Source organism: Roseivivax marinus (assembly GCF_900109705.1).
In the GTDB taxonomy this organism is placed as follows: Bacteria; Pseudomonadota; Alphaproteobacteria; order Rhodobacterales; family Rhodobacteraceae; genus Roseivivax; species Roseivivax marinus.
The window spans coordinates 57,240-139,990 of record NZ_FOAI01000010.1; the positions used below are offsets into that span (position 1 = coordinate 57,240).

The window sequence follows — 82,751 nt, forward strand, 5'->3', positions numbered from 1 at the left end:
CGCCGCGCCCCGATGAGAACGCCGCGGGCCGCGCGCCCCCGGATTTCCGGGATATTTTCGCCTAGAAGAAAAGCCGGGCGGGCGCGCCCTGGAGTGCGGCGAGGTCAGTCCTCGGCGGCGCCGATGCCGCGCAGGAACACCCTGAGGCCGAAGTCGAAGCGAGCCTCGATGGCCTCGAAGTCCATTGGTTTCGCCGGATCGACCAGACGGTCGAGCGGTGAGGGGCGCGCCATGTCGGCAAGAAGCGCGGCGGCGGCCTCGGTATCTTCGATGTGCGCCTCGCCGCGGGTGTTCGCCCTGTCGAGCTCCACCGCCACCGCGGCGCGAAGGGCCGGCATACCGCGGGCGAAGATGCGCCGGGCCATATCGGGTCGCTCGGATGCCTCGGCGATGATCGTGCGCAGGATAGCGAACGGCAGGTTCAGTGCGCGGGTGGCTTCGGACGGGGCCATCAGAAGGCGCAGGCGGCTGGCCAGCGGCAGCGCCTGTTCCTCCGGATCGAGCCTGTGCACCGCGCGCGACATGTGGCGCTCGGTGAACGCCTCGAGAAGGGCGGCGCGGTCGTCGAACACCGCGTAGAGCGTGCGCTTGGACATGCCGGCTTCGGTCGCCACGGCGGACATGGTCGTGCCGGCCATGCCGGAGCGGTCGAACACTGCCTGAAGCGCGTCGAGGATCAGGTCGCGCCGCTCGTCGGGGGTCAGCGCACGGGGGCGTCCGCGGCGCGGGGTCGCGGCGTCGTGGTCTTGGTCGGAATCGGCGGACATGAAGCTCCTGATGGACGGCGGGCCGGGTCGCGCTGGGGTCCGCCTCTTACCCTTAGGCAAGCTGTCCGTCGCCATCAAGCGCACCCCGCCGTTGCGGCGCGCGGGCAGGCGACTACGTTGGCGTCGAGCCCCGGCATGTCGTCGCGGCGAAGCCTTCAGGAGGCGCCACGTGTCGTTCGGCCCGGTTCTCATCCTGCGCGAGGTTGCCCCGCGCGTCGTTCGCCTTGCCGCCGTCTATGCCCGCCCCGAGGGTGAGGCCGCGCCGCGACTGGTGGCGGAAGGGCGCGATCACGAGGCCGAGCTCCTCGCCACCATCGACGGGCAGCGCATCTGGCGGGTGAGCTTCGAGCTGCCGCGCGGGATCGAGGCGGTCTACCAGTCGGACGGCCAGGCGCACGTGGTCGATACCGCCTACGACGGCGACATGCGGATCGGGTTCGTGTCCTGCAACGGCGAAGAAAACGGCGACCTCGACCGGGACCGGGACGAGCGCAATGCCATGTGGAAGCGGCTGGCGGATCGGCACGGCGAGACGCGGTTGCAGCTTCTTCTGCACGGCGGCGATCAAGTCTATGCCGACGAGGTAACGCACGGGCATCCGCTCTCGGAGGGCTGGCCGGACGACAGTCCGGAAACCGCGTCGGATACCGACCTGGCCGGTTTGCGAGTTCACCTCCGGGCGCGGTTCCTCGAACGCTATCGCATCAGCTACACTGCGCCGGGCTTCGCGCGGCTGGCGGCAGAGGTGCCATCGCTCATGATGTGGGACGACCATGACATCTGCGACGGGTGGGGATCGCTGGGCGCGGTGGAGGAGACCGGCGTGGGCCGGACGCTGATCGCCGCGGCGCGCGAGGCGTTCCTTCTCTATCAGCATGCGGCGACCGAGGCGGACGTGCCGGACCTGTTCCTCGACCCCACGGGGCGCAGCCTTTCGTTCCGCCGCGACCTGCCCGGTGTCAGCGTGCTGGCCCCCGATCTGCGCGGCGAGCGGACGCGCAGCCGCATCATGGGAGACGCGGGCTGGGCGGCGTTCGAGGCCGCCTGCGACGGGCTGGAGCCGCGGGTGCTGCTGGTGTCGTCGGTGCCGCTTCTGGGGCCGCGGCTGTCGCTGATCGAGCGGGCCATGCGACTGACCCGCCGGATGGAGACCTACGAGGACGACCTGCGCGACCAGTGGCAGAGCTATGCACATCGAGAGGAATGGTGCCGGATGCTGCACAAGGTGCTTGAGCTGGAGGCGGCTGGGCACCGCGTCACGGCGATTTCCGGCGAGATTCACCTGGCGGTGCGGGCCGAGCTCAAGGGTCATTCCGCGCCGGTGCATCAGCTGGTGTCGTCGGGCATTTCGCACCGCGCACCGCCCAAGGCCTGGGCCTGGGTGCTGGGCACGCTGGCCCGGCTTGGCGAAGCGCCCATTCCCGAGCACCCGATCCGCATCCGGCCGCTGCCGGGACGCGGCGGCGTCTACGCGGCGCAGCGCAACTTCCTCACGCTGGAGCGGGGCGGAGACGAATGGCGCGCGCGCTGGACGCTGGAAGAGGCGGGCGACACACCGTGGCTGACGATCTGAGCGGCACGCCCCTGCCGCCCGAACGGGTCTTCGGGGGCGCCCATCCGTTCCTGATCGGAATGGAGCGGCTGGAGGCGGGATCAGACACCATCGCGCTGGTCGTCGCGCGGGTCGCGCCGCAGGCCTGGGACGCGACCGCCTTCGATGCCTTCGGCATTCCGTTTCCGGACCGGCTCGCGCATGCGGTGGCGAAGCGCCGGGTCGGATACCTGTCGGGGCGCATCGCGGTGGTGGCGGCGCAGGCGGCGCTGGGCCTGAACCGGGTCGATATCGGGTCCGAGACGTCGGGCGCGCCACGATGGCCGGACGGAATGACCGGGTCGATAAGTCATACCGAGGGGTTGGCCGTCGCCGCGATCGCCCGCGAGGGCCATATCGGCGTGGACATCGAGGCGGTGCCGGACGGCGCGCGCCTGCGGGCCTTGTGCGAAGAGACGTTGTCGGGGGACGAGCGCGATCTCTTGCCCAGCCCGCGCGACGCGACCCTCGGTTTTTCCGCGAAAGAGAGCCTCTACAAGGCGCTCTGGCCCGAGGTCTGTTCCTTCTTCGGGTTCGACGCCGCAGAGATCACCGCAGTCGGCGTTGGCACGATCACCCTGCGTCTGACGCGCGACCTGACCGGCGCGCACCACGCGGGCCGGACCTACGACCTGCGCTGGCGGGCGGGTGGCGGACATGTGCTCACTTGGCTGGTCGAGCCGCTGTCCTGAGCCCGCGCCCGCTTGTCCCGGACGCCGGGCAACGTCACACTCGGGTCAAAGGCAGAGCACAGGCAGGGGCAGGACATGCAAGTTTCGAGACGCTGGATCGTGGGCGCCGGCGCGTCGATGGCGCTTCTTTCGGGGTGCGGCGGAGGCGCGGTGCGTGCGCCACTGGTCCCGGCGGCGGACCCGATGTTGCAGCCGCAGGCGAACCCGGGATGGGATGCCTGGGTGGCGTCGTTCCGGCCGCGGGCCCGGTCCGCGGGCATTTCCGACGGTGTGATCGACGCGGGCTTTCGTGGCGCGGGCTACCTGCCCGGCGTGGTCGAGCGTGACCGCAACCAGACCGAATTCAGCCGCACGCTCGAGGATTATCTCGCCATCGTCGCGAACGACGAGAAGGTTGCGGCCGGGCGCGCGCAGTACGCGCGGCGGCGGTCGCTCCTGTCCGAGATCGAGGCACGCTACGGCGTTCCCGCCAACGTGGTCGCCGCGGTCTGGGGGATGGAGAGCAACTACGGCACCCGGCGCGGCGAGATCCCCGTCGTCTCGGCGACCTCGACGCTGGCCTATGACGGGCGCCGCGGCGCGTTCTTCGAAAACCAGCTCCTGGCGGCGCTCCGCATCCTTGCGCGCGGCGACACGACGCCCTCGGGCCTTGTCGGAAGCTGGGCCGGGGCGATGGGGCATACCCAGTTCATCCCGACGACCTACCAGTCCTACGCGGTGGATTTCCGCGGCGACGGGCGGCGCGACATCTGGTCGGAGGACCCGACCGACGGGCTGGCCTCGACCGCGGCATACCTGTCGCAGATGGGCTGGCGTCGCGGCGAGCCGTGGGGGCAGGAGATCACCGCGGCGAATCCGGGCAGCGGTGGCCGCGTGATCCAGCCCGAGCCGGGCGGGCCGCGTTTCCGGGTCTATCGCAACTTCGACGTCATCAAGCGTTACAACAACTCGGACAACTACGCGATCGGGGTCGGGCACCTGTCGGACCGTATCGCCGGGGGCGGTCCTATCCGGGCTTCCTTCGCGCCCGATCGCTACGGCCTGACGATCGAGGACCGGCAGGCGATCCAGCGCGGCCTGACCCGGCGCGGCTTCGACGCGGGCGGGGCGGACGGTGTCTTCGGCTCCAAGACCGAGGCGGCGATCCGTGCCTACCAGCAGAGCAACGGCATGGCACCGACCGGAGAGCCGTCCCGCGCGCTGCTGAACGCGCTCAGCTGAGGCAAAGCGGTTTCGCGCGGCCGGACGAGGCCGCGCAACCCCTCAGCCGAGGAAGACCTGCCCCGGCGGGTAGCGCACCCGGACGTGGCTGTGGGTGGCGAGGAAGAAGCCCAGCGTCAACGGCCCGACGCGGCCGAAGAACATCACCGCCATGATGACGATGCGCCCGGTGGTATCGAGTTCGGCCGTGGCGCCCATGCTGAGGCCCACGGTCCCGAAGGCCGAGGCGACCTCGAACGCCAGTGCGCGGAACGAGCCGTCATGGGTGATCGAGATCACGAAGAGCGACACGAAGATCGTGATGATCGACACCACGGTCAGCGCCAGCACCTTCATCACCTCGTCGATCCCGAGACTGCGGCCGAAGCAGTTGAGCTCGGACCGGCGTCGGAAGAACGCGATGGTGGCGAGGATCAGCACCGCGAAGGTTGTCACCTTGATGCCGCCGGCGGTCGACGTCGAGCCCGCCCCGATCAGCATCAGCGTCATGGTCATCAGCGCCGTGGCGTCGGTCACCTCGCCGTAGTCGACCGTGTTGAAGCCCGCGGTGCGTGGAGTGACCGCCTGGAACCAGCTGACCATGATCCGCGCGCCCCAACTGTCGAAGGCGCCGAGCGTCTCGCGGTTTGACCATTCCAGGCTGGCGAACATCACCCACGCAAACAGGATCAGCACGCCCGTTCCGGTCAGCATGATCTTCGTGTGCAGGGTCATCCGCCGCCAGCGCCGCTTGCGGTAAAGGTCGTTCAGGACCACGAAGCCGAGTCCGCCGACAATGAACAGGATCGGGACCACGAGGTTCACGATTGGATTTGTCGCGTAGCGGGTCAGGCTGTCGGGCCAGAGGCTGAAGCCCGCGTTGTTGAAGGCCGACACCGCGTGGAAGATCGAAAACCACAGCCCGTCCGACCACCCAAGCTCGGGCACGAAGACCGAGGCCAGCAGTACCGTGCCCGCGGCCTCGCACCCCAGCGCGACGATGAAGACCATCTTCACCAGCTGGAACAGGTCGGCGAAGTTCGACTGGTTGAGGTCTTCGCGCAGCATCAGCCTCTGGCCCAGGCCCACCGGCACCCCGAGCGCGGTGAGTACGAAGACCGCGAAGGTGATGATGCCGAGGCCGCCAAGCTGGATCAGTGCCGCGATGACGATCTGTCCGATCACGGTGAAATCGCCGCCGGTGTCGACCACGGTCAGCCCGGTGACGGTGACGGCCGACATCGACGTGAAGAACGCGTCGAGGAAATAGACGTCGCCGTGGTTCGAGAACGGCAGCCGCAGCAGCACCGCGCCGATCGCCACGAAGCACAGGTAGAACAGCCCGAGCAGCGCCGGGGGCGAGAGCTTGAGGATGCGGCGCTTCAGGCCCGCGCGGATGCCGATGACTGCCACTGCGTTACAGACTGGAGGCGAAGGTGCGCAACTCGTGGCGCTGACCCAGAAGCAGCATCAGGTCGTCGGGCTCGAACTGGCAGCCCTGACCGTCCATGCTCAGGAATTCGGTGCCGCGCATGACCCCGATGCAGCGCAGGTTGTGCTCGTCGAGCAACGACAGGTCCTCGACGGTCTGACCCTCGAGGCTTTCGGGCACCTTGAAATTGACCACGTAAAACCCGTTTCCGAGGCTGATGTAGTCTCGGATCAGCGGATTGTGCAGCACCTGCGCGACGTGCTGGCCAACCTCCACCTCGGGGTGAATGATCCGGTCGACGCCGAGGCGTGACAGGATGCGATGGTGGGTTTTCGTGCGGGCCTTGGCCCAGATCGTCTCGACCCCGGCAAGCTTGAGGTTGATCGCCGCAAGGATCGAGGCCTCGAGATCCGAGCCCATCGCCACGACGGCGACATCGCAGTCGCCCAGCCCGGCTTCCTTGATCGCCTTGTCGTCGCGGGCGTCTACGATCATCGTCTCGGACAGTTCGTCGGCATGAGCCGACACGCGATCCTTGTCGATGTCGATTCCGATGACCTGATTTCCGAAGCGAGTCAGTTCCGTCGCGACCGTCGATCCGAAGTTTCCCAGTCCCACGATGCCGAAGGTGCGGGCCTTTTCCGCCATTGACCTGCCTTTCGATGTAGCACCTCGTGCACCTAACGCTTGGCGACGCACGGGCAAGATTGATGCTCGGACGTTCCCACTGTATGCCTGCGGATGCAAAGGCGGCGTAACGTCCCGGTCCGGGATTGCAGACGCCGCCGGTCCGGCCCCGGAACGCGGGGCCTGCGCGGGAGAGGCGCAAGGGAGGGACACGTGCAGTCAGTCATTCGCGCGCTGGACGCGATCAACGAGGTTGTGGGCCGAATCGTGGCCTGCCTTTCGATCGTGTTCGCCGCCATCATTCTTTACGACGTCGTCATGCGTTACGCGTTGAACTCGCCGACGCGGTGGGCCTTCGACGTCACGACGCAGATGTATGCGTTCTACTTCGTCATGCTCGGGGGCTACGCGCTCAAGCATCAAAGCCACGTCCGCGTCGATCTGGTGACCGAGACGTTCAGCGACGGGTTCCGCCGGATCGTCGAGATCGCCGGCTACGTGATCTTCTACTTCCCCTTCACCTACGTCTTCCTGACGCGGTCGTGGGAGTTCGCCGCGCGCAGCTACGCGCAGGGCGAGACCACCTACGGCGCGGTGCAGCTGCCGGTCTATCCGCTCAAGATGGCGATGACGGTCGCGGCGGGTCTTCTGCTGATCCAGGGCATCAGCGAGGTGCTGAAGCTTCTGATCGGCGACTACTACTGGAAAGACGCGGAACTCGTGGAGGAGACGCATCATGGGTCCTGAACTCATTGCCCTCGTGATGTTCGGGCTCCTGCTGCTGGGGCTCTTCATGGGGCACCCGCTGTCGTTCGTTCTGGGGGGAACCGCGGTTCTCGGCGCGCTGATCGCGGGCAAGCCGATGGTCCTCGGGATCGTGGTGAACCGGATCTTTGGCGACGTCCTGTCGAACTTCACCCTGATCGCCATTCCGCTCTTCGTGCTGATGGCGCAGTTCCTGTCGAACTCGGGCGTGACCGACAAGATGTTCGAATCGCTGCGCCTGCTGATGTCGAATGTCCGCGGCGGCCTTGCGCTGGCCGTGGTGTTCATCTCGATCCTGCTGGCCGCGACCACCGGTATCATCGGCGCCTCGATCACGGTCATGGGCGTGATGGCCCTGACGCCGATGCTGCGCTATGGCTACTCGCCCACGCTGACCACCGGCGTGATCGCGGCCTCTGGCTGCCTCGGCATCCTGATCCCGCCGTCGATCATGCTGATCCTGATGGCGTCCTACTCGCCGCTTTCGGTGGGCGAGCTGTTCGCCGGTTCGATGATCCCCGGGGTCCTGCTGGGCATCCTCTACGCGGCCTGGGTGGCGATCGTGGCGCGGGTGCGTCCCGACATGGCCCCGTCTGTCGAGCCCGACGAGAAGCTGCCGCGGGCCCAGTTGCTCAAGATGCTGGCGATCGAGGCCGTGCCGCCTCTGGTGCTGATCCTCGGCATCCTCGGCTCGCTGCTTGCGGGCATCGCGACGGCGACCGAAGCCTCGGCGATCGGCGCGATCCTCGCGCTGGTGATCGTGGTCATGCGCGGGCGCTTCACCCTGCCGTCGTTCTACAAGGCGCTTCTCGACACCGGGAAAACCTCGGCGATGATCCTGTTCATCGTCGTCGGCGCCACCGCCTTTACCGGCGTGTTCAACATCACCGGCGGCCTGCGCGCCACGCAGGAGCTGATCCGCGCGCTCGACTTCGCGCCGTGGCTGCTGATCCTGGTGATGATGTTCATCGTGTTCATCCTTGGCGCGTTCCTCGACTGGACCGGCATCGTGCTGCTGTCCTTCCCGATCTTCCTGCCCATCGTGCAGGAGATGGAGGGCATCAGCCTGCTGTGGTTCGTCTGCCTCATGGCCGTGGTCCTGCAGACCTCGTTCCTGACACCACCATTCGGCTACGCGCTGTTCTACCTGAGGGCCATTGCCCCCAAGGAAGTGAAGACCAGCCATATCATCATGGGCGTGCTGCCGTTCATCGCGCTCATCGTGGGCATGGCGCTGCTGATGGCGCTTGTGCCCGGCCTGGTGACGTGGCTGCCTTCCGTCATCTACGAGTCATCCGCATCAAGTTAAGGGAGAGAGACTGATGTATTCGATGAAACCGCTCGCACTGGGCGTGGCACTGGCCGCCGGGACCGCCTCGGTCGCCGCAGCGCAGGAAACCTGGACGATGACCACCACGTGGCCCTCGTCCCTCGAACTGATCGAGACCGACAAGCACTTCGTCGACCTCGTGAACAAGCTGGCCGGCGACGAAGTCCAGATCGAGTTCTACGAGGGTGGCGCGCTCGTCCCGTCGGGCGAGGTCTTCGGCGCGGTCGAATCCGGCACGATCCAGGCCGGCGCCGACTGGCCGGGCTACTGGGCCGGCCGCGACGCCGCATTCTCGCCGCTCGCAACCACCGCGTCGCTGTTCAACGCCGTGGACTACGTGAACTGGATCCAGGAATGGGGCGGCGCCGAGATCTACGACGAGATCTACGGCCAGTTCGGCATGAAGTACCTGCCCTACGGCGTCACCAACAACGAGTCCGGCTTCCGCACCAACGAGCCGATCGTCACGCTCGATGATCTGCAGGGCAAGCGCATCCGCGTGTCGGGCCTCGAGCAGGGCAAGCTTCTCGAGCAGCTCGGCGGCAACCAGGTGTCGATGGCCGGTGGCGAGATCTACCAGGCGCTTGAGCGCGGCGTGATCGACGGTGGCGAGTTCTCGACCCCGAACGTCGACTGGTCGGCCGGCTTCCAGCAGGTCACCAGCGCATGGGCCACTCCGGGCTGGCACCAGTCCGCATCGGTCTTCGGCGTGATGATCAACCAGCAGGCCTGGGACGCTCTTTCGGAAGAGACCCAGGAAAAGCTCGAGATCGCGGCTGACGCCACCCTGCTGTGGTCGCTCGCCTTCACCGAGAAGCGCGCCACCGAGGCCTACCAGAAGTTCCAGGACGCGGGCATCGAGATCACCCGCTACGACGACGAGACCCTCGCGCAGGTGCAGCAGATGGCCAACGAGGTCATTGTCGAGACCGCGTGCGAGAACGAGAACTCGGCCAAGGTCTACCTGTCGATGATGGAGTACGTGAACGACTACGCTCGCTGGCGTGACGCCTCGGCGCCGTTCAACCTCGGCCGCACGCCGAACGGTCCGGACGTCGAAGCCATCCGCGAGTGCGCGCCCGCCGAGTGATCGGCCAGCCGTTTGCGCAAATCGGGGGCTCCGTCACGGCGGGACCCCTTTTTCTTGCGGCCAGTGCGGCGCGTCGCGTCGCGGGCGTCGACAGGAAACAGGATTCGGCCCTACGCTCCTGACAGCGGACAAGTCCGCGTATTTTTCAGGAGTGATTTTCCATGCAAGCATTGCGCCTTTTCCTCGGGGCGGTCGGACTGACGTGCCTCGTCTCTCCCGCCTTCGCTGCCTGGCAGACCGTCCAGTCCGACGGCCGCGCACGGGCGGTCTACCAGCAGGGCAATTACGAGCTTTGGATTTACTGCCGGCGCGGACAGGACATGGAGCTTTGGCTTCAAGACCGGTCGCTCAACGGGGCCGAGTTCCAAGGGGTCGACTCGCTGATGATGTGGGTCAAGTTGCCCGACGGGCGGACCGATCGCTGGCCCGTCCGGGTGGTGCAGGAAGGGCCGGGCATTTCCGGGCCGCTCGCCGTGTCTGATTTCAACCTCGAGTTCTTCCGCAATGCCGAGAGCTTCGAGCTGGATTCGCCGCAGACACGCAAGGTCTTCATGGCCGGCGACATGCGCGGCACCGGGGCGGCGCGGCTCGCCTTCCTCGAACAGTGCGGGATCTGAGGCGCCTCAGCGCAGTGGCGGCGTCTGCCAGAGCTGAATCTTCAGGCCGCCGTGCGGCACCGGCGGGCCGGGTTGCCGGAAGGGCAGGCCGGTGGTCTTGGCAAGCGCCGGTTCGCTGGTGACGAGACCCACGCGCCAACCGCGGAAGTGGGTTTTGAGCGTCTCGCCGAGCGCGCCGTAAACCGCGTAGAGCAGCTTCTTGTTGCCGATCCGCGCGCCGTAGGGCGGGTTCACCATAACAAGGCCGGGCGGTCCCTCGGGCGGGCGCGCCTCGCTGACCGGGTGGCACTCGAAGCGGCAAAGCGCGGCGACACCCGAGCGCCCGGCATTGTCGGCAGCGCCCCGCACCGCGCCCTGGTCGCGATCCGATCCGAAGAACCTCGGAGGGCTCTCCGGCTCCGGCGCGGGGGCCTTCAGCGCTGCCCACGCCTCGGCGTCGAAGCTCGCGAAGTCCTCGAAGGCGAAGGTGCGCGCACGGCCGGGTTGCAGCCCGGCGGCGATCTCGGCGGCCTCCAGCGGGAAGGTGCCCGAGCCGCACATCGGATCAAGCACCGGCTCGCGTCCATCGTAGCTGCAGGCGCGCAGGAACAGGGCCGCCAGCGTCTCGCGCATGGGGGCCTTGCCGATGGCCTGCTTGAAGCCGCGCCGGTGCAGGGGCTCGCCGCTGGAATCGAGACTGAACTGACAGAAATCGTCCTCGATCCGGGTCTTCAGGACGGTTGGCGCCTCGCGGTCCACGACCATGCCGGCCGCTTTGAGCGCATCCTCGATCCGCTGGGTCGCCGCGCCGGCATGGTAGATCTTGGACTTCCGGCAGGTCACATCCACCCGCACTGCCGTGCCGGGGTGAAGGACATCCGTCCACGGAAACTTGCGCGCCCGCTTGTCGAGCTGCGCGATGTGGGGAACCCGGAAGCCGCCGATCCGAACCAGCACCCGCGCGGCCCCGCGCAGGACGAGGTTCGCGCGCCACACCTCGGGCCATCCGCCCGAAACGGTCACGCCACCCGGACCGGGCTCGGCCGGGGCAAAGCCCTTCTCGCGCGCCTCCTCGGCCAGGAGCGGCTCCAGCCCGGGTGCGCAGACGAGGAAAATTTCCAGGGCGTCGGCGCTCATATGCGGCCCCGCGCGGACAGCATCACGGCGATGGGGCGCGTGGCGTCGATCTCGGCCAGCACGATCACGAGGCTTGCGGTCAGCGGCACGGCGAGGATCGCACCGGCGATCCCCCAGAGCGCCCCCCAAAAGGCCAGCGCCAGCAGAACGACCGCCGGCGACAGGTTGAACGTGCGGCCCATGAGCCGTGGCTCGAGCACTGCGCCGACGTAGACCTGCGCCACGGTCAACGTCGCGAGCGCCAGCGCCGCGAAACCGAACGACCCGGACTGCACAAGGCTCAGGAGCACCGGAAACAGCACGCCGATCAGCGACCCGAAATAGGGCACGTAGTTCAGGAACGCGATCAGCACCGCCCAGAACAGCGCGAACTCGACCCCGATCAGCCACATGATCGCGAAGGACACCGCGCCGAGGACGAGGTTCACGAATGTCTTCACCAACAGGTAGTCGCTGATCCGCGTGTTGATGCGGTCCACGAGGTCGACGGCCTTGCGCCCCCGGCGCAGGCCGCCGAGCGCGATCGACACCTTGTCGGCAAAGACCGCGCGCTCGGCGAAGAAGAAGGCGGCGTAGAGTACCACGAGGAAGAGCGTCGCGCCGACGCCCCGGATCTGATTGGCGAGCGGCGCGAGATAGCTGGCCACGTCGATGCGGCCCAGCGTGTTGTCACGCACGATGGCCCAATTCGGCTCGTCCTCGATTCCGAACATTGTCGCGGCGCGGCCGACCAGCGCGTCGAGGTTCTGCTCGTACCCCGGAATGGCCCCGGCGACACGGTTGAAGTTCGCGACCAGCCCGAAGAACAGCAGCGCCAGTGCCGCGCTGAACAGCAGCAGGACGATAACCCGCAGCGCCCAGAGCGGCAGGAGGTTGACCAGCGGCACGCGCTTGAGCGCCGAGGCCGCGGCCGACAGCACGTAGAGCGAGATGATCGCCGTCAGCACAGGCAGCAGGATCGGCTTGCCCATCCAGAAGAGCCAGCCGAGCATGATCGCGAGAGCGGTGCCGAAGGTGATCGTGCCGAGTTTCATGTCCGCGCCACGTTAAGCCGATGCCGCAGCGCGGCGCGAGGGGGCGGGAAGGCTTTTTTCGCGTCAGGCCCCGATCCGCACCAGATGGTTGTCCCAGGCGAAGTCGGGCTCTGCCGCGAGCGGTTCGAGGTTGGTGCCAAGGCGCAGCACGCCGCCGCGTCCATCGGTGGCGGTGAAGCCTTCGGGCGCCGTGGCGATGCCGCAGACATCGGCGCGGCGGAACGCGGTGCATGCGCCCGTGTCGGTGTCGAAGCGGTGGATGCGGCCGCCCCGCGGTGACGTGATTGCCGCGAAACCCCCGTCGGCGGACATGGCGACCGATCCGGCATAGCCCTTCATCGCCATCTGCTCTCCGAGATCGGCCTCGAGCAAGCGCGGTGCCTCGCCCCGCTTGTGCAGCCCCAGAAGCGGCACCGGGGTCATCTCGTCACCCTGCCACTGCATCGCGAAGGCCACGGTGCCGTCCGGCGCGGCGGCGATGTGGCGGATCGAGTTGCGCGAGAGATCGGTGTCGAGCTCGACCTTCTCCAGCAGGCCGCCGTTGGGATCGAGGTAGACCAGCGACGGCTGCATGGTGTCGATGTTCAGCTTCTCGCGCCCGCTGTCGGGGTGGGTGCGGATGCCGCCATTGGCCACCGCCAGCACGTCGCCGTCGAGCGCGAGGATCTCGTGCGGACCGATGCCGCCTGTGTCGATCTCGCCGATCCGGGCATAGCCTTCGGAGCGGGACCAGAGTCCGACCTTGCCGCGCCCGGTCTCGATCTCGTTCTCGGTGGTGCACAGGATCGTGCCCTCGGCGATGAAGGCGCCGTGTCCGTAGAAGTGCCGGCCATCGGGCGCCTCCAGCCTGTGGGCGATCCGGCCCGCGGCGCAGTCGATCACCAGCGCGAAGGTGCCCGGTCTCCGGGCGAAGGCCACGGCTTCGGGGGCGGTTGGGTGCGCGGCGGCGGCATGGCCCCGGTCGGGCAGCGGCAGGCGGAAGCGCCGGTCGCCTCCGGGTCCGAGGCCGATCAGCGCATAGGCGCCGGACGCATCGCGCGCCGCGCCGAGGTAAGCGGGATCGCCGGCATCGGCCCAGCTGAGCTTCGGCAGGGTCGAGGCGGCGAGAAGCGAGGCGATGAAACCGCGGCGCGTGGTCATGGGCGGTTGCTCCTTGCGGGTGTGTCAGTCGCCGTCGGTGGCATTGAACCCGGCCGAGACGCCAAGCGGCTGGCCGACCTCGTCGGCGGCGGCGTTGCGGATGCCGCGCACCTCCTGCGCCAGAGATTCGATCTGCACGCGGCGCATCGGGTCGGCCACGCCGGACAGGTCGCCGTCCTCGATCTGCGACGCCGTGTCGAGCGCAGCGGCGAAGGCCTCGTCGGTCCGCGGCGTCTCGCCGGGGGTGAGGGCGTGGGTGAGTTCGCGCAGGGCCTCCAGCGACAGGGTCACGTTGCGCACGGACCGGCCCGACAGCCGCGCCTCGGCGCGGTCGGGGCGCGGATCGTCGAAGCTGCCGAGCGGCCGGCCGAGCCGTTGGTCGGCGATGTATTCCAGCCCGGTGGTGAGAGCAGTGTAGAACGCCTGTTTCGTCTCGCTCTCGGACAGGAACGTCTCGTTGCCGTCCTGCCCGGCCGTGCGGACGGTCTCGGCAAAGTCCGCCCAGTCCGCCGCGATCGCCTCGCCCAACTGCGCGAGGTCGCGTGCCTGCGCCCGCGCCAGACCGCAGGCATAGCTTTCGGTGTCGTAGCCAGCCATGTCCTCGGCATAGAGAACCTGTTCCATCCCGAAGAGGCCGCGCGCTGCGATCGAGACCTCGGCGAAGCCGTCGACGCTGTCGATCACCGGGTCCTCGGACCCCATCAGCCCGCCGAGCGCACGGGGGATCATGCCGCGCGTGTCGGGCCAGAAGGCGATGGTCAGTGCGCGGCTGTCCTCTTCGAGCGGCCCGAACCGCAGGTGCGAGAGGCCGAGCCATGCGTCGAACGCTTCGTTCCACGCAGGGCGCAGCGCCTCGGCCGTGCAGTCCGCCTCGGCGGCATCGGCCAGACCGGCCGTCGCCTCGGCAAACTCCTCGGTCGCGGGCAGGGCGTGGTCGGTCACCGCCTCCTCGACACCGGCATGGGCCGCGCTGGTGGCGGCAAGGATCAGGGTCGAGGCAAGAAGGGCACGCATCACAGGCTCTCCAGGTAACGGATCAGGGCGTCGCGGTCGGGCTTGGGCATCTCGGCCACGCGTGTCTTGGCGGCTTCGGCCTCACCGCCGTGCCACATCACGGCTTCGAGGATAGAGCGCGCGCGCCCGTCGTGAAGGTAGTGCTCGGCCCCGCTCACCTGTCGGGTCATGCCCAGGCCCCAGAGCGGTGCGGTGCGCCATTCGCGGCCCGTCGCCCGCAGCTCCGGCCGGTTGTCGGCAAGCCCGTCCCCCATGTCGTGCAACAGCATGTCCGTCATGGGCCAGATCAGCTGGAAGCTCTGCTCGGGCTGATCCTCCAGACGGTGGGTGACGAATTTCGGAGTGTGGCAGGAGGCACAGCCGGTTTCGTGGAACACCTGTTTGCCGCGCAGCACCTCGGGAGCGTCGATGTCGCGCCGCGCCGGAACGGCAAGGTTGCGCGAGTAGAACGTGACAAGGTCGAGACCCTCTGCGTCGATCTCGGTCTCGCGGGCGTCGCCGTCGCCGTGCAAGGCCGTCACGCAAGCGTCCTGCCGCGCGGTGCATTCGCCGAACCCGTCGGTGAACAGCGGCGAGGAGATCCCGATGTCACCGGCAAAGGCCGAGGCCGCCTGTTCGCGGATCGTCGGGTTGCCCGCCTTCCAGCCGAAGCGGCCGAGCATCGGCCGGTCGAACTCGTGCGACCAGACGATCTGCGCGCGCCCCGAGATGCCATCGCCGTCGGCGTCGTAGGGGTCGGCGTTGGCGAGGATGTCCGCCGCGGGAATCGCCTCGAGAAGTCCGAGGCCGATCATCTGCGGTGCGAGGCGCGGGCTGATCATCGTGGTGTCGCCAAGGGGGCCATAGCCCGGCGCCTCGATGCCGTAGGCCGGATCGTGCAGCGTGACGCTGTCTCCGCCGGACAGGGCGACCTCGCGGTGTTCGTAGCGGACGGTCATCTGCCCTTCGGCCGGGACCCCCTGCACGGCGTGGTCCTGCAACTGCGCGCCGTAGACCGGGTGCGGCATCGCCCGGGGCACGTCTCCGTCGAGCGCTTCGAGGTAGCGGCCGATCTCGCTGTCGGCGGGTCCAGACTGCGGCACGGAAAGGCGCAGGAACAGGCCCGCGCCGTCGTCTTCGGGCATCTTTCCGCGGCCATCCTTCACGTGGCAGCGCTGGCACGACCGGGCGTTGTAGACCGGGCCCAGCCCGTCCGACGCCTTGGTCGAGGACGGCGACGACACCCAGAGCTTCTTGAATAGGCCATTGCCGACCTTGAAGTCCAGTTCGCGCTCGAACGGGATGTTGCCCGAGGATTGCGAGAACGCGTCGGCGGTGGTGCGCGCCCGGACCGTCGCCGCGCCGGCGGGGTTTTCCTCGAATGTCTCGGGCGCCGAGAAATCCGTCGGCGGCGCGGTCACCGCGTCGATACGTGCCGCTTCGTCGGCGGTGCGCGGAACGATCGGAAGATGCGGCTCTGCTGCGTATTCGGACGAAGCGGCCTGCGTGGCGACGGCAGCGCAAATGAAAAGGATGACGGGAGTGACGGATCGCATGGCGGCAGTTCCTTGAACACCGATGCGATGACAGGAAATCCTGACTACTTCAATCGGAAATGGCCGGGTGTGCGGACCCGCTGCACCGGATGGCGCCGGGTCGCGAGGGTCCGCGACCCGATCCGTGCGTCATTCGTGGCCTTCGGCCTCGTCGGCGGACACCGCGTTGAGCAGTCCGTACTGGGCGTCGCCAAGCTTGCCGTAAAGGTCGAGCTGCGTCTCGAGGTAGTCGATATGACCTTCCTCGTCGGCGATCAGTTCTTCGAAGAGGTTCTTCGAGACGTAATCCTTGACGCTTTCGCAGTGGTCGCGCGCCTCGATATAGAGCGTGCGGGCGTCATGCTCGGCCGCGAGATCCGCTTCGAGCGTCTCTTTCAGCGTCTCGCCGATGCGCAGCGAATCGAGCTTCTGGAGGTTCGGATGCCCTTCGAGGAAGATGATCCGCTCGATCAGCCGGTCGGCGTGGTGCATCTCCTCGATGCTTTCCTCGCGCGACTTCTTCGCGATCTTGCCGTAGCCCCAGTCGTCCTGAAGCCGAAAGTGCAGCCAGTACTGGCTGACGGCCGTCAGTTCGCTCCGGAGCGCCTTGTTGAGATACTCAATGACCTTGGTGTCACCCTTCATGCGATCTTACCTCCACGTCCCATGTCTCTGGCTCGACCACGCGCCTCAGATTGCGCAGGTTGGCTGGCACCGCGAAACTATCGCATTGACGCAGAGTGTCCATGAAGTGTGGAAGGCAGCCGCCGCAATCGGCCTTCTTGCCGAGCGCTCGGTAGACCTTGCCGGGGGTGACGATCGTCGAGGGATCGGAGGCGCGCATCCAGTCCACCGCGGCCCTGATGTCGCGGTCGGTGATTCCCATGCAGTGGCAGACCATCATGAGCGTCGTCTCCATCTCGCCGTCCGGGCGGACCTGGATGTGGGGTTCGCAGTCGCTGACTTATGGCCCGGGGCAGCCCGCCGAATGCGGCAAACTGCCCCGGTCCCTGCTCGATTCACTGGAAGACGGCGTTCGGGTCGTCGAGGCTATCGGAACCGGCAAAGCCGATGTCGTTCAGTCCCAGCGCGGTGACCGCCCGCTCGATCGATCGGGTCTGCTTCACCAGCGCATCCACCGAAGCCATGATCAGGGCCTCGCCCTCTTCATTGCCGCGGGCAAGCATCTGGTCGTAGCTGAAGCCCGCCTCCGCCGCGGCCTTGAGCTTGGCCATCTGAAGGATGGTGTGGTCGAGATCCTCGGAGAGCGCCGCGTCGACGTCAGTGTCGGCCTCTGCGACAAGGTCCGACAGGCTGTCGCCTTCGACCACGGTGCCGTCGATCCGCACATACCGTCCGTTGTAGACGTTGTGGATGCCGAGCCCGTCGTAGAAATGCGAGTTGTGCGTATTGTCCGAGAAGCAGTCGTGCTCTTCCTCGGGATCGTTCAGCATGACGCCGAGCTTCATGCGCTCGCCCGCCTGCTCGCCGTAGGACAGCGATCCCATGCCGGTCAGCATTGCGGACAGCCCGGCATCGGCACCCTCGGTCACCGCGGCGCGGGCATCGCCATCCGCGGCCCACTGGCCGGCCATCCACTCGAGATCCGAGACCAGAAGATCGGTCGCGGCCTGAAGGTATGCGCCGCGGCGGTCGCAATTGCCGTTCGTGCAGTCTTCGCCCGAGGCGAAGTCGGTCCAGGCCCGCTCTCCGGCGCCGTGGTCCGTGCCGTTGAGATCCTGGCCCCAGAGCAGGAATTCGATCGCGTGGTAGCCGGTGGCCACGTTCGCCTCGACGCCGTCGGCCTCGTGCAGCGTCTCTTCCAGCAGCGTGGGCGTGATCTCGGCCGCGTCGACCTCTTCACCCGACAGCGTGAAGCTTTCGTTGGCGATGACGTTCAGTTCGGCATAGCGATTCTCGCCGCCCATGACCGTCGAGTCGTCGACATAATCGATCAGGCCCTCGTCGAGCGGCCATGCGTTCACCTTGCCCTCCCAGTCGTCGACGATGGGATTGCCGAACCGGAAGACCTCGGTCTGCTGGTAGGGCACCCGCGCGGCGAGCCACGCGTCCTTCGCGGCCTGGTGCGTGGTGGCCGAAGGCTCCGAGATCAGTGCCTCGACAGCGGATTGAAGGCGCTGCGCGCTGGTCAGGCTGTCCTCGTATCCCGCCTGCGCGATGTCGGCGTAGGTGGTGACCACGCCGGCCTTGTCGGCAAGGGCTGGGCTGGCCACCACGAGGGCGGCGAGGGCGGTAAGGGTCCGTGTCATGTCTGTCCCGGTTCTGCTGTTTCGAAAGAGGTTTGGCTGGCCGGCGGGCGCGTCACTTGGTCAGGATCAGCTTGCCCTGCCGGGTGATGCGCAGGGTGTAGACCTGGTCGCCCAGCCGGATATGGGCCAGCGGGCCGCCACCGGTCAGCGCCTCTGCGTCGTGTTGCGGCACTTCCTGCGCGCTGTCGGTTTCGATGCGACGGGTCAGCATGGGCACTCCCCCAGGGCCGTCCGCCACGTGATGCGGTCGATCAGGGCCTCGAGGCCAAAGATGCCAAGCGGTTCGCCGTCGGTGGCGAAGGCGGGTCGCTCGGTTGGGAAAGCGCGCAAGCTCTCGACATGGGCGCGGAACATGGCCGGTCCTCCGGATGATTCAAGATGCGGGCTTCCCCTCTGGCGAAACGCCTCAGGGTGGCTGGTAAAAACCTGACCAAATATGTCGGACAAGTCAATCCGAGTTTTTTGCTCGGATTTGACGGCGGGCCGTCGGCCTGGCAGCGCCGGCCCGCCGCCCGACTCAGCCAACCACGTTGAACGCCGGTCCGTAGGGGTAGCCGGTGATGTTCTCGGCCCCGTCCGCGCCGATCACGAGGATGTCGTGCTCGCGGTAGCCGCCGGCACCGGGTTGCCCCTCGGGGACCGTGAGCATCGGCTCCATCGAGACGACCATGCCGGGTTCGAGCGCCGTGTCCACGTCTTCGCGCAGCTCCAGCCCGGCCTCTCGCCCGTAGTAGTGCGACAGCACCCCGAACGAATGCCCGTAGCCGAAGGTCCGCAGGTCTAGAAGGTCGCGCTCGGCGAGGAAGGCGTTGATCTGTCGTGTGACGTCCGAGCACCGCGCGCCGGGCTTCAGAAGGGACATGCCGAATTCGTGGGCGGCCACGTTGGCCTCCCAGATCGCGCGCGAGGCATCGTCGACCTCGCCCACGAACAGGGTGCGCTCCAACGCCGTGTAGTAGCCCGAGATCATCGGAAATGTGTTGAGGCTCAGGATGTCGCCGCGCCGAAGTCGCCGGGCGGTGACCGGGTTGTGGGCGCCATCGGTGTTCAGCCCCGACTGGAACCAGACCCAGATGTCGCGGTATTCCGCGTCCGGAAAGCGCTCGGCGATGGCGGTCTCCATGGCGTCGCGCCCGGCCATGGCGACGTCGATCTCGCGCGCGCCTTCGCGGATCGCGTCGCGGATGGCGTAGCCGCCGATATCGGCCACGGCCGCGCCCGCACGTATCAGCGTTATCTCGGCCGGCGACTTGCGCATCCGCTGGTGCATGGTCTCGGCGTGGATCGGAACGACCTCGACGGGGGCGAGGAAGGCATCCAGCTTGCCGCGCGCCTCCAGCGTCAGGTGATCGCCCTCGACCCCGATCCGCCGGCCATGTCCGGCAAGGTCCGCGACCACGCGCCAGAAGTTGTCGCGGGCCCAGTCGGTGTAGGTGATCGCGTCGCCGTGGCAGCGCCGCCACGGCTGCCCCGCATCGATCCCCGCGCCGATGGTGACAGCCCGCTCGGGCGTCACGACAAGGCCGTAAGGTCGCCCGAACGAACAGTAGAGAAAGCCGGAATAGTAGGCGACGTTGTGCATCGAGGTGAGCAGGCAGGCGTCGAGCCCGCGCTCGGCGAGGATGGCGCGCAGCCCGGCAAGGCGCATCTCGTATTCCTCGGGCGCGAAGGGCAGGGGCGCCTTTTCGCCGTTGTGAAAGCGGTAGCTTGTTGGACGATCGGACATGGGTATCCCTCCGAAACGGCCGCCACGGCGGGCCACCCCGGCCGTGCGTGCCGAAAGGTCCCGGCGTTCAGGACGGACAGGGTCGGGGATCGGAGCGACGCCATCGCTCCGCCCGTTGATCGATAGAGCCGGTGCGGCCCGCGAGGCAAGCCCGAGCCTTCTTCCCGTGTCAGATACCCGGGAACCGGTGTGCTGCGCCGGCGCCGCGCCGCGCATGAAACCGCGCCCATGTGTGCAAGCCTCCCGACGGGATGAACCATTCCGAGCGTCCCTGCGTTTGCCGTGAAAGACCCGCTCCGAGCGGTCCTTCGCGCCGTATGCCGTCGCGCAGTTCGCTTTCTTCTCGGCGGCACAGGGCCTACAGCTTGGGGCAAGTACGGGCGTCACCGGGCGCCCTCTCTCTCGAAAGGTGACTCTCATGCTCGACAAAGCGACCGACCTCGCCAGCCTTCTTAACGACCCCAGCCTGCTGGAGCCGCGCGCCTACGTGGGCGGGCAGTTCATCAAGGGCGACGACGGGACGTTCGACGTGGTGAACCCCGCCCGCGGCGACGTGATCGCCGAAGTCTCGGATCTCAGCCGCACCCAGGTGGCCGATGCCATCGACCAGGCCGAGCAGGCGCAGAAGGACTGGGCCAGCTGGACCGGCAAGGAGCGCGCGCAGGTCATGCGCAAGTGGTTCGACCTGATGATGGAGAACCAGGAGGACCTCGGCCGCATCATGACAGCCGAGCAGGGCAAGCCGCTGGGCGAATCGAAGGGTGAAGTGGCCTACGGCGCGTCGTTCATCGAGTTCTACGCCGAAGAGGCCAAGCGCGTCCTGGGCGAGCAGATCCCCGGCCACGCGCGCGACAAGCGCATCCTCGTGATGAAACAGCCGATCGGTGTCGCGGCCTCGATCACGCCGTGGAACTTCCCCAACGCGATGATCACCCGCAAGGCCGGCCCCGCACTGGCGGCGGGCTGTTCGTTCGTCGCGCGCCCGGCGAAGGAAACGCCGCTCTCGGCGACCGCGATCGCCGTCCTGGCCGAACGCGCGGGCATCCCGGCGGGCGTGTTCAACGTGGTGACCTCGTCCTCGTCCTCCGAGGTCGGCAAGGAATTCTGCGAGAATCCCAAGGTCCGCAAGCTGACCTTCACCGGCTCGACCGAAGTGGGGCGCATCCTGCTCAAGCAGGCCGCCGATCAGGTCAAGAAATGCTCGATGGAGCTGGGCGGCAACGCGCCCTTCATCGTTTTCGACGATGCCGACATCGACGCGGCGGTCGAGGGCGCGATTGCCTGCAAGTTCCGCAACAACGGCCAGACCTGCGTCTGCGCGAACCGCCTCTACGTGCAGGCCGGCGTCTATGACGAGTTCGCCGAGAAGCTGAAGGCCCGGGTCGAGCAGCTGAAGGTTGGTGACGGCCTGACGGACGAGGACGTCGACCTTGGCCCGATGATCACCCGCGAGGCCATCGACAAGGTGCAGGAGCACATCCGCGACGCCAAGTCGAAGGGCGGCAAGGTGATCCTCGGCTCTGACCAGGACGATGCCGAGGGCAACTTCTTCAAGCCCGCCATCGTCACCGGCGCGACCCAGGAGATGGCTTTCGCCACCGAGGAGACCTTCGGGCCCCTCGCGCCGCTCTTCCGGTTCGAGGACGAGGACGAGGTCATCGAGATGGCCAACGACACGATCTTCGGTCTCGCGTCCTACTTCTTTGCCAAGGACCTGAGCCGCGTGTGGAAGGTGGCCGAGGCGCTGGAATACGGCATCGTCGGCGTGAACACCGGCCTGATCTCGACCGAGGTCGCGCCGTTCGGCGGTGTGAAGCAGTCCGGCCTCGGCCGCGAAGGCAGCCACCACGGCATCGAGGAATACATGGAGATGAAGTACGTCTGTCTCACGGTGTGACGACGTGCGCCGCTCGCCCGCCCCGTGCGGGCGGGCATCGCCCCGCACGCCGTCCCGTGCACGGGCTGGCGGCGGGGAACGCCGCGAGGCGACCGGGCGTTGAGGGGCTTGATCCGCACGGAGGCTCCTCATGCCGCATCATCCCGATCCCCACTCCACGATCTCGCTCGCCTTCCGGCACGCCGACGACATCGACGGCGTCACGGCGGCGATCCATGAGGACGTCTCGTCCGCCGCACGGGCCGGAGACAGCCTGTTCGTCTGCTGCGACGAGGCGGCGGGGATCGACCGGCTTACGCCCACGGGGCAGGGGACGTGGGGCAACCACGTCCACTTCAACTTCGGTGAGATGATCGACCTGCCCGGGGGCCCCGACGGCGAGATGGACATCGAGGGGCTCGACGTGGACGGCGGCTGGCTCTGGGTGACGGGCTCGCATTCCCTGAAGCGCGGCAAGATGAAACCGCACAAGCACGACGCCGAGAGCGGGCTGGCTGCGATGGCGAGGATCAAGCGCGACCCGAACCGCTACTTTCTCGGGCGATTCCCGTTGGTGAAGCGGCCCGGCGGGTATGAGCCGGTGGCGGTGCACGGCACCCGCCGCGCGGCCTGGATCAAGCTGAAGAAGAAACGGTCCAAGCTGCTGGGCTGGCTCGAGGACGACGCGCATCTGGGCCCGGCGCTCGGGATCCCGTCGAAGGAGAACGGCTTCGACATCGAGGGCATGGTCGCACGCGGCGAGCGCGTCTGGCTGGGCCTGCGCGGCCCGGTCCTGCGGGACCATGCGGTGATCCTGGGACTCGAGATGGGCGAGACCGAAAACGGCCACCTCAAGCCGCGCCGCATCGACGGCAGACGGCGCTACCGCAAGCACCTGGTGCCAGCGGCAGGCGAGGGCATCCGCGACCTCGAGGTCGACGGCGACGACCTGCTGATCCTGACGGGTCCGGTCACCGGCGGCGACGGACGCTCGGACATCCTGCGCTGGAAGGGATTCCGGGCCTTCGAGACCTCGGGGGTCGTACCGGCCGAGGTTGTCGAACACGTGGTCGAACTGCCCTATCGCGGGCCGGTCGATCATCCAGAAGGGCTGGTGCTCTGGCCCGAAGTGAAGGGCGCCGCACTGGTGCTGTACGACGCGCCCGCAAAGGCTCGGATCCCCGAACCGGAGACGATCCTCGGGGACATCTGGAAGCTGGGCTGAACCGGCTCGCGGGCAGGTCGGACCGGGTCCTTGGTCGGGTCCGGTCTCTGGCCCCTTGTAAATGCGACGGAGCCATTCGCGCCGACACACATCTCCCACGTTTCAGCCAAAACGACCGGTCAGCAAGCTGACTGCTGTCCGCTCAAGCCCGGGGTTGAGAAATCATCGCGGTTCCGCGCCGGTCCTCCCTCCACGGCCCGAAACGAAAACGCCCCGGCGGATGCCGGGGCGCGCAGTCTGTCTTGGGACGGGCCGATCAGTTGACGGCCTTGGCGTCCACCACGTCCTTGTCGGTCTCGACCGTTTCGGACTTCTGGATCTCGATCCGGCGAGGCTTCAGCGCCTCGGGGATCTCGCGCTCCAGCTCGATGTGAAGCATCCCGTCCGTGTGGCTCGCACCGGTGACGCGGACATGGTCGGCGAGGTGGAACCGACGCTCGAACGCGCGGGTGGCGATGCCGCGGTGCAGGTAGGTGCGGCCCCCATCCTCGTCGGCCTTGCGGGCCGAGACCACGAGCGCGCCGTCCTTGACCTCGACCGACAGGTCGTTGGCCGAGAAGCCGGCGACCGCGATCGAGATGCGGTAGGCATCGTCAGCGGTTTTCTCGATGTTGTAGGGCGGGTAGGTGGGCTGGCTCACATCGCTGGCCAGAACGCGGTCCATGAGGTCGGCGATCTGGTCGAAGCCGACGGTGGCCCGGTAAAGCGGAGCAAGATCGAAGCTGCGCATGGTGTCATCCTCCTTTGAGCGACAACTTGAAACGCGCCCTCCCGTCGCGGGACGGGCGTCGTCTGGGACCGGGAACCCTGTAGCGGCATTCCCGTACCGGAAATTTGGGGAGCGTTCTTGCCCTGTTCAAGACCTGTCGGGGCGGATGAAGCGGGCTCCGGAGGCTCCCGTTCCGGGCCTTTCGCCGGGGCGCACGCGTCGGGCGCCGGGACCGGGCGCGGGGCGCGCGGCCTCTGTGCGGACCCGTGCCAGCAACGGACCGACCCGGTCCGCGAGCGGTGGGCCGTAGGCTGCGCCGTCGCCGCCCGACGACACCAGCGCCGCAATACGAAGACGGCCGTTCTGGCGCATGAAAACCGGCGCTCCGGACGAGCCGAATGTCACGTCGCAGTCGAACCGGAGCACGCCCGAGCGGTAGCGCCCGGTCACCTCGCAGGCGGACTGGCGCGACGGGGCGTCGTTGCGACCGCGCCCATAGGAGACGACAGTCACCGCGTCTGGCACCGGTCCGGGCGACGCGACCCGGAACGGCCGCGCCTCGGCGGGCGACACAGGGCGGGCAAGCGTCACAAGCGCGATGTCCGCCGGCACGCGGTGTAACGGCAGACGTCCGTTCTCGAGCCCTCCGTAGTCGTCGTCGAGGAAGATGCCGGAGATCACCCGCTCGGCCAGCGCCCGGCCACCGGACAAGCCGGCGCCGAAGCGCAGCGAGGCCGGGTCGGCGACTCCGTCCACACAATGCGCCGCGGTCAGCACGATGTCGGCGGCGATCAGGGTGCCGGTGCAGGATCCGTGCGGCCCGTCGAGCCGGCCCACAGCCTCCCACCCCAGAAGCAGGTCGCGTCGATCGAGAGACGACAGCGCGCCCGGCGTCTGAGCCGCGACGGCTGCGCCTGTGGTGAGACACGTCAGCGCCAGAAGCGCGGCGCGGATCACGGCCGGATGAACTTGGCGCCGGTGTCGTTGCGGGCGCCCGCGACCAGCGCGCGGGTGCCGGGCACGGCCGAGGCTGCGCGCACCCGGTCAAGCTCGGCGCGCAGCTCGACCAGCGGACCGTCGAGGCCGATGCCCAGCGACACCGGGTCGCCATCGGCCTCGGCCTTGGCCGAGACCACCGACACGATGCGGGGCGTGCCGCTGTCGAACGAGAAGACCGGAGAGCCTGACGATCCGAAATCGACCTGGCATGACATCACCACGATGCCGTCCTGCCGGGCGAGCACATCGCACATCTCCTGAAGCTGCGGCGCCTCCGGTCGGTCGTGGGCATAGGAGACAACGCCGATCCGATCGCCCTCGCCGGGCTCGCGGTCGGTCTCGAACGGGACGATGGTCGTGTTGCGGATCGGGTGCTGAAGCTCGAGCAGAGCCACGTCCGAGCGGACACGCTCCTGCTGTTCTGCCGCGCCGTAATCGTAGCGTCCGAGGTGCACCGCGCGCCGGATGTAGCGGTAGGCCGCGGCGCGCCCGTTGCGCCATCCTGCCCGGAACTGCATCTCCGTCGCGGGCACGCGCGCCCCGGTGTCGGCATCGTAGAGACAATGTGCCGCCGTCAGCACGAGGTCCGGGGCGATCAGGGCCCCTGTGCAGAACGCCTTGCCGCCGACCTCGAGCCGCCCCACCGCATCCCAGTCACGACCGTCCTGCGACGAGCCGAGCGACAGCAATCCGGCGGCAGCGGCAGGGGTCGCGGACAGAAGCGCCGCGCACAGAAGGGCAGTCAGGGCGCGCACGTCAGGTCTCCTTCAAGGCACCATCTGGAGTCTACCCCGAACCGGTGGCGAAAGTTTGGCGGCACGGCCCGGCGGGCCGGACGCCGTTACGTCATCCGGCCTCGACGAGCTTGGGCGGCTTCGGCCCGCCCGTCGCCCAGTCCAGAAGCTCGACCGTGTGCACGACGGGGATCTCGGTGCCGCCGCCAATCTGCATCATGCAACCGATGTTTCCCGCCGCGATCACCTGCGGCTCGCGCGCCTCCAGCGTGCGGACCTTGCGCTCCTTCAGCTGCGCCGAAATCTCGGGCTGCATGAGGTTGTACGTGCCGGCCGATCCGCAGCAGAGGTGGCTGTCCGCCGGTTCGACCACCGCGAAGCCCGCGCGCTTGAGCAGGTCCTTCGGGTGCGACTTGATCTTCTGCCCATGCTGGAGCGAGCAGGCCGCGTGGTAGGCCACGCGCAACCCCCGGCCCTCGGCGCGGGTCGGGCCGAAGACACCGTGGCCGGGCGCCGCGTCGGTGCCGGCGATGCCTTCGCGCGCGGTGTCCTGAGCCTCAGCGTCGGCCTCCTTCATCAGGGTCGCGAGCAGCTCGCTCACGTCCATCGCGATCCCCGAGACCCGCGCCGCGTCGTCGGCCAGCGCCTCGGTGCGGAACATGTGGCCGTAATCCTTGACCGTGGTGCCGCAGCCCGAGGTGTTGATGACGATCGCGTCGAGCCCGTTGCCGTCCATCTCTCGCGTCCAGGCGCGGATATTCCGCGCGGCACTGCCGTGGCTCTCGCCGGTCTTGCCCATGTGGTGCGTGAGCGCGCCGCAGCAGCCTGCGCCCTCGGCGACGACCACCTCGCACCCAAGTCGCGTGAGCAGCCGGATCGTCGCGTCGTTGATGTCGGTATCGAGCGCCTTCTGCGCGCAGCCGGTCATCAGTGCGACGCGCTTGCGCCGCCGGCCCTCCGCCGGGAAGGTCTGTGGGTCGTCGTTCGCGCTGACAGGCGGAATTGTCCGCGGTGCCATGTCGAGCATCGCCCGCAGTCGCGCATCGGGCATCAGCCGCTTGAACGGACGCCCGGCCTTGGCGCCCAGCAGCGCCAGCCGGAACCGCCCCGGATAGGGCAGGATGCGCGCCAGCACCCAGCGCAGCGCGCGGTCGCGCCACGGCCGCCGGTAGTTGTCCTCGATGTAGTCGCGGGCGTGATCGACGAGGTGCATGTAGTGCACGCCCGAGGGGCAGGTTGTCATGCAGGCGAGGCAGGACAGGCAGCGGTCGATGTGCTTCACCGTCTTGTCGTCCGGAACCCGCTCGTTCTCGAGCATGTCCTTGATCAGGTAGATGCGCCCGCGCGGGCTGTCGAGTTCGTCGCCCAGCACCTGGTAGGTGGGACAGGTCGCCGTGCAGAACCCGCAGTGGACGCAGGCGCGCAGCACCTCGTTCGAGCGGGCGGTATCGGGATCTTTCAGTTGCGCGTCGGTAAAGGTCGTCTGCATGTCACAAGGCCATTGAGGTCGCCGTGGCCGGTCCGGACCGCGGCATGATCGTTGCAAGAAGGGCGGGGGCGGTTGCCATGCGCCGGGGCGGCGCCGCGGTGAGCCGCGGCCGCAGCGCTTTGGCTGCCGTTGTGACGGCCCGCACCCGGCCCAACCACAGCGCCGAAAGCGACGGACGCCCTGTCCGGCAGGCGCGCAGGACGGGCGGGGTTCCTGCTGCGAGCGCGGCGGCCGTCCGGCGTCCTCTGGCCGCGCGCAGGAGGCCCGCACACAGCGTCGGTCCCACTGCGAAGCAGGTGGCGAAGGCGATGGGCCGCATCAGGCCGCTGCCGGCGCGGCGGTGGTGCCGGAGAACAGCCCGTTCGGATCGAAGCGCCGGCGCAGCCCATCGGTCAACCGCGCCACGGCGGCCGGCTCGGGATGCAGCGTGCCGAGCGCGGCGTGGGTTTCGGGCGCCGCGCGGACCAGCGTGGCGTGCCCCGCCGTGCCGGTCATGGCCGCGCGCAGGTCGTGGCCCGGTGGCGTCAGCGCCCAGATCAGCCCGCCGCCCCAATCGAACATCAGCGCCTCGGCCCCGAGCCTCTGCGCCAGATCCGGAGCCGCGCTCGGGCGCACCGAGACCCGCCAGACATCGCCATCGCGGCCGTGGAACGGCGCCACGTCCCGCACGCCGGCCCAGCGGGCGGCCACCGCCTCGGGGTCTGTCTCGTGCTGCGCGTCGTGCCCGGGGAACAGCTCCGCCAGTCGCCCGAGCCGGTAGGCCACCGAGTCCGCGAAGCCCTCGATCCGCAGGCAGGTCTCGTCGGCCGCAGGCAGATGCGCCGCGCCGGTCACCTCGAAGGGCGACCCCAGCCCCGTGGACATCGCCGCCACCGCCTCGCCGGCATCCAACCCGCGCAGCACCAGCGTTGCCTGCGTCTCGGGCACCGGCAGCACTTTCAGCGATACCTCTGTCAGCACGCCCAGCGCCCCACGGCTGCCCGCCAGCAGCTTCACGAGATCGTAGCCGGTGACGTTCTTCATCACCCGCCCGCCATTGCGGACCACTTGGCCCGCGCCGTCCACGAAGCGCACGCCCAGAAGCGCGTCGCGGCAGGCCCCGGCCTGGATGCGCCGTGGTCCCGACACGTTCGCCGCCACCACGCCCCCGATCGTCGGAGAGCCGCCGGACCCCACCAGCCCGCGATGATCCATCGGCTCGAATGCGAGTCGCTGGCCCTCGGCGGCAAGCGCGGTCTCCACCTCGGTCAGCGGCGTGCCGGCCCGCACCACCAGCGTCAGCGCGCCCGGCTCGTAGAGGCTGATGCCGGTCAGGCCGCCGGTCTCCAGCACGTCGCCGGGGCCCTGCACCATGCCGCGTGTTCCCCCGCCGCGCACGGCGAGGGGGCCGCGTGCCCCCGCCACGATTTCCGCCAGCTCGTCTTCGGTCTCGGGCCGCATGGCGCCCCCTGCTTCTTCTTGGTCAAAAATATCCCGGGGTTCGGGGCAGAGTCCCGGTCACTCGGCCGCCAGTTGCGCCGATCGGCGGGCCTCGGAGACGTCGAGCGGGAAGACCTTGGCCGGGTTCAATAGCCAGCCGGGGTCGAACACGTCCTTGACCGCCATCTGCGCCTCGAGGTCCGCCGGGTCGTACTGGTCGGCCATCAGGTCACGCTTCTCGATGCCGACGCCGTGCTCGCCGGTCAGGCATCCGCCCGCCTCGACGCAGAGCCGCAGGATGTCGGCGCCCAGCGCCTCGGCCTTGGCAAGTTCGCCCTCGACGTTGGCGTTGAACAGGATCAGCGGGTGCATGTTGCCGTCGCCCGCGTGAAAGACGTTTGCGACCTCGAGGTCGTAGCCCGCCGCCAGCTCGGCGATGCGGGTCAGAACGCGGGGGAGTTCGGAGACCGGGATGGTGCCGTCGAGGCAGATGTAATCGTTGATCTGCCCCATCGCGCCGAAGGCCGACTTCCGTCCGAGCCAGATGCGCTGGGCCTCATCGGCATCGCCCGCCTCGCGCAGTTCCACGGGATCGTGGGCGCGCGCGATCTGCTTGATGAGGCCGAGCTGGTGGTCGATCTCGGCGTCAGAGCCCTCGACCTCGACGATCAGCAGGGCTTCGCAGTCGGGGTAGCCTGCCTTGGCGAAGGCCTCGCAGGCGCGGATGCAGGGCCGGTCCATGAATTCGATCGCCACCGGAAGCACGCCGGCCTTGATGATGTCCGACACGCAAGCGCCCGCAACCTCGTTCGAGCCGTAGCCGATCAGCACCGGCCGCGCGCCCTCGGGCTTGGGCAGGATCCGAAGCGTCGCCTCGGTCACGACGCCGAGCTGTCCCTCGGACCCGCAGATCACGCCGAGCAGGTCGAGGCCGGGCGCGTCGAGGTGTCCGCCGCCCAGCTCGACGATCTCGCCTTCCATCGTGACCATGGTCACGCCAAGCAGGTTGTTGGTCGTCACCCCGTATTTCAGGCAATGCGCCCCGCCCGAGTTCATCGCGATGTTGCCCGCGATGGCGCACGCCAGCTGCGACGACGGGTCGGGCGCGTAGAAGAAGCCGTCCTCTTCCACTGCCCCGGTGACCGACAGGTTGGTGCGCCCGGTCTGCACCCGGATGAGGCGGTCGGCATAGTCGGTCTCGAGCACTTCGGTCATGCGGGCGACGCCGAGGATCACGCAGTCGGCCGTGGGCAGCGCGCCCCCGGCCAGCGACGTGCCCGACCCGCGCGGAACCACCGGCACGCCCTCGTCATGGCAGACCTTGAGGACCGCGGCGACCTCCTCGGTCGTGCGCGGAAGCACGGCGGCAAGCGGTGCGCAGCGATAGGCGGTGAGCGCGTCGCACTCGTAGGCGCGGGTCTCGGCCGGGTCGGAGATCACGGCATCGGCGGGCAGGCATCCGCGCAGACGCTCCACAATGGCGTCGCGGCGGGACAGGATGCGGGAATCCGGATCTGGCATCTGCATGACTTGGCCTCCTCCTGACGCGAAATCCTAGTGCGGCGCGCGGAAGATGACCACCACGCAATCCGGAATGGTCGGCGGGGTCGCGGGAATGTCAGGGGGAGAGCGGGTGCGCCTGTTGGACGGCGGCAGACCGGGACGGCGGACAAATACGCGCCCGCCGTTTTCCTGTCCGACGGCCGCCGCCGTCCTCGGGGCGCACCCATGCCCCTTGCGTCCAGATACGCCGCAGCGCATTGATCGAGACATGACATGGATCAAGGTTGCCCATATTTTGTGCGTTATGGGATGGATGACCTCCATCTTCGCGGTGCCGCGCGCCCTGATCTACTGGAGGCGCGAGCATGACCGGCTGGGCGAGTTCGGCCCGCTGGGAGACCTGACGATCCGGCTCTACCGCTTCTCCGCGGGCCTTGGCGTGATCGCGCTGGCCACCGGTCTCTGGCTTGGGGGGCTTTTGGCGATGCCGGGGTGGGTGTGGCTCAAGCTCGGGCTCGTCCTGCTGCTGGTGGCGCATTACGCCTGGACCGGTGCGATGGTGATCGCGGCGCGCAAGGGCCGCTTCGCCTACAGCGACAAGTTCCTGCGGATCTTCAACGAGGTCAGCGTGCTGGGCGTGATCGCCGTCCTGTGGGTCGTGATCGCCAAGCCGTTCTGATGGATTTCGAGGTCCTCACCGAGCGCCTCGCGCTGTTCACCGGTCTCGACCTGCTGGCCGTGGCCCTGCTGTTCGGATCCTGGATCGGTGCAACGCTCGCGATCGAGCATCCGCCGAAGAGCTATCCGTCCGTCAGCACGCTCATGGCGCGCTACCGGCGCGAATGGATGCGCCACTTCGTCACCCGGCAGCCGCGCATCTTCGACTCGCAGATCATTTCGAACCTGCGACAGAGCACGGCTTTCTTCGCGTCGGGCTCCATGCTGGCGATCGGCGGGGGGTTCGCGCTGGTGGGCAACGCCGACATGCTCTCGGGCGTGGCCGAGGACCTGACGCTCGGCGCCGACCCGGTGGTGGTGTGGGAGATCAAGTTGATCCTGATGCTCCTCTTCGCGGCCAACGCCTTTCTCAAGTTCGTCTGGTCGCACCGGCTGTTCGGCTACTGCGCCGTGCTGATGGCCGCCGTTCCCAACGAGCCCGACGATCCCGATGCCTATGCCCGCGCCGCACAGGCGGGCGAGATCAACATCACCGCGGCGCGCGGCTACAACCGTGGCCTGCGGTCGGTCTATTTCGGCATCGCCTCGTCGGCGTGGCTGCTGGGGTCTGGCGCGCTGATCCTCGCGGTGCTGGTGACCGACGGGATCATTCTCCGACGCGAGTTCGCGTCGGTGTCGCGGCGTGTGTTGCTCAGCCACCCCGGACGCAACGTCGACACGCAAAGGTGACGCCCCCGCGCTTGGACTTCATGGCAGCCTCTGGTCAGGTCGCCGGCGAACGAGCGAAGGAGCCCCTCATGATCGCCAGACTCGGCGCCGCCGTCGCGGCCGGCATCCTCGTGGTCGCGATGGCCCATGCCGATCCGCCGCGTATTGTCTCGGTCGAGGCGGAAAAGACGGGTATGGCGCGCCGCATTTCGGTGACGCTTGAGCATCCCGACGAGGGCTGGGACCACTACGCCGCGGGCTGGCGGATCGAGGATGCCGACGGCAAGGTCATCGCCGAGCGCGAGCTTCTGCATCCCCACGTGGACGAGCAGCCGTTCACCCGCTCCCTCAGCTCGGTGATGCTGCCCGACGGGATGAAGACCTTCCACGTTCGGGCGAAGTGCAGCGTTCACGGGTGGAACGAACAGTCGGTCGCGTTCAAGCTGTCCGAGGTCGACTGACCGGCCGGCGCGGGGTCAGACCGCGCGGCTGTAGCGGCCGGTCTCGTCGGACAGGAAGGCGTCGAACTCTGCGGCCAGCAGGCGCGCGAAGCGTCCGTCCCGCGCGGTTAGGCGCAGGCGTCCGGCGTCGATGTCGACTTCATCCCCCAGGTGCGCCGCGATGCGCGACAGCTCTCCGGAGAAGTCGGCGAGGCGCAGGCCGTGACGGGCGGCGACCGCCGGCAGGTCCACCGCGAAGTCGCACATGATGCGCTCGATGATCTCGGCCCGGGCGCGGTCCTCGGGATCCAGCTCCCAGCCGCGGGCGGTGGCGAGCCGTCCCTCGTCCACCGCCTTGGCCCAGGCGCCGCTGGCGGCGGCGTTCTGGGCGTGACCCTGCGGGAACCGCGACAGCGCCGAGGCGCCGAAGCCCAGCAGCACCGGAGCCGCGTCGGTGGTATAGCCCTGGAAGTTGCGGAAGAGGCGGCCCTCCTGCGCGGCGCGGGCAAGGTCGTCCTCGGGGCGGGCGAAATGGTCGATCCCCACCGGCACGTACCCGGCCCACGCCAGCAGGCGCTGCGCGGTGTCGAACAGGGTCAGCCGCTCGGCCGGGCCGGGCAGGCTGTCCTGCGGGATCAGCTGCTGGCGCCGGGCCATGCGGGGCACGTGGGCGTAGCCGTAGATCGCCGCCCGGTCGGGCGCGAAGGCGGTCACCGCGTCGATGGTCTCGCGCAGGGTCGTGGTGGTCTGGTGCGGCAGGCCGTAGATCAGGTCCACGTTCACCGACCGCGCGCCCCGGTCTCGCAGGGCCGCGACGGCGCGGGTGGTTTCCTCGACCGACTGCATCCGACCGATGGCGCGCTGCACCGCCTCGTCGAAGTCCTGCACCCCGATCGAGGCGCGGGTCAGCCCCATCGACGCCAGCGCGTCGAGCCGGTCCTCGTCGATCTCGGTCGGGTCCACCTCCACCGACATCTCGGTATCGGTGCCGATGGCGAACGCGCCGCGCAGGGCCGCGTCGATCCGTGCGAAGTGGTCGGGCCGCAGGATGGTGGGCGTGCCGCCGCCGAAATGCACCGCCGACACCGGCTGGCGCCGCCCGATCAGCCTTGTCACCCGCTCGATCTCGGTCTCCAGCCGCCCGACATAGGCGTCGAGCGGACGGTCCGATGCCGTGCCTTGCGTGCGGCAGGCGCAGAAATGGCAAAGCCGACGGCAGAACGGGATATGCAGGTAGATCGACACGGCCGTGTCCTCGGGCACTGCCGCAATCCAGCGTGCCGAATCGTCCGGTCCCACGCTGTCCGAGAAGTGGTTCGCGGGCGGGTAGCTGGTGTATCGCGGAACCGAGGCGGTCAGCAGGCGCGAGGTGGCATCTTGTTGGGTCATGGCGGCACCGTTCGGACAGAGGTCGCCCCGAAATCGGAGCGGCGAATTGACCCGACCAGCGGTAGCACGCACAATCCGCTTGCAACTTGATGTGGATCAAGCGCACTGATCCTGCTGCGAAAACGGGGGGCGGCATGGCCATCGCAAAGACACGCGACACATGCGCGGGGTGCCCGATTCGGCACCGCGCGGTCTGTGCCTACTGCGATGCCGACGAGCTCGCGATGCTCGAGCGGATCAAGTCCTACGCCACCATCGCTCCCGGTGCGCCGATCTTCTTCGCGCGCGAACCCATGCGCCACGTCGCCACCGTCGTGACCGGCGCGGCGGTGCTCTCGCGGACGCTCGAGGACGGGCGGCGCCAGATCTCGGGCCTGATGCTGCCCTCGGATTTCATCGGCCGCCCCTGGCGAGACACCATTTCCTACGACGTGACGGCGCTGAGCGAGGTCGTGCTGTGCCGGTTCGACCGCAAGGCGTTCGAGACGATCCTCCGCGACACGCCCCATGTTGCCGAGCGACTTCTGTCGATGACGCTCGACGATCTCGACGCCGCACGGGACTGGTCGGTGGTGCTGGGCCGCATGGCCGCGCGCGAAAGGGTCTCGGCGTTCCTTCTGGCGCTGGCGCGGCGTCTCGGCACGCCGGATCCGAAGGTGCCCGAGAGGGTGACTTTCGACCTGCCCCTCACGCGCGAGGCCATCGCCGACGCGCTCGGCCTGACGCTCGAGACCGCGAGCCGGCAGATGTCGGCGCTGCGCCGGGACGGCGTGATCGAGACCGAGGGCCGCACCCGCGTCGTGGTGCCCGATCTCCTGCGCCTGCAGGAAGAGGCGCAGGACGACGACGACGGCGGCGAGCTGGGCTAGGGGCGCGACCTGCACGGTCCCGTCCGCCCGCCGGCACCCGGAACCCCCTGCCGACATGCGATAAATCTAACTTGATCCACGTCAAGGATACCGCGGCCCGTTCCGTGTGATCTCCGGCGTCGAAGCGGCCCCCTCTCCGGGCCGTCCCGACCGATGCGGAGAACAGGCGGATGGATTACGTCAAACTCATCGTGCTGGGCATCGTCACCCTCGTGGCCGCGATCGCGGCCAACTGGGCGCGCGACCTGGCATACAACGTGCACGCGCTGATGATCATGGTGATCGCCGGTGCGATGTTCCTCTGGCAGTTGCGCCAGACCGACGAGCCCAAGCGCGTCGTCGACACCTCGGGCTACATGGACGGCCCGGTGCGCGCGGGCGTCATCGCGACCGCCTTCTGGGGCATCGCGGGCTTTCTTGTGGGCACCTTCATCGCCTTCCAGCTGGCGTTCCCCGAGCTGAACTTCGACTGGTCCGAAGGCTACCTCAACTTCGGTCGCCTGCGTCCGTTGCACACCTCTGCGGTGATCTTCGCTTTCGGGGGCAACGCGCTGATCGCCACGTCGCTTTACGTGGTGCAGCGCACCTCGGGCGCGCGGCTCTGGGGCGGCAACCTCGCCTGGTTCGTGTTCTGGGGCTACAACCTGTTCATCGTGCTTGCGGCAACCGGCTACCTGCTCGGGGCCACGCAATCCAAGGAATACGCCGAGCCGGAATGGTACGTCGATATCTGGCTCACCATCGTCTGGGTCGCCTACCTCGCGGTCTTCCTCGGCACCATCATCAAGCGGAAAGAGCCGCACATCTACGTCGCCAACTGGTTCTACCTCGCGTTCATCGTGACGGTGGCCATGCTGCACGTGATGAACAACCTGTCGCTGCCGGTCTCGATCTGGGGTTCGCGCTCGGTGCAGGTCTTCGCCGGCGTGCAGGACGCGATGGTGCAGTGGTGGTACGGCCATAACGCCGTAGGCTTCTTCCTGACGGCCGGCTTCCTGGGCATGATGTACTACTTCGTGCCGAAGCAGGCCGGGCGCCCGATCTACAGCTACAAGCTGTCGATCATCCACTTCTGGGCACTGATCTTCCTCTACATCTGGGCCGGTCCGCACCACCTGCACTACACCGCGCTGCCCGACTGGGCGTCGACGCTGGGCATGGTGTTCTCGATCATCCTGTGGATGCCCAGCTGGGGCGGCATGATCAACGGCCTGATGACGCTGGAAGGCGCCTGGGACAAGATCCGCACCGACCCGATCATCCGGATGTTCGTGGCCTCGCTCGCCTTCTACGGCATGTCGACCTTCGAGGGCCCGATGATGTCGATCCGCGCGGTCAACAGCCTCAGCCACTACACCGACTGGACCATCGGCCACGTGCACTCCGGCGCGCTGGGCTGGAACGGCCTCATCACCTTCGGCTGCCTCTACTTCCTGACGCCCAAGCTCTGGGGCCGGACTCAGATGCATTCCGTGCGCGCCATCAACCTGCACTTCTGGCTCGCGACCGTGGGGATCGTCCTCTACGCGGCCTCGATGTGGGTGACCGGCATCATGGAGGGCCTGATGTGGCGCGAGGTCGATGCCAACGGCTTCCTCGTCAACTCCTTCGCCGACACCGTCTCCGCCAAGTTCCCGATGTACGTGGTCCGTGGCCTCGGCGGCATCCTCTACCTCACCGGCGGTCTCGTGATGGTCTGGAACATGTGGATGACCATCCGCGCGGCCCGGCCCGTCACCGCCCAAGTCCCCGCGGAGTAACCAGCCATGAGCGACAAGAACGACAAGATCCCCCCCGCCGAGGACGACCCGAAGGTCACGCAGCCGGGTGACGGCGGCATCCCGAACGAGTTGCCGCACCACCGGAAGCTGCTCGACAAGCACGCGATCCTCGAGCGCAACGCCACCCTGCTGATGGTCTTTGCCTTCCTGGTCGTGACCATCGGCGGCATCGTCGAGATCGCGCCGCTGTTCTGGCTCGAGAACACGATCGAGGAAGTGGAGGGCGTGCGTCCCTACTCCCCGCTCGAGCTTTCCGGGCGCGAGGTCTACGTCCGCGAGGGCTGCTACGTCTGCCACAGCCAGATGATCCGGCCCATGCGCGACGAGGTGGAGCGTTACGGGCATTACAGCCTCGCAGCCGAGTCGATGTACGACCACCCGTTCCAGTGGGGGTCGAAGCGGACCGGGCCGGACCTCGCGCGCGTCGGTGGCCGCTACTCGGACGAGTGGCACGTCGATCACCTCGAGGATCCGCAAAGCGTCGTGCCGGAATCGATCATGCCGAAATACGACTACCTGCGCCGCGCCACGATCGAGCCCGAGCATGTCGGCGACCTGCTGCGGACCCACCGCGCGGTGGGCGTGCCCTACACCGACGAGATGATCGCGTCGGCGCGGACGGACTTCACCGTGCAGGCCGACCCGATGGGCGACTACGACGGCCTGCTCGAGCGGTACCCGGGCGCGCAGGTGCGCAATTTCGACGGGCGGGACGAGCTGACCGAGATGGACGCGCTCATCGCCTACCTGCAGGTCCTGGGCACGATGGTCGACTTCTCGACCTTCGAAGCCGCCGACGCGCGCTGAGGAGAGACGAGATGGATACCTATTCCGTGCTCCGCCACTTCGCCGACAGCTGGATGCTCCTCGCGATGACGCTGTTCTTCCTGGGCATCTGCGTGCGCGCATTCCTTCCGCGGATGCGCACGGCCCAGGCCGAGGCCGCCTCCGTGATCTTCCGAAACGATACCCCCGCAGAGGGCGGGACGCCTTCCGAAAGGCAGAAGCCATGAGCCAGAACAAGAAAGACGACGTCACCGGCGTCGAGACGACCGGCCACGAATGGGACGGCATCGAGGAGTTGAACAACCCGCTTCCGCGCTGGTGGCTCTGGACCTTCTACGCGACGATCGCCTGGGGCGTGGTCTACACCATCCTGTTCCCGGCCTGGCCGCTGGTGAACTCGGCCACGGCGGGCGTTCTGAACTGGTCGACCCGCGGCCAGGTGGCCGAGCGCATCGCCGCCGTGGACGAGGCCCGCGCGGGCATCGAGGCGCGTCTGGTCGAAACCGACCTGGCCGCCATCCCCGAGGACGAGGAGTTGCACTCCTACGCGGTGAACGCGGGCGCGGCGGTCTTCCGCACCCATTGCTCGCAGTGCCACGGGTCCGGCGCGCAGGGGGCCAAGGGTTATCCGAATCTGCTGGATGACGCCTGGCTCTGGGGCGGCGCCCGGGACGAGATCGCCTACACGGTGCGCCACGGCATCCGCAACGAGGACGACCCCGACGCACGCTACTCGCAGATGCCGGCCTTCGGCGACATTCTCGCGGACGAGGAGATCGCGACGCTCGTGGACCACGTTCAGGGCATGGCGCAGGGCGGCGATCCGGCGGCGGGCCCGGGGGGCGAACTCTACCAGGCGAACTGCGCGGCGTGCCACGGCGAGACCGGGGCGGGCATGCGCGAAGTCGGCGCGCCGAACCTGACCGACGCGATCTGGCTTTATGGCGGCGACACCGAAACGCTGACCGAGACGATCACCAATGCGCGGTTCGGCGTCATGCCGGCCTGGGGCCTGCGCCTCGACGAGGCCGACGTGCGCGCGGTGGCCACCTACGTCCACCAGCTCGGTGGCGGCGAGGAGACCGCGCCCGAGTGAGGCCCGCCTCGAGGCAGGGCCGGGCGGGGCGTGCGGACAGGCGCGCCCCGCTCGCGGCGTCCGGCACACGCGACAGCCTGCCGCAGGCTGACAAGCGCTTGATCCACGTCAAGGAACTCCGGACCGCGTCGGCCTAATCCGGCTGCGACACGACATCATTCACCAAGGCACCCCCCCGATGTCCGATACGCAACTCTACGCCGCGCGCGAGCCGATCTTTCCCCGCCGGGTCTCGGGCCGCTTCCGGCGGCTCAAGTGGGCGATCCTGATCGTCACGCTGGGCATCTACTACGTCACCCCGTGGATCCGCTGGGACCGCGGCCCGGCGCTGCCCGACCAGGCGGTGCTCGTCGACATGGCGAACCGGCGCTTCTACTTCTTCTGGATCGAGATATGGTCGCACGAATTCTATTTCGTCGCGGGCCTTCTCATTATGGCGGGCCTCGGCCTGTTCCTGTTCACCTCGGCGCTGGGCCGGGTCTGGTGCGGCTATGCCTGCCCGCAGACCGTCTGGACCGATCTCTACCTCGCGGTCGAGCGCTGGGTGGAGGGCGACCGCAACGCGCGCCTTCGGCTGCACAAGGCGCCGTGGACCGCCCACAAGTGGCGCCTGCGCCTGACCAAGTGGGCGATCTGGCTGGCCATCGGCCTCGCCACCGGCGGGGCGTGGGTGTTCTACTTCACAGACGCGCCGACGCTTCTGCGGGACATCGTGACGCTGAACGCGGCCCCAGTGGCCTACCTGACCATTGCCATCCTGACCGCGACGACCTTCGTCTTCGGCGGCTTCATGCGCGAACAGGTCTGCATCTACATGTGCCCGTGGCCGCGCATTCAGGGCGCGATGATGGAAGAGGACACCCTCACCGTCGCCTATCGCGACTGGCGGGGCGAGCCGCGCGGCAAGGGCCTGCGCCGTCGCAAGGCCGCCGCACAGGCCGAGGAGGTCGCGGCGCCCGAGGCCGTGACCCGCGCCGCAGGCCCGCAGATCGGCGGCCGCGCACCGGTCATTCCCATGCCCGGCGTGCCGAACACGACCACCGGCGCCTATGATGCGGCGACGCCCGGCGACTGCATCGACTGCAATGCCTGCGTGAACGTCTGCCCGATGGGCATCGACATCCGCGACGGCCAGCAACTGGCCTGCATCACCTGCGCGCTGTGCATCGACGCCTGTGACGAGGTCATGGAAAAGATCGGCAAGCCACGCGGGCTGATCGACTACCTCGCGCTGTCCGACGCCCCGCGCGAGCGGGCCGGCGGGACGCCGCGCGCCGCATGGCGTCACCTGATCCGCCCGCGCAACGCGCTCTACCTCGCGCTGTGGTCCCTGGTCGGCGCAGGACTGGTCTTTGCGCTCTTCATCCGCTCCGAGATCGAGATGACCGTGGCCCCGGTCCGCAACCCGACCTTCGTGACACTGTCGGACGGGACCATCCGCAACACCTACGACATCCGCCTGCGGAACAAGCAGGGCGAGCCGCGGGACTTCGCGCTGTCGCTGGTCTCGGAGGCCGATCTTGCTATCGAACTGGAGGGTCTCGAGGGCACGATCACAGAGGTGCCCGCCGACACCCAGCGCCTGCAACGGGTCTACGTCACCGCCGCGCCCGGCTCCGAGGCCGCCACTTCGGCCGAGACCGCCCTGCGGTTCTGGGCCGAGGACATAGCCTCGGGCGAGCGCGCCCACCGCGACACCGTCTTCAACGGACAGGAGAACTGACATGAGCTTCGAATTGACCGGCCGCCGCGTCTTCGGGCTGTTCGCCCTTGGCTTCGGCACGATCATCGCCGTGAACGTCACCCTGGCTGTGAACGCGGTCAGAACCTTTCCCGGCCTCGAGGTCGCGAACTCCTACGTGGCCAGCCAGCATTTCGACGCCGACCGAACCGCGCAGCAGGCGCTGGGCTGGGAGGCGGTGGCAAAGGTCGAGGACGGCGCGTTGCGCGTCGAGCTGACCGACGCCGAAGGGCGGCCCGTCGCGCCCGCCGCGCTGACGGTGACCGTGGGCCGGCCGACGACCGACCGGGACGATCGCGTCATGGCGATGGCGTCCGAGGGCGTGGTCCGCGTCGCGCCTATGCCCGAGGGGGGCGGCGCCTGGCTCGTGAGGATCGACGCCGAAGCGATGGACGGCACCGCCTTCCATGCCCGCCGGATCGTCGCGGCGGAGCGCGCGGGATGAGCGGCGCCTGTGCCTGCGGCGGCCTCGCCGCCGAGATGCCCGGCGCGTCCGCGCCGGCGGCCGATGCGCGCCCCGACATCGCCCTGCACCTGCCGACGATTCACTGCGCCTCCTGCATCGCCACCGCCGAGCGGACGCTGGCTGATGTCCCCGGCGTGATCTCTGCGCGGGTGAACATGGGCCTGAAACGCGCGCTGATCGTCACCGACGGCAGCGTCGCCGCCGACGCGCTGTGCGCCCGGCTCGAGGCCGCGGGACTGCCCGCCCAGCCGCTCGACCTCGCGCGGCTGGGCAAGCCCGGCGACGCGGAGATGCGCGCGCTGCTGATGCGGCTGGGGATCGCGGGCTTCGCGATGATGAACGTGATGCTGCTGTCGGTGGCCGTCTGGTCGGGCGCGGCGGATGCAACGCGCAGCCTGTTCCAGCTTCTGTCGGCGGCGATCTCGGTTCCGGCCATCGCCTATTCCGCGCGGCCGTTCTTCGCCGGTGCAGTGCGGTCGCTTCGGGCCGGGCGGCTGTCGATGGACGTGCCCATCGCGCTGGCGATCGCGCTGGCCACGCTGATGTCGCTGGCCGAGGCGTTGTGGGGCGCGGGACATGCCTGGTTCGAGGCTGCGCTGTCGCTGACGTTCTTCCTGCTGGCGGGCCGCGCGCTCGATCTCGCGACGCGCCGGGCGGCGCGCTCGGCGGCGGCGGAACTGGCCGCGCTCGACGTCGGCACCGCGACCCGGCTCGGCCGCGACGGCCCCGAGACCGTGCCGAGCGCGGAGCTTCGCGTCGGGGACCGCGTGCGCGTTCTTCCGGGCCAGCGGCTTCCGGCGGACGGCCGCATCGTGGAGGGCGAGACAGACCTCGACCGCTCGGCCCTGACCGGTGAGACCGCGCCGGTGGCCGCCGCGCCCGGCGATGACGTGGCCGCGGGCGAGACCAACCTGACCGGCGCTCTTGTGGTCGAGGTGACATCGGCGGGGCAGGACACGCGCCTTGCCCGCCTGACCGCGCTGGTGGCGGTCGCCGAAAGCGCACGCAGCCGCTACACCTCGCTCGCCGACCGGGCGGGCGGCGTCTACGCGCCCCTGGTCCACATCCTCGCCGCCGTAGCCTTCGTGGCGTGGTGGTGGATCGCGGGCGATGCCTGGTATGCGCTGGCCATTGCGATTGCCGTTCTCATCATCACGTGCCCCTGCGCGCTGGGCCTTGCCGTGCCGGCGGTGTCGGTCGCGGCCTCGGGCCGCCTGTTCCGGCGCGGGTTGCTCCTGACAACGTCCACCGCGCTGGAACGGCTGGCCGAGGTGGACACGGTGGTCTTCGACAAGACCGGCACGTTGACGACCGGGACGCCGCGCATCGCCGACGCACCTGACGGCCCCGAGCTTGCCATCGCCCGGGCGCTCGCCGAGGGCTCGGGCCATCCCGCGGCGGGGGCCCTCGTGCGACACGCGCGGGCGGCGGGCGTCGAGGCCGCGACGGTCTCCGATCGCCGCGAAGTGCCCGGTCGCGGTGTCGAAGGTACCTGGCGCGGCCAGACCGTGCGGCTCGGGCGCGCGGCGTGGACCGGGGGCGAGGATGATGGGCGCTCGGCCATGTGGCTGCGGATCGGCACCGAGACGCCCCTCCGATTCGGGCTGGAAGAGACGTTGCGCCCCGGCGCCGCCGAGGCGGTCGCGGCCTTGCGGGCGGCGGGCTGCGATGTGGCGCTTCTGTCCGGCGACGGACGCCTTGCGGTCGAAGACGTTGCCGCGCGCACCGGGATCGCGGAGGCCGAAGCCGGCCTCGCGCCCGAGGACAAGCTCGCGCGGCTGGAGGCCCTGGCCGCCGAGGGTCGCCGCGTGCTGATGGTCGGCGACGGACTGAACGATACCGCCGCGCTGTCGGCGGCGCACGCGGCCATTGCGCCGGGGTCGGGCCTCGATGCCGCACGCAGCGCCGCCGACGCGGTGCTCATGGCCGAGGACCTGTCGGTGGTGGCCGAGGCCGTCACCATCGCGCGCCGCGCCCGCACCCGGATGCGCCAGAACCTGTGGCTGGCGGCGGCCTATAACGCGATCGCCATCCCCGTCGCGCTTGTCGGGGCGGCCACGCCGCTGATCGCGGCACTGGCGATGTCCACGTCGTCTGTTACCGTGTCGCTGAACGCCATGAGGTTGGGACGATGAACGTGCTTGCCGTGCTGATACCCGTGTCGCTGATCCTTGGCGGGGTCGGCCTCGCGGCCTTCGTCTGGTCCATGCGCGCGTCGCAATACGAGGACTTGGAAGGGGCGCGGCACCGGGTGCTGTCGGACGACCACGACGACCGGCCGCTGCCGTAGCGTGAGGGTTCTTTCCGCAAAGATGACCTTGCGTTAAACAGTGGGTATCCGGTTTGCATACTCCATAGCGCCCGGTGCAACGTCCCTGCCATGCCGGGGTCCGACAACGAGGCCCCGGAGAGAAACACAACCGGGAGGTCACTCGATGACACTGCTCCGCACAACTCTGGCGGCTGGCGCAGCCGTGCTCGCGCTCAGCGCAGGCGCGTCGGCCCAGACACTGATCTACTGCTCCGAAGGTTCGCCCGAAGGCTTCGACCCGGCGCTCTACACGGCCGGCACCACGTTCGACGCCTCGTCGCGCCAGGTCTACAACAAGCTCGTCGAGTTCGAGCGCGGCACCACCGAGATCGTGCCGGGCCTCGCCGAAAGCTGGGAAGTGTCCGAGGACGGCACCCAGTACACGTTCAAGCTGCGTGAAGGCGTGACCTTCCACTCGAACGACCAGTTCGAGCCGAGCCGCGAGTTCAACGCCGACGACGTGATCTTCTCGTTCGACCGGCAGGGCAACGAAGAGAACCCGTACAACGGCTACTCGGGCGGCACCTGGGAATACTTCAACGCCATGTCGATGCCCGACCTGATCGAGAGCATCGAGAAGGTCGACGAGTACACCGTCCGCTTCAACCTGACCCGGCCCGAGGCACCGTTCATCGCGAACATGGCGATGGACTTCGCGTCGATCCTGTCGAAGGAATACGCCGATCAGCTTCAGGAAGCCGGCACGCCGGAGATGCTGAACCAGGCGCCGATCGGCACCGGCCCGTTCGAGTTCGTCGGCTACCAGAAGGACGCCGTGATCCGCTACCAGGCGAACGAGGACTACTGGAAGGGCGCCGCGCCCATCGACAACCTCGTCTTCGCGATCACGCCGGACGCCTCGGTGCGCTACCAGAAGCTGCAGGCGGGCGAATGCCACGTCATGCCGTATCCGAACCCGGCCGACCTCGACGCGATGGAAAGCGACGAGAGCGTCAACCTGATGAGCCAGGAAGGCCTCAACGTCGGCTACCTCGCCTACAACACGCAGGTCGCGCCGTTCGACAAGGTCGAGGTGCGCAAGGCGCTGAACATGGCGATCGACAAGCAGGCGATCATCGACGTGGTGTTCCAGGGCGCGGGCACCGCGGCCAAGAACCCGATCCCGCCGACGATCTGGTCCTACAACGACGCCGTCGAGGACGACGAGTACGATCCCGAGGCGGCGCAGGCGATGCTGGAAGAAGCCGGGGTGTCGGACCTGTCGATGGAGATCTGGGCGATGCCGGTGCAGCGTCCCTACAACCCCAACGCCCGCCGCATGGCCGAGCTTCTGCAGGAAGACTTCGCGCAGATCGGCGTGAACGCCGAGATCGTGTCCTACGAGTGGGGCGAGTATCTCGAGCGCTCCAAGGACATGGATCGCCAGGGCGCGGTGCTGCTGGGCTGGACCGGCGACAACGGCGACCCGGACAACTTCCTCGCCGTGCTTCTGGGCTGTGACGCCGTGGGCGGATCGAACCGCGCGCAGTGGTGCCACGAGCCGTTCGACGAACTGATCCAGCAGGCCAAGACCACGTCGGACCAGGAAGAGCGCACGCAGCTCTACGAAGAGGCGCAGGTCGTCTTCAAGGAGCAGGCGCCGTGGGCGACCATCGCGCACTCGGTCGTGTTCGAGCCGATCCGTCCCGAAGTCCAGGACTACAAGATCGACCCGTTCGGCGGTCACATCTTCTACGGCGTGAGCCTCGCGGAGTAACCCGCGACCACGCGATCACCGGCCGGGGCGGCAGCGCCCCGGCCTTTTTCGTTCGGCGCGGGTCCGCGCATCCGGCCCGCCGAACGTCACGGCACGTCCGGGCACGCATTGTCTTTCCCGGTCCGACTGATTAACGGAGCGCCCCCATGACCGACCGCTACCGCGACTACCGCGCGCTCGCCAGTTCGCTCGACGCCGATGCCGTCGTCCTCGTTCCGGGGCCGAACTTCGAGCGCCTGTTCCACGCGCATTTCGCCACCTCCGAGCGGCCGACGCTCGTGGTGATCCCCGCCCATGGCCCGCCCGCGGCGATCGTGCCGAACCTCGAGCTCGGCTCGTGGGCGGCGCTCGACTTCGAGGGAGAGGTTTTCGACTGGCGCGACCAGGACGGCTACGGCGCGGCCTTCGCCGCGCTCGGCCGGCACATGGCGCCACGGCGCATCGCGGTCGAGGGGCAGGGGATGCGCGTCTTCGTGCACCACGCTCTCGCCGGGGCCTTCCCGGGCGTCGAGATCATCGACGCTGAGCGCGAGATCAGCGGCCTGCGCATCGTCAAGACCGCCGACGACGTTGCCCGCTTGCAAGAGGCGATCCGAATTTCCGAGACGGCTCTCGCCGAGGTTGCAGACTCCGTCCGGCCGGGGCAAACCGAGGTGGAGATCCAGCGCCACCTGCTCGCGGCGCTGTTTTCTCATGGGGCCGAAGGCAACGCCTTCGGCCCCATCGTCGCGGCCGGCGACAACTCGGCCAAGCCGCATGCCACGCCCCGGGATTACCCGCTCGCCGCCGGTGACGCGCTGCTGATCGACTTCGGCGCGACCTGGGGCGGCTTCCATGCCGACATCACCCGGACCTTCTTCGTCGGACATGCCGACGACGAGGCGCAGACAGTCTACGACACCGTTCTGCAGGCCAACCGCCGCGGCCACGAGATCGCCCGCGCCGGCGTCACCGCGCACGAGATCGACGACGCGGTGACCGGGGTGCTCGAGGCCTCGCCCTATGCAGACCGCATCCGGACCAAGACCGGCCATGGTCTCGGCCGCGAGGTTCACGAGGCCCCGTACATCATGCGCGGCAACCACGAGGCGCTGCCCGCGGGCTGCGTTTTCACGAACGAGCCCGGCCTCTATTCGCTCGGCCGGTTCGGTGTCAGGATCGAGGACGACATCCTCGTGACCGATGACGGCTGCCGCTCGCTCACCACCTTTCCACGCGAACTGAGGATTCTCGGCTGATGCTGCGCTTCGTCCTCTCCCGCCTCGTCACCTTCATTCCGACCTTCTTCGGGGTCACGCTGGTGTCGTTTGCGTTTATCCGCCTTCTGCCCGGCGACCCGATCCAGCTTCTGGCGGGAGAACGGTCGGTCAGTCCCGAACGCTATGCAGAGCTCGAGGCGCAGCTGGGCTTCGACCAGCCGCTCTGGCAGCAATATTTCGACTACCTGTTCGGTATCTTCCAGGGCGATCTGGGCACGTCCTTCGTGACGCGCCGACCCGTGCTGGACGAGTTCATGGCGCTCTTTCCCGCCACGCTCGAGCTGTCGATCTGCGCCATCGTTCTTGCTGTGCTGCTGGGCATCCCGGCGGGCGTCATTGCTGCGGTCAATCGCGGCAAGTTCTTCGACCAGGCGCTGATGACCACGGCGCTCGTCGGCTACTCGATGCCGATTTTCTGGTGGGCGCTGCTGCTGATCATCGTGTTCTCGTCCGGCCTCGGCTGGACGCCGGTGTCGGGACGCATTTCGTTGATGTACTTCTTCGACACGCCCACGGGCTTCATGCTGATCGACAGCGCGATGTCCGGAGAGCCGGGCGCGTTCCGCTCGGCGGTGTCTCACCTGATCCTGCCGACCATCGTGCTGGCGACGATTCCGCTGGCGATCATCGCACGGCAGACCCGCTCGGCCATGCTCGAGGTGCTGGGCGAAGACTACGTCCGCACCGCCCGCGCCAAGGGCCTCGCCCCCCTCCGCGTGAACGGTCTGCACGCGCTGAGGAACGCGATGATCCCGGTCATCACCGTGATCGGCCTGTCTGTCGGCACGCTGCTAGCGGGCGCGATCCTGACCGAGACGATCTTTTCCTGGCCCGGCATCGGCAAGTGGATGGTCGATTCCATCTTCCGTCGCGACTACCAGGCGGTGCAGGGCGGGCTTCTGATCATCGCGGTGATCGTGATGCTCGTGAACCTGACCGTCGACATCCTCTACGGCGCCATCAACCCGAAGATCCGGAAACGATAAGCCATGTCAGACGCAAGCTCCGCCACGGCCCGCACCATCGCCCAGGCCCCGCCCAGTCCGCTCAAGGACTTCTGGAACGCGTTTTCCGAGAACCGCGGCGCCACCGCGGGCCTCGTGGTGTTCATGCTGTTCCTGCTGGTCGCGATCTTCGCGCCGCTGATCTCGCCCTACGCGCCGGACACGCAGTTCCGCGACGCGCTGCTGCAGCCGCCGGTCTGGACCGACGGCGGCACCTGGCAGTTCCCGCTGGGCACCGACCCGCTCGGCCGCGACATGCTCTCGCGGCTGATCCACGGCGCGCGGTTCTCGTTCTTCATCGGCATCGTCGTGGTGACGGTGGCGACGTTCTTCGGTGTCGTGATAGGGGTCATCGCGGGCTTCGCGCCGACATGGGCGGACACGCTCATCATGCGGGTGATGGACATCGTGCTGTCGTTCCCGTCGCTGCTTCTGGCGCTGGTGCTGGTGGCGATCCTCGGACCGTCGCTGCTGAACGCGATGGTGGCCATCGCGATCGTGCTGCAGCCGCACTTCGTGCGCCTGACCCGCGCCGCCGTCCTGTCCGAGCGCACCCGCGACTACGTGACCGCGGCCCGCGTCGCCGGTGCGGGCAAGATGCGGATCATGTTCCGCACCGTTCTGCCGAACTGCCTGGCACCGATCATCGTGCAGGCGGCCCTGTCGTTCTCCACCGCGATTCTCGACGCCGCGGCGCTCGGCTTCCTCGGGATGGGCGCGCAACCGCCCACGCCGGAATGGGGCACCATGCTGGCCGAAGCGCGCGAGTTCATCCTGCGCGCCTGGTGGGTGGTGACCTTTCCCGGCCTCTGCATCCTCGTGACGGTGCTGGCGATCAACCTGATGGGTGATGGCCTGCGCGACGCCCTCGATCCGAAACTGAAGCGGAGCTGAGACGATGCCTCTTCTCGAAATCCGCAATCTCACCGTCGAGTTCTCGACCACCTCGGGCGCCTTCCGGGCGGTGGACGGCGTGGACATCACGGTGGAGCCCGGCGACCTCATGGCGATCGTGGGCGAGTCCGGCTCGGGCAAGTCGGTGTCGATGCTGGCGGTCATGGGCCTCCTGCCGTGGACCGCGACGATCACCGCCGACCTCATGGCCTTCAACGGTCACGACCTGCGCGGCATGACGGCCAAGCAGCGCCGCCGCATCATCGGCCGCGACATGTCGATGATCTTCCAGGAGCCGATGTCGTCGCTGAACCCGTGCTTCACGGTGGGCTTCCAGATCCGCGAAAGCCTCAAGAAGCACACCGACCTCGACCGCAAGGGCCGGCAGGAGCGTGCGGTCGAGCTGATGAAGCTGGTGGGCATTCCCGCCCCCGAGAAGCGGCTGGGCGCCTTCCCGCACCAGTTGTCGGGCGGCATGAGCCAGCGCGCGATGATCGCCATGGCGTTGGCCTGCGAACCGAAGCTGCTGATCGCGGACGAACCGACGACCGCGCTCGACGTGACGATCCAGGCGCAGATCCTCGAGCTGCTGACAGGTCTTCAGGAACGCACCGGCATGGCGCTGATCCTCATCACGCACGACATGGGCGTGGTGGCCGAGACGGTGAAGCGCGTGCAGGTCCAGTATGCCGGCCAGAAGGTCGAGGAGCAGGAGGTCGGCGCGCTCTTCGACGACCCGCACCATCCCTACACCGCGGCTCTGCTCGCGGCATTGCCCGAGCGCGCGACCGAGCGTCGTCTGCCGACGATACCGGGCGTCGTGCCGGGGCAGTTCGACCGGCCGACCGGCTGCCTGTTCTCGCCGCGCTGCCGGTTCGCCGACGCGCATTGCAAGGCCGTGGAGCCGGTGCAGGCCTCGCCCGAGATGGGCCTCGCGCTTTGCCACTACCCGCTGTCGCACGGCGAGCCCACGAAGAAGGAGCAGGCGTCATGAGCGCGATCCTGACGGCCGAGAACCTCAAGCGGCACTACGAGGTCGGCGGCGGCGCGTTCCGCTCGGCGGCGACCGTGCGCGCGCTCGACGGCGCATCCTTCGCGCTCGAACCGGGCAAGACGCTGGCCGTGGTGGGCGAGTCGGGCTGCGGCAAGTCCACGCTGGCCCGCGTGGTGACGATGATCGAGCCTCCCTCGGGCGGGTCGCTGGCCATCGAGGGCCGCGAAGTCGGTCCCGACGGCGCCGCCAAGGACCGCGACCTCCGCGCGATGGTTCAGATCGTGTTCCAGGATCCCTACGGGTCGCTCAACCCGCGCCAGACCATCGGCCAGACGCTGATGGAGCCGCTCATGCTCAACCGCCCCGAGATCAAGGCGGAGGAGCGCGAGAGCCGGGCCCGCGAGATGCTGCGGATGGTGGGGTTGCGCGACGAGCACTTCGATCGCTACCCGCACATGTTCTCGGGGGGCCAGCGCCAGCGCGTCGCGGTAGGCCGTGCCCTGATGCTCGAGCCGAAGATCCTCGTGCTGGACGAGCCCGTTTCGGCGCTCGACCTGTCGATCCAGTCCCAGGTTCTGAACCTGCTGATCGATCTGCAGGAGAAGTTCCAGCTGGCCTACCTGTTCATCAGCCATGACCTGTCGGTGGTGCGCCACCTCGCCGACGAGGTGATGGTGATGTATCTGGGCCGGCCGGTCGAGACGGGGCCCAAGGACGAAATCTTCGCGCATCCGCGACACCCCTACACCCGCGCGCTGCTGTCGGCGACGCCGGTGGCCGATCCGCGCCACGAAAAGACACGGATCAAGCTGGAGGGCGAGCTTCCCTCGCCGATGGCGGTGCCCGAAGGCTGCCCCTTCAATCCCCGCTGCTGGCGCGCCACCGACGAGTGCCGCCGGGAGTTCCCGCCCTACGAGGGCGAGCGGCACCGCTACGCCTGCTATCACCCGATCGAGGAGTGAGGACGTCTGAGCGGTGCCCGGCGCGGAATCGAGGCCGGCAGGCGGCCGCGCATCGCAGGGCCGGCGATTTGGTTGCGCTTGGCACGTCGCTCCGAGGTCGTCCGGATGTGGTTGGGATGAAGCGCTGCCGAACGACGGTCGGCATCGCCGATCCGCGGCCCCTCGACGCGCGGCTTCTCGTGCGGCCGCCGCAGGCGCTTTCGCCTTGCAAGTGACGGCGGATCGGCCCACACCTGCGACCCGTTCGACAAGGGGGCGCGCAATGGCTTCGAAGTCCATTCTGACCGGCATCAAGCCCACGGGGCAGGTCCATATCGGCAATTACGCGGGCATGATCCGCCCGACGCTCGACCTCATGGCGTCGAACCCGGACGGGGAGAACTTCCTGTTCGTGGCCAACTACCACGCGCTGAACTCGATCGGGAACGCCGAGGAGGTCCGCCAGTTCACGCACGAGATCGCCGCCTGCTTCCTCGCGCTCGGGCTCGACCTGAGCCACACCAACTTCTACCGGCAGTCCGACGTGCCAGAGGTGTTCGAACTGACGCAGGTGCTGTCCTCGGTGACGCCCAAGGGCCTGATGAACCGCGCGCACGCCTACAAGGCTGCCGTGGACGCGAATGCCGAAAAGCCGAACGCGCAGCCTGACGACGGCGTGAACATGGGTCTCTATACCTACCCGATCCTGATGTCGGCGGACATCCTGCTGTTCGACGGCGGCATCGTCCCGGTGGGCAAGGACCAGATCCAGCACGTGGAGTTCGCCCGCGACATCGCCGGCTACTTCAATCGCCGCTACGACACCGAGTTCTTCACCCTGCCGGAGCATTCCGTGCAGGAGAACCTCGAGGCGATCGTCGGTCTCGACGGGCGCAAGATGTCCAAGAGTTACGGCAACACCATTCCTCTCTTCGGGGACCCAAAGAAGCGGCGCAAGGCGATCAACAAGATCGTCACCGACAGCCGCGAGCCGCACGAGCCCAAGGACCCGGACACCAACACGGTCTACCAGCTCTATGCCGCCCTGGCCGAGCCGGCCGAGGTGGCGCACCTGCGGGCGCGGTTCGAAGAGGGGGGGATGGGCTACGGCGACGCCAAGCGCATCCTCGCGGACAAGCTGGACGAGATGTTCGAGGGGCCGAAAGCTCGTTTCGAGGAATACATGGCCGACCGCGGCGAGCTCGAGGCGATGATGGCCAAGGCCTCGAAGGGCGCCAAGGAGAAGGCCGCCGCCAAGATCGAGGCCATGCGCGGGATCGTCGGCACCTGAGCGAGGGCGCTGCCCTCGCGCTCCCGGAGTACTTGGAACGAGAAGAAGACGAAGGGCGCCACCGGATCGGGGCGCCCTCTTTCGTCGGCGTGGGCGCGGGGATTCTGCCCGCGCGCTCCCGGGATTTCATTCACCAACGTTAAGCGCTGGGTCAGCCGGCCTCGAGCGCCGTGGCGAAGTGGGTCAGGAGCTTGTGCTTGAGCACCTTGCCCGAGGGCGCCGCCGGCAGCGTGTCGACCACAAGGATGCGGGTCGGGCGCTTGTAGGCCGAGAGGCGGTCGTGGACGAAGGCGCGCAGCTCGTCCGGCGTGGGCGCCGGATCGGCGGTCTGGACGAAGGCGAGGATGTCCTCGTTGCCGTCGCGGGCGCGCCCGATCACTGCCGATTGCACCACCTGCGGATGATCGTTGAGGGCGGCCTCGACCTCGGGCGGGTAGACGTTGAAGCCGCCGCGGATGATCAGCTCCTTGGCGCGGCCGACGATGTGCAGGCGGCCCTCCTCGTCGATGCGACCCAGATCTCCGGTGCGCAGCCAGCCGTCGGGCGAGAGCGCCGCGGCGGTGGTCTCGGGGGCGCGGTAATAGCCCTTCATCACGTGGGGGCCGCGCGTGAGAACCTCGCCGGTCCCGGGCTCCTGGCCAACGGTCTCGTCGATGGCGATCTCGACGCCGGGCAGGGGCGGGCCGACCGACGTGTCGGGCGAGCCGATCGGATTGCGGGTGCCAGAGGATCCGGCGGTGCTTTCGGTCATGCCGTAGCCGTTCTGCAGAGGTAGGCCGTAGAAGGCCTCGGCCTTGCGCTTCCACGTCGGATCGAGTGGCGCGGCGCCCGAGGAGACGTAGCGCAGGCGCGCGTTCTCGAGGCGGCCAACGCCCTTTTCCGCCGCGTGCGCCATCAGGAGCGCGTGCATCTGCGGCACCGCCGGCAGCACCGTCGCGCCGTCGACCAGCGCCTGATATAGCGCGGCGGGCTTGAAGCGGGGCGCCAGGGCGATGGATGCGCCGACATGCGCGGCGGCCATGAGCATGGAGGCCAGGCCGAAGACGTGGGTCATGGGCAGGGCGCCGTAGATCAGGTCTTCGGGCACCATGGCGCGCAGCTCGGCCGAGGCGCGGCCCGCGAACAGCAGGTTGCCGTGGGTCAGCATGACGCCCTTGGGATCGCCCGTGGTGCCCGTGGTGTAGAGCATCACCGCTACCTCGGGATCGGTCTCGGGCGTGGTGCCGTCGCGGCGCAGGAGGCCTACCGTGCCGGAAAGGGTCGCGACCTCGGCGGCGCCGGCGGCCCGTGCGTGGGCGCCGGCCTCTGCCGAGACGTTGGAGGTGTACATCACCACGGCGGGATCGGCGTGCGCGGCGATCTTGTCGAGCTCGGCGCCGGTCATGCGTGCGTTGACGGGCACCGCCCAGGCGCCGAGGCGGCTGGCGCCGAAGATTGCGGCGGCGGTGGCGAGGCAGTTTTCAGCGACGATCACCACGCGGCTGCCGGCCGTTGCGCCGTGGGCGGCCATGAGCTCGGCCATCTCGGTGGCGGCGGCGTCGTAGGCGTGCCAGTCGTGGCGGCTGCCGTCGGCGTCGACGATGGCGGGCGCGTCGGGACGCAGTTCCGCGTTCCGCGCGAGCATCTCGTGTATGCGCTGGGTATCCACGGGTCTCTCCTCCCTGTGAAGTCCGGTTTCGGGGTCACCCGGCGCGGGGCGGCACCCTTTTGAAGACGCCGGAGGCGGTGGCGATGGTCGTGCCGTCGTCGGCCACCAGCTCTCCGGCGATGAACAGAAGCGAGCGGCCGCCGCCGGTGATCCGGCCGGTGGCCGTCACCCGCGTTCCGTCGCGCGCGGGCGCGAGGAACTGGGTGGTCAGCGACACGGTCAGGAACGGCGCGCGGCCCTCGGGATCGACGCTGAGCGAGCCCGTCGCGCCCATGGCGCTGTCGAGCAGGAGCGACGCGATGCCGCCGTGCAGGACGCCGTGGCGGTTGGTGTGGTGGCCTGTCACGTCCAGCCAGCACCGCGCCGAGCCGTCGCCCCGGCCCACGTCGATGACGTAGCCGAGGCCGCGTTGCGCGCCGGTCTCGTCGCGGATCTCGCTCATGCGGCGGCGAGCCGGATGAAGCGCTCGAGGTGCCAGTCCACGTCGCCGAAGCGGTGGTCGATCATGGTCAGGCGCTTGGCGATGTGACCCAGCGCGTATTCCATTGTCATGCCGATGCCGCCGTGCATCTGAATCGACTCCTCGACCACCAGCTTGGCGGTGCGGCCGACGAGGTTCTTGGCGGCACTGACGTAGCGCTCGCGCTCGGCGCGCGGGGCGTCGAGATGGCCGCCGAGGTTGATCACGGCCGAGCGGGCCTGCTCGATCTCGATCAGGACATCGGCCATGCGGTGCTGGAGGGCCTGGAACTTGCCGATCGGCTGTCCGAACTGCTTGCGCTGCTGGAGGTAGCCGACGGTCAGGTCCTTGGCGGCGTCCATCAGGCCCACGGCCTCGGCGCATTGCGCGGCGATGGCCCGGGCGTGCTGGGTCTCGATCGCCTCGAAGGCGCCGCCCTCGGGGCCGATCAACGCGTCGGCGGGCACCGTCACGTCGGTCAGCGTGATCTCGGAGGCGCGGCCGCCGCCGTTGAGCGGGTAGTCGCGGGTCTCGATGCCGGAGGCGTCCATCGGCACGAGGAAGAGCGAGATGCCGTCTGTGTCGCCCTTTTCGCCCGAGGTGCGGGCGCTGACGACCATCTGCTGCGCGGCCGGAGCGGCCATGACCACCGACTTGCGTCCGGTGAGGATCCAGCCGTCGCCACCCTTGGCGGCCTGCGTCTCGACATGGGCGAGGTCATAACGGGCGGCGGGCTCGCCGTGGGCCAGGGTGAGGATGGTCTCGCCCGAGACGATCTCGTCGATCATGGCCTTCTGGGCGTCGGAGCCGAGGGCGGCGATCAGGCCGCCGGCGAGGACGCCGGACTCCATCAGAGGTTCGAAGGCGCCGGCGCGGCCGAGTTCCTCGAACACGACGGTCAGGTCGAAGCCCGCGCCGCCGAAGCCGCCGTCCTCTTCCGAGAACAGCGCGCCGATCACGCCCATCTCGGCGAGGCCGGACCAGAGCGTATCGGAATGGCCGGTGTCGGCCTCGGTCGCGTCGTGGATCATCTCGGGCGTGACGGTGTCCGAGAGGTAGCGCCGCAGGCTGTCCTGCAGCATCTGGCGTTCTTCGGTGAGTTCGAAATTCATGTCAGTGTCTCCGCGTGCCTGAAGGGCAGGATGAGGCGGGGCGCGCCAGCCTGGGCGGGCGCGCGGGAAGAAGAGGCGGGCCGGGCGGCCGGGACTTGCCGCGACCGGCACGGGGGCCGGGGACGACGATGATCGCGCCTGCCCGGGGGCAGGCAGGCGCGGCCCGGCGCAGATGCCGGGTTCGCCGGTCGGAAGATGGTCCCGGCGCCCAAGCTCACAGCTCGAGGATCGCCTTGGTGATGATCGTGCGCTGCACCTCGTTGGAGCCGCCGTAGATCGAGAGCTTGCGGTTGTTGAAGTAGCTCTGCACCGCCGGCATGGCGTAGTCGGGGCCCACCGGCTCGACGTTCGAACCCTCTTCCAGCGCCTCCGACACGAAGGGCAGGGCGTAGGGCCCGACCGCGCGGCGGGTGAGGTGGTTCAGCTCCTGCCGGATCACCGTGCCCTTGATCTTGAGCATCGAGGACTCAGCGCCCGGCGCCTGGCCTGCGGCAGCCGCGGACACGACGCGCATGTTGGTCGTGGCCATCGCCATCAGGTCGATCTCGACCTGCGCGACCTTGGCGGCGAACAGCGGGTTCTCGATCAGCGGCTTGCCGTCCTGCATCTCGAGCCCGGCGATGCGCTTGAGGTTCTGCAGCGCCGCCGTCGAGAAGCCCACGCCCGCGATGTTGGTGCGCTCGTGGGTCAACAGGTACTTGGCGTAGGTCCAGCCCTTGTTCTCCTCGCCGACGAGGTTCTCGGCGGGCACCTTGACGTTGTCGAACCAGACCTCGTTCACCTCGGCCTCGCCGTCGATCAGCACGATCGGACGCACCGACACGCCTGGCGTGTCCATGTCGATCAGCAGGAACGAGATGCCCTCCTGCGGTTTGCCCTCCTTCGAGGTCCGCACGAGGCAGAAGATCTTGTCGGCGTACTGGCCGAGGGTGGTCCACGTCTTCTGGCCGTTGACGATGTAGTGGTCGCCGTCCCGCTCCGCGCTGCACTTGAGCGACGCGAGGTCCGAACCCGCGCCGGGCTCGGAGTACCCCTGACACCACCAGTCCGACCCGTCGAGGATGCGCGGCAGGTAGTGCGCCTTCTGCGCGTCGGAGCCGAACTTCATCAGCACCGGACCCAGCATGTTGATGCCGAAGGGCACGATGCGCGGAGCAGAGGCGCGCGTGGTCTCCTCCTCGAAGATGTGGCGCCGCACGGCGTCCCAGCCGGTGCCGCCGTGCTCTTCGGGCCATGTCACGCCGAGCCAGCCCTTCTCGTGGAGGATCGCGTGCCATTCCTCGTAGTCGGACTTGGTCAGGCGGATGCCGGTCGCGACCTTGTCGGACAGCCGCTTGGGCAGCTTCTCGTCGAGAAAGCGGCGCACCTCGTCGCGGAACGCCTTCTGTTCATCGGTATAGGTGAGGTCCATCTGTCGTCCTCCCGGGTTGCGCGCCAGATGCGCGCCGTTTCAGAAAATCTCGAACAGGCCGGCGGCACCCTGGCCGCCGCCGATGCACATGGTGACGACGCCGGTCTTCGCGCCGCGGCGATGGCCTTCGAACATCAGGTGGCCGGTCATCCGCGCCCCGGTCATGCCGAACGGGTGGCCGAGCGCGATCGAGCCGCCGTCGACGTTCAGGATGTCGTTGTCGATGCCCAGCCGGTCACGGCAGTAGAGCGCCTGGCTCGCGAAGGCCTCGTTGAGCTCCCACAGGTCGATGTCGTCGATCTTGAGGCCCTGGCGCTCCAGCAGGCGCGGCACGGCGAAGACCGGGCCGATGCCCATCTCGTCGGGCTCGCAGCCCGCGACGGCGAAGCCCTTGAACCGGCCGAGCGGGGTGAGACCCTCGCGGGCGGCGAGATCCTCGTGCATCAGCATCAGCGCGGCGGCGCCGTCGGACAGCTGCGACGCGTTGCCGGCGGTGATGTAGTTGCCCTCGCCGCGCACCGGGTCGAGCTTCTGCAGCCCCTCGAGCGTGGTGGTCGGCCGGTTGCACTCGTCCATTTCGACGGTGGCCTGCACCTCGGAAACCTCGCCGGTCTCCTTGTCCTTCACCGCCTTCGTGACCTCCATGGGCACGATCTCGGCGTCGTAGCGGCCGGCCTTCTGCGCCTCGGCGGTGCGCATCTGGCTCTGGTAGCCCAGTTCGTCCTGCGCCTCGCGGCTGATGTTGTAGCGCTCGGCGACGATGTCGGCGGTCTCGATCATCGTTTTGTAGAGCTCGGGCTTGTGCGTCTCGATCCACGCCTCGCGCGAATGACGGACCGGCGGCTGCACGAGGCTGATGCTCTCGACGCCGCCGACCAGCACGGCGCCCGCGCCCTCGGTGTCGATCATGTGGGCGCCCATCGCGATGGCCTGCAGGCCGCTGGCGCAGAAGCGGTTCACCGTGGTGCCGGCGATCGAGACCGGCAGACCGGCGCGGATCACGGCCTGGCGGGCGATGTTGCCGCCGGTGACGTATTCCGGGTAGCCGCAGCCCCAGATCGAGTCCTCGATCAGCGCCGGGTCGATGCCCGCACGCTCCACGGCATGCTTGGCGGCGTGGCCGCCCATGGTCGCGCCGTGGGTCATGTTGAAGCTGCCTCTTCCGGCCTTGCCCACGGGGGTGCGGGCGGCGGAGACGATGACGGCCTTGGTCATGGTGTTACCTTTCCCAGCCGTTGAGGCTGTCGAAGTTGGTGTTGTCGGAAACGAGCTGTTCGAGCAGCGGCGCGGGCGCCCAGAAGTAGGGGTCGTCCTTTTCCCAGGCGCGGATGTCGTCGAGCAGGCCGGCGAGGCCCGTCATGTCGGCCCATTTCATCGGTCCGCCGCGGTAGCGCGGGAAGCCGTAGCCGAAGAGCTTGACCGCATCGACGTCGAGCGGGCGCTGCGCGATGCCTTCGCCGACGACGCGGGCGCCCTCGTTGACCATCGCGGCCATGTAGCGGCGCTGGATCTCGCCATCGGTGAAGCTGCGCGGGGTCACGCCTGCCGCCTCGCGCGCCTGTGCGACCAGGGCCTCGACCTCGGGGTCGGGCTCGCCGGTGCGGGCGCCGCCCTCGTAGATGTAGTAGCCGCGGCCGGTCTTCTGGCCGAGACGGCCCATGTGATACAGCTCGTCCGCCCAGGTCGGCACCACGTCACGCGGGTCGCGGGTGGCCTTCTTGCGCTGGCGGGTCATGAAACCGATGTCGAGGCCCGCGAGGTCGGCGACCGCGTAGGGCCCCATGGCAAACCCGAAATCCCTGAGCGCGCTGTCCACCTGGTAGGGCGACGCGCCCTCCAGCACCATCCGGTCCGCCGCGCCGCGATAGTGCGACAGGATGCGGTTGCCGATGAAGCCGTCGCAGACGCCGGCGCGCACCGCGATCTTGCGCAGCTTCTTGGCCAGCGCGAAGGCGGTGGCGGTCACGTCGTTGGCGGTCTTGTCGGCGACCACGACCTCGAGCAGCTTCATCACGTGCGCGGGCGAGAAGAAGTGCAGCCCGATCACGTCCGCCGGGCGCGAGGTGGAGCCCGCGATCTCGTCGATGTCGAGATAGGAGGTGTTCGTCGCGAGCACCGCGCCCGGCTTCATCACCGCGTCGAGCTGGCCGAAGACCTCCTTCTTCACCTCCATCGACTCGAACACCGCCTCGATAGCGAGGTCCGCGTCCGACAGCGCGCTGTAGTCCGTGGAGGTGGCGAAGGCATCCGAGAGGATCGCATCGCGCTTGGCCTCCGCGAGCTTTCCGCGCTTCACGGCGCCGGCAAGGTTTTTCTCGATGGTGCCGCGGGCCTTGGCGGCGGCCTCGTCGTCACGCTCGATCAGGGTGACGGTCAGGCCTGCCAGAAGCGCCGCGGTGGCGATGCCCGCACCCATGGTGCCGCCGCCGATGACGCCGACTTTCGACAGCTCGCGCTGGGCGACGCCGTCGATCTCGGGCAGCTGCGACACCTTCCGCTCGAGGAAGAAGGCATGGATCAGGCCCTCGCGCTGCGGCGTCTCCATCAGTTCGTTGAAGAGGCGGCGCTCATCGGCGAGGCCGGCGTCGATCTCCATCTCCGAAGCGGCGACCACGGCCTTCATCGCGTGGAAGGGCGAGACGAGGCCCTTTGCGGTCTTCTGCAGCGTCGCCTCGGTGGCGGCGACCGCGTCGGCGTCGGCGGCGGGTTTGGGCAGGGCGCCGACCGGGCGGCGTTCGGCGCCCTGCTCAAGCAGGTCGCGCGCATAAGCCAGGCCGGCCGAGCGCGCGTCGCCTTCGCCCACGCGGTCGATCAGGCCGATCTCCTGCGCGGTTTTCGGATCGACGGGCGTGCCGGAAGTGATCATCTCGAGAGCCTTCGGCAGCCCGGTCAGTCGCGGGGTGCGCTGCGTGCCGCCGGCGCCCGGCAGGATGCCGAGCGTGACCTCGGGCAGGCCGAGCTTGGTGCCGGGGAGCGCAACCCTGTAGTGGCAGCCAAGCGCCACCTCGAGCCCGCCGCCCAGCGCCGCGCCGTGGATCGCGGCGACCACGGGCTTGGTCGCGGCCTCGATGCGGTTCACCACGTCGGGCAGCCACGGATCGGCGGGGGGCTTGCCGAATTCCGAGATGTCGGCGCCGCCGATGAACAGGCGGCCCTCGCCGAGAATGACGGCGATGCGCGCGTCGTCGGCCTCGAACCGTTCGATCGCGGCGACGAGGCCCTGCCGCACGGCGTGGCCGAGGGCGTTGACCGGCGGGTTGGCGACGGTGATGAAGGCGACGTCGCCCTCGCGGTCGTAGCGGACGGGATCGGTCATGGGGTCTCCGGTACGGTTGTCGTCGAAGTGGGGAGCGTCAGATTTTTAACTAAAAATCTGCGGCGTCGGGTCCCGAACGGGCGCGGCGCGGGAGTGTGCGGATTTTTAGTTAAAAATCTGCGCCCGGGCGCCAGCGGTGTCGTCTGTGTATGGCGATCCATGGTCAGCCTCGCATCGCGATGGCCGAGCCCTGGCCCATCATTCGCTCGAGCCCCTGCACCGTGGCGGCGAGTTTCGGGCCGACCTCGGTGCGGATGCGATCCTGGCTCAGGTCCGCGGGCATCGCGCCGCAGGTGAAGATCACCGGCTCGCTCAGGTCGTGGGCGTGGAACGGCTTGGCCACGGCGGCGATATTGGGCGTGTAGTAGTCCTCGGGCGGGGCCACGACGAAGCCCTGCGTCACCAGCTGGGCATAGGCCGTGCGCCGGATCTCGGCCGCGCGTTCGCGCGTCAGGCGCGGATCCTCGTCCACCACCTCGGCCAGCCCGTCCTCGGGCAGCGCCGCGAGCATCGCGTGGCCCGAGGATGTGCCGCCGAGCGGCAGCCGGTGACCGACCTCCAGCCAGAGCGAGGCCATGTCGCGAGGCCGCCAGGTCTTCACGATCAGCAGCTTGCCGTGATCGCGCACCAGCATCAGCGACAGGGTGCCCGTCTCGTCGGCAAGCCGCTGCATCGGCCCGCCCGACAGCTCCACGAACGAGATCGACGACGCCGCCATGTTGCCGAGCGCAAGCAGCGCCGGCCCCGGACGGTAACGATCCCGCCGCCGCTGGGTCAGGTAGCCCAGCGACTGCAGCGTGAAGGTCAGCCGCGACACCGTGGACTTGGGCAGCCCCGTGCGCTCGGCGATCTCGGCGTTGCCCAGTCCGTCGTCCGACGGCCGGAACGCGCGCAGCACGGCGAGGCCCCGGGCGAGGGTGGTGGCGAAGCGGCGGTCGACTTCGGGTGTTTCGGTCATCACATCGATCCCGGGATGAGCAGCGACAGAATCGGGAAGGCCATGATCAGGATCAGGACGATCACGTCCACCGACAGGAACCGCAGGATGCCCGAGAAGATCCGGTCGATCGGCACCTCGCGGCCCACAACCCCTGCGATGACGAAGACGTTGAGGCCCACGGGCGGCGTGATCAGCCCGATCTCGAGCAGCTTGATGACGACGACGCCGAACCAGATCAGGTCGAAGCCGTAGGTCTCGATCAGCGGGACCATCAGCGGCAGGGTCAGCACCATGATCCCGATGGGATCGAGGAACATGCCCAGCACCAGGTAGATGACGGCAATCGCGGCCAGCAGCAGGAACGGCGACAGCTCGGCCGCCTGCACCGCGCCGACCACGTCCTGCGCCACGCCGGTGAGCGCCGTGAAGGCCACGAAGATCTTGGCGGCCGCGGCGATCAGGAAGATCGCGGTGGTCTGCATGCAGGTTTCGCGGACCGCGTTCCAGAGCCCCCGGAACGTCAGCTTGCGCTGCGCGAAGCCGATGGCGACCGTCGCGGTCACGCAGACCGCCGCGGCCTCGGTGGCGGTGAAGACGCCGCCGTAGATGCCGCCCACGATGATGACGAACAGCAGCGCGGCGGGCCACGCGGCAATGGCCGCCTCGATCTTTTCCGAGCGCGTGATCGTGCCGGCGTATTTCGGCGCGGCGGATGGATCGCGCGACACCCAGGCGAAGATCACCAGCACGAAGCCCAGGAGCGACAGCAGCCCGGGCAGGATGCCGGCAAGGAACAGCGACGAGATCGAGGTCTCGGTGAAGATGCCGTAGATGATGAACAGCACCGACGGCGGGATCAGAGAGCCGAGCGTGCCGCCAGCCGCGACCGATGCCGTGGCGAGCCGCGAGTCGTAGCCCATCCGCAGCATCTCGGGCGAACAGATGCGGCCCATGGTCGATGCGCAGGCGATGGACGACCCGGTGATCGCCGAGAAGCCGCCGCAGCCGACGACCGAGGCCATCGCGACGCCGCCGGGGACCGGCGCGAGCCAGACGCGGGCGGCGTGGTAGATCTTGGTGGTGATCTCGGCGCGGTAGGCAATGTGACCCAGCGCCACGAAGAGCGGGATCATCGAAAGATCGTAGGAGTGGATCAGGTCGAACGAATTCGAGAAGACCAGCGACGTGGTCGGGGTGAGCGCGCGCTCGGGCATGAAGGTGCCGGTGCGCAGCGCGAAGATCAGGAAGGTGCCGATCGTCGCGACGCCCGCCAGCACGAAGGCGATGGGCACGCGCAGCGCGAGCAGCAGGATGACCGACGCGAAGGCGGCGTATCCGATCAGGGCGGGATCCATCTCAGACCTCCTCGACGCGGTGGACGGGTTCGGCGGCGGGGATGCTTTCGCCCCGGCGCATGCGGCCGACATCGCGCACCAGCATCAGGGCGAGGCGGATCCAGCACAGCGTCACGCCGAACAGGAAGATCACGCGACCCGGCCAGCGAGGCAGGTTCAGGTCGCCGAAGAAGTAGCCGCCCTCGACCAGCGCCTCGTGGGCCTCGCGCCAGCCGGAATAGATCAGCGGCGCCAGCGCCAGCAGGCCGAAGAGCGTGCCGAAGACGAGAAGGGCATCCTGCGCGCGCTGCGGCAGGCGGTTCGACACCACCTCCACGGCGATGTGGGCGCGGTTCGCGGTCACGGCCGCCAGCGGCAGGACGATGGCCGCGACCATCAGTTCCCCGACCATGACGATCGCGTCCGGCACGGCGGAGTTCAGGAACGTCCGCATGGCCACTTGGGCGGTGATCAGCAGACCGAGCCCGAGGACTGCCACGACCGCGAGGTCGAGCAGGAGCTTTTCAAGACGGTGGAGCATGGGGCCTCACCAGAGCGAGGGGAAAGGGGCGGCGCCGGAACGTGCCGGCGCCGCGCTGTCACGACGATGCGGGAAAGGGGCGATCAGCCCTGGCCGTCCTCCCAGGGATAGCCTTCCTCGTCCCGGATCTGCGTGTACTTGTCGATGAGGCCGCGATACTCCTCGAGGAGCGCGTCGGCATCGAGACCCGCCTGGCCGGCACGGTCCTTCCACTCGTCGATGAACTGGGTCGAGGTCTCGACCAGCTTCTGACGCTCTTCGTCCGGCAGCTCGATGATCTCGACACCGGCCTCGCGCATGGTCTCGATCGCCGCCTCGTTGTCGGCGGTGATCAGGCGGCCCAGTTCGTCGGCCATGCCTTCGCCCGCGGTGAGAAGTGCCTCCTGCACCTCCGGCTCGAGGCCGTCGAACACGTCCTTGTTGGCGAAGATGCCGAGGGCGCCGACCTGGCCCCAGTTCATCAATGTATAGCTGTCGATGACTTCCTGCTGTTTCAGTGCCGCGGTGGCGTAGCTGTAGCCCTGAGAGCAGTCGATCAGGCCGGTGTCGAGTGCCTGGTAAGCGTCGTAGATCGACATCGGCACCATGTTCGCGCCGAATTCGCGGAAGGTATCGCCGTAGGCGCCCACGCCGCGGACCTTGAGGCCCGAGATGTCGTCGACCGAGCGGATCGTGGCACCCTTGCAGCCGACGTGCACGGCCGACGTGGTGAACGTGCCGAGGTAGACGAGGTTCTGGTCTGCGAGGTTCTGCGCGATCGCGTCGGAGTTGCGCATGAGCTCGTCGGTGGCCTTCATGCCGACCCACGCATCGGGGTTCTGCAGCGGCAGGTCCGCGATGTTGTAGGCGACCATCTCCTGCGGGAAGTAGACCGCGATGATCGTGCCCATGTCGGCGATGCCGTCACGGATGCCCGAGACGGCTGCATTGGCCTTGAACAGCGCGCCACCCCACTGGATGTCGAGGCTGAGATCGCCGTCGGTCAGCTCCTCGGCCTGATCGGCGAACCATTGCAGCGCCTCGGCGCGGGCCCCGCGGTTCGGGCCGGCCTCACCGACAAAGAGCGACTGCGCGGAGGCCGCGCCCGCGAGGGCGAGGGCCGCGGTGGCACCTAGCAAGATACGTTTCATACTTCCTCCCTAATTCCGATATGCGGAACTGCATTCCAACATGCAGTTTTTGGCTAACGCAGTCATGCGCGAATCGCAAGGTAGGTTTGCGCAAGCCCGCGGTATGGGCAGGGCGGCGCCGGTGCGATCGCCGGTGGATCAGGGGAAGGCCGGGTCGGGAAAGGCCGTGCGGCGGGGCAACACCTCCGGCAGCGGCAGGGCTGTTCCGCTGCGAGGTCTTGCAATGATTCCGGACCCCTATAACGCTAGCCGCGAATTTTCGTTCGATTGGACCCGCGCAGATGGTTTCCCCGCTTCCCGTTCCGGCCTCGTCCATCGTCCGCGCGATCGCCTCCGCACCGCGCCGCCGGGGCCGCCTCATGGGCAGCACCGCGATCTTTGCCGCGCTCGCCTTCCTCGCGAATCCTGCGGTGGCGCAGGATTTCGAATGGACCGGCGTCCAGGACGCCAATTGGGACAGCGCGGGCAACTGGCAGCCGCTGAGCGGGTTTCCCGACGGCTCCGACAACAGCGCCACGTTGCCCGGCGGAGCGTCGAACACGGCGATCGACCTGGGCGGCGGCACGATCACGCTCGAGGCGCTGACCATCGAGAACGACGAGGCGGCGCCCTACTCGCTGTCGAATGGCACGCTCGTCTTCGAGTCCGCGACCGGAACACCGGTGCTGACCTTCCAGGAGACCGGCACCGAGCTCGATAACGGCGCCACCGAGATCGTCGCCGACGTGACCCTAGCGGAAGAGACCGAGGTCTCGGTCGGGGGCGGGCTGACGCTCGACATCGACGGGGCACTCGGCGGGGCGGGCGCGCTCCGCAAGGTCGGGGACGGCACGCTGGCGCTTGGCGGCGCGAACGGCGGATATGGCGGCGACATCACCGTGAACGGAGGCACTCTCTCGCTGACGAGCGACGGGGCCGATGGGACGGGCACGGTGATCCTCGACGGTGGCGCGGTCCGCGCCGATGCGAGCATCACGCAGAGAAGCGACACGCGGGTGGCCGACGGCAGCACCGGCACCGTGGCGGTCGGCGACACGTTCACGCTGGCCACCACCGGCACCGATCTGACGCTCGGCACCGGATCGACGGTGACCTTCCTGGCGGACGGCGCGGACGCAACGCTCGAACTCGGCTACCTGACCACCACGACAGGGGCCGGTGCGCGCGCGGTCGTCGCGGGCGACGGGGTCGTGAGCCTGCTGAGCCCCGCGAGTTCGGACCTCCTTGCCACGGTGACCGAGACCGAGGTGACCGGGACCCTCGATATCGGGGTCAACGGCACGGTGAACGCTCTGACCGGCACCGGAACTGTTCTGGTGTCCTCCTCCGGGGCCACGCCGCTGCTCACGCTCACCGGCGCCTCGACCTTCGATGGCACGCTGAGCGACGGGGCCGGCACGCTGAACCTGCGTGTGGATGGCGGCGCCGACTTCACCTTCGCGGGCACCGGGGCGTTCAGCGGCCTGACCACCGTGGCCGGCACCTTTACCAATACATCGACGGTCGCAGACGTGCAGACGCTGAGTGGCGGCGCCTTCCAGATGACGGCGGGCAGCGCGACGTCGCTCGACAACGCGGGCACCTCCACGGTGTCTGGCGGCACCCTCGGGGCGCTGACGAACAGCGCTGGCGCGACAACGCTCTCGGGCGCAGCCGAGGTCACCGGCACCACCACGGTCACCGGCGGCACCGTGAACACCTCCGCCACCCTCGGGGCGGTCGAGGTGACCGGGTCCGGCGCGCTCACGGACGGCACCGCGGGCGCGGTCACCAATGCCGGTATCGCCATCAACGCGGCCAGCGTGGAGAGCCTGTCCAACACGGACGGGGTCTTCACCAACACCGCCACGGGCACCATCACCGGCACCGTGCTCGTCGAGGGCGGGTCGCTGTCGAACGCGGGTACCGTCCTCGGGGCGACCGAGATCGCGGACGGCGGCGTCGTGCAGTCGACCGGCACGCTCGGAGACGTCACCAACGCAGGAACGCTCGAGATCGCGGCAGGCAGCGCCGACGTGGTCGACAACTCCGGCCAGGCGACCAACGCGGGGACTGTGACCGAACTCCGGCAGTCCGCGGGCCGCTTCGACAACGCGGGCACGATCTCGGGGACGGCCAACGTCTCGGGCGGCCTTTTGTCCAATACCGGCGAGATCGTGGGCGACACCACGGTCGAGGACGGCGGGACCCTGCTGTCGTCGGGCACGCTCTCGGGGGGGGGCAACGACGGCACCACGGACATCGCCGCGGGCGGCACCGCCGACACGGTCGAGAACTCCGGCACCGCCACCAACGCGGGCGTCATCGGCCGGCTGCTGAACTTCGCGGGCAGCTTCTTCAACTCCGGCACGATCACAGACGAGGCCGAGATCACCGGCGGGACGGTCTCAAACGAGGGCGTCATCGCGGGCACCGCCACGGTCGGGCCGGACGGCACGCTCGAGTCGACCGGAACGCTCGCGGATGTCGTGTCCGAGGGCACGGTGACTATCGCCGAGGGTGCCACCGCCGAGACGGTCACCAATTCGGGCGACGTGGCGAACGCGGGCACCGTCGCGTCCCTCGCGAACACCGGCGGGAGCTTCGACAATGCCGGAACGATCACCGGCGCCGCCGATATCACCGGCGGACAGCTGACCAACCGCGGCAGCGTGGCCGGCACGACCACGATCGGCGCGGACGGCACGGTGGTATCCTCTGGCACCCTGGCCGGCGTCACCAACGCGGGCACGCTGACCATCGCGGCCGGCAGCGCCGGGGCCGTGACGAACTCGGGCACGGCGCAGAACGCGGGCACGGTGGAGACGCTGACGACCTCTGGCGGCACGTTCGAGAACCTCGCGAGCGGGGTGATCTCGGGCGCGGTGCAGGCCGACGGCGGCACGGTCGAAAACCGCGGCACGGTAAACGGCACGACCTTCATAGGTGAGGGCGGCACGGTCGCATCCTCCGGCACGCTGGCCGAGGTCGAAAGCGATGGTACGCTGATCGTGACCGCGACCGGCAGCGCGGCGCGCGTCCTGACCCGCGGCACCGGCAGCAATGCCGGGACCCTCGAACGCCTCGACAGCGCGGCCGGCACCTTCGCGAATACCGGGACGGTCGCTGGCCCGCTGGTAGTAAGCGGCGGCACCGTCGAGAACCTCAGTGGCGCCGTTGCGGGTGCCACCACCATCGGCGCGGACGGTGCCGTGATTTCCACCGGGACGCTGCAAGCGGTCACTTCGGCGGGCCGCCTGTCACTGACATCGCGGGACGCGGTCGCGGGCGACGTGGTCAACAGCGGCACGGGCGACAGCCTCGGGACTCTGGCGAGCCTCCTGAACCGCAACGGCAACTTCGAGACCGCGGGCCTCGTGACCGGCGACGTCACGGTGAGCGGCGGCACAGTGGTGAATGCCGGCACCATCGAGGGGGCGACCCGAACCGAGATCGACGGCACGCTCGTCTCGACCGGCACGCTGCGGGATCTGAGCAACGCCGGGAGCGCTGAAATTGCGGGCGGCACCACCGGCGACATTGCCACGAACGGCACCCTGATCGTGGGTGCCGACGGCACCACCGGCGAGGTCACCAACCGGGGCGACGCCCGGTCTGCGGGCACCGCCCTGCGCGTCGTCAACGAGGCCGGACGTTTCGAGACCACCGGCACGGTCACCGGCGGTGTCCTGAACGGGAATGCGGCCACCTTCGTCTCGTCCGGCGAGATCGGCGGCGCGTTCCGCAACGTGGGCGACGCCGACGCCACGCTTTCGGGCGTGATCGATGGCCAGGTCCGCAACGGCGGCCGCGCAACGCTGACCTTCGATGGCGACACGTCGGGGCTCAACGATCTCATCCAGACGAGCGAAGGTCTCATGCTGATCGACGGCGGCACGGTCATGCTGGATGCGGACGCAACGGCAACCAACGACACGGTCCTCCGGATCGCCTCGGGCGCGCTCGATGCCGAGGGGGACACGGTGCTGATCAACCGCGGCACCGCCGCGCTTCTGATCGACGAAGGCGGGACGCTCGCAGTTCCGCTCCGCAACCGCGCCAACGCGCGGCTGAACCTCGACGGCACGATCCAGGGCGGCGTCCTGAACGATGGCCTCGCGACCGTGGCGGGCACGGTGACCGGGCGGTTCCGCAACACCGCCACGGCGTCCGGTGAAGGCCGTCGTCTGCTGGTGGACGGAGATTCGGCGTTCGGGTCGCTCCTGAACTTCGGCAACACGACCTTCGGTGCGGACACCACCTATGGCGACTTCGAAAACGACGGCTTCGCGCGGGTCCGCGAAGGCGTCACGATCGGCGGCGGCGCCCTGGTTAACCGGGCCGTTTTCGGCCTGCAGGCCGGCGCGCGGGTGGATGGAACGGTCACGAACCTCGACCAGATGCTGATGCGCGACGGCGCCGCGGTGGGCGGCGTGCTGCTGAACGCGGGCGACCTGCGCACCTTCGGTGACACCTCGGTCGGGACGTTCGTCCAGAACGCCGACGGCACCCTGCGGCTTGGCACCGGGCGCGAGGACGGCTCCACCGCTCCGCAGCGCGCCGCGGGTGACATACTGCGGGTCGAGGGCGACGCCGACCTGCGCGGCACGATCATCTTCGACGTCGATCTCGGCGGCACGACCGGCGTGGACGCGGCGTCGGTGGCCTCGGATTCCATCGTGGTCGAAGGCGGCGCGGTCCGGGGCGACGTGGCCTTGCAGTTCGAGCCGCTGAGCGACGACCGGGCGATCTTCGGCGGTGCGGTCGCCCTGATCGACTACGACGACGGCGCCGATTACGACCTGTCCTTCACCGCGCTCGGACTGCCGACGAACACCTCGGTGCTTTACGAGGTAGTCAACAACACCGCTGCCTCGGCGGTCCAGTTGCAGGCGGGCGCGAACCCCGCGATCGGTGGCCTCGCCAGCGGTATCGCGCTGACCCAGTCGCTGATCGGATCGGTGGTCAACCGGCCGTCGAGTCCCTTCGTCACCGGCGCCGCGGCTGGCGCGGAGGACGATCCCTGCGGCTACGGCACCTGGGCACGGGCCACGGGCGGCCGCGCCGACGCGGAAGGCGAGACCGAGACCTCGCTCGGGACCTTCGGCAGCCAGATCGACGCGAGCTATCGCGGTCTGCAGGTGGGCGGGGACTACGCCTGTTCTGGCGGGCGCTTCCGCGGGTTCGACCTGACCTTCGGCGGCATCCTTGGCGTCAACGACGGCTCGACCGAGCAGCCGGTCTACAGCTTCGACGCGAACCGGGGCGTGCTGGATACCGATGTCGTCACCAGCGTGAACAAGACCGACTTCACCCAGACCTATGGCGGCGTCTACGTCGCTGCGGCGCGCGATCAGCTCGTCGCCGACCTGCAGTACCGGCATGAACTGACGCAGTTCGACCTCGAGAACGACGTCCGGATCGAGGGTCAGGGCCTTGGCGTCGATGACCAGGAATACGACAGCCGCGCGAACACGATCTCGGGCTCGATGAGCTACGCGATCCCGTTCGGCAAGGGCGCGGGCCTCAACCTCGTGCCGACGGCGGGCTTCTCGATCAGCCGGGTGTCGACGGACTCGCTGAGCTTCTCGAACCTGCCCGACGACCAGGTCCAGAGCGCGCTCGGCACCGACGACGGCATTCTGGAATTCGAGGACTACACGTCCAAGATCGGTTTCCTCGGTGCCTCGGTCTCCAAGTCCCGGATCCTGCCCGACGGGATGCGCGCACTGACCTACTTCGCCACCGGCACGGTCTACCGCGATTTCGCCGACGGCGTGACGGCCAACTACTACCGGGTCGACAGTGAGGGCGAGAAGGTCGGCGATCCGTTGGAATCTCGCAGCTCGAACCTCGGCACCTACGGCGAGGTCAGCCTCGGCCTGAACTACACCAAGCTGTTCGAGGCCGGTGCCGCACGTGCGCCCAAGCAGCTGAACGCCTCGGTGCGGGTGGACAGCCGCTTCAGCGAGACACTCGACAGCTGGGGGCTGACGGCGCAGATGCGTCTGCAATTCTGACGGGAGCCGGGGCCGCGCTTGACTGTGGCCCCGCCTGCTTCCAAGGTTTCCCGAACGGCGCGCGGGGCCATTCCTGTTCAGGCGCGCCACGATGTCGGGCGGCGGGGCATTCCATGTCTGGGTACAGAGCGGTCGGCCGGTTGGACCGGCCAGTCCCTGCATCGCAGGCCGTGGAATACGTGCTGCGGCGCCGAAAGGACGCAGGCTTTTCGCACTCCGCGCAGGCGCTGCTTCGTGCAGGCCCGGCCCGAAGTTGGCAGCCGGCATCCGGTTGCACCACAGCCGGCACGCAGACGGCGAACACGCCTGTTCGCGTCCCGGCGGTGAACCGCGCGAGCCATTCGGCCGGCCTTGCGCAAGCCGCGATCCCGGCCCGGGCGCCGCGGCTTCGGCGCACCGGGGGAGGCGCAGGATGACGTACAACGACTTTCTATCCTTCGAGACCGGACAGGCCTCGGATGTCGGTCTGCGCCGAGAGGTGAACGAGGACGGTTTCCTGTCGAGCCCCGAAAGCGGGCTCTGGCTGGTGGCCGACGGTATGGGCGGGCACGCGGCCGGCGACTTCGCCAGCCAGACAATCGTCCGAGAACTCGTGTCGATCGGGCGCCCCGGCAGCTCGGACGACCTGCGCGCGCGCTTCCTCGAGCGGCTGAGCCACGCGAACCTCGTGATCCTCGAACACGCCAACCTGCTGGGGCGGGGAACGATCGGCTCGACCGTGGTGTCGCTGCTGGTGCATGGCCGCGACTATGCCTGCATCTGGTCCGGGGACAGCCGGGCCTATCTCTTTCGTGCCGGGCGGCTGACGCAGATCACGCGGGACCACACCGAGGTTCGCGCGCTGCTCGACGCCGGCACGATCACCGAGGAAGAGGCGCGCCACTGGCCGCGAAAGAACGTCATCACGCGCGCGATCGGTGTGACCGACACGCCGGAATGCGACACCGTCGAGGGGCAGGCCCGGGAAGGAGACACGTTCCTCCTGTGCTCGGACGGGCTGACCGAGCATCTCGAGGATCACGAGATCGCGAACCTCCTCGGCGAGGCCCTGCCACCGCAGGCGATCTGCGATGCGCTGGTCCGCGAGACGCTCGCACGCGGGGCGCGGGACAACGTGACCGTGGTGGTGATGCGCTGCGGCCCGGCGCCCGAGGGCGACCTCGATCGGGTCTACGCCGGCGAGATGGACGAGTTGCAATGACCGGCGGCAAGGACGGACAGGATAACGACCGCACCCGGCTCGGCCCGCGTCCGGGGCCGGCGACGCGGGACGGCGGTGCCTCTGACCGCGCGACGCCCCGCGACGAGGGGCGCGCGAACCTCGCGACGACACCGGACGAAAGGGCATCTGCCGAAAGGGCGACGCGCGGCACCGACGCGGAAAACCCGGAGGAAGAGCAGGAGGGCACGCGGTTCGCGCCGCTTCCGCCTCCGGGGGGCGACGCGGAAGGTTCGGACGACGCGCGACCCCTGTCGGACCCGTCATCCGGCGTCAGCGGCGCAGAGGACGACACGACCCGCGTCCTGGCGGGGTCGGGCTATGCCGATCCGGACCGACCGGACGACTACGAGGGGACGCGATACGATCCCCGCATCGTAGGGGCGCCAGCCGCTCCCGAGGGGCCGGCGCGGGACGGCACGCGATACGCGGAGCTTCTGCCCTCGGACGGGGCGCCTCCGGCCTCGGACACCGGCACGCACGGGTCCGACCCTGCGGCCGGCGCCGCTCCTTCCGTGGACGACACCCGCCGCGCGCCGCTTGAGGCGGGGGCCGAAGACGAGGAGGCCACCGCCGTCGGACCGCCCCCGGCGATACCGCGCCCCCGTGCGGGCGGGGCGGGCGCCGCGCCGATCGCGGTCGGCACGCTCGTCAACAACAACTACGAGATCGTCGAGGTCGTGAAGGCCGGCGGCATGGGCGAGGTCTTTCGTGGCATCGAGATCGGCACCGGCGACCCGGTGGCGCTCAAGGCGATCCTGCCCGAGCTTGCCGAGGACGAGAAGGCGGGCCTGCTGTTCAAGCGCGAGGCGCGCACCCTGCGTCAGCTCGCCGATGACGCCATCGTGCGCTACTACAACTACGTCCACGACCACGCGCTCGACCGCTACTTCCTGGTAATGGAGTTCGTCGACGGCGTGACGCTGTCGGACCACCTCAAGGCGCATGGCCCGATTTCGACCAACGCGGCCCGCGCCCTTTTGCGCCGGCTTGCCCGCGGGCTGTCCAAGGCGCACGAGCGTGACGTGATCCACCGTGACCTGTCGCCCGACAACGTGATGCTGCCGGGCGGGTCGGTGGCCGACGCGGTCCTGATCGACTTCGGCATCGCGAAGTCGAACGTGGTCACCGAGGGCACCATGCGCGGGCAGTTCGCGGGCAAGTTCAAGTACGTGGCACCCGAACAGCTTGGCCACCACCGCGGCGCGATCGGGCCTTGGACGGACATTTACGGGTTGGCCCTCATGCTGTGCGCGGCGGTGTTGGGCCGGCCGCTCGACATGGGATCGTCGGTGGTCGACGCGGTGGAATCGCGGCGCACGATCCCGGATCTCGGGTCGATCCCCGGCGCTCTGCGGCCGCTTCTGTCCTACATGCTCGAGCCCGCACCCGGGGACCGTCCTGCCTCGATGGCCGAGGTGGAGCGGATGATCGACGCGCCGGACAGCGTGCCGACGCGCTACGGCGGCGGTGTCACGCAAGCCGAGACCCGGCCACCTTGGGAAGCGCCGCTCGCCACGCCGACGACGACGCGCGGACCGCAGGGACCGCGGGCGATCTCCCCGGTGCCGATCCCGCTGGCGGGGGCGGAGGGCGCGCCGACGCTGGCGGAGCCGCGACGCGGCGGTCCGCGCTATGCGCTCGCCATCCTCTCTCTGGTCGTGCTTGGCGGAGCGGGATGGTTTGCCTGGTCGACCGGTCTTTTCGAGGAAGGTGCCGCGCCCCCGGGCGCTGGCCAGGAGGCCGCAGGGGATGGCGACGGCGCGGCGGGCCTTGGCGCGCCGGATACGACCACGCGCGAGGGGTTTCTCGCCACGTGGGACGGCGGCGACTGCACCCTCGCGACACGGATCGCCGCCGGCGCGAACACCGGCCTGATCGCGGGGTACGCGGGACCGGGGAGAACGCAGGCGTTCTCCGGACTGTCCGGCGCCTACGAGGAGCGCTTCGGCGCGGCGCCGGAGATCCTCGCCCGCAACGTCACGGAGGCGCAATGCCCGGTCCTCGACTTCGCGGGATCGGTGCAGGGCCGCGGCGGCGACACGGTGCGGCTGGCGCTGGACGCCGAGCAGGTGGCAAGCGGAGGGGCCGTTACCGCCCAGGTGGACGTGCCGGACGGGCGGTCTGTATGGGTGGCGCTCGTGTCTGCCGCGGGCGGGGTCTACAACCTCACCGGACGCCTGTCCGAGCCGGTGGGCGGCGCGCGGTCCCTGAGCTTCGGGCTGAACCTGTCGGAAAACGCGGAGGCCGCTCCGCAGCTCGTGGTGGCCGTGGCGACGGAGACGCCGCTGGCTGCCGCGGCCGCGGCACAGGACGGCACGCGGGCCGAGGTTCTCTTCGCGCGCATCCTCGACGAGATCACGTCGGGCCCGGGCGAGGTCGGCGCGGATCTCGGGCACGTCCTGTTGCTGCCGCCCGGGGGCACGGACGAGACGTCAGACGGTGGCGAATAGCAGGACGGACGCCGGCGTAGCCGGCCGGGCCCCGGCTCTCGCTACTCGGGCAGTTTGATCGCAGCGTCGTGCCTCACCACCTGCTGCCCGATGCATTCACGGGATCAACGGCGTACCGCAAGCAACAGGTTGGCCCCTCCTTGGCCCGGGATGGTCACGGGCTCCGGGCAGTATTCCCTTCCAAATTGCCCGATGTCGCTGGCTCCTGCGGTCCCACGGTCTGCGGCCAAGTCAAAACACTCGCTCGCGCCCTGCCGCGGCGTTCGCTCAGCGGACGTCGAAGGTGGCGACCGCCATCAGCGTACCGCGCGCCTCTTCGCCCGTGAGGCCGGCAAAAACCTCGCGGGCGCGCTGTCCGGCACGGTCGCGGATCGTCGTGAGCGGCGAGCTCGACGCCAGCGCCAACAGCATCTGTCTTGTGTCGCGCTGCGCGCCGACGCGCGTGACCGGGACCTCGAACCGCGCTACGTCGCCCGAGAACGCCACGAACCGCTGAAGGTCCTGCACCACCCCATTGGTGTCGATCAGCAGAAGCGTCAGGTAGCGCCCCCGCGCGCCGCGCACCTGTCCGCGGATCGAGGCACCGCTTTGCACCACGTCGCGGTCGAGCGACAGGCCCAGGCGGCTCGCCGGGTAGTCCTGATTCTCGCGCACGTAGCCGAGTGCGGGGCACTGGCGCGGATCGACCAGCGTCCGGCTCTGACGCACGGCGTCGTCGGCGGTCAGAAGGGCGTCCGCGAACGTGCTCATTGCGGCGTCCTCGGCCGCCACCAGCGCAAGGCCCACGCCGTCGGGCCCGTCCCGGCGCGGCAGCGCGGCGAGGCACGGATCGGCGGGCGTGGACCGGATGCGGGAGATCAGGTCGCCGAGCGCGAGATCCTGCCGCGAGGGCGTCTCGGGGCGGGCGCGGGGAAATGTGGCTTGTGCGCCGGCGTTCGGGCGGTCCGAAAACGGCGACGGCACCGGAGTGGCACCGGCACGGGCCGTGCGGCGGTCCTCCGGGCTTTCGCGTGCGGCGTCGGGAGCCACGGGGGCACTTCCGGGTGCGGAGGCGCGTGTGTCGGGACCGGGTTCGATGGCAGGTGCGGCAAGCGTGGGTCCAACTGCCTCGGGCGCCGTGGTCGGCCCGGCCGGAGACGGCGCCTCGGACGGGCCGACCGGCAGGACCTCGCTCCCACCCGGTGCAGCCGGCGCCGCGGCCGTCGCGCCGTCTCCGAGAAGGGGCCCGGGATCGAGGCGCGCTGCTTCGGGCGGGGCGGTCCGATCCGGTTGCGCATCTGTAACAGGCGCCTCGGCTTCTGGGGCGGTCGCCGACGGCGCGGGGGACACGGGTGCCAGCGTCTCGTCGGTGACCAGCTCGGAGCGGTCCATTATGATGGGGGGGGCCGCGTCGGCGGGGGCCTCCGCAGCGGCAGGCGATTGACGTCCGGGCGTCGTGGGCCGCGCCTCGATCTCGGGCGGAGCCTCCATTGCGGCGGGCGGTTCGACGTCATCCGCGCCGGCGGCGCGCGCCGGTCCGACATCGGCCTGCGCGCTTTCCGACGGCGGGGCTTCCATGGCTTGCTCGGGGCTCTCGCCCTGCTCGATGGCGGCAGGGGGCGCGTCGGGCTCTCCACCGGCCACACCTTCGCGCAGGTCGACCCCGGCGAGGACGTCGCTGTCGAAGCGCTCCAGCGTGATGACGGTGCGGGGCGCCGCGCGCTCGTCCGGCAGGGGCACGGGGGCAGAGTAGAGACCGAGCACCGCCAGCACGATTCCCACGTGCGCGAGCACAGAGGTGCCGGCGGAGACGGCCCAGGTGCCAATCCCGGCGTCGGGCGCGGCAAGCAGGCTCATGGCCCCGCTCCGGACCGGATGGTGACGAGGCGGATGTCCAGGGCGTTCAGCTCTGGTTCGGACAGCAGCTCGATCAACTCCAGAGCGGGGGCGCCGCGGTCGATCAGCACGTTCAACCGGGTTTCGGTCCCGAGCGCCGCGCCAAGTTCGTCGCGCGAGATCGCCACGCCATCCAGGGTCAGCCCGCCGGACGGCTCGACCGCCAGAAGCGGCTGCGGCAGCGTGTCGAGCGGCAGCGCCGCGCTCTGCGCGAGGTCCACGCCGACACCGGGCGAATTCAGGAGCGACCCGGTGGCGAGGAAGAACAGGATCAGCAGCAGCACGATGTTGACGATCGCCAGCGACACGTCGAGCTGGACCTTCTCGCGGCGGGGCGGGAGCAGGCTGCGCATCAGAGCCGCCCCGAGGCGACCTGCACGGAACCGACCTCGGCCGCCTGCAGGGATTCGAGCACCGTCGCGATGTCCTGAACCGTGGCTCCGGGCCGCACGAGCACCACGACGTCGGCGGGCGTGCCGTCGGCGCCGAGCGCCTCGGCCAGCGCAGGCAGGGCGTCGAAACCGAAGCGTTGACCGCCCACGCGCACCGCGCCGGCCTCCAGCGTCCAGAGCGCGGTGGGGGCCTGTGGACGTGCGGGCGTCTCGGCCTCTCCGCCGCCGCCAGCTGTACCGGGCTGCGTGACCTCGGGCGCACCGGGCGCGCTCTGAACCGGCAGCAGCGCGTAGGGTGTCAGGTTCGACGACAGCATGAAGAAGATCAGCAGCTGGAACATCGCGTCCGCCAGCGGGGTCAGCGCGAAGCGGTAGCGCGGCCGGCGCACCGGCAGCTCGAGCCGACCGGTCCGGGCCACGGGATCAGACCGGCGTGGCCGAGGTGTCCACCCGGCCGTGGATCGCCACCGAGATCGCCGCCTCGATCATCGCGCGCTCGCGGTCGATGCGGCTTTCGAACCAGCTGGCCAGGAAGAATGCGACAAGCGCCACCGCGAGACCCAGTGCCGTGGTGGTCAGTGCCACCCAGATCCCGCCGGCAAGTTGTGCCGGGTCCACCGCGCCGTCGGACATCGCCAGCACCGAGAAGGCGTCGATCATGCCGATCACCGTGCCGAGAAGCCCCAGCATCGGCGCCGCCTGCACGACGATCTCGAGCAGGCGCATCCTCCGGGACATGGCGTCGAGTTCGATCAGCGCGGTCTGGCGGCCGAGCTCCTCGGCGAAGTCGGGCTGGCCGGGTCGCGCGCGCAGCCCCGAGAATACTGCCTGCAGGATGCGGGCGAGGACCGACCGGCGGTCGGCCACCAATTGCAGCGCCTCCTCGGAGCGGCCCGCGAGCCACGCGTCGAGCACCCGGTCGGCGCTGCCGCCGCTGCCCACGCCGAGGCGCGAGAACTGGATCGTCTTGAACACGGCGACGGCCACCGCGATCACCGAAAGCACGGTCAGCGCCACGAAGACCGCGAGGGTGGCGGGGTCGAGAACGTCGATGCGGATCGCCGCGAACATCCGGGGGCTCCTGTAGGGTGGCCGCGCGTCGCGCGGGACGGGTCAGAGACCGAACTGGATCGGCGTGCGCGACCGCGTCACGAGGCCGTCGAGGCATAGGTCGGACGCGCCGCCCCCGGCTCGGGTGCAGGCGACAACGTCGTTCACGAGAATGCGAGAGATCGACCCGCAGGGCGTCTCGGGGAAGACGAAACGTCGGATCTGGGTCCGGCCCGGGCTCAGTCCGCCGAAATCCATGGTCAGGAACTGCGAGACGATCCCCTCGGTGTCGAAGAAGACGATCTCGTACGTGGTCTGATCGAGCGCGACGTCCGAGCCGTTGGTGATCACGTAAGTCAGGCGGCAGCTGCCGTTCTCCAACTGTTCGGCGGCGTTCAGCTCGACCTCGAAGGTGCCGCCATCGCCGGGAACGTCAGCCTCCTGCGCCGCGGCGTGCAATGGGTGCAACGCCCCCAGAAGCACGGCGAACAGCGTGAAACGAAAGGATTTAAGACACATTCTGTCCCCGTTATGCGAGCTGGCACGACGAGTCGCATTTGGCGGGAAAAGGGCAGGGCAAGTCAACCGCGCAGGCAGCGACCGGCATTCGATCGCCCCGCCTCGCGCGCACGGCGTGCATCGGCCGGCGATATCCCGAACGTCAGCGGAAGACCCCGAGGAGGTAGTTCGGAACCTGGGGCTTCGTCGGCGCCGGACGTGGTGGCTGCGCCTTGCGGCTGGCCGAAACCCGCGTGGAGGGATCGCGTGCTGTCCGCGTTGCCCTCTCCGCCTCCCGTCGGCTCTGTTCGCGCGGGTCGGGACGATCCTGCCCCCTGACGGCCGGTTGCGCCTCGTGTCGCTCGGCGCCGGTCGCATCGACCGCCGCGTATCCGGCCTCGCTGCCCGCAAAAAGTTCAGCGGCGCAGGCTAGGCCGAGGACAGCGCAGAGCGACGAGGATAAAAGAGACCGAACCATGGCATTGACGGTAGCACGGCGCCCTTTCAAATCCATGTCGGGGACACGATCCGCCTTCTCCGATAGAGGGAAGCGTGCCCAATTTCACACGTGATGGGTGTATTGATGAGCAATGCGGGACAATGGTGTCCGGCGCGCTCGGCCGGTCGTCACATTTCTGCGTCCCGGCCCGCGAATCGGGCTTCGGATAGGCAGTCGGGCGTGGGTGCCATGATGCCGGCCAGGACGGCCCTTCGCCGCCATCGTAGAAGGCTGGAGCGGGGCTGCGCTTGTCCCTATACTGCGTCGGTGCACCGTAACCGTCGACCGAAGCGAGCGATCCGAATGATCCGCGCCGCGTTTCTCGCCCTGACCTGGCTTGCGCTGCCCGGCGCGGCCGGCGCCGCCGAGTGGGCGGCGTTGGTGATCGGCACCGGCGAACGCGGCTCGGACGCAGCGGCCGACGACGTCGCAACCGCCCGCATGGCGTTGTCGCAGTCGGACCCCCGCGCCCTGGTTACGCTGGAGGCGCCGACGCGCGCCGAGTTGTCGGGCGCCCTCGGCGATATACCGGTGGCGGAGGGCGTCGTCCTTTACCTTGCCGGCCCCACGCGCACAGTCGAGGACATGCTCGTGCTCAGGCTGGCTGATGGAGAGGTGCCGCTGGGTGCGGTGCTGGACAGGATGGCCGAGCGCGGAGCGCCGGAGGTGGTGCTTCTGCACGAGAATTGTCCCGCGCCGGGCATGCGCGCGGCGTGGGCCGAGCCGAAGGTGCCCGAGGGGATGACGCTCACCGCCATTGCGAGCGTGGCGCCGGGGGCGGTCTGCGCTGACGGCGACGCGCGGCTGACGTCGGCGCTGGCGCGCGCGGGCGCGGCTGGCGGGTCCGATTGGGCGGACGGGCTCTGGACCGCCGCCACGGGCGCGCCTTCGCTGTCGCTTTTCGGCGTGTCGCCGTTTCCGGTGGTTGCAGGGGCCGGTGAGGTCTCGGTTGTGACCGACGATGCGGTGACCGTGACGCCCGTCGGGCCCTCTGACGCAGCGGTCGCACTGCCCGATGCCTCCGTGATCGCGGAGAACGCGGTGGCGCGAGTCGGTGACGGCGCCGCGCTTCCCGGTGCCTTGCTTGCGGCGCTGCCACAGGACGCGGGTCTGCCCGAACCGTCGATCATCGTCGGCCGGATCGAGACACCCGAGGCTTTCGAAACGCTGGACCTCGCGGTGCCCGAGGTGATCGCATCCGACGTCCGTTTCGACGATCTCGACGGGCGCCGCGCCCTCCGCGACAGCGACCCTGTCCTGTTCGACAGCCTGGTCGACAGTGGCGCGTTCGATCCGCCAGAAGACGGGCTGGTCGTCGCGCTTCAGACCGAGTTGGCGCGGATGGGGTGCTATACGGCGGGGATCGACGGGCAGTGGGGCGCCGGATCGCGCACCTCGGTCACACGATATTTCGAGCAACTCGACGGGGTCGAGGCGCCGGGCCTCGCGCCCACGCCTGAGCTGTTCCGTGCGGTGCTGCGGAACGACGACGTGACCTGCCCCGAACTGGTGGCGGCGCCCGCACAGGCCCGGCCAAGTGTGACCCCGGCGCCGGCTCGTCAGTCCACACCGGCCCCCGCGCGGGCGGCGCCGGCCCCGCAACGGCAGGCAGCCCCGGTGCGCCGCACCGCGCCCGCGCCGACACCCCAGCCCACGCCGCAACCGCAGCGGCGGATCAATCCCAATGCACTGGGGACCGGCGTTTTCCGGTAGGGCGTGCCTTCATGAGCATGGCCTTGGCGGGTGGCGTCCGGATCTGCCCGAACCGGCTTTTGGTCCCGCGATCAGTCCCGGTCGGCGTCCGTCGTATCCGCCCCGTCCTCAGCACTGGCGCCTTCCGGATCGGCTTGCGCGCCGTCTTTGGCGGCCGTGACCTGTCCATAGACCCGCGCGAACGCCTTGAGGAAGGCGCTCAACATGCCGGTCTCCGACCCGCGCGCCTTTTCCTCCCATCGACTGACATAGGCGTCCCACGCCCGCGCCTTGCGCGATCCCCCGAGCAGCGTTCCGGCGGCGAGCGCGTCTTCGACCTGGTCGGGCGCAAGGCCGTCGAGCAGGTCGTCGAGGGCGGGCTCGAGCGCGGCGAACACGGCGAGCTGGTGCTGGCGCAGGTCGGCCATCGCAGTCTCGAAGCTTTCGGGGCCGCGCATGAACCCGTCGCGGGGGGTCACGAACATCGCCTCGATGGCGCGGTCCGCGTCGGGCAGGAACTTCATTGGATTGTTGCCGGTGGCGCTCAGCATCGTGCGCTCACCACCGCGGGTGAAGAGCTTCTGCCGGGCGCGGTCGCGCAGCATCTCCATGGTGTCCTCGGTCGTGGCACGGATCGCGCGGCCGAGGTCGCGGGCCAGCGTCTCGGCGTCGGTGCCGGACAGCGCGCCCGGTTCGAGGCCGGCTCCTTCGCAGAACGCTCTGAGGACGGCCTCGTGGCCGGAAAGCGGGCCAGCCCGACCGGGGGCGTCTGCAGATTCCGTCCGTGTCGCACGTGGCGGACGCGGACCGGGGTCGCGCGGCACGGAGAGGGGAGAGGGCTCGGCGGGCGGCGTCACGTCCGGGCCTGACGGCGTCGCGCCGGGCGCGCGTCCAGGCATCACGAGGGGCGGCAGAGCCTCGGGGGCGGTGCTGTCGTCCGGCGACCGGCTGGCGCTTTCGGGAGTGCGATGCGCGATCTCACCCTCGCCATCCTCGCGCGGCAGGCCGAGCGCGAAGGCGCTGCGCGCCCGGCCCGAAGGCTTGTCGGACGCCGTGTCCCACCACGGGTCGTCGCGGCCGCCGCCGCCGCCCGTGCCGGGCCGCGCCAGTCCCGGGTCCCGCGTGCCCGGTCCAAGCGGCCACGGCGTCCCAGCGCCGCTGTCGGGCCAGGGTGTCGGGCCGACCTCCGCGGCCGACCGGGCGGGCGCCACCTCTCCGATGCGCGCGACGATCACGTAGCGCCCCACGGTCAGCCGGTCCCCGTCCGTCAGACGGTGCGGCCCCGAAATCCGGTGGCGCTGCCCGGCGAGGTAGGTGCCGTTCGTGGAAACGTCCGTCAGCCAGTAGGTCCCGTCGCGGTAGGCAATGTCGAAGTGATGGCCCGATATGTGCCGCGCCGGGTCCGGCAGGACCCAGTCCATGCCCGACCTTCGGCCGACCGTTGCGCCCTTGCCGTCGAGCGTGATCGAGGTCGGCCCGCCCGTGGCGAGCGTGTCGTGGTTCTCGATGCGCAGCGTCAGCTTCATCGTGGCACAGGGTGCCCGGTATCGGCCGCGTGGTCCAGCATCCGGTTCTCTCAGGCGGTGCGGAACAGGGCGACCGCCTGCTCGGTGAAGCGCGCGAGGCGGGTTTGCCGCTCCGACAGGCCGGCCTGCGCGAGGCAAGAGAGGACCGCCGTATTGACCGCGCGGGGCGTGCGCCACGGGGGCACGGGTGCGGGATCGTTGGGCGCGATCGGGCCACCGGACCAGCCCACCGCAAGCGCGAGAAACACGGGCGGCGTGCGCATCGGCGCATAAAGTCCTTCCCGCATGACCCGGAATCGTGTTTCGGCGTCGGACCGTACGGTCCACGCGGCGACCAGATCCATCAGTGCGCGCTCTTCCTGACCGAGCGCGCACCCGCCGGTCCGAACGCATTCGTAGCCCCACCAGATCGCCATCTTGGGCAGCGCGGCGAAGGCGGCGAAGGTCAGGGCCTCTTCCGGGGTGTCGCTGGCGCGGAGGCGGTCGAGATAGGCCAATGACTCTTCGTCCGGACGCGGCCGATGCTGGGTCAGCTGCGCGACCTGCGGCAGTTCGGCGTAGAGCGCTGAGGGCGTCTCGTAGCGCAGGGCGGACACCGGGGGACGTGTGGTCTCCGCGACACGGCGCGGAGCGAAGGCGGTGGTGACGGTGACATCGCCCGTGGTGGCCGGCCGTGTGACGTTCGAGCCCGAAGCCGAGGCGCGGGTCGCCCGAGGTGCCCCGGGCGGGTAACCGGCCGAGCCCGGCGGCAGATCGCGACCGTCGGTCATGTCGGGCACCCCTCCTGAACCCAGCGTTTCGCGGCGCGGCCCTTCGCCGATCGGCGCGCGAACAAGCGGTCGCCCGCCGCCCGGGGCGCCTCCCGACCGCATCTTGCCCAGCCCGACCCTTGACAGCAAGAGGATAAGCCCGCCCCATCGGCCCGGAACGCGGCCCGCCGGTCCCGGCGCGGCCCGGATCGGGCGGAGGCCATCCATGACACGACATCACCGCATCACGGCCGGGGTCGGCCTCGTGGCAGTCACGGTGCTCGCGCTTCTGGCGGGGCCACTCCGCGCACCCGCGCAGGAGGCCGACGCGACGGACGGCGCGGGCCCCTCGGACGAGACCGGCACCAGCGTCGTCGCCGCCCCCGAGATCGCCGTCGACTCGGAGATCTCCAATGGTCAGCCGTTCGGGGCGTGGCGGGTGAACTGCGAGGCGCTGGGCCCCAACCGAACGGCCTGCGCGCTGGGGCAGCGCGTGCTCCGGCGGTCGGACAACGCCTTCCTCACCGATCTCGTGGCGCTCCCCGCGCCGGGCTCGCCTGTCGAGGGCGAGGCGCCGTCCGAGGGTGGCATGACCCTGATCGCGCGCGTGCCGACCGGCGCGCACCTGCCGTCTGGCTTCGTCATGCGAGGCGAGGAGGGCGCCGAGCAGCACGAGTTCACCTGGCAGGTCTGCGCGCAGAACCTTTGCGAGGCCATGATCGCACTCACCCCCGAAGACGTGGCCGAGCTCGAGGCCGCACCGGACGGCGTGCTGGCTGCGTATCGCCCCGGCCTGCAGGCCGAGCCGCTAGTATTTCGTGTGTCGTTCGAGGGGGCGGGCGCAGGGCTTTCGGCGCTTGTGGACGCGGCGGCGGAGGCCACCGGCGAGTGAAGCAGGGCGCGGGCGATCAGCAGTTGCTGCGCCGGCGCACCACCTCCAGGGTCCGTGCCACCAGCGTCAGGTCGGTGCGCAGGGACATCGCGCCCAGGTAGCTCGCATCCATCCTCACCCGGTCGGCGTAGCTCAGATCCGAGCGGCCCGAGGTCTGCCAGATGCCGGTGATTCCGGGCTTCAGGGTCAGGTAGGACACACGATGCGGCCCGTAGCGCCGCATCTCGGCGCGGGTCACCGGGCGCGGGCCGACGATGCTCAGGTCACCGCGCAGCACGTTCCAGATTTGCGGCAGCTCGTCGAGACTGGTGCGGCGCAGGAACGCCCCGAGCGTCGTGACCCGGGGGTCGAGCGCCAGTTTCTGTGTCCGCGCCCACTCGGCCGCGGCCCCGGGATCGGTTTCGAGGATCCGGCGCAGCCGCGCATCGGCGTCGGGCACCATGGTGCGAATCTTCCAGCAGCGGAACAGCTTGCCGTTCCGGCCGATCCGCGTGTGCCCGTAGAACCCGGCATGTCCGTCGAGACGTGTCAGCGCCCACAGGATGGCGATCGCCGGCACCAGAACCGGCAGCAGGAAGAGAGCGAAGGCGACGTCGAAGGTCCGTTTGCCGAACCGCGCATAAAGCCCGTTGATGCGCCGCTCGCAGGCATCCCGGCGATCCCGGTACTCGGTGAAATCCGAAGGTGCCGCCGCAATCTGCGATCCTGAACTCATCATCTGAAAACCCTTGCTCCCCGCCCCGCGGCAGAGAAAAATCGTCTTGCTTCCGGGCACGTGAACGCGCCGGACCATCTCCACGTCGCGACGGGAGTTCGCCTTTCGGAAGTAGTGACTCGAACCAGGGGCAACTTGCACCCTCGGTGTCGATACTTCGATGTCTCGGAACAACGCGCCTACGCCACCTCGAGTGCGAAATTCCTGTGGATTGGGTTCAAATTGCGGTCGAATCGCTAATGATCGTTTAACGCGGCAGGGGGGACGGGACATCCAGGGGCGTCCGGGGCACATCTATCTTTCGAACCAAGCGGACCCGGCGCTCCCTGGTGACGTTTCTACCGGAACACAAAATCCCAAGAAGGAGGGACGACGATGGAAGGTCTCCTCGACGCAATCGGCGCGCTCGCGCTTCTTCTCCTGATCGCGGTCGGCCTCGCCGCCGGATTCCTGGCCGGCAAGATCGCGGGCCGCAACATGGCGCTTTACCTGGTGGTGGGCGTGGTCGCCGCCGTGGCGACCCCCTTCATCCTCGCCGCCCTGGGTCTCGGCATCCTCGCTGCGGGTGGCCTGCTTCTGATCGCCGTGGTCGCCGCGATCGGCGCGGTCGTCGTCCTCGCGCTCGTGCGCATGGCCACCCGCCGAAACGAGTGAGCTCGCACGCCACGCGGGCGACCCCGCCTCATCATCTCCGTCTCGTAGAAAATATCCCGGGAGCGCGAGGGCAGAGCCCTGAGCCCGACCGCAATTTGCTCGTGAAAATGCGGCTCAGTAACACCGCTCGTAGGTCCGAGGCTGCGCGTGCGCGCGCTGCCCGAAGCTCGCGAGGGTGGCCACGAATGATGTTTTCGGTGTGTCGCCGCGCCCCTGTGGCGGCATCCCGAGCCAAGAGCAGCGCGCCGCTCCTGCGAATGGCGCCTCTTATGTGGACAGGCGTGGAAAAGTAACCCCGTAGCGGGGTGATCGGCTTCCAAACGGGACCCCCCTGATGCGGTGGTCCAACGTGTTCCCGAGAACAGTCGGGAGCCGTGTTCGGGATGCTGGTGGTGGAAACGA

Annotated in this window: 73 protein-coding genes; 34 read left to right on the forward strand and 39 right to left on the reverse strand. The window is 69.0% G+C overall.

Going from position 1 to position 82,751, the window contains the following annotated elements:
• Window positions 1-104: 104 nt before the first annotated feature.
• A complete protein-coding gene (locus BMX29_RS13320) occupies window positions 105-767 on the reverse strand; it encodes a TetR/AcrR family transcriptional regulator (protein WP_175471190.1) in 663 nt (220 codons plus the stop codon).
• A gap of 169 nt (window positions 768-936) precedes the next feature.
• Between BMX29_RS13320 and BMX29_RS13325 the strand changes: the two genes are divergently transcribed.
• The 3 genes from BMX29_RS13325 (at window position 937) to BMX29_RS13335 (ending at window position 4,271) form a co-directional block, all read left to right on the forward strand.
• Window positions 937-2,340 carry an alkaline phosphatase D family protein gene (locus tag BMX29_RS13325; RefSeq protein ID WP_244889235.1) on the forward strand — a complete coding sequence of 468 codons (1,404 nt, stop codon included), beginning with the start codon at window positions 937-939 and terminating at the stop codon, window positions 2,338-2,340.
• Window positions 2,325-3,050 (forward strand): 4'-phosphopantetheinyl transferase family protein, encoded by a 726-nt coding sequence (locus tag BMX29_RS13330; RefSeq protein WP_139197009.1) that lies wholly within the window; start codon window positions 2,325-2,327, stop codon window positions 3,048-3,050. Before BMX29_RS13325 ends, BMX29_RS13330 begins: the two co-directional genes overlap by 16 nt.
• A gap of 75 nt (window positions 3,051-3,125) precedes the next feature.
• Window positions 3,126-4,271: a lytic murein transglycosylase gene (locus tag BMX29_RS13335; RefSeq protein ID WP_043844266.1), complete on the forward strand. Its 1,146-nt coding sequence runs from the start codon at window positions 3,126-3,128 to the stop codon at window positions 4,269-4,271.
• 42 nt (window positions 4,272-4,313) lie between these two features.
• Here the strand turns inward: BMX29_RS13335 and BMX29_RS13340 are convergent, their stop codons facing one another.
• Both BMX29_RS13340 and BMX29_RS13345 read right to left on the reverse strand, forming a co-directional pair.
• On the reverse strand, window positions 4,314-5,663 hold the full coding sequence (locus tag BMX29_RS13340; protein ID WP_244889236.1) for a TrkH family potassium uptake protein: 1,350 nt from the start codon (window positions 5,661-5,663) through the stop codon (window positions 4,314-4,316).
• A 4-nt stretch (window positions 5,664-5,667) separates the two neighbouring features.
• Window positions 5,668-6,330: a potassium channel family protein gene (locus tag BMX29_RS13345; RefSeq protein ID WP_092813604.1), complete on the reverse strand. Its 663-nt coding sequence runs from the start codon at window positions 6,328-6,330 to the stop codon at window positions 5,668-5,670.
• 192 nt (window positions 6,331-6,522) lie between these two features.
• Here BMX29_RS13345 and BMX29_RS13350 point away from each other — a divergent pair, with 192 nt between their 5' ends.
• The 4 genes from BMX29_RS13350 (at window position 6,523) to BMX29_RS13365 (ending at window position 10,111) form a co-directional block, all read left to right on the forward strand.
• A complete protein-coding gene (locus tag BMX29_RS13350) occupies window positions 6,523-7,056 on the forward strand; it encodes a TRAP transporter small permease subunit (RefSeq protein WP_240092722.1) in 534 nt (177 codons plus the stop codon).
• Window positions 7,046-8,383: a TRAP transporter large permease gene (locus BMX29_RS13355; RefSeq protein ID WP_175471191.1), complete on the forward strand. Its 1,338-nt coding sequence runs from the start codon at window positions 7,046-7,048 to the stop codon at window positions 8,381-8,383. The genes BMX29_RS13350 and BMX29_RS13355 overlap by 11 nt, the downstream gene beginning before the upstream one ends.
• 13 nt (window positions 8,384-8,396) lie before the next feature.
• Complete coding sequence (gene dctP / locus BMX29_RS13360) at window positions 8,397-9,494, forward strand: TRAP transporter substrate-binding protein DctP (protein WP_043844272.1); 1,098 nt, start codon at window positions 8,397-8,399, stop codon at window positions 9,492-9,494.
• Between the two features lie 161 nt (window positions 9,495-9,655).
• Window positions 9,656-10,111, forward strand: coding sequence for a hypothetical protein (locus BMX29_RS13365; protein ID WP_043844275.1), 456 nt, complete (start codon window positions 9,656-9,658; stop codon window positions 10,109-10,111).
• A gap of 6 nt (window positions 10,112-10,117) precedes the next feature.
• On the opposite strand, the gene BMX29_RS13370 is transcribed toward BMX29_RS13365, so the two are convergent.
• The 11 genes from BMX29_RS13370 to BMX29_RS13415 form a co-directional block, all read right to left on the reverse strand.
• Window positions 10,118-11,227, reverse strand: coding sequence for a THUMP domain-containing class I SAM-dependent RNA methyltransferase (locus tag BMX29_RS13370; RefSeq protein WP_092813610.1), 1,110 nt, complete (start codon window positions 11,225-11,227; stop codon window positions 10,118-10,120).
• The gene (locus BMX29_RS13375; protein ID WP_051487678.1) at window positions 11,224-12,261 is read right to left on the reverse strand and encodes an AI-2E family transporter; all 1,038 of its coding nucleotides are present in this window, start codon (window positions 12,259-12,261) and stop codon (window positions 11,224-11,226) included. Before BMX29_RS13375 ends, BMX29_RS13370 begins: the two co-directional genes overlap by 4 nt.
• Window positions 12,262-12,324: 63 nt before the next feature.
• On the reverse strand, window positions 12,325-13,401 hold the full coding sequence (locus BMX29_RS13380; RefSeq protein ID WP_092813612.1) for a DUF1513 domain-containing protein: 1,077 nt from the start codon (window positions 13,399-13,401) through the stop codon (window positions 12,325-12,327).
• 24 nt (window positions 13,402-13,425) lie between these two features.
• Window positions 13,426-14,415 (reverse strand): imelysin family protein, encoded by a 990-nt coding sequence (locus BMX29_RS13385; RefSeq protein WP_092813614.1) that lies wholly within the window; start codon window positions 14,413-14,415, stop codon window positions 13,426-13,428.
• Entirely contained in the window at window positions 14,415-15,950 is a 1,536-nt protein-coding gene (locus BMX29_RS13390) for a di-heme oxidoreductase family protein (RefSeq protein WP_092813617.1), read from the reverse strand. The genes BMX29_RS13385 and BMX29_RS13390 overlap by 1 nt, the downstream gene beginning before the upstream one ends.
• A gap of 129 nt (window positions 15,951-16,079) precedes the next feature.
• Entirely contained in the window at window positions 16,080-16,574 is a 495-nt protein-coding gene (gene bfr, locus BMX29_RS13395) for a bacterioferritin (protein WP_043844283.1), read from the reverse strand.
• Window positions 16,564-16,833: a (2Fe-2S)-binding protein gene (locus BMX29_RS13400; RefSeq protein ID WP_092813731.1), complete on the reverse strand. Its 270-nt coding sequence runs from the start codon at window positions 16,831-16,833 to the stop codon at window positions 16,564-16,566. The genes bfr and BMX29_RS13400 overlap by 11 nt, the downstream gene beginning before the upstream one ends.
• 115 nt (window positions 16,834-16,948) lie before the next feature.
• On the reverse strand, window positions 16,949-18,199 hold the full coding sequence (locus tag BMX29_RS13405) for an imelysin family protein (protein ID WP_092813619.1): 1,251 nt from the start codon (window positions 18,197-18,199) through the stop codon (window positions 16,949-16,951).
• Window positions 18,200-18,251: 52 nt separating this feature from the next.
• On the reverse strand, window positions 18,252-18,410 hold the full coding sequence (gene hemP, locus BMX29_RS13410) for a hemin uptake protein HemP (protein ID WP_081749730.1): 159 nt from the start codon (window positions 18,408-18,410) through the stop codon (window positions 18,252-18,254).
• Window positions 18,404-18,553, reverse strand: a complete 150-nt coding sequence (locus tag BMX29_RS19255) for a hypothetical protein (RefSeq protein ID WP_157835880.1) — start codon at window positions 18,551-18,553, stop codon at window positions 18,404-18,406. The genes hemP and BMX29_RS19255 overlap by 7 nt, the downstream gene beginning before the upstream one ends.
• A 163-nt stretch (window positions 18,554-18,716) precedes the next feature.
• A complete protein-coding gene (locus BMX29_RS13415; protein WP_092813622.1) occupies window positions 18,717-19,925 on the reverse strand; it encodes an aminopeptidase P family protein in 1,209 nt (402 codons plus the stop codon).
• A 418-nt stretch (window positions 19,926-20,343) separates the two neighbouring features.
• Here BMX29_RS13415 and BMX29_RS13420 point away from each other — a divergent pair, with 418 nt between their 5' ends.
• Window positions 20,344-21,822: an NAD-dependent succinate-semialdehyde dehydrogenase gene (locus BMX29_RS13420; RefSeq protein WP_043844288.1), complete on the forward strand. Its 1,479-nt coding sequence runs from the start codon at window positions 20,344-20,346 to the stop codon at window positions 21,820-21,822.
• A gap of 130 nt (window positions 21,823-21,952) precedes the next feature.
• Window positions 21,953-23,026 (forward strand): DUF3616 domain-containing protein, encoded by a 1,074-nt coding sequence (locus BMX29_RS13425; RefSeq protein ID WP_092813625.1) that lies wholly within the window; start codon window positions 21,953-21,955, stop codon window positions 23,024-23,026.
• A 256-nt stretch (window positions 23,027-23,282) separates the two neighbouring features.
• Here the strand turns inward: BMX29_RS13425 and BMX29_RS13430 are convergent, their stop codons facing one another.
• From BMX29_RS13430 to BMX29_RS13455, 6 genes are all read right to left on the reverse strand, one after another.
• Complete coding sequence (locus tag BMX29_RS13430; RefSeq protein WP_043844292.1) at window positions 23,283-23,756, reverse strand: Hsp20 family protein; 474 nt, start codon at window positions 23,754-23,756, stop codon at window positions 23,283-23,285.
• A 126-nt stretch (window positions 23,757-23,882) separates the two neighbouring features.
• Window positions 23,883-24,692, reverse strand: coding sequence for a trypsin-like serine peptidase (locus BMX29_RS13435; RefSeq protein ID WP_244889237.1), 810 nt, complete (start codon window positions 24,690-24,692; stop codon window positions 23,883-23,885).
• Complete coding sequence (locus BMX29_RS13440; protein WP_092813628.1) at window positions 24,689-25,489, reverse strand: trypsin-like serine peptidase; 801 nt, start codon at window positions 25,487-25,489, stop codon at window positions 24,689-24,691. Before BMX29_RS13440 ends, BMX29_RS13435 begins: the two co-directional genes overlap by 4 nt.
• Window positions 25,490-25,580: 91 nt before the next feature.
• The gene (gene glcF / locus BMX29_RS13445) at window positions 25,581-26,957 is read right to left on the reverse strand and encodes a glycolate oxidase subunit GlcF (protein ID WP_092813630.1); all 1,377 of its coding nucleotides are present in this window, start codon (window positions 26,955-26,957) and stop codon (window positions 25,581-25,583) included.
• Window positions 26,958-27,275: 318 nt separating this feature from the next.
• Window positions 27,276-28,397 carry an FAD-binding protein gene (locus tag BMX29_RS13450; protein WP_092813633.1) on the reverse strand — a complete coding sequence of 374 codons (1,122 nt, stop codon included), beginning with the start codon at window positions 28,395-28,397 and terminating at the stop codon, window positions 27,276-27,278.
• Window positions 28,398-28,454: 57 nt separating this feature from the next.
• A complete protein-coding gene (locus tag BMX29_RS13455) occupies window positions 28,455-29,903 on the reverse strand; it encodes an FAD-linked oxidase C-terminal domain-containing protein (RefSeq protein ID WP_092813635.1) in 1,449 nt (482 codons plus the stop codon).
• Between the two features lie 244 nt (window positions 29,904-30,147).
• On the opposite strand from BMX29_RS13455, the gene BMX29_RS13460 reads away from it, so the two are divergent.
• The 3 genes from BMX29_RS13460 (at window position 30,148) to BMX29_RS13470 (ending at window position 31,726) form a co-directional block, all read left to right on the forward strand.
• On the forward strand, window positions 30,148-30,558 hold the full coding sequence (locus BMX29_RS13460) for a CopD family protein (protein WP_092813638.1): 411 nt from the start codon (window positions 30,148-30,150) through the stop codon (window positions 30,556-30,558).
• Window positions 30,558-31,286, forward strand: coding sequence for a DUF599 domain-containing protein (locus BMX29_RS13465; RefSeq protein ID WP_092813641.1), 729 nt, complete (start codon window positions 30,558-30,560; stop codon window positions 31,284-31,286). Before BMX29_RS13460 ends, BMX29_RS13465 begins: the two co-directional genes overlap by 1 nt.
• 68 nt (window positions 31,287-31,354) lie before the next feature.
• Window positions 31,355-31,726 (forward strand): hypothetical protein, encoded by a 372-nt coding sequence (locus BMX29_RS13470; protein ID WP_092813644.1) that lies wholly within the window; start codon window positions 31,355-31,357, stop codon window positions 31,724-31,726.
• 15 nt (window positions 31,727-31,741) lie between these two features.
• On the opposite strand, the gene hemN is transcribed toward BMX29_RS13470, so the two are convergent.
• The gene (gene hemN / locus BMX29_RS13475; protein WP_092813647.1) at window positions 31,742-33,094 is read right to left on the reverse strand and encodes an oxygen-independent coproporphyrinogen III oxidase; all 1,353 of its coding nucleotides are present in this window, start codon (window positions 33,092-33,094) and stop codon (window positions 31,742-31,744) included.
• A 134-nt stretch (window positions 33,095-33,228) separates the two neighbouring features.
• Here hemN and fnrL point away from each other — a divergent pair, with 134 nt between their 5' ends.
• The 16 genes from fnrL to trpS all read left to right on the forward strand — a co-directional run bounded on the left by fnrL (window position 33,229) and on the right by trpS (window position 50,244).
• Window positions 33,229-33,963: a transcriptional regulator FnrL gene (fnrL, locus tag BMX29_RS13480; protein ID WP_092813649.1), complete on the forward strand. Its 735-nt coding sequence runs from the start codon at window positions 33,229-33,231 to the stop codon at window positions 33,961-33,963.
• A gap of 170 nt (window positions 33,964-34,133) precedes the next feature.
• The gene (gene ccoN, locus BMX29_RS13485; RefSeq protein WP_092813652.1) at window positions 34,134-35,723 is read left to right on the forward strand and encodes a cytochrome-c oxidase, cbb3-type subunit I; all 1,590 of its coding nucleotides are present in this window, start codon (window positions 34,134-34,136) and stop codon (window positions 35,721-35,723) included.
• 6 nt (window positions 35,724-35,729) lie between these two features.
• Complete coding sequence (gene ccoO, locus BMX29_RS13490; RefSeq protein ID WP_092813655.1) at window positions 35,730-36,551, forward strand: cytochrome-c oxidase, cbb3-type subunit II; 822 nt, start codon at window positions 35,730-35,732, stop codon at window positions 36,549-36,551.
• Between the two features lie 11 nt (window positions 36,552-36,562).
• Window positions 36,563-36,757, forward strand: a complete 195-nt coding sequence (locus BMX29_RS13495; RefSeq protein ID WP_043844316.1) for a CcoQ/FixQ family Cbb3-type cytochrome c oxidase assembly chaperone — start codon at window positions 36,563-36,565, stop codon at window positions 36,755-36,757.
• Window positions 36,754-37,626 (forward strand): cytochrome-c oxidase, cbb3-type subunit III, encoded by an 873-nt coding sequence (gene ccoP / locus BMX29_RS13500; protein ID WP_092813658.1) that lies wholly within the window; start codon window positions 36,754-36,756, stop codon window positions 37,624-37,626. The genes BMX29_RS13495 and ccoP overlap by 4 nt, the downstream gene beginning before the upstream one ends.
• A 178-nt stretch (window positions 37,627-37,804) precedes the next feature.
• The gene (ccoG, locus tag BMX29_RS13505) at window positions 37,805-39,349 is read left to right on the forward strand and encodes a cytochrome c oxidase accessory protein CcoG (RefSeq protein ID WP_092813661.1); all 1,545 of its coding nucleotides are present in this window, start codon (window positions 37,805-37,807) and stop codon (window positions 39,347-39,349) included.
• 1 nt (window position 39,350) lies between these two features.
• Complete coding sequence (locus tag BMX29_RS13510; RefSeq protein ID WP_092813664.1) at window positions 39,351-39,812, forward strand: FixH family protein; 462 nt, start codon at window positions 39,351-39,353, stop codon at window positions 39,810-39,812.
• The gene (locus BMX29_RS13515; RefSeq protein WP_092813667.1) at window positions 39,809-41,968 is read left to right on the forward strand and encodes a heavy metal translocating P-type ATPase; all 2,160 of its coding nucleotides are present in this window, start codon (window positions 39,809-39,811) and stop codon (window positions 41,966-41,968) included. The genes BMX29_RS13510 and BMX29_RS13515 overlap by 4 nt, the downstream gene beginning before the upstream one ends.
• Window positions 41,965-42,123, forward strand: coding sequence for a cbb3-type cytochrome oxidase assembly protein CcoS (gene ccoS, locus BMX29_RS13520; RefSeq protein WP_081749732.1), 159 nt, complete (start codon window positions 41,965-41,967; stop codon window positions 42,121-42,123). Before BMX29_RS13515 ends, ccoS begins: the two co-directional genes overlap by 4 nt.
• Window positions 42,124-42,268: 145 nt before the next feature.
• Window positions 42,269-43,861 carry an ABC transporter substrate-binding protein gene (locus BMX29_RS13525; protein WP_043844325.1) on the forward strand — a complete coding sequence of 531 codons (1,593 nt, stop codon included), beginning with the start codon at window positions 42,269-42,271 and terminating at the stop codon, window positions 43,859-43,861.
• A 146-nt stretch (window positions 43,862-44,007) separates the two neighbouring features.
• On the forward strand, window positions 44,008-45,099 hold the full coding sequence (locus BMX29_RS13530) for a M24 family metallopeptidase (RefSeq protein ID WP_092813670.1): 1,092 nt from the start codon (window positions 44,008-44,010) through the stop codon (window positions 45,097-45,099).
• Window positions 45,099-46,106 carry an ABC transporter permease subunit gene (locus BMX29_RS13535; protein ID WP_043844329.1) on the forward strand — a complete coding sequence of 336 codons (1,008 nt, stop codon included), beginning with the start codon at window positions 45,099-45,101 and terminating at the stop codon, window positions 46,104-46,106. The genes BMX29_RS13530 and BMX29_RS13535 overlap by 1 nt, the downstream gene beginning before the upstream one ends.
• Window positions 46,107-46,109: 3 nt before the next feature.
• On the forward strand, window positions 46,110-47,018 hold the full coding sequence (locus tag BMX29_RS13540) for an ABC transporter permease subunit (protein ID WP_043844331.1): 909 nt from the start codon (window positions 46,110-46,112) through the stop codon (window positions 47,016-47,018).
• Window positions 47,019-47,022: 4 nt separating this feature from the next.
• On the forward strand, window positions 47,023-48,012 hold the full coding sequence (locus BMX29_RS13545) for an ABC transporter ATP-binding protein (protein ID WP_092813673.1): 990 nt from the start codon (window positions 47,023-47,025) through the stop codon (window positions 48,010-48,012).
• Window positions 48,009-48,974: an ABC transporter ATP-binding protein gene (locus BMX29_RS13550; RefSeq protein ID WP_043844335.1), complete on the forward strand. Its 966-nt coding sequence runs from the start codon at window positions 48,009-48,011 to the stop codon at window positions 48,972-48,974. Before BMX29_RS13545 ends, BMX29_RS13550 begins: the two co-directional genes overlap by 4 nt.
• A 262-nt stretch (window positions 48,975-49,236) precedes the next feature.
• Window positions 49,237-50,244, forward strand: coding sequence for a tryptophan--tRNA ligase (gene trpS / locus BMX29_RS13555; protein WP_043844336.1), 1,008 nt, complete (start codon window positions 49,237-49,239; stop codon window positions 50,242-50,244).
• A 151-nt stretch (window positions 50,245-50,395) separates the two neighbouring features.
• On the opposite strand, the gene BMX29_RS13560 is transcribed toward trpS, so the two are convergent.
• The 10 genes from BMX29_RS13560 to BMX29_RS13605 all read right to left on the reverse strand — a co-directional run bounded on the left by BMX29_RS13560 (window position 50,396) and on the right by BMX29_RS13605 (window position 62,136).
• Entirely contained in the window at window positions 50,396-51,892 is a 1,497-nt protein-coding gene (locus BMX29_RS13560; RefSeq protein ID WP_342342392.1) for a class I adenylate-forming enzyme family protein, read from the reverse strand.
• 34 nt (window positions 51,893-51,926) lie between these two features.
• Window positions 51,927-52,334, reverse strand: a complete 408-nt coding sequence (locus BMX29_RS13565) for a PaaI family thioesterase (RefSeq protein ID WP_043844338.1) — start codon at window positions 52,332-52,334, stop codon at window positions 51,927-51,929.
• Window positions 52,331-53,464, reverse strand: a complete 1,134-nt coding sequence (locus BMX29_RS13570) for an acyl-CoA dehydrogenase family protein (RefSeq protein ID WP_092813679.1) — start codon at window positions 53,462-53,464, stop codon at window positions 52,331-52,333. Before BMX29_RS13570 ends, BMX29_RS13565 begins: the two co-directional genes overlap by 4 nt.
• 214 nt (window positions 53,465-53,678) lie before the next feature.
• A complete protein-coding gene (locus tag BMX29_RS13575; protein ID WP_043844340.1) occupies window positions 53,679-54,875 on the reverse strand; it encodes an acyl-CoA dehydrogenase family protein in 1,197 nt (398 codons plus the stop codon).
• Between the two features lie 39 nt (window positions 54,876-54,914).
• Window positions 54,915-56,090, reverse strand: a complete 1,176-nt coding sequence (locus BMX29_RS13580; RefSeq protein WP_092813682.1) for an acetyl-CoA C-acyltransferase — start codon at window positions 56,088-56,090, stop codon at window positions 54,915-54,917.
• 4 nt (window positions 56,091-56,094) lie between these two features.
• Complete coding sequence (locus BMX29_RS13585) at window positions 56,095-58,191, reverse strand: 3-hydroxyacyl-CoA dehydrogenase NAD-binding domain-containing protein (protein ID WP_092813685.1); 2,097 nt, start codon at window positions 58,189-58,191, stop codon at window positions 56,095-56,097.
• 163 nt (window positions 58,192-58,354) lie between these two features.
• Window positions 58,355-59,149 (reverse strand): IclR family transcriptional regulator, encoded by a 795-nt coding sequence (locus BMX29_RS13590; RefSeq protein WP_092813688.1) that lies wholly within the window; start codon window positions 59,147-59,149, stop codon window positions 58,355-58,357.
• Window positions 59,149-60,486, reverse strand: coding sequence for a TRAP transporter large permease (locus BMX29_RS13595; protein ID WP_043844344.1), 1,338 nt, complete (start codon window positions 60,484-60,486; stop codon window positions 59,149-59,151). The genes BMX29_RS13590 and BMX29_RS13595 overlap by 1 nt, the downstream gene beginning before the upstream one ends.
• 1 nt (window position 60,487) lies before the next feature.
• Entirely contained in the window at window positions 60,488-61,006 is a 519-nt protein-coding gene (locus BMX29_RS13600) for a TRAP transporter small permease (RefSeq protein WP_043844345.1), read from the reverse strand.
• 83 nt (window positions 61,007-61,089) lie between these two features.
• Window positions 61,090-62,136, reverse strand: a complete 1,047-nt coding sequence (locus tag BMX29_RS13605) for a C4-dicarboxylate TRAP transporter substrate-binding protein (RefSeq protein ID WP_043844346.1) — start codon at window positions 62,134-62,136, stop codon at window positions 61,090-61,092.
• Window positions 62,137-62,417: 281 nt separating this feature from the next.
• On the opposite strand from BMX29_RS13605, the gene BMX29_RS13610 reads away from it, so the two are divergent.
• The 3 genes from BMX29_RS13610 (at window position 62,418) to BMX29_RS13620 (ending at window position 71,807) form a co-directional block, all read left to right on the forward strand.
• On the forward strand, window positions 62,418-68,135 hold the full coding sequence (locus BMX29_RS13610; protein WP_092813691.1) for a beta strand repeat-containing protein: 5,718 nt from the start codon (window positions 62,418-62,420) through the stop codon (window positions 68,133-68,135).
• 412 nt (window positions 68,136-68,547) lie between these two features.
• The gene (locus BMX29_RS13615; protein WP_092813694.1) at window positions 68,548-69,336 is read left to right on the forward strand and encodes a PP2C family protein-serine/threonine phosphatase; all 789 of its coding nucleotides are present in this window, start codon (window positions 68,548-68,550) and stop codon (window positions 69,334-69,336) included.
• Entirely contained in the window at window positions 69,333-71,807 is a 2,475-nt protein-coding gene (locus BMX29_RS13620) for a serine/threonine protein kinase (protein ID WP_092813697.1), read from the forward strand. Before BMX29_RS13615 ends, BMX29_RS13620 begins: the two co-directional genes overlap by 4 nt.
• Window positions 71,808-72,074: 267 nt before the next feature.
• Here the strand turns inward: BMX29_RS13620 and BMX29_RS19260 are convergent, their stop codons facing one another.
• Genes BMX29_RS19260 through BMX29_RS13645 form a run of 5 tightly spaced genes read right to left on the reverse strand, consistent with a single transcriptional unit; the run spans window position 72,075 to window position 75,643 of the window.
• Entirely contained in the window at window positions 72,075-73,643 is a 1,569-nt protein-coding gene (locus tag BMX29_RS19260) for a hypothetical protein (protein WP_092813700.1), read from the reverse strand.
• The gene (locus BMX29_RS13630) at window positions 73,640-74,035 is read right to left on the reverse strand and encodes a hypothetical protein (protein ID WP_051487681.1); all 396 of its coding nucleotides are present in this window, start codon (window positions 74,033-74,035) and stop codon (window positions 73,640-73,642) included. Before BMX29_RS13630 ends, BMX29_RS19260 begins: the two co-directional genes overlap by 4 nt.
• Window positions 74,035-74,493: an ExbD/TolR family protein gene (locus BMX29_RS13635; RefSeq protein WP_092813703.1), complete on the reverse strand. Its 459-nt coding sequence runs from the start codon at window positions 74,491-74,493 to the stop codon at window positions 74,035-74,037. The genes BMX29_RS13630 and BMX29_RS13635 overlap by 1 nt, the downstream gene beginning before the upstream one ends.
• A gap of 4 nt (window positions 74,494-74,497) precedes the next feature.
• The gene (locus tag BMX29_RS13640; RefSeq protein ID WP_043844358.1) at window positions 74,498-75,145 is read right to left on the reverse strand and encodes a MotA/TolQ/ExbB proton channel family protein; all 648 of its coding nucleotides are present in this window, start codon (window positions 75,143-75,145) and stop codon (window positions 74,498-74,500) included.
• A gap of 42 nt (window positions 75,146-75,187) precedes the next feature.
• Complete coding sequence (locus BMX29_RS13645) at window positions 75,188-75,643, reverse strand: hypothetical protein (protein WP_092813706.1); 456 nt, start codon at window positions 75,641-75,643, stop codon at window positions 75,188-75,190.
• 781 nt (window positions 75,644-76,424) lie between these two features.
• On the opposite strand from BMX29_RS13645, the gene BMX29_RS13650 reads away from it, so the two are divergent.
• Window positions 76,425-77,834 (forward strand): hypothetical protein, encoded by a 1,410-nt coding sequence (locus tag BMX29_RS13650; RefSeq protein ID WP_092813707.1) that lies wholly within the window; start codon window positions 76,425-76,427, stop codon window positions 77,832-77,834.
• 71 nt (window positions 77,835-77,905) lie between these two features.
• Here the strand turns inward: BMX29_RS13650 and tagH are convergent, their stop codons facing one another.
• Both tagH and BMX29_RS13660 read right to left on the reverse strand, forming a co-directional pair.
• Complete coding sequence (tagH, locus tag BMX29_RS13655) at window positions 77,906-79,339, reverse strand: type VI secretion system-associated FHA domain protein TagH (RefSeq protein ID WP_092813710.1); 1,434 nt, start codon at window positions 79,337-79,339, stop codon at window positions 77,906-77,908.
• Between the two features lie 50 nt (window positions 79,340-79,389).
• Complete coding sequence (locus tag BMX29_RS13660; protein ID WP_244889238.1) at window positions 79,390-80,109, reverse strand: DUF6931 family protein; 720 nt, start codon at window positions 80,107-80,109, stop codon at window positions 79,390-79,392.
• 205 nt (window positions 80,110-80,314) lie between these two features.
• Between BMX29_RS13660 and BMX29_RS13665 the strand changes: the two genes are divergently transcribed.
• Window positions 80,315-80,980 carry an invasion associated locus B family protein gene (locus tag BMX29_RS13665; RefSeq protein ID WP_139197011.1) on the forward strand — a complete coding sequence of 222 codons (666 nt, stop codon included), beginning with the start codon at window positions 80,315-80,317 and terminating at the stop codon, window positions 80,978-80,980.
• A gap of 16 nt (window positions 80,981-80,996) precedes the next feature.
• On the opposite strand, the gene BMX29_RS13670 is transcribed toward BMX29_RS13665, so the two are convergent.
• Complete coding sequence (locus BMX29_RS13670) at window positions 80,997-81,695, reverse strand: sugar transferase (protein WP_092813739.1); 699 nt, start codon at window positions 81,693-81,695, stop codon at window positions 80,997-80,999.
• 375 nt (window positions 81,696-82,070) lie between these two features.
• On the opposite strand from BMX29_RS13670, the gene BMX29_RS13675 reads away from it, so the two are divergent.
• Complete coding sequence (locus BMX29_RS13675; protein ID WP_092813716.1) at window positions 82,071-82,349, forward strand: GlsB/YeaQ/YmgE family stress response membrane protein; 279 nt, start codon at window positions 82,071-82,073, stop codon at window positions 82,347-82,349.
• Window positions 82,350-82,751: the final 402 nt, after the last annotated feature.

What these genes read in the sequence shown, in the direction of transcription:
- BMX29_RS13320 (WP_175471190.1), bottom strand. Translation starts at nt 767, where the DNA reads ATGTCCGCCGATTCCGACCAAGACCACGACGCCGCGACCCCGCGCCGC.
- BMX29_RS13375 (WP_051487678.1), bottom strand. Translation starts at nt 12,261, where the DNA reads ATGAAACTCGGCACGATCACCTTCGGCACCGCTCTCGCGATCATGCTC.
- fnrL (WP_092813649.1), top strand. Translation starts at nt 33,229, where the DNA reads ATGGCCATCGCAAAGACACGCGACACATGCGCGGGGTGCCCGATTCGG.
- BMX29_RS13565 (WP_043844338.1), bottom strand. Translation starts at nt 52,334, where the DNA reads ATGAGCGAGATCCGCGACGAGACCGGCGCGCAACGCGGCCTCGGCTAC.
- BMX29_RS13670 (WP_092813739.1), bottom strand. Translation starts at nt 81,695, where the DNA reads ATGAGTTCAGGATCGCAGATTGCGGCGGCACCTTCGGATTTCACCGAG.
- BMX29_RS13380 (WP_092813612.1), bottom strand. Translation starts at nt 13,401, where the DNA reads ATGACCACGCGCCGCGGTTTCATCGCCTCGCTTCTCGCCGCCTCGACC.
- hemN (WP_092813647.1), bottom strand. Translation starts at nt 33,094, where the DNA reads ATGACCCAACAAGATGCCACCTCGCGCCTGCTGACCGCCTCGGTTCCG.
- BMX29_RS13425 (WP_092813625.1), top strand. Translation starts at nt 21,953, where the DNA reads ATGCCGCATCATCCCGATCCCCACTCCACGATCTCGCTCGCCTTCCGG.
- ccoO (WP_092813655.1), top strand. Translation starts at nt 35,730, where the DNA reads ATGAGCGACAAGAACGACAAGATCCCCCCCGCCGAGGACGACCCGAAG.
- trpS (WP_043844336.1), top strand. Translation starts at nt 49,237, where the DNA reads ATGGCTTCGAAGTCCATTCTGACCGGCATCAAGCCCACGGGGCAGGTC.
- BMX29_RS13385 (WP_092813614.1), bottom strand. Translation starts at nt 14,415, where the DNA reads ATGCGTGCCCTTCTTGCCTCGACCCTGATCCTTGCCGCCACCAGCGCG.
- BMX29_RS13465 (WP_092813641.1), top strand. Translation starts at nt 30,558, where the DNA reads ATGGATTTCGAGGTCCTCACCGAGCGCCTCGCGCTGTTCACCGGTCTC.
- BMX29_RS13390 (WP_092813617.1), bottom strand. Translation starts at nt 15,950, where the DNA reads ATGCGATCCGTCACTCCCGTCATCCTTTTCATTTGCGCTGCCGTCGCC.
- BMX29_RS13660 (WP_244889238.1), bottom strand. Translation starts at nt 80,109, where the DNA reads ATGACCGACGGTCGCGATCTGCCGCCGGGCTCGGCCGGTTACCCGCCC.
- BMX29_RS13620 (WP_092813697.1), top strand. Translation starts at nt 69,333, where the DNA reads ATGACCGGCGGCAAGGACGGACAGGATAACGACCGCACCCGGCTCGGC.
- BMX29_RS13400 (WP_092813731.1), bottom strand. Translation starts at nt 16,833, where the DNA reads ATGATGGTCTGCCACTGCATGGGAATCACCGACCGCGACATCAGGGCC.
- BMX29_RS13605 (WP_043844346.1), bottom strand. Translation starts at nt 62,136, where the DNA reads ATGAAACGTATCTTGCTAGGTGCCACCGCGGCCCTCGCCCTCGCGGGC.
- BMX29_RS13415 (WP_092813622.1), bottom strand. Translation starts at nt 19,925, where the DNA reads ATGTCCGATCGTCCAACAAGCTACCGCTTTCACAACGGCGAAAAGGCG.
- BMX29_RS13370 (WP_092813610.1), bottom strand. Translation starts at nt 11,227, where the DNA reads ATGAGCGCCGACGCCCTGGAAATTTTCCTCGTCTGCGCACCCGGGCTG.
- BMX29_RS13335 (WP_043844266.1), top strand. Translation starts at nt 3,126, where the DNA reads ATGCAAGTTTCGAGACGCTGGATCGTGGGCGCCGGCGCGTCGATGGCG.
- BMX29_RS13630 (WP_051487681.1), bottom strand. Translation starts at nt 74,035, where the DNA reads ATGCGCAGCCTGCTCCCGCCCCGCCGCGAGAAGGTCCAGCTCGACGTG.
- BMX29_RS13640 (WP_043844358.1), bottom strand. Translation starts at nt 75,145, where the DNA reads ATGTTCGCGGCGATCCGCATCGACGTTCTCGACCCCGCCACCCTCGCG.
- BMX29_RS13600 (WP_043844345.1), bottom strand. Translation starts at nt 61,006, where the DNA reads ATGCTCCACCGTCTTGAAAAGCTCCTGCTCGACCTCGCGGTCGTGGCA.
- BMX29_RS13550 (WP_043844335.1), top strand. Translation starts at nt 48,009, where the DNA reads ATGAGCGCGATCCTGACGGCCGAGAACCTCAAGCGGCACTACGAGGTC.
- ccoS (WP_081749732.1), top strand. Translation starts at nt 41,965, where the DNA reads ATGAACGTGCTTGCCGTGCTGATACCCGTGTCGCTGATCCTTGGCGGG.
- BMX29_RS13585 (WP_092813685.1), bottom strand. Translation starts at nt 58,191, where the DNA reads ATGACCGATCCCGTCCGCTACGACCGCGAGGGCGACGTCGCCTTCATC.
- BMX29_RS13575 (WP_043844340.1), bottom strand. Translation starts at nt 54,875, where the DNA reads ATGGACCTCACCTATACCGATGAACAGAAGGCGTTCCGCGACGAGGTG.
- ccoP (WP_092813658.1), top strand. Translation starts at nt 36,754, where the DNA reads ATGAGCCAGAACAAGAAAGACGACGTCACCGGCGTCGAGACGACCGGC.
- BMX29_RS13615 (WP_092813694.1), top strand. Translation starts at nt 68,548, where the DNA reads ATGACGTACAACGACTTTCTATCCTTCGAGACCGGACAGGCCTCGGAT.
- BMX29_RS13570 (WP_092813679.1), bottom strand. Translation starts at nt 53,464, where the DNA reads ATGAATTTCGAACTCACCGAAGAACGCCAGATGCTGCAGGACAGCCTG.
- BMX29_RS13345 (WP_092813604.1), bottom strand. Translation starts at nt 6,330, where the DNA reads ATGGCGGAAAAGGCCCGCACCTTCGGCATCGTGGGACTGGGAAACTTC.
- BMX29_RS13460 (WP_092813638.1), top strand. Translation starts at nt 30,148, where the DNA reads ATGACATGGATCAAGGTTGCCCATATTTTGTGCGTTATGGGATGGATG.
- glcF (WP_092813630.1), bottom strand. Translation starts at nt 26,957, where the DNA reads ATGCAGACGACCTTTACCGACGCGCAACTGAAAGATCCCGATACCGCC.
- BMX29_RS13665 (WP_139197011.1), top strand. Translation starts at nt 80,315, where the DNA reads ATGACACGACATCACCGCATCACGGCCGGGGTCGGCCTCGTGGCAGTC.
- dctP (WP_043844272.1), top strand. Translation starts at nt 8,397, where the DNA reads ATGTATTCGATGAAACCGCTCGCACTGGGCGTGGCACTGGCCGCCGGG.
- BMX29_RS13405 (WP_092813619.1), bottom strand. Translation starts at nt 18,199, where the DNA reads ATGACACGGACCCTTACCGCCCTCGCCGCCCTCGTGGTGGCCAGCCCA.
- BMX29_RS19260 (WP_092813700.1), bottom strand. Translation starts at nt 73,643, where the DNA reads ATGAGCCTGCTTGCCGCGCCCGACGCCGGGATTGGCACCTGGGCCGTC.
- BMX29_RS13355 (WP_175471191.1), top strand. Translation starts at nt 7,046, where the DNA reads ATGGGTCCTGAACTCATTGCCCTCGTGATGTTCGGGCTCCTGCTGCTG.
- ccoN (WP_092813652.1), top strand. Translation starts at nt 34,134, where the DNA reads ATGGATTACGTCAAACTCATCGTGCTGGGCATCGTCACCCTCGTGGCC.
- BMX29_RS13540 (WP_043844331.1), top strand. Translation starts at nt 46,110, where the DNA reads ATGTCAGACGCAAGCTCCGCCACGGCCCGCACCATCGCCCAGGCCCCG.
- hemP (WP_081749730.1), bottom strand. Translation starts at nt 18,410, where the DNA reads ATGCTGACCCGTCGCATCGAAACCGACAGCGCGCAGGAAGTGCCGCAA.
- BMX29_RS13580 (WP_092813682.1), bottom strand. Translation starts at nt 56,090, where the DNA reads ATGACCAAGGCCGTCATCGTCTCCGCCGCCCGCACCCCCGTGGGCAAG.
- BMX29_RS13650 (WP_092813707.1), top strand. Translation starts at nt 76,425, where the DNA reads ATGATCCGCGCCGCGTTTCTCGCCCTGACCTGGCTTGCGCTGCCCGGC.
- BMX29_RS13590 (WP_092813688.1), bottom strand. Translation starts at nt 59,149, where the DNA reads ATGACCGAAACACCCGAAGTCGACCGCCGCTTCGCCACCACCCTCGCC.
- BMX29_RS13515 (WP_092813667.1), top strand. Translation starts at nt 39,809, where the DNA reads ATGAGCGGCGCCTGTGCCTGCGGCGGCCTCGCCGCCGAGATGCCCGGC.
- BMX29_RS13420 (WP_043844288.1), top strand. Translation starts at nt 20,344, where the DNA reads ATGCTCGACAAAGCGACCGACCTCGCCAGCCTTCTTAACGACCCCAGC.
- BMX29_RS13525 (WP_043844325.1), top strand. Translation starts at nt 42,269, where the DNA reads ATGACACTGCTCCGCACAACTCTGGCGGCTGGCGCAGCCGTGCTCGCG.
- BMX29_RS13510 (WP_092813664.1), top strand. Translation starts at nt 39,351, where the DNA reads ATGAGCTTCGAATTGACCGGCCGCCGCGTCTTCGGGCTGTTCGCCCTT.
- BMX29_RS13430 (WP_043844292.1), bottom strand. Translation starts at nt 23,756, where the DNA reads ATGCGCAGCTTCGATCTTGCTCCGCTTTACCGGGCCACCGTCGGCTTC.
- ccoG (WP_092813661.1), top strand. Translation starts at nt 37,805, where the DNA reads ATGTCCGATACGCAACTCTACGCCGCGCGCGAGCCGATCTTTCCCCGC.
- BMX29_RS13455 (WP_092813635.1), bottom strand. Translation starts at nt 29,903, where the DNA reads ATGCAGATGCCAGATCCGGATTCCCGCATCCTGTCCCGCCGCGACGCC.
- BMX29_RS13365 (WP_043844275.1), top strand. Translation starts at nt 9,656, where the DNA reads ATGCAAGCATTGCGCCTTTTCCTCGGGGCGGTCGGACTGACGTGCCTC.
- BMX29_RS13470 (WP_092813644.1), top strand. Translation starts at nt 31,355, where the DNA reads ATGATCGCCAGACTCGGCGCCGCCGTCGCGGCCGGCATCCTCGTGGTC.
- BMX29_RS13545 (WP_092813673.1), top strand. Translation starts at nt 47,023, where the DNA reads ATGCCTCTTCTCGAAATCCGCAATCTCACCGTCGAGTTCTCGACCACC.
- BMX29_RS13610 (WP_092813691.1), top strand. Translation starts at nt 62,418, where the DNA reads ATGGTTTCCCCGCTTCCCGTTCCGGCCTCGTCCATCGTCCGCGCGATC.
- bfr (WP_043844283.1), bottom strand. Translation starts at nt 16,574, where the DNA reads ATGAAGGGTGACACCAAGGTCATTGAGTATCTCAACAAGGCGCTCCGG.
- BMX29_RS13645 (WP_092813706.1), bottom strand. Translation starts at nt 75,643, where the DNA reads ATGTGTCTTAAATCCTTTCGTTTCACGCTGTTCGCCGTGCTTCTGGGG.
- BMX29_RS19255 (WP_157835880.1), bottom strand. Translation starts at nt 18,553, where the DNA reads ATGTTCCGCGCCCATGTCGAGAGCTTGCGCGCTTTCCCAACCGAGCGA.
- tagH (WP_092813710.1), bottom strand. Translation starts at nt 79,339, where the DNA reads ATGAAGCTGACGCTGCGCATCGAGAACCACGACACGCTCGCCACGGGC.
- BMX29_RS13675 (WP_092813716.1), top strand. Translation starts at nt 82,071, where the DNA reads ATGGAAGGTCTCCTCGACGCAATCGGCGCGCTCGCGCTTCTTCTCCTG.
- BMX29_RS13530 (WP_092813670.1), top strand. Translation starts at nt 44,008, where the DNA reads ATGACCGACCGCTACCGCGACTACCGCGCGCTCGCCAGTTCGCTCGAC.
- BMX29_RS13450 (WP_092813633.1), bottom strand. Translation starts at nt 28,397, where the DNA reads ATGCGGCCCGAGACCGAAGACGAGCTGGCGGAAATCGTGGCGGGGGCA.
- BMX29_RS13535 (WP_043844329.1), top strand. Translation starts at nt 45,099, where the DNA reads ATGCTGCGCTTCGTCCTCTCCCGCCTCGTCACCTTCATTCCGACCTTC.
- BMX29_RS13495 (WP_043844316.1), top strand. Translation starts at nt 36,563, where the DNA reads ATGGATACCTATTCCGTGCTCCGCCACTTCGCCGACAGCTGGATGCTC.
- BMX29_RS13595 (WP_043844344.1), bottom strand. Translation starts at nt 60,486, where the DNA reads ATGGATCCCGCCCTGATCGGATACGCCGCCTTCGCGTCGGTCATCCTG.